This is a genomic window from Enterobacter pseudoroggenkampii (genome assembly GCF_026420145.1).
Lineage (GTDB): Bacteria > Pseudomonadota > Gammaproteobacteria > Enterobacterales > Enterobacteriaceae > Enterobacter > Enterobacter pseudoroggenkampii.
Genome location: NZ_JAPMLV010000002.1, coordinates 346,030 through 461,372 on the forward strand (window position 1 = coordinate 346,030; position 115,343 = coordinate 461,372).

The 115,343-nt window shown below is 57.8% G+C and carries 101 protein-coding genes and 1 pseudogene (2 of these 102 only partly in view); 44 read left to right on the top strand and 58 right to left on the bottom strand.

What is annotated here, in order from left to right:
• On the top strand, window positions 1-424 hold the 3' portion of the coding sequence (gene xynR, locus OTG14_RS14850) for a DNA-binding transcriptional repressor XynR (RefSeq protein ID WP_267215308.1). It extends 335 nt beyond the left edge of the window; only the last 424 of its 759 coding nucleotides appear in the window; its start codon lies off the left edge, out of view; its stop codon occupies window positions 422-424.
• Between the two features lie 4 nt (window positions 425-428).
• Here xynR and OTG14_RS14855 read toward each other — a convergent pair whose 3' ends face one another.
• The 5 genes from OTG14_RS14855 to OTG14_RS14875 form a co-directional block, all read right to left on the bottom strand.
• Complete coding sequence (locus OTG14_RS14855) at window positions 429-2,039, bottom strand: glycoside hydrolase family 43 protein (protein WP_267215309.1); 1,611 nt, start codon at window positions 2,037-2,039, stop codon at window positions 429-431.
• 11 nt (window positions 2,040-2,050) lie between these two features.
• Window positions 2,051-3,433, bottom strand: coding sequence for an MFS transporter (locus tag OTG14_RS14860; protein WP_267215310.1), 1,383 nt, complete (start codon window positions 3,431-3,433; stop codon window positions 2,051-2,053).
• Window positions 3,434-3,659: 226 nt separating this feature from the next.
• Window positions 3,660-5,627 carry a xylonate dehydratase YagF gene (gene yagF / locus OTG14_RS14865; protein ID WP_267215311.1) on the bottom strand — a complete coding sequence of 656 codons (1,968 nt, stop codon included), beginning with the start codon at window positions 5,625-5,627 and terminating at the stop codon, window positions 3,660-3,662.
• Between the two features lie 14 nt (window positions 5,628-5,641).
• Window positions 5,642-6,550 (bottom strand): 2-keto-3-deoxygluconate aldolase, encoded by a 909-nt coding sequence (yagE, locus tag OTG14_RS14870; protein ID WP_032655168.1) that lies wholly within the window; start codon window positions 6,548-6,550, stop codon window positions 5,642-5,644.
• A 223-nt stretch (window positions 6,551-6,773) separates the two neighbouring features.
• Window positions 6,774-7,226, bottom strand: coding sequence for a YhcH/YjgK/YiaL family protein (locus OTG14_RS14875; RefSeq protein WP_267215312.1), 453 nt, complete (start codon window positions 7,224-7,226; stop codon window positions 6,774-6,776).
• A gap of 675 nt (window positions 7,227-7,901) precedes the next feature.
• On the opposite strand from OTG14_RS14875, the gene arcA reads away from it, so the two are divergent.
• The 5 genes from arcA (at window position 7,902) to OTG14_RS14900 (ending at window position 13,086) form a co-directional block, all read left to right on the top strand.
• Entirely contained in the window at window positions 7,902-9,122 is a 1,221-nt protein-coding gene (arcA, locus tag OTG14_RS14880) for an arginine deiminase (RefSeq protein ID WP_008501384.1), read from the top strand.
• Window positions 9,123-9,132: 10 nt separating this feature from the next.
• Window positions 9,133-10,044, top strand: a complete 912-nt coding sequence (gene arcC / locus OTG14_RS14885; protein ID WP_148768609.1) for a carbamate kinase — start codon at window positions 9,133-9,135, stop codon at window positions 10,042-10,044.
• A 26-nt stretch (window positions 10,045-10,070) separates the two neighbouring features.
• Window positions 10,071-11,075, top strand: a complete 1,005-nt coding sequence (argF, locus tag OTG14_RS14890) for an ornithine carbamoyltransferase (RefSeq protein WP_032651476.1) — start codon at window positions 10,071-10,073, stop codon at window positions 11,073-11,075.
• A gap of 47 nt (window positions 11,076-11,122) precedes the next feature.
• A complete protein-coding gene (locus OTG14_RS14895) occupies window positions 11,123-12,526 on the top strand; it encodes a YfcC family protein (RefSeq protein WP_024907260.1) in 1,404 nt (467 codons plus the stop codon).
• Between the two features lie 80 nt (window positions 12,527-12,606).
• Window positions 12,607-13,086 (top strand): arginine repressor, encoded by a 480-nt coding sequence (locus OTG14_RS14900; RefSeq protein WP_267215338.1) that lies wholly within the window; start codon window positions 12,607-12,609, stop codon window positions 13,084-13,086.
• A gap of 3 nt (window positions 13,087-13,089) precedes the next feature.
• Here OTG14_RS14900 and OTG14_RS14905 read toward each other — a convergent pair.
• A pseudogene (locus OTG14_RS14905) lies at window positions 13,090-13,207 on the bottom strand (hypothetical protein).
• On the opposite strand from OTG14_RS14905, the gene OTG14_RS14910 reads away from it, so the two are divergent.
• The 4 genes from OTG14_RS14910 (at window position 13,187) to ridA (ending at window position 15,192) form a co-directional block, all read left to right on the top strand.
• Window positions 13,187-13,291: a pyrBI operon leader peptide gene (locus tag OTG14_RS14910; RefSeq protein ID WP_022646880.1), complete on the top strand. Its 105-nt coding sequence runs from the start codon at window positions 13,187-13,189 to the stop codon at window positions 13,289-13,291. The pseudogene OTG14_RS14905 and the gene OTG14_RS14910 overlap by 21 nt on opposite strands.
• A gap of 34 nt (window positions 13,292-13,325) precedes the next feature.
• Entirely contained in the window at window positions 13,326-14,258 is a 933-nt protein-coding gene (gene pyrB / locus OTG14_RS14915) for an aspartate carbamoyltransferase (protein ID WP_024907262.1), read from the top strand.
• 12 nt (window positions 14,259-14,270) lie between these two features.
• A complete protein-coding gene (gene pyrI / locus OTG14_RS14920) occupies window positions 14,271-14,732 on the top strand; it encodes an aspartate carbamoyltransferase regulatory subunit (RefSeq protein WP_023310197.1) in 462 nt (153 codons plus the stop codon).
• A 73-nt stretch (window positions 14,733-14,805) separates the two neighbouring features.
• Complete coding sequence (gene ridA / locus OTG14_RS14925; RefSeq protein WP_024907263.1) at window positions 14,806-15,192, top strand: 2-iminobutanoate/2-iminopropanoate deaminase; 387 nt, start codon at window positions 14,806-14,808, stop codon at window positions 15,190-15,192.
• 50 nt (window positions 15,193-15,242) lie between these two features.
• Here ridA and OTG14_RS14930 read toward each other — a convergent pair whose 3' ends face one another.
• A complete protein-coding gene (locus OTG14_RS14930; protein ID WP_267215313.1) occupies window positions 15,243-17,627 on the bottom strand; it encodes a beta-N-acetylhexosaminidase in 2,385 nt (794 codons plus the stop codon).
• Between the two features lie 199 nt (window positions 17,628-17,826).
• Complete coding sequence (mgtA, locus tag OTG14_RS14935) at window positions 17,827-20,535, bottom strand: magnesium-translocating P-type ATPase (RefSeq protein ID WP_045335516.1); 2,709 nt, start codon at window positions 20,533-20,535, stop codon at window positions 17,827-17,829.
• 391 nt (window positions 20,536-20,926) lie between these two features.
• Here mgtA and treR point away from each other — a divergent pair, with 391 nt between their 5' ends.
• The 5 genes from treR to nrdG all read left to right on the top strand — a co-directional run bounded on the left by treR (window position 20,927) and on the right by nrdG (window position 28,236).
• Window positions 20,927-21,874 (top strand): trehalose operon repressor TreR, encoded by a 948-nt coding sequence (gene treR, locus OTG14_RS14940; protein ID WP_024907266.1) that lies wholly within the window; start codon window positions 20,927-20,929, stop codon window positions 21,872-21,874.
• A gap of 129 nt (window positions 21,875-22,003) precedes the next feature.
• Window positions 22,004-23,422 (top strand): PTS trehalose transporter subunit IIBC, encoded by a 1,419-nt coding sequence (treB, locus tag OTG14_RS14945; RefSeq protein WP_024907267.1) that lies wholly within the window; start codon window positions 22,004-22,006, stop codon window positions 23,420-23,422.
• Window positions 23,423-23,473: 51 nt separating this feature from the next.
• Window positions 23,474-25,117, top strand: a complete 1,644-nt coding sequence (treC, locus tag OTG14_RS14950; RefSeq protein ID WP_267215314.1) for an alpha,alpha-phosphotrehalase — start codon at window positions 23,474-23,476, stop codon at window positions 25,115-25,117.
• 374 nt (window positions 25,118-25,491) lie between these two features.
• Window positions 25,492-27,630 (top strand): anaerobic ribonucleoside-triphosphate reductase, encoded by a 2,139-nt coding sequence (gene nrdD / locus OTG14_RS14955; RefSeq protein ID WP_267215315.1) that lies wholly within the window; start codon window positions 25,492-25,494, stop codon window positions 27,628-27,630.
• 141 nt (window positions 27,631-27,771) lie between these two features.
• Window positions 27,772-28,236 carry an anaerobic ribonucleoside-triphosphate reductase-activating protein gene (gene nrdG / locus OTG14_RS14960; RefSeq protein WP_267215316.1) on the top strand — a complete coding sequence of 155 codons (465 nt, stop codon included), beginning with the start codon at window positions 27,772-27,774 and terminating at the stop codon, window positions 28,234-28,236.
• Window positions 28,237-28,268: 32 nt separating this feature from the next.
• Here nrdG and OTG14_RS14965 read toward each other — a convergent pair whose 3' ends face one another.
• The 10 genes from OTG14_RS14965 to OTG14_RS15010 are packed head-to-tail and all read right to left on the bottom strand — an operon-like array spanning window position 28,269 to window position 36,843.
• The gene (locus tag OTG14_RS14965) at window positions 28,269-30,179 is read right to left on the bottom strand and encodes a BglG family transcription antiterminator (protein ID WP_267215317.1); all 1,911 of its coding nucleotides are present in this window, start codon (window positions 30,177-30,179) and stop codon (window positions 28,269-28,271) included.
• 19 nt (window positions 30,180-30,198) lie between these two features.
• Entirely contained in the window at window positions 30,199-31,335 is a 1,137-nt protein-coding gene (locus OTG14_RS14970; protein WP_267215318.1) for a lactonase family protein, read from the bottom strand.
• A 25-nt stretch (window positions 31,336-31,360) separates the two neighbouring features.
• A complete protein-coding gene (dagF, locus tag OTG14_RS14975; RefSeq protein ID WP_024907273.1) occupies window positions 31,361-32,101 on the bottom strand; it encodes a 2-dehydro-3-deoxy-phosphogluconate aldolase in 741 nt (246 codons plus the stop codon).
• Window positions 32,098-33,216: a DgaE family pyridoxal phosphate-dependent ammonia lyase gene (locus OTG14_RS14980; RefSeq protein WP_248272834.1), complete on the bottom strand. Its 1,119-nt coding sequence runs from the start codon at window positions 33,214-33,216 to the stop codon at window positions 32,098-32,100. The genes dagF and OTG14_RS14980 overlap by 4 nt, the downstream gene beginning before the upstream one ends.
• Window positions 33,200-34,333: an amidohydrolase/deacetylase family metallohydrolase gene (locus tag OTG14_RS14985; RefSeq protein WP_248272835.1), complete on the bottom strand. Its 1,134-nt coding sequence runs from the start codon at window positions 34,331-34,333 to the stop codon at window positions 33,200-33,202. Before OTG14_RS14985 ends, OTG14_RS14980 begins: the two co-directional genes overlap by 17 nt.
• Before the next feature lie 42 nt (window positions 34,334-34,375).
• A complete protein-coding gene (locus OTG14_RS14990; protein WP_024907276.1) occupies window positions 34,376-35,017 on the bottom strand; it encodes a DUF4310 family protein in 642 nt (213 codons plus the stop codon).
• 13 nt (window positions 35,018-35,030) lie between these two features.
• Window positions 35,031-35,807: a DUF4311 domain-containing protein gene (locus tag OTG14_RS14995; protein WP_024907277.1), complete on the bottom strand. Its 777-nt coding sequence runs from the start codon at window positions 35,805-35,807 to the stop codon at window positions 35,031-35,033.
• Between the two features lie 22 nt (window positions 35,808-35,829).
• Window positions 35,830-36,129 (bottom strand): DUF4312 family protein, encoded by a 300-nt coding sequence (locus OTG14_RS15000; RefSeq protein ID WP_006810338.1) that lies wholly within the window; start codon window positions 36,127-36,129, stop codon window positions 35,830-35,832.
• Between the two features lie 2 nt (window positions 36,130-36,131).
• A complete protein-coding gene (locus OTG14_RS15005) occupies window positions 36,132-36,494 on the bottom strand; it encodes an SFCGS family glycine-rich protein (protein WP_010427372.1) in 363 nt (120 codons plus the stop codon).
• A gap of 10 nt (window positions 36,495-36,504) precedes the next feature.
• Window positions 36,505-36,843 carry a glycine dehydrogenase gene (locus OTG14_RS15010; RefSeq protein ID WP_025911967.1) on the bottom strand — a complete coding sequence of 113 codons (339 nt, stop codon included), beginning with the start codon at window positions 36,841-36,843 and terminating at the stop codon, window positions 36,505-36,507.
• 449 nt (window positions 36,844-37,292) lie between these two features.
• On the opposite strand from OTG14_RS15010, the gene OTG14_RS15015 reads away from it, so the two are divergent.
• Entirely contained in the window at window positions 37,293-37,571 is a 279-nt protein-coding gene (locus tag OTG14_RS15015; protein ID WP_232473051.1) for a Hok/Gef family protein, read from the top strand.
• Here OTG14_RS15015 and cybC read toward each other — a convergent pair.
• The gene (gene cybC / locus OTG14_RS15020; RefSeq protein ID WP_023334302.1) at window positions 37,486-37,872 is read right to left on the bottom strand and encodes a cytochrome b562; all 387 of its coding nucleotides are present in this window, start codon (window positions 37,870-37,872) and stop codon (window positions 37,486-37,488) included. The genes OTG14_RS15015 and cybC overlap by 86 nt on opposite strands.
• Before the next feature lie 41 nt (window positions 37,873-37,913).
• On the bottom strand, window positions 37,914-39,266 hold the full coding sequence (pmbA, locus tag OTG14_RS15025) for a metalloprotease PmbA (RefSeq protein ID WP_032643854.1): 1,353 nt from the start codon (window positions 39,264-39,266) through the stop codon (window positions 37,914-37,916).
• A gap of 95 nt (window positions 39,267-39,361) precedes the next feature.
• On the opposite strand from pmbA, the gene yjgA reads away from it, so the two are divergent.
• Complete coding sequence (gene yjgA / locus OTG14_RS15030; RefSeq protein WP_024907281.1) at window positions 39,362-39,913, top strand: ribosome biogenesis factor YjgA; 552 nt, start codon at window positions 39,362-39,364, stop codon at window positions 39,911-39,913.
• A 73-nt stretch (window positions 39,914-39,986) separates the two neighbouring features.
• Here yjgA and mpl read toward each other — a convergent pair whose 3' ends face one another.
• On the bottom strand, window positions 39,987-41,366 hold the full coding sequence (gene mpl, locus OTG14_RS15035) for a UDP-N-acetylmuramate:L-alanyl-gamma-D-glutamyl-meso-diaminopimelate ligase (protein ID WP_024907282.1): 1,380 nt from the start codon (window positions 41,364-41,366) through the stop codon (window positions 39,987-39,989).
• 197 nt (window positions 41,367-41,563) lie between these two features.
• Between mpl and fbp the strand changes: the two genes are divergently transcribed.
• Window positions 41,564-42,562 carry a class 1 fructose-bisphosphatase gene (fbp, locus tag OTG14_RS15040; RefSeq protein WP_024907283.1) on the top strand — a complete coding sequence of 333 codons (999 nt, stop codon included), beginning with the start codon at window positions 41,564-41,566 and terminating at the stop codon, window positions 42,560-42,562.
• 150 nt (window positions 42,563-42,712) lie between these two features.
• Window positions 42,713-43,069, top strand: coding sequence for a helix-turn-helix domain-containing protein (locus OTG14_RS15045; protein ID WP_024907284.1), 357 nt, complete (start codon window positions 42,713-42,715; stop codon window positions 43,067-43,069).
• On the opposite strand, the gene OTG14_RS15050 is transcribed toward OTG14_RS15045, so the two are convergent.
• The 5 genes from OTG14_RS15050 to ytfQ all read right to left on the bottom strand — a co-directional run bounded on the left by OTG14_RS15050 (window position 43,041) and on the right by ytfQ (window position 49,321).
• Entirely contained in the window at window positions 43,041-44,612 is a 1,572-nt protein-coding gene (locus tag OTG14_RS15050) for a methyl-accepting chemotaxis protein (protein ID WP_048989433.1), read from the bottom strand. The genes OTG14_RS15045 and OTG14_RS15050 overlap by 29 nt on opposite strands.
• A gap of 93 nt (window positions 44,613-44,705) precedes the next feature.
• On the bottom strand, window positions 44,706-45,707 hold the full coding sequence (gene yjfF, locus OTG14_RS15055) for a galactofuranose ABC transporter, permease protein YjfF (protein ID WP_023334296.1): 1,002 nt from the start codon (window positions 45,705-45,707) through the stop codon (window positions 44,706-44,708).
• Entirely contained in the window at window positions 45,694-46,719 is a 1,026-nt protein-coding gene (gene ytfT / locus OTG14_RS15060; protein ID WP_024907286.1) for a galactofuranose ABC transporter, ATP-binding protein YtfT, read from the bottom strand. The genes yjfF and ytfT overlap by 14 nt, the downstream gene beginning before the upstream one ends.
• Window positions 46,720-46,729: 10 nt before the next feature.
• Complete coding sequence (gene ytfR / locus OTG14_RS15065; RefSeq protein WP_024907287.1) at window positions 46,730-48,232, bottom strand: galactofuranose ABC transporter, ATP-binding protein YtfR; 1,503 nt, start codon at window positions 48,230-48,232, stop codon at window positions 46,730-46,732.
• Window positions 48,233-48,364: 132 nt separating this feature from the next.
• Window positions 48,365-49,321 (bottom strand): galactofuranose ABC transporter substrate-binding protein YtfQ, encoded by a 957-nt coding sequence (gene ytfQ, locus OTG14_RS15070; protein WP_014882271.1) that lies wholly within the window; start codon window positions 49,319-49,321, stop codon window positions 48,365-48,367.
• A gap of 309 nt (window positions 49,322-49,630) precedes the next feature.
• On the opposite strand from ytfQ, the gene ppa reads away from it, so the two are divergent.
• Window positions 49,631-50,161, top strand: a complete 531-nt coding sequence (ppa, locus tag OTG14_RS15075; protein ID WP_010427397.1) for an inorganic diphosphatase — start codon at window positions 49,631-49,633, stop codon at window positions 50,159-50,161.
• Between the two features lie 98 nt (window positions 50,162-50,259).
• On the top strand, window positions 50,260-50,583 hold the full coding sequence (locus OTG14_RS15080) for a hypothetical protein (RefSeq protein ID WP_023334291.1): 324 nt from the start codon (window positions 50,260-50,262) through the stop codon (window positions 50,581-50,583).
• A gap of 44 nt (window positions 50,584-50,627) precedes the next feature.
• Here OTG14_RS15080 and OTG14_RS15085 read toward each other — a convergent pair whose 3' ends face one another.
• The 3 genes from OTG14_RS15085 to tamA are packed head-to-tail and all read right to left on the bottom strand — an operon-like array spanning window position 50,628 to window position 56,481.
• Window positions 50,628-50,972 carry a gamma-glutamylcyclotransferase family protein gene (locus OTG14_RS15085; protein WP_024907288.1) on the bottom strand — a complete coding sequence of 115 codons (345 nt, stop codon included), beginning with the start codon at window positions 50,970-50,972 and terminating at the stop codon, window positions 50,628-50,630.
• A 2-nt stretch (window positions 50,973-50,974) separates the two neighbouring features.
• Window positions 50,975-54,751, bottom strand: a complete 3,777-nt coding sequence (gene tamB / locus OTG14_RS15090; protein WP_267215319.1) for an autotransporter assembly complex protein TamB — start codon at window positions 54,749-54,751, stop codon at window positions 50,975-50,977.
• The gene (gene tamA / locus OTG14_RS15095; protein WP_267215320.1) at window positions 54,748-56,481 is read right to left on the bottom strand and encodes an autotransporter assembly complex protein TamA; all 1,734 of its coding nucleotides are present in this window, start codon (window positions 56,479-56,481) and stop codon (window positions 54,748-54,750) included. Before tamA ends, tamB begins: the two co-directional genes overlap by 4 nt.
• 224 nt (window positions 56,482-56,705) lie before the next feature.
• Here tamA and msrA point away from each other — a divergent pair, with 224 nt between their 5' ends.
• Entirely contained in the window at window positions 56,706-57,347 is a 642-nt protein-coding gene (msrA, locus tag OTG14_RS15100; protein ID WP_048989437.1) for a peptide-methionine (S)-S-oxide reductase MsrA, read from the top strand.
• Here msrA and OTG14_RS15105 read toward each other — a convergent pair whose 3' ends face one another.
• Window positions 57,348-58,406 (bottom strand): LacI family DNA-binding transcriptional regulator, encoded by a 1,059-nt coding sequence (locus OTG14_RS15105; RefSeq protein ID WP_024907292.1) that lies wholly within the window; start codon window positions 58,404-58,406, stop codon window positions 57,348-57,350.
• 192 nt (window positions 58,407-58,598) lie between these two features.
• Here OTG14_RS15105 and OTG14_RS15110 point away from each other — a divergent pair, with 192 nt between their 5' ends.
• The 6 genes from OTG14_RS15110 (at window position 58,599) to paeA (ending at window position 66,209) form a co-directional block, all read left to right on the top strand.
• Window positions 58,599-59,750 carry a Gfo/Idh/MocA family protein gene (locus OTG14_RS15110; protein WP_090419340.1) on the top strand — a complete coding sequence of 384 codons (1,152 nt, stop codon included), beginning with the start codon at window positions 58,599-58,601 and terminating at the stop codon, window positions 59,748-59,750.
• Between the two features lie 16 nt (window positions 59,751-59,766).
• On the top strand, window positions 59,767-60,936 hold the full coding sequence (locus OTG14_RS15115; RefSeq protein WP_267215321.1) for a Gfo/Idh/MocA family protein: 1,170 nt from the start codon (window positions 59,767-59,769) through the stop codon (window positions 60,934-60,936).
• Between the two features lie 11 nt (window positions 60,937-60,947).
• Window positions 60,948-62,015 carry a Gfo/Idh/MocA family protein gene (locus OTG14_RS15120; RefSeq protein ID WP_267215322.1) on the top strand — a complete coding sequence of 356 codons (1,068 nt, stop codon included), beginning with the start codon at window positions 60,948-60,950 and terminating at the stop codon, window positions 62,013-62,015.
• A gap of 12 nt (window positions 62,016-62,027) precedes the next feature.
• Window positions 62,028-63,050: a Gfo/Idh/MocA family protein gene (locus OTG14_RS15125; protein ID WP_267215323.1), complete on the top strand. Its 1,023-nt coding sequence runs from the start codon at window positions 62,028-62,030 to the stop codon at window positions 63,048-63,050.
• 79 nt (window positions 63,051-63,129) lie between these two features.
• Entirely contained in the window at window positions 63,130-64,677 is a 1,548-nt protein-coding gene (locus OTG14_RS15130; protein WP_267215324.1) for an MFS transporter, read from the top strand.
• Window positions 64,678-64,871: 194 nt separating this feature from the next.
• Window positions 64,872-66,209 (top strand): polyamine export protein PaeA, encoded by a 1,338-nt coding sequence (gene paeA / locus OTG14_RS15135; RefSeq protein WP_023310162.1) that lies wholly within the window; start codon window positions 64,872-64,874, stop codon window positions 66,207-66,209.
• A 71-nt stretch (window positions 66,210-66,280) separates the two neighbouring features.
• On the opposite strand, the gene OTG14_RS15140 is transcribed toward paeA, so the two are convergent.
• Entirely contained in the window at window positions 66,281-66,487 is a 207-nt protein-coding gene (locus tag OTG14_RS15140; RefSeq protein WP_008501430.1) for a DUF1107 domain-containing protein, read from the bottom strand.
• Window positions 66,488-66,811: 324 nt separating this feature from the next.
• On the opposite strand from OTG14_RS15140, the gene OTG14_RS15145 reads away from it, so the two are divergent.
• Window positions 66,812-67,369, top strand: coding sequence for a YtfJ family protein (locus OTG14_RS15145; protein WP_032651402.1), 558 nt, complete (start codon window positions 66,812-66,814; stop codon window positions 67,367-67,369).
• Here the strand turns inward: OTG14_RS15145 and cysQ are convergent.
• Window positions 67,363-68,103, bottom strand: coding sequence for a 3'(2'),5'-bisphosphate nucleotidase CysQ (cysQ, locus tag OTG14_RS15150; protein WP_024907298.1), 741 nt, complete (start codon window positions 68,101-68,103; stop codon window positions 67,363-67,365). The two genes, OTG14_RS15145 and cysQ, sit on opposite strands and share 7 nt — an antisense overlap.
• A 190-nt stretch (window positions 68,104-68,293) precedes the next feature.
• Here cysQ and OTG14_RS15155 point away from each other — a divergent pair, with 190 nt between their 5' ends.
• Window positions 68,294-70,237 carry a bifunctional 2',3'-cyclic-nucleotide 2'-phosphodiesterase/3'-nucleotidase gene (locus OTG14_RS15155; RefSeq protein ID WP_267215325.1) on the top strand — a complete coding sequence of 648 codons (1,944 nt, stop codon included), beginning with the start codon at window positions 68,294-68,296 and terminating at the stop codon, window positions 70,235-70,237.
• A 97-nt stretch (window positions 70,238-70,334) separates the two neighbouring features.
• Here the strand turns inward: OTG14_RS15155 and OTG14_RS15160 are convergent, their stop codons facing one another.
• Entirely contained in the window at window positions 70,335-70,721 is a 387-nt protein-coding gene (locus OTG14_RS15160; RefSeq protein WP_252033230.1) for a winged helix-turn-helix transcriptional regulator, read from the bottom strand.
• A gap of 84 nt (window positions 70,722-70,805) precedes the next feature.
• Between OTG14_RS15160 and OTG14_RS15165 the strand changes: the two genes are divergently transcribed.
• Window positions 70,806-71,654: an SDR family oxidoreductase gene (locus tag OTG14_RS15165; RefSeq protein WP_157188517.1), complete on the top strand. Its 849-nt coding sequence runs from the start codon at window positions 70,806-70,808 to the stop codon at window positions 71,652-71,654.
• Window positions 71,655-71,750: 96 nt separating this feature from the next.
• Window positions 71,751-72,464 (top strand): 4'-phosphopantetheinyl transferase family protein, encoded by a 714-nt coding sequence (locus OTG14_RS15170; protein ID WP_267215326.1) that lies wholly within the window; start codon window positions 71,751-71,753, stop codon window positions 72,462-72,464.
• Here the strand turns inward: OTG14_RS15170 and OTG14_RS15175 are convergent.
• From OTG14_RS15175 to OTG14_RS15210, 8 genes are all read right to left on the bottom strand, one after another.
• Window positions 72,432-73,379: an alpha/beta fold hydrolase gene (locus OTG14_RS15175; RefSeq protein WP_090419361.1), complete on the bottom strand. Its 948-nt coding sequence runs from the start codon at window positions 73,377-73,379 to the stop codon at window positions 72,432-72,434. The genes OTG14_RS15170 and OTG14_RS15175 overlap by 33 nt on opposite strands.
• Window positions 73,372-74,541 carry an alkane 1-monooxygenase gene (locus OTG14_RS15180; protein ID WP_267215327.1) on the bottom strand — a complete coding sequence of 390 codons (1,170 nt, stop codon included), beginning with the start codon at window positions 74,539-74,541 and terminating at the stop codon, window positions 73,372-73,374. Before OTG14_RS15180 ends, OTG14_RS15175 begins: the two co-directional genes overlap by 8 nt.
• Window positions 74,535-75,590 (bottom strand): 2Fe-2S iron-sulfur cluster binding domain-containing protein, encoded by a 1,056-nt coding sequence (locus OTG14_RS15185; protein ID WP_267215328.1) that lies wholly within the window; start codon window positions 75,588-75,590, stop codon window positions 74,535-74,537. Before OTG14_RS15185 ends, OTG14_RS15180 begins: the two co-directional genes overlap by 7 nt.
• Window position 75,591: 1 nt before the next feature.
• On the bottom strand, window positions 75,592-76,608 hold the full coding sequence (locus OTG14_RS15190; protein ID WP_024907305.1) for an arylesterase: 1,017 nt from the start codon (window positions 76,606-76,608) through the stop codon (window positions 75,592-75,594).
• Window positions 76,605-84,344 (bottom strand): type I polyketide synthase, encoded by a 7,740-nt coding sequence (locus OTG14_RS15195; protein ID WP_267215329.1) that lies wholly within the window; start codon window positions 84,342-84,344, stop codon window positions 76,605-76,607. The genes OTG14_RS15190 and OTG14_RS15195 overlap by 4 nt, the downstream gene beginning before the upstream one ends.
• 40 nt (window positions 84,345-84,384) lie before the next feature.
• A complete protein-coding gene (locus OTG14_RS15200) occupies window positions 84,385-85,212 on the bottom strand; it encodes a hypothetical protein (RefSeq protein WP_032651384.1) in 828 nt (275 codons plus the stop codon).
• A gap of 25 nt (window positions 85,213-85,237) precedes the next feature.
• Complete coding sequence (locus OTG14_RS15205) at window positions 85,238-85,648, bottom strand: membrane protein (RefSeq protein ID WP_024907308.1); 411 nt, start codon at window positions 85,646-85,648, stop codon at window positions 85,238-85,240.
• Window positions 85,649-85,739: 91 nt separating this feature from the next.
• On the bottom strand, window positions 85,740-87,194 hold the full coding sequence (locus OTG14_RS15210; RefSeq protein WP_280924607.1) for a beta-ketoacyl synthase: 1,455 nt from the start codon (window positions 87,192-87,194) through the stop codon (window positions 85,740-85,742).
• 620 nt (window positions 87,195-87,814) lie between these two features.
• On the opposite strand from OTG14_RS15210, the gene OTG14_RS15215 reads away from it, so the two are divergent.
• The 3 genes from OTG14_RS15215 to OTG14_RS15225 all read left to right on the top strand — a co-directional run bounded on the left by OTG14_RS15215 (window position 87,815) and on the right by OTG14_RS15225 (window position 90,773).
• The gene (locus tag OTG14_RS15215; protein ID WP_228117543.1) at window positions 87,815-88,858 is read left to right on the top strand and encodes a GlxA family transcriptional regulator; all 1,044 of its coding nucleotides are present in this window, start codon (window positions 87,815-87,817) and stop codon (window positions 88,856-88,858) included.
• Window positions 88,859-88,907: 49 nt separating this feature from the next.
• Window positions 88,908-89,732 carry an AraC family transcriptional regulator gene (locus tag OTG14_RS15220; protein ID WP_024907311.1) on the top strand — a complete coding sequence of 275 codons (825 nt, stop codon included), beginning with the start codon at window positions 88,908-88,910 and terminating at the stop codon, window positions 89,730-89,732.
• 75 nt (window positions 89,733-89,807) lie between these two features.
• Window positions 89,808-90,773 carry a DMT family transporter gene (locus OTG14_RS15225; RefSeq protein ID WP_048989480.1) on the top strand — a complete coding sequence of 322 codons (966 nt, stop codon included), beginning with the start codon at window positions 89,808-89,810 and terminating at the stop codon, window positions 90,771-90,773.
• Window positions 90,774-90,810: 37 nt separating this feature from the next.
• Here the strand turns inward: OTG14_RS15225 and OTG14_RS15230 are convergent, their stop codons facing one another.
• On the bottom strand, window positions 90,811-92,460 hold the full coding sequence (locus OTG14_RS15230) for a methyl-accepting chemotaxis protein (protein ID WP_048989481.1): 1,650 nt from the start codon (window positions 92,458-92,460) through the stop codon (window positions 90,811-90,813).
• Between the two features lie 244 nt (window positions 92,461-92,704).
• On the opposite strand from OTG14_RS15230, the gene ytfE reads away from it, so the two are divergent.
• Complete coding sequence (gene ytfE, locus OTG14_RS15235; RefSeq protein WP_024907314.1) at window positions 92,705-93,367, top strand: iron-sulfur cluster repair protein YtfE; 663 nt, start codon at window positions 92,705-92,707, stop codon at window positions 93,365-93,367.
• Between the two features lie 96 nt (window positions 93,368-93,463).
• On the opposite strand, the gene cycA is transcribed toward ytfE, so the two are convergent.
• On the bottom strand, window positions 93,464-94,873 hold the full coding sequence (gene cycA, locus OTG14_RS15240; protein WP_024907315.1) for a D-serine/D-alanine/glycine transporter: 1,410 nt from the start codon (window positions 94,871-94,873) through the stop codon (window positions 93,464-93,466).
• A gap of 312 nt (window positions 94,874-95,185) precedes the next feature.
• A complete protein-coding gene (gene bamJ, locus OTG14_RS15245; protein ID WP_008502892.1) occupies window positions 95,186-95,806 on the bottom strand; it encodes a BamJ family beta-barrel-assembly machinery protein in 621 nt (206 codons plus the stop codon).
• A gap of 233 nt (window positions 95,807-96,039) precedes the next feature.
• Here bamJ and OTG14_RS15250 point away from each other — a divergent pair, with 233 nt between their 5' ends.
• Window positions 96,040-96,684: an OapA family protein gene (locus OTG14_RS15250; RefSeq protein ID WP_048989485.1), complete on the top strand. Its 645-nt coding sequence runs from the start codon at window positions 96,040-96,042 to the stop codon at window positions 96,682-96,684.
• A gap of 68 nt (window positions 96,685-96,752) precedes the next feature.
• Here OTG14_RS15250 and rplI read toward each other — a convergent pair whose 3' ends face one another.
• From rplI to rpsF, 4 genes are read right to left on the bottom strand one after another with little or no spacing between them, the layout of a single operon-like run.
• The gene (rplI, locus tag OTG14_RS15255; protein ID WP_024907318.1) at window positions 96,753-97,202 is read right to left on the bottom strand and encodes a 50S ribosomal protein L9; all 450 of its coding nucleotides are present in this window, start codon (window positions 97,200-97,202) and stop codon (window positions 96,753-96,755) included.
• A gap of 41 nt (window positions 97,203-97,243) precedes the next feature.
• Window positions 97,244-97,471 (bottom strand): 30S ribosomal protein S18, encoded by a 228-nt coding sequence (rpsR, locus tag OTG14_RS15260; protein ID WP_000135199.1) that lies wholly within the window; start codon window positions 97,469-97,471, stop codon window positions 97,244-97,246.
• Between the two features lie 4 nt (window positions 97,472-97,475).
• Window positions 97,476-97,790 carry a primosomal replication protein N gene (gene priB / locus OTG14_RS15265; RefSeq protein WP_008502895.1) on the bottom strand — a complete coding sequence of 105 codons (315 nt, stop codon included), beginning with the start codon at window positions 97,788-97,790 and terminating at the stop codon, window positions 97,476-97,478.
• Between the two features lie 6 nt (window positions 97,791-97,796).
• On the bottom strand, window positions 97,797-98,192 hold the full coding sequence (rpsF, locus tag OTG14_RS15270; protein ID WP_014068637.1) for a 30S ribosomal protein S6: 396 nt from the start codon (window positions 98,190-98,192) through the stop codon (window positions 97,797-97,799).
• A gap of 341 nt (window positions 98,193-98,533) precedes the next feature.
• On the opposite strand from rpsF, the gene yjfY reads away from it, so the two are divergent.
• Window positions 98,534-98,809 carry a DUF1471 family protein YjfY gene (gene yjfY, locus OTG14_RS15275; protein WP_048989487.1) on the top strand — a complete coding sequence of 92 codons (276 nt, stop codon included), beginning with the start codon at window positions 98,534-98,536 and terminating at the stop codon, window positions 98,807-98,809.
• A 141-nt stretch (window positions 98,810-98,950) separates the two neighbouring features.
• Here yjfY and OTG14_RS15280 read toward each other — a convergent pair whose 3' ends face one another.
• From OTG14_RS15280 to ulaA, 6 genes are read right to left on the bottom strand one after another with little or no spacing between them, the layout of a single operon-like run.
• Window positions 98,951-99,637, bottom strand: coding sequence for an L-ribulose-5-phosphate 4-epimerase (locus OTG14_RS15280; RefSeq protein WP_061716089.1), 687 nt, complete (start codon window positions 99,635-99,637; stop codon window positions 98,951-98,953).
• The gene (locus OTG14_RS15285; RefSeq protein ID WP_157188508.1) at window positions 99,630-100,490 is read right to left on the bottom strand and encodes an L-ribulose-5-phosphate 3-epimerase; all 861 of its coding nucleotides are present in this window, start codon (window positions 100,488-100,490) and stop codon (window positions 99,630-99,632) included. The genes OTG14_RS15280 and OTG14_RS15285 overlap by 8 nt, the downstream gene beginning before the upstream one ends.
• A 9-nt stretch (window positions 100,491-100,499) precedes the next feature.
• Window positions 100,500-101,150, bottom strand: coding sequence for a 3-keto-L-gulonate-6-phosphate decarboxylase UlaD (ulaD, locus tag OTG14_RS15290; protein WP_023334265.1), 651 nt, complete (start codon window positions 101,148-101,150; stop codon window positions 100,500-100,502).
• Between the two features lie 12 nt (window positions 101,151-101,162).
• Entirely contained in the window at window positions 101,163-101,630 is a 468-nt protein-coding gene (gene ulaC / locus OTG14_RS15295) for a PTS ascorbate transporter subunit IIA (RefSeq protein WP_048989492.1), read from the bottom strand.
• A 9-nt stretch (window positions 101,631-101,639) separates the two neighbouring features.
• Window positions 101,640-101,945, bottom strand: a complete 306-nt coding sequence (ulaB, locus tag OTG14_RS15300) for a PTS ascorbate transporter subunit IIB (protein WP_003856022.1) — start codon at window positions 101,943-101,945, stop codon at window positions 101,640-101,642.
• A 12-nt stretch (window positions 101,946-101,957) separates the two neighbouring features.
• Window positions 101,958-103,358 (bottom strand): PTS ascorbate transporter subunit IIC, encoded by a 1,401-nt coding sequence (ulaA, locus tag OTG14_RS15305; protein WP_024907322.1) that lies wholly within the window; start codon window positions 103,356-103,358, stop codon window positions 101,958-101,960.
• A gap of 358 nt (window positions 103,359-103,716) precedes the next feature.
• On the opposite strand from ulaA, the gene ulaG reads away from it, so the two are divergent.
• Complete coding sequence (ulaG, locus tag OTG14_RS15310) at window positions 103,717-104,781, top strand: L-ascorbate 6-phosphate lactonase (protein ID WP_010427455.1); 1,065 nt, start codon at window positions 103,717-103,719, stop codon at window positions 104,779-104,781.
• Between the two features lie 110 nt (window positions 104,782-104,891).
• Window positions 104,892-105,647, top strand: coding sequence for an HTH-type transcriptional regulator UlaR (gene ulaR / locus OTG14_RS15315; RefSeq protein WP_024907324.1), 756 nt, complete (start codon window positions 104,892-104,894; stop codon window positions 105,645-105,647).
• Here the strand turns inward: ulaR and yjfP are convergent.
• Window positions 105,644-106,366, bottom strand: coding sequence for an esterase (gene yjfP, locus OTG14_RS15320; protein ID WP_048989494.1), 723 nt, complete (start codon window positions 106,364-106,366; stop codon window positions 105,644-105,646). The two genes, ulaR and yjfP, sit on opposite strands and share 4 nt — an antisense overlap.
• A gap of 137 nt (window positions 106,367-106,503) precedes the next feature.
• Between yjfP and bsmA the strand changes: the two genes are divergently transcribed.
• From bsmA to OTG14_RS15335, 3 genes are all read left to right on the top strand, one after another.
• Window positions 106,504-106,833, top strand: coding sequence for a biofilm peroxide resistance protein BsmA (gene bsmA / locus OTG14_RS15325; RefSeq protein WP_024907326.1), 330 nt, complete (start codon window positions 106,504-106,506; stop codon window positions 106,831-106,833).
• 136 nt (window positions 106,834-106,969) lie between these two features.
• Window positions 106,970-107,257 carry a DUF1471 family protease activator YjfN gene (gene yjfN / locus OTG14_RS15330; RefSeq protein ID WP_032645202.1) on the top strand — a complete coding sequence of 96 codons (288 nt, stop codon included), beginning with the start codon at window positions 106,970-106,972 and terminating at the stop codon, window positions 107,255-107,257.
• Between the two features lie 172 nt (window positions 107,258-107,429).
• On the top strand, window positions 107,430-109,361 hold the full coding sequence (locus OTG14_RS15335; protein WP_208763429.1) for a methyl-accepting chemotaxis protein: 1,932 nt from the start codon (window positions 107,430-107,432) through the stop codon (window positions 109,359-109,361).
• Here OTG14_RS15335 and OTG14_RS15340 read toward each other — a convergent pair.
• A complete protein-coding gene (locus OTG14_RS15340) occupies window positions 109,358-110,980 on the bottom strand; it encodes an isovaleryl-CoA dehydrogenase (protein WP_090419390.1) in 1,623 nt (540 codons plus the stop codon). The genes OTG14_RS15335 and OTG14_RS15340 overlap by 4 nt on opposite strands.
• Window positions 110,981-111,173: 193 nt before the next feature.
• Between OTG14_RS15340 and OTG14_RS15345 the strand changes: the two genes are divergently transcribed.
• Window positions 111,174-112,448 carry an MFS transporter gene (locus OTG14_RS15345; protein WP_024907329.1) on the top strand — a complete coding sequence of 425 codons (1,275 nt, stop codon included), beginning with the start codon at window positions 111,174-111,176 and terminating at the stop codon, window positions 112,446-112,448.
• 90 nt (window positions 112,449-112,538) lie between these two features.
• On the opposite strand, the gene rlmB is transcribed toward OTG14_RS15345, so the two are convergent.
• Both rlmB and rnr read right to left on the bottom strand, forming a co-directional pair.
• On the bottom strand, window positions 112,539-113,273 hold the full coding sequence (gene rlmB / locus OTG14_RS15350; RefSeq protein ID WP_267215331.1) for a 23S rRNA (guanosine(2251)-2'-O)-methyltransferase RlmB: 735 nt from the start codon (window positions 113,271-113,273) through the stop codon (window positions 112,539-112,541).
• Window positions 113,274-113,339: 66 nt separating this feature from the next.
• Window positions 113,340-115,343 carry the 3' portion of a ribonuclease R gene (rnr, locus tag OTG14_RS15355; protein WP_024907331.1) on the bottom strand. It continues 441 nt past the right edge of the window, so only the last 2,004 of its 2,445 coding nucleotides appear in the window; its start codon lies beyond the right edge, outside the window; it ends in the stop codon at window positions 113,340-113,342.

The following is a 115,343-nucleotide window of genomic DNA, read 5'->3' on the forward strand; positions in this document are numbered from 1 at the left end:
TATCGAGAAGATTGAAGGCAAGCTGGCGGCCATCGCCTATTCGCGCATCGGCCGCCGACTGCCGGTTCACGCCACCGCCATCGGCAAGGTGTTGATTGCCTGGCTGGGCGAGGCCGAGCTGAACGCCCTGCTGGAGGGCTATCAGTACACTACCTTTACGCCTTCCACCCTCGCCTCTCGTGAAGCCTTAATAAGCGCCCTGGCGCAGACCCGCGAGCAGGGTTACGCCCTGGATAGCGAAGAGAACGAGCAGGGCGTGCGCTGCGTGGCGGTGCCGGTGTGGAACCATGAATCCCGCGTCATCGCCGCCCTGAGCCTGTCGACGCTCACCTCCCGCGTGGACGACGCCGAGCTGGCCCGCTTCCGCGAGCAGCTTCAGCAGGCCGGGCTCGCGCTGTCACGCGCGCTGGGCTACCCGGCCTGAGCTGTTATGCCGGCTCGTAGGTGAAGTAGTCGAAGTCCGCGTGGCAGCCGTCGCCGCTGATGTCCTCGCAGTGCAGCCCCACAAACGCGCCGGTAAAGAAGCCGCGCCCGCCGATGTAGTCGTCCGACAGCTTCCACGCCTCATACGTTACCGGCACGGTGTGCCACGTCTCGCCGTCGAACGAGTAGCTGTAGCGGTAGACCAGCGTATCCACGTCCACGCGCAGCCAGACGCTCTCCGCATGTTCCGGCACCGGAATCGGCTGCTCGTGCAGCGGCCACGACGGCACGTTGTGGTCGAGCTGGATCACCTTGATCGTTCTCCCCAGCCCCTCCTCATAGTCCACAAAGCAGTAGCTCCAGTTTTTGCTGTTGTAGTAGCAGGTCAGCCCCGCGCTCTGCTGGAAGTGGACCGGCGAGAACTGCATCCGCGTCTCCGCCCGGAAGGCGAAGTGCTGCCAGCGGCGCGCCACGGTCGACTGGGTAAAAGTGGAGTTGAGCGAGTCGTTGCCGTAGAGCCGTAAGTAGCCCGGGCGCGCAGTGAGCGAGCCGAGGGTGTCGTCGAACGGAATGCGCAGGGTCTGCAGTTCCGGGTCAAGCGAACTGGCGTCGAAATCGTCCCGCCAGCTGCCCTGAACGGCTGCAGGCTGCTCCGCCACCTGCGGGCCTTTCACGGTCAACTGCGCGTGCTTGCCGCCTTCCACATACGGCCAGCCGTCGCGCCATTCAATGCGGGCGATGCCGGTCTCGCGGCCCAGCGGGCAGTAGCCGCGCCCGCCGGAGGCCAGCAGCGGCACGCCGGGCAGACGCAGCGGGCGGCTGGTGAGGTAGGCCATGTACCACTCCCCCGTGTGGGTCTGCAGCAGCGAACCGTGGCCGCTCTTCTGCAGTGGGTTCTCCGGCAGGTGCCAGCTGGTCATCATCGTCACGTCCGGGTGCAGCTCGTACGGCCCGTCGATGTTTTTGGAACGCAGCACCACGACGGCGTGCTCGTAGCTGGTGCCCCCTTCGGCCACCATCAGGTAGTACCATCCCGCGTGGCGATACAGGTGCGCCCCCTCGGTGTAGCAGAGCGGCGTGCCGGTAAACAGGGTTTTGCGCTCGGGCGAGAGCGTGCCGGTCTGCGGGTCAAACTCCTGCAACACGATGGTGTTGTGCGGGTTGCTGTGGTGGCGCGGCCCCCACGGGCGGTAGAGGTAGTACTTGCGGCCGTCGTCGTCGTGGAACAGGGACGGATCGAACCCGCCGTTGCCCATCGGGATCGGCTCACTCCACGGCCCCTCAATGGACGGCGCGGTGACGAGGAAGTTGCGGCCGTTTTTCCACGGCGAGTCGACAATCTTCACGTCGGTGTAGAGCAGCCAGAACCTGCCGTCGGCGTAGCTCAGGCACGGCGCCCAGATGCCGCCGGAGTCCGGGTTGCCCTTCATGTCCAGCATCGACACGCGGTCCAGCGGGGTACTGACCAGCGACCAGTTTTTCAGGTCGCGGGAGTGGTAGATGCGCACGCCGGGGAACCATTCGAAGGTCGAGGTGGCGATGTAGTAGTCCTCGCCCTGACGGCACAGGGAAGGATCCGGGTTGAAGCCGGTCAGAATAGGGTTAGTGATTTGCATAGTGCCTCCGGTTAATGGGATGCGGCTGTCGCGGCGTCGGGAACGGCCTCGCCCTGCGCTGCGCGGTGCTTGATCAGCTGCTGGCTGATGGCCTCCACGCGGGCGTCGGTGAGCTTGTAGAACGACAGCATGATGAACATGCCCGCGTAGAGCACCACCGGCACCACGCAGAACAGGATTTTGATGGTGGTCAGCACCTCTACCGGCTGCACGCTGCTGCTGGCGGAGTAGTTGACGTACGCCAGGATCCAGCCCACCACCGCCCCGCCAATCGCCAGGCCAATCTTCAGGCTGAACAGGTAGGTGGAGAACACCAGCCCGTCGAGGCGGCGCCCGCTGCGGCTCTCCTCGTAATCCACCACGTCAGAGGCCATCAGCCACTGCAGCGGCGTGGTGGTGTTAAAGACGAAGAGGAACAGGATGTTGAGGGCGAAAATCAGGGCGATATGTTCCGCCGGGGTGACGAAAATCAGCAGGCTGATGAGCGAATAGGCGACGATGATCCACTTGAAGGCGGTGACGCGGTCGAAGCGCCCCAGCAGTCGGGAGGAGCAGAGCGAGCCAAACATGGTGGCGAGGCTGCCGTAGAGTAAAAACTGGGTCGCCATCTCCGGGTGATCCATCACGTATTTGACGAAGTAGAGCGTCGCCCCGCCGCGCACCACGTTGGAGCAGGTCGCCATCATCTTGAACGCGCACATGATCCGCCACTGGCTATTGCCCAGCAGCAGCTTGAGGTCTTTCGCCACCGACGAGCCCGGCTGCACCTCAAAGGTGTAGCGCTCTTTGGTGGTGAAGAAGCAGACGTAGAGCAGCACCACGCCGGTCAGGCCCAGCACGCACATGGCGCCGAAATAGCCCACCTGCTCGTCCCCCTTGCCGATGATGCTCACCAGCGGCAGGGCAATGCCGCTGATGGCGAGCGATCCCGCCGCAGCCAGGAAGAAGCGCCAGGACTGCAGGGCGTGACGCTCTTTCGGGTCGGCGGTGATGACGCCGGGCATGGCGCAGTAAGGCACGTTAACGAAGGTGTAGACCAGGGTCAGGAGAATGTAGGTCACGCAGGCGTAGATGATTTTGCCCTGCGCGGAGAAGTCCGGCGTGTAGAAGGTCAGCACGCAGACGATGCCAAACGGGATGGCGCCCCACAGCAGGAACGGGCGGAACTGGCCATGCCGCGTGCGGGTGCGGTCGACCAGCAGCCCCATCAGCGGGTCGGTGACGGCGTCGAGCACGCGGGAGATTAAAAACAGCGTCCCCATAATACCCGCCGACAGGCCGAAGACGTCGGTGTAGAAGTAGGCCAGCAGGAACATCGTGGCCTGCCAGACGAAGCCGCAGGCGGTGTCACCCAGCCCGTAGCCAATTTTGTCTTTCATGGTTAATTGCGTCATCAGAATTACACCCTTATGTAGTGTGCTGAATTACAACATCGTGTTAATGGAGTGTAATGAGCCGCTCAATTAACCAGCAATGGTCATATCTTATTTCTGAATTACGTTATTTTGCTTTTGTGACGCCATCGATATATCACAACCTGTTGTTTAAATTAGTAATTTACAGGCACACGAAAACCGTCAGCGGAATATTTCCCGCAGACGGTTTTAACGCAGAAAATAATTAAATACCGAGCGCTTTTTTACCGGCGTTAATTACCTCGATAATTTTATCGGTGTCATAAATACAGCCTTTCCAGGTGCCGCCGCTGACCGACTGTAATGCAGCCCACAGGCGGGTGTCGTCCGGCAAAAAGTCGTGGGCGTGCAGGTCCGGGTGCGTCTGCCGCATTGCCAGCTCGCGCGCGCCCTCCTCCGGCGTCAGCGGGATGTCCGCGGTGCCGATAAAATTCACGCTGCCCGTTAATGTCAGTCGGTCCACGGCAATCTCGATAATGTCATTATCGCGCAGCTTGCCAATCGGCCCGCCCGCCAGCGCCTCCGGCGACACGTGGCCGAAGCAGGCGCCCGTCGACACGCCCGAGAAGCGCGCATCGGTGATTAACGACACCGTCTTTCCCCACGAGATATGCTTCAGCGCGGAGGTGAGCTGATAGGTCTCTTCCATGCCGGTGCCGGACGGTCCGCCGCCGATCACCACCATGATATCGCCCTGCGCAATCTCTTCCCGCTTGATGGCCTTAATCGCCTGCGCCTCGGAAACAAACACCCGCGCCCGACCGGTGTGGCGGTAAACGCCATCTTCACCGACGACCGACGGGTCGATCGCCGTGGCCTTGATCACCGACCCTTCCGGCGCGATGTTGCCCGTCGGGAAGCAAACCGTCGAGGTCAGCCCTTTCGCTTTTGCCTTCTCCGGCGGCAGGATCACGTCATCCGGATCCACGCCGTCCTGCTCGCGCAGGCACTGGCGGAAGCGCGCCCGGCGTTCGGAAGCCTGCCACCAGTCGAGGTTCTCGCCCACCGTCTGGCCGGTGACGGTCATGGCGTCCAGATGCAGCAGGCCGAGATCGCGCAGGTGTAGCATCACCTCCGGCACGCCGCCCGCAAGGAAGGCGCGCACGGTCGGGTGATAGTCCGGGCCGTTGGGCAGCACGCTGACCAGGCGTGGCACCTTACGGTTGATGCGCGTCCAGTGTTCAACATCCGGGATCGTGCAGCCCGCCGCGTGGGCGATGGCCGGAATGTGCAGCAGTAAATTCGTCGAGCCGCCGAACGCCGCGTGGATCACCATGGCGTTTTCGATGGCTTTGTCGGTGAGGATATCGCGCGTGGTGATGCCGCGATTATCCAGCTCGCTGACCGCGCGCGCCGACTGGCGGGCAATCTCCAGCCACACCGCCTGCCCGGACGGGGCCAGCGCGGAGTGCGGCAGCGCCAGACCCAGCGCTTCCGCGACCACCTGCGAGGTGCCCGCCGTGCCGAGGAACTGACATCCGCCGCCCGGCGAGGCGCAGGCGCGACAGCCCAGCTCGGCGGCCTCCTGCAGGGAGAGTTCGTGGTTGGCAAAGCGCGCGCCGATGGTCTGCACCTTGCCTGCGTCTTCCCCCACGGTTGGCGGCAGCGTCGCCCCACCCGGCACCAGAACGGTCGGCAGGTCGTGCATCGAGGCCAGGGCAATCATGGTGGCGGGCAGCCCTTTATCACAGGTGGCGACGCCAATCACCGCCCGGCGCGTCGGGAGAGAACGGATCAGGCGGCGAAACACGATTGCCGCGTCGTTGCGGTACGGCAGGGAGTCGAACATGCCGTGCGTGCCCTGAGAGCGCCCGTCGCACGGATCGCTGACGAAGGCCGCAAACGGGATCCCGCCGTTGCGGGTGATCTCCTTCGCCGCCGCCTGCATCTGCATGCCGATCTCCCAGTGCCCGGTATGGTAGCCCAGCGCGACCGGGCGTCCGTCCCCGGCGCGGATGCCGCCCTGGGTGCCGATAATCAGCACCTCTTTGCCGGTCAGCTTGTTGGCATCCCAGCCCATCCCGGCATTCTGCGTCATGCCGAACAGGTTGCCGCTGGGGGATTCCATCAGCATCTGCGGGGTCAGCGGCAGCGCGCCCTGCGGCCCCGCCGCGTGGGTAATCACCGCATAAAACGCATCGTCCTGAGGGGTGAAAATCTTCTCGATGGTCATGGTTATCGTCCGGCTCAGCAGAGCTTGAGCTGTTGCAGCAGGGTTTTCAGCTGCGCCTTGCGCGGCGCGTCCAGGGGTGACGCGGGCGGCAGCACGTGCGTGGAGATCGGGCGGCCGCAGAGCACAATCGCCTCTTTAATCACGTTCACAAACGGCGTATCCAGCTGATACATCTGCGGGATTTGCAGCAGGGTCTGATGATACTCAGCCGCTTTCGCCACGTCTTTATCCCGCCAGGCTTTCAGAAGATTCACCGACACCTGCGGAGCAAAGTTGCCGCTCGCCGAAATCGCCCCGTCGCCGCCGAGCAGCAGGGTATTAAACAGATGATCGTCGTAACCGCAGAGCACGGTGAAGTGCGGGTGAGCGGCTTTGACGGTATGGATCATGCTGCGCAGGTGGGCGACGGAGTCGATAGTGTCTTTGATGCCGACGATGTTGCTGCGCGAGTCGGCAAGGGTTTTCACCAGCGCCGGGGTCAGATCCTGTCCGGTCAGCGCCGGGAAGTTATAGAGCATCACCGGCAGCGTGACGCTGTCGGCCACCTGCTCGAAATAGCGGATCAGATTCGCTTCCGACACTTTCCAGTAGTAGGGGTTGATCACCACGATGCCGTCCGCCCCCGCCTGCTGCGCGTGCTGGCTCAGCGCAATGGTTTCACGGGCGTTGGTGCCGCCGGTGCCGATCAGGACCGGCACGCGACGATCGACATGATCGATCGCAAACTGGGCAATGGTTTTACGCTCTTCGGCGCCGAGCTGGGAGAACTCGCCGCCGCTGCCCAGGAAGAACAGGCCGTCAACGCCTGCCGCGATCAGATCGTCGATCAGCGCGGCGGTGCCCTGCTTATCGAGCTGGCCGTCGGCGGTAAAGATGGTGGAGACAGGGGGAATGATTCCCGTGAACAACGCGGACTGCGGCATGAGATCTCCTTGCTGAATCATTTTGTTCTACATTATAGAACAGCGTTCATTAATTTAACGATCATACTATGACGCAGGAAAAGCGCAGGTAAATGGGAAGGGACGAAGGAGTGTGGGAAATTTAAGCTGGATCACATATTGGAAGGTGCGGCCTGATGCCCTCACCCTAACCCTCTCCCACAGGGAGAGGGAACTTTTACACCCTCTCCCCTTGGGAGAGGGGTTACTCTACCAGCATCTTCACCACAACTTTCCTGACCTTAGCAGGCGCACCTACCGCGCACAGCGGCTTATGCACCTCGCCCGGCCAGAACACCACGAAATCCCCTTCGCTCAACACCACGGTTTTCTCCTGCCCGCCTTCCGGCAGGAAGGCGATGTCTTTGTCCGCCAGCCAGTCGGTGTCGGGCGTGCCGGGCGGCAGGGTGCTGAAGGTCATCCCCTCCTGACCCTTCATCACGATCTGAATATCCAGATAGCGCGCGTGGTACTCGGCGCGACGCTCGGCGAACGGCTGGGTTGTATCTTCAGAGACCAGATAAAACAGGCTGTTGCCGTTGATGTCGTGTTTCCCGAGCGGCGTGGTGTCGGTGACGTGGGCTTTGACGTGCTCAATGGCCTGACGCAGATCGTCAGGCAGCCAGGACTGCAGATGGTGAATGTTGCCGATAATCATGTTTCAACCCTCAATATAAAACAATGTTTCATTTTTATCTTTTATACGAGAATCCCGGCTGCCATACCAGCCCTTTTTGGACGAGGTTTGCGCGAGCGCATGTTTATCGGGAAAGGTGTTAATTCACTGTTAATCCTGCCCGGGCATTTATGCAGGGGTTATGCATAACCTCGATCGGCGCTTATCGCACGGCTGCTCTAACCTCTTGATCATGCTCTCTAATTAACAAAACCTGTTGCCGCCTCACACTTTACTGTTTTGATAATTTGCTCTAAAAAACCATAATTATTTATTGATTTTTCTTAAGTCAAAAATAGTTAATTACGTTAATTGCATAGCCATTCTCACCCATAACTCTTATCGTTTAAAATCAGTCACATAACAATATATGTCAAAAGATTAAAATCTACAAAATAATAACAAACCCAAATAATGCCACCGGATCCTGCTTAGCTATTCATCCCTCACTAATATGAAATTAATCATTATCTGATGCGAATCATGCTAATGAAAACAAACCGCATAATATCCATTTTCGCGTGAGCAATATCACAATACGGATTATTTAACTGCCTAGTATGAATTACGAAATCAATTGAGCTTAGCCGCCATGAAATTAAATACGTTACATGGCGCATGCCCTTTTTATTCTGAAAAACAGTTAAAGGAATAATTATGGAAAAGCATTACGTCGGTTCTGAAATTGGTCAATTGCGTAGCGTTATGCTGCACCGCCCTAATTTAAGTCTGAAGCGTCTCACGCCATCAAACTGTCAGGAGCTCCTTTTCGATGACGTGCTCTCGGTTGAGCGTGCGGGTGAGGAGCATGACATCTTCGCAAACACGCTGCGCGAGCAGGGTGTGGAAGTCCTGCTGTTGACCGACCTTCTGACACAAACCCTTGATATTGCAGAGGCGAAAGCCTGGCTGCTGGAGACGCAAATCTCTGATTATCGCCTCGGCCCTACCTTTGCCGGCGACGTTCGCGGCTGGCTGGCGGATATGCCGCACCGCGAACTGGCGCGCAGACTGAGCGGCGGATTAACCTACGGTGAAATTCCGGCGGCCATTAAAAATATGGTGGTGGATACCCACACGGCGAATGATTTTATTATGAAGCCGCTGCCAAACCATTTATTTACCCGCGATACCTCCTGCTGGATCTATAACGGCGTCTCTATTAACCCAATGGCCAAACCGGCGCGTCAGCGTGAAACCAATAACCTGCGGGCAATATATCGCTGGCACCCGGCGTTCGCCGACGGCGATTTTATTAAGTATTTCGGCGACGAGAATATTAATTACGACCACGCCACCTTAGAAGGCGGTGACGTATTAGTGATTGGCCGCGGCGCGGTATTGATCGGCATGTCCGAACGCACGACGCCGCAGGGCGTGGAATTCCTCGCCAACAGCCTGTTCAAACACCGTCAGGCCGAGCGCGTGATCGCCGTTGAGCTGCCAAAACACCGCTCCTGTATGCACCTCGACACCGTCATGACCCACATCGACGTGGATACCTTCTCCGTCTACCCGGAAGTGGTGCGCAAAGACGCCCAGTGCTGGACGCTCACCCCGGACGGACGCGGCGGCCTGCTGCGCACCCAGGAAACCGACCTGCTGCACGCCATCGAGAAAGCGCTCGGCATTAACCAGGTACGTCTGATCACCACCGGCGGCGACGCCTTTGAGGCCGAACGCGAGCAGTGGAACGACGCCAACAACGTCCTGACCATCCGCCCCGGCGTGGTGATCGGCTACGAGCGCAACGTCTGGACCAACGAGAAGTACGACAAAGCGGGTATCACCGTGCTGCCCATCCCGGGCGACGAACTCGGACGCGGACGCGGCGGCGCGCGCTGCATGAGCTGCCCGCTGGAACGCGACGGAATTTAAAGGAGCCATCATGGAACGAAAACCCACTCTGGTTGTGGCCCTGGGCGGCAACGCGCTGCTCAAGCGCGGCGAGCCGCTGGAAGCGGAGATCCAGCGCCAGAACATCGAGCAGGCCGCCCGCACCATCGCCGGGCTGACGGCGCAGTGGCGCGTGGTGCTGGTACACGGCAACGGGCCGCAGGTCGGGCTGCTGGCGCTGCAGAACAGCGCCTACGACAAAGTCACGCCCTACCCGCTGGACGTTCTCGGCGCGGAAAGCCAGGGAATGATCGGCTACATGCTCCAGCAGGCGCTGAAAAACAGCCTCCCGCAGCGGGAGGTGAGCGTTCTGCTCACGCAGGTGGAAGTGGATGCCGCCGACCCGGCCTTCAGCAACCCGACCAAGTACATCGGCCCGGTCTACAGCGAAGCCCAGGCAAAAACGCTGGCGGCGGAGAAAGGCTGGGTGTTTAAGGCCGACGGCAGCTACGTCCGCCGCGTGGTGCCGTCACCGCAGCCGAAGCGCATCGTCGAGAGCGACGCCATCACGGCGCTGATCCAGCGCGACCACCTGGTGATCTGCAACGGAGGCGGCGGCGTGCCGGTGGTGGAACACGCCAACGGCTATCGCGGGATCGAGGCGGTAATCGACAAAGACCTCTCCGCAGCCCTGCTGGCGAGGCAAATCGAGGCCGACGCCCTGCTGATCCTCACCGACGCCGACGCGGTGTATCTCGACTGGGGCAAGCCGACCCAGCGCCCGCTGGCACAGGTGACGCCGGAGCTGCTCAAAGGCATGCAGTTCGACGCCGGATCGATGGGGCCGAAAGTGGCCGCCTGCCGCGAGTTTGTTGAAGCCTGCAACGGCATTGCCGGGATCGGCGCGCTGGCCGACGGCGCGGAGATCCTCGCGGGCGAGAAAGGCACGTTGATTCGTAACTGAACACTCATTTTAAAAAGGATTTAGCCATGACCATCAACCTGAAAAACCGCAACTTCCTGAAACTGCTGGACTACACCCCGGCGGAGATCCAGTACCTGATCGACCTCGCCATTGAGCTCAAGGCCGCCAAAAAAGCCGGGCGCGAGAAGCAAACCCTGGTCGGGAAAAACATCGCCCTGATCTTTGAAAAAACCTCTACCCGCACCCGCTGCGCCTTTGAAGTGGGCGCATTCGATCAGGGCGCGCAGGTCACCTATCTCGGCCCAAGCGGATCGCAGATCGGCCATAAAGAGTCGATGAAAGACACCGCCCGCGTGCTGGGCCGCATGTACGACGGCATCGAATACCGCGGCTATGGTCAGGCCATCGTCGAAGAGCTGGGCGAGTACGCGGGCGTACCGGTGTGGAACGGCCTGACCGACGAGTTCCACCCAACGCAAATCCTCGCCGACCTGATGACCATGCTGGAGCATGCGCCGGGCAAAACCCTGCCGGAGCTGAGCTTTGCCTATCTCGGCGACGCGCGCAACAACATGGGCAACTCCCTGATGGTGGGCGCAGCCAAGATGGGGATGGATATCCGCCTCGTCGCGCCGAAATCCTTCTGGCCGGAAGCCGGGCTGGTTGAGCAGTGCCGCGCCATCGCCAAAGAGACGGGCGCGCGCATCACCCTCACCGACGACGTGGAAGAAGGCGTGCGGGGGACCGATTTCCTCTACACCGACGTGTGGGTCTCCATGGGCGAGCCGAAGGAAGCCTGGGCCGAGCGCGTCAGCCTGATGAAGCCATATCAAATTAACGCCCAGGTGATGAAGGCCACCGGCAACCCGAACGTCAAATTCATGCACTGCCTGCCGGCGTTCCACAACGAACACACCAAAGTGGGCCGCGAGATCGAGATGGCGTACGGCCTGAAGGGGCTGGAGGTGACGGAAGAGGTCTTCGAATCACCGAACTCGATCGTCTTCGACGAGGCAGAGAACCGCATGCACACCATTAAAGCGGTCATGGTGGCGACACTCGGCGACTAATCACCGCCCGGCGCGCCGCGGGGTGCGCCGGGTTTAAGGAGAACATCATGGGCAAGTTTAAGTTTCCCTCCGCTTACACCATTCTCTTTTTTCTGATTGCCGTTGTGGCGGCGCTGAGCTGGGTCGTTCCCGCCGGTCAGTACCAGATGGCGATGAACGACACCCTCGGTAAAGAAGTCCCGATTGCCGGAACGTACGCGCACGTGGCGGCGCATCCGCAAGGGCTGGTTTCCGTCCTGATGGCGCCCATCGCCGGGCTGTACGATCCGGTCTCCGGCCAGGCCGGGGCGATCGACGTGGCGCTGTTTATTCTGATCATCGGGGGATTTCTCGGGATCGTCACCAAAACCGGGGCGATTGACGCCGGGATCGAGCGCGTCACCACCCGGCTGCGCGGACGCGAGGAGTGGATGATCCCGATCCTGATGGCGCTGTTTGCCGCGGGCGGCACCATTTACGGCATGGCCGAAGAGTCGCTGCCGTTCTACACCCTGCTGGTGCCGGTGATGCTGGCCGCCCGGTTCGATCCGGTTGTCGCCGCCTCCACCGTGCTGCTCGGCGCGGGGATCGGCACGCTGGGTTCCACCATTAACCCGTTTGCCACGGTCATCGCCGCCAACGCCGCCGGGATCCCCTTTACCAACGGCATCGCCCTGCGCGTGGCGCTGCTGGTCATCGGCTGGATCATCTGCGTGGCGTGGGTGATGCGCTACGCCCGCAAGGTGCGCAAGGATCCGTCCCTCTCTATCGTCGCAGACAAACAGGAAGAGAACCGCGCCCATTTCCTCGGCAACAAGGGCGAACAGTCGCTGGAGTTCACCCCGGTGCGCAAAATCATCCTGGTGATTTTCGCCCTCGCCTTCGCGGTGATGATTTACGGCGTGGCGGTGCTGGGCTGGTGGATGGCGGAGATTTCGGCGGTGTTTCTCGCCAGCGCGATTATCGTCGGCCTGATCGCCCGCATGAGCGAAGAGGAGCTGACCTCGACGTTTATCAACGGCGCGCGAGATTTGCTGGGCGTCGCGCTGATTATCGGCATCGCGCGCGGTATCGTAGTGATCATGGATAAGGGCATGATTACCCACACCATTTTGCACAGCGCCGAGGGGATGGTTACCGGGTTATCGACGGTGGCGTTCATCAACGTGATGTACTGGCTGGAAGTGGTGCTGTCGTTTCTTGTGCCTTCTTCGTCCGGCCTGGCCGTTCTGACGATGCCGATCATGGCGCCCCTTGCCGATTTCGCTAACGTCAACCGCGACCTGGTGGTCACGGCCTACCAGTCGGCGTCCGGCATCGTTAACCTGGTCACTCCCACCTCAGCCGTCGTGATGGGCGGGCTGGCGATCGCCCGCGTGCCCTACGTGCGCTATCTGAAATGGGTGGCACCGCTGCTGGGGATATTAACGGTAGTGATCATGGTGGCGTTGAGCCTGGGTGCCTTGTTGTGATTTGCCGGATGGCGCTGCGCTTATCCGGCCTACGGATCGGTGCGGTGCCACCGGTTATTTCGGGAACTGATATGGGAACTATGATGGATTACGAAGAGTACTCTCCCAAAGAACAACTACAGCTGACGGTCTGCCAGCGTCTGATAGCAGAAAAGAGCTATCTCTCCCAGGAGGAGATCCGCCGGGATTTGCAGGAGCGTGGTTTTGAGACCATCAGCCAGTCCACCGTTTCACGTCTGCTTAAATTGCTCGGTGTCATAAAAATTCGAAATGCCAAAGGGCTAAAGATTTATTCGCTGAATCCCCAGCAGCGCCCTGCCCCCGACGCCGCGCGTACCGTGTCCGAAATGGTGGTCAGCGTCGAGCATAATAGCGAGTTTATCCTTGTGCATACCGTCGCCGGATATGGCCGCGCGGTGGCGCGTATTCTGGATTATCACCAGCTGCCGGAAATTTTAGGCGTGGTGGCTGGCAGCAGTATCGTCTGGGTCGCTCCCCGGGTCGTGAAGCGCACCGCGCTGGTGCATAAGCAAATTAATTATTTACTCAGAACGAATTAATATTCATAAAGAACCGTTTGCATTGAGTAAAGCGTGCATTAAATCGCTTGATCCGAAAAGCGAGCTGCGTATAATGCCCGACAATTTGCCGGGAGGAAGCATGGTCAAGCGTGTACGACATAACGTCTTACCGCGTCTGAAATCAGACGCTGGCCTGCCGTTTTTCTTCCCGTTGCTAAACCTATTCCCAGAGCCCCTCATTTGAGGGGCTTTTTTTTGCCCGGCGTCAGGAGATAAACATGAATCCGCTTTATCAAAAACACATCATTTCCATAAACGACCTCAGCCGCGAAGAGCTGGAACTGGTTCTGGAAACCGCGGCAAAACTGAAGGCCAATCCGCAACCGGAGCTGCTGAAGCACAAGGTGATTGCGAGCTGCTTCTTTGAAGCCTCGACCCGCACCCGCCTCTCCTTTGAGACCTCCATGCACCGCCTGGGGGCGAGCGTGGTGGGCTTCTCGGACAGCAGCAACACGTCGCTGGGTAAAAAAGGCGAGACCCTGGCGGATACCATTTCAGTGATTAGCACCTACGTCGACGCGATTGTGATGCGTCATCCGCAGGAGGGCGCGGCGCGCCTGGCGACCGAATTCTCCGGCGGCATTCCGGTGCTGAACGCCGGTGACGGTGCCAACCAGCACCCAACGCAGACCCTGCTGGATCTGTTCACCATTCAGGAGACCCAGGGCAAGCTCGAGAACCTGAATATCGCCATGGTCGGCGACCTGAAATATGGCCGCACCGTCCACTCCCTGACGCAGGCGCTGGCGAAATTTAACGGCAACCGCTTCTACTTCATCGCGCCTGACGCGCTGGCGATGCCGCAGTACATTCTCGACATGCTGGATGAGAAAGGCATTCAGTGGAGCCTGCACGCCAGCATCGAAGAGGTGATGAGCCACGTGGATATTCTGTACATGACCCGCGTGCAGAAAGAGCGTCTGGATCCGTCCGAATACGCCAACGTGAAGGCACAGTTCGTGCTGCGCGCCAGCGACCTCGAGGGCGCGCGCGACAACATGAAGGTGCTGCATCCGCTGCCGCGCATCGATGAGATCACCACAGACGTGGATAAAACGCCGCACGCCTGGTACTTCCAGCAGGCCGGAAACGGCATCTTCGCCCGCCAGGCGTTACTGGCACTGGTTCTGAATCGCGAATTGGCACTGTAAGGGGAAACGACCATGACACACGATAACAAACTCCAGGTTGAAGCCATCAAGCGTGGCACCGTGATTGACCACATCCCTGCGCAGGTGGGCTTTAAGCTGCTGACGCTGTTCAAACTGACCGAAACCGACCAGCGCATCACCATCGGCCTGAACCTGCCGTCAGGTGAAATGGGCCGCAAGGACCTGATCAAAATCGAGAATACCTTCCTGACCGACGAGCAGGTTAACCAGCTGTCGCTGTACGCGCCGGACGCCACCGTCAACCGCATCGACGAGTATGAAGTGGTCGGTAAATCCCGCCCGAGCCTGCCGGATCGCATTGAAAGCGTGCTGGTCTGCCCGAACAGCAACTGCATCAGCCATGCCGAGCCGGTTTCCTCCAGCTTCGCAGTGAAAAAACGCGCCGATGACATCGCGCTCAAATGCAAATACTGCGAAAAAGAGTTTTCTCATTATGTGGTGCTGGCCAACTAATTGAGGTTGGTAATGAAATCCCGGCTGTTATAATGGCCGGGAACATTCTTAACGCTGTAATTCTGGAGAAAACATGAGCAAAGTACTCGCGACGGAAAATGCACCAGCCGCTATCGGCCCTTACGTTCAGGGCGTTGATCTGGGCAGCATGATCATCACTTCAGGTCAGATCCCCGTAAACCCAAAAACCGGTGAAGTGCCGACCGACGTGGCAGCACAGGCGCGTCAGTCGCTGGAAAACGTGCAGGCTATCGTTGAATCTGCGGGCCTGAAAGTGGGCGACATCGTTAAAACCACCGTTTTCGTGAAAGATCTGAACGACTTCGCGACCGTAAACGCCACCTACGAAGCCTTCTTCACCGAGCACAACGCCACCTTCCCGGCGCGCTCCTGCGTGGAAGTGGCGCGTCTGCCAAAAGACGTGAAAATTGAAATCGAAGCGATTGCCGTACGTCGCTAATTCGCTTTGTCGACGATAAGGCAGCCTGGGCTGCCTTTTTTTATGGCCCGCTACTGATTCCGCGTGGCGCGAAGCAGCGTCTCCAGCGGATAGACCGCCGCAATCACCACTTCGTCCTGCACCTTCGCCACGTTATCCAGCTCGCTCTGAATCGAGGCTATCTCTTTATCATCCAGCGTGCCCTGGCGCGCCACCAGATCCGTCAGCCGCAGGCCAATTGAGGCCAGCTTATCCACCTCCTGGATCACCGGCTTCATCGCCTTCAGCTGATAGCTGTTTTCGCTTAAGGCCAGCGCGTCGCTGGTGTTGCTCTGCCAGCGGTTGAAGACGTGGCGCAGGGCGTCGGCGCTTTCCGTGTCCTCCGCATCGCTCACCAGACGGTCCGCCCATTTGTGCATCTGGCGCACGGTGGCACTTTCGGCGTTTAGCGCATCGGCGAAGCGGTTGAGGGGCTCGAACTGATGATAGTTTCCGGCCTGGAACTTCAGGTGCTGACGGGTGTAATACTGCGCGGGCTCTACCGCCTGCGCGAGGATCTGCAGCGGCAGGGTGTCGGCATTACCGGCGAGACGCGTGAACTGCACCTGCTGCTGGGTGTGCTGCTGCAGCCCGACCGACACCGTCGACCAGCTGTCCATCGCCTGCAGGCGGGTGTACATGTTTTCGACATCGTTGACGTCCTGCGCCGACCACAGCCGCTCCGCCACCGCAAACGTGCGCGGCCACAGGCGGATATCCAGCACCGGCGCCACCACGTTTTCCGCCCACAGCGCCGCTTCACCGCCGAGCAGGTTGGCCTGGTTCGCCACGTCCGGCACGACCGGCGGAACGCCTTTCGGCACGTCGTCCAGACGCGTGCCGCTAATCGGGTAGCGCGTATTCCCCACCAGGAAATAGCCGGAAAGCTTGTCGTTATCGACGGTGACGACCGGGCGCGTTTCGCCCATCCACGTATCGACGGTAAACGTGACCTGGCTGTCATCGCGCCATTCGATGTTCTGCACCGCGCGACGGGATTTCCCGGCAAAATCAATAAACCCGCGCCAGCCCGCATCCCCTTTCACCAGCGTGAAGCTCCCCTCCACCGGCTTACCCTTCAGGCGAGGCATGGTGAAGGCCCAGCTCTGGGCGCTGTCGGTGTCCGCTATCACGTCCACGCCGTTCAGCCCCTGCGGGACGATCTCGTTGCGGTAGTGATAGGCGGTGGACTGGGGCTGGTCGAGATAAAAGCCGGTCGACAGAATGCCCTTGTAGCCGCTCTGCGCCACCTGCCCCAGCGCGTCCTGCCCCTGCCAGGACTGGATCAGAATGCTTTTCGGCAGGTCAGGATGGTAGATCTCATCCCAGCCGACCATCTGGCGGTGATGCTTCTCGAGGATCGTTTCCAGCTTGCGGTTGAAGTAAGCCTGCAGCGCGTGGCTGTCCGCCAGCCTGTTGTCGCGCATAAACTGCTGGATAGCCGGGTTCGCTTTCCACTGGCTGTCGTCCACTTCGTCGCCGCCGATATGCAGATACGGATCGGGGAAGATCGCCGCCAGTTCGCTGACCATCGCGTCGGCAAAGGTATAGGTTGCGTCTTTTGTCGGATCCAGCACCGGCTTCAGCACGCCCCAGTGGCGTTCCATTGCGTACGGTCCCGGCGCGCTCATCAGCTCCGGATAGGCCACAGCAATCGCCGAGGCGTGGCCCGGCATGTCGATCTCCGGCACCACGCGGATACCGCGCTCGGCGGCGTAACGCACCACCTCGCGCATCTGTTCAGGCGTGTAGAACAGCCCGTCGCTGGCAAGCTGCGTCAGCTTAGGGTAGCGCTTCGAACTGAAGCGCCAGCCCTGGTCGTCGGTCAGGTGCCAGTGCAGCACGTTGAGCTTCGCCGCGGCCATGCCGTCGATCTGGCGTTTAATATCCGGCAGTGGGATAAAGTGACGCGCCGAGTCCAGCAGCAGCCCGCGCCACGGGAAGCGCGGCGAATCTTCAATGGTAACCCACGGCAGAGAGGTATTTTCCGCTCCGTTCTGCATCAGCTGGAGCAGGGTTTCCATGGCGCGCAAGGCACCAAAGCGGGTGTTGGCGGAGATAGTCACGCCGTTAGCATCCACCGTGAGCCTATAGCTTTCATCGCTGTCCGGCAGCGGCTGCGGCTTCACCTTTTTAGCGATGGCAATGCGGACAGTCGGTTTGTCTGGCTTTTCAGCCTGAGGCTGCAATGTCCAGCCGGTTTGCAGGGCGATGCGCTGGCGCAGGCGGTTGACGGCGTCGCCCAGATCGTCGCCGCTGACGCTGACAGAGATTTTATCGTTAAGCACCAGCGCGCCCTGGGTCGTCGGGCGTTCGACCTTCGCAGGCCAGGGCATTAAAGGGAGATCCCCTGCCGGGGCGGCAAAGGCAGAGGCGCCGAGCATCAGCCCGGCGGTTAAGAGACTGTACCGTAACATGAATGTTCCTTATCTGACGGGCCAAATAAAGGCAAAACATTCTGTTAACATGCGCTCAATTTGTCGTCAAGCGAATGCGCCGACGGAGATCACAGGTTGTTGAATTTGAGAGGAAAGCTATTGCCGGGTGGCGGCTTCGCCTTACCCGGCCTACGTTCGGATCGTAGGCCCGGTAAGCGCAGCGCCACCGGGCTTGCCGTTACTGCCACCCATACCGACGCGCATAGAATCCTTTCACCATCTGCGTCAGCACCATATACCCCGCGAGGATCGCCACCAGCCACGGGAAGTAGCTCAGCGGCAACGCCTGCAGCTGCAGGTAGCTCGCCAGCGGTGAGAACGGCAGCGCGATGCCGAGCGCCATTACAATCCCCGTCATCACAATCAGCGGCCATGCGGCACGGCTCTGGATGAACGGAATGCGGCGCGTGCGGATCATATGCACAATCAGCGTCTGCGACAGCAGACCGACCACGAACCAGCCGGACTGGAACAGCGTCTGGTGTTCCGGGGTGTTGGCGTGGAACACAAACCACATCAGGCAGAAGGTCAGAATGTCGAAGATGGAGCTGATCGGGCCAAAGAACAGCATAAAGCGCCCAAGATCTGCCGGGTTCCAGTGCTGCGGCTTCTGGATCTGCTCGTCGTCCACGTTATCAAACGGAATCGCCACCTGAGAGACATCGTACATCAGGTTCTGGATCAGCAGGTGCAGCGGCAGCATCGGCAGGAACGGCAGAAACGCGCTTGCCACCAGCACGCTGAAGACGTTACCGAAGTTGGAGCTGGCGGTCATCTTGATGTACTTGAGCATATTGGCAAAGGTACGGCGACCTTCGATGACGCCCTCCTCCAGCACCATCAGGCTTTTTTCCAGCAGAATGATATCCGCCGCTTCGCGGGCAATATCGACCGCCCCGTCTACGGAGATACCGATATCCGCCGCGCGCAGGGCGGGCGCGTCGTTGATGCCGTCGCCCATAAAGCCCACCACGTGCCCTTCGCGCTTAAGCAGGGTGACGATGCGCTCTTTGTGCATCGGCGTCAGGCGGGCAAACAGCGTGGTACGCTGGGCAAGCTTCGCCAGCTCGTCATCAGAGAGATGTTCAATATCGCTCCCTACTACCACGTCGCCCGCGTCCAGCCCCACCTCGTGGCACACTTTGGCCGCCACCAGCTCGCTATCGCCGGTGAGGATTTTGACGGTAATGCCGCTCGCCTTCAGCGCTTTCAGCGCCGGTGCGGTGGTCTCTTTCGGCGGATCGAGGAAGGCGATGTAACCCTCGAGGATCAGATCGGATTCGTCGATACGCTGATAGTCACCCTCGCGCGCCGGCAGGAACTTGCTCGCCACCGCCACCACGCGCAGCCCCTGACGGTTCAGGTTGTCGGTGACGCGCTTGATGCGGCGCAGCATGGTGTCGTCCAGCGGCACGATGTCGCCGTTATAGCGTACCTGCGTCGACACGTTGAGGATCTCCTGCAGCGCGCCTTTGCAGATCAGCTGATGCACATCCGTCTGCTCGCTCACCACCACCGACATCCGGCGGCGCTCGAAGTCGAACGGGATCTCATCCACCTTCTGCCAGCGGCCGGAGAGCGTGCGGGCGGACTCTTCATCTACCCCTTCCAGCACCGCGACGTCGAGCAGATTTTTCAGCCCGGTCTGGTAATGGCTGTTCAGCCACGCGCTGTGCAGGACGCGCTCGCTGGTTTTGCCGGAGATATCGGTGTGGTTCTCCAGCACGATTTTGTCCTGCGTCAGGGTGCCGGTTTTATCGGTGCAGAGGATGTCCATCGCGCCAAAGTTTTGAATGGCGTCGAGGTGTTTGACGATCACCTTCTGTTTCGACAGTTTTACTGCCCCGCGCGCCAGCGTGGAGGTGACAATCATCGGCAGCATTTCCGGCGTTAAGCCGACCGCCACGGAGAGCGCAAACAGCGCAGCTTCCCACCAGTCTCCCTTGGTGTAGCCGTTGATCAGCAGCACGATCGGCGTCATCACCATCATAAAGCGGATCAGCAGCATGCTGACGCGGCCAATGCCTTTCTGGAAGGCGTTCGGCTCGCTCTCCTGCTCGCTGACGCGCCCGGCAAGCTGACCAAACCAGGTGTTGCCCCCGGTGGCGGTGACAATCGCCTGCGCGGTGCCGCTGACCACCGTGGTGCCCATAAAGCACAGGGTGTCGCACTCGAGCGGGTTCATCTGCTGCGGGTCGCGGCTGCGCGCCACCTTTTCAACGGGCAGGGATTCCCCGGTCAGGGAGGCCTGCGCGACGAAGAGATCGCGCGCCTGGATGATGCGTAAATCCGCCGGGATCATGTCCCCCGCGGCCAGCTTCACCAGATCCCCCGGCACCAGCTGGTCGATAGGCAATTCCACCCAGGCGTTTTCGCCGAGATCGTTGATCACGCGCGAGACGGTCGCGGTGTTGCTGACCATCGCCTTCAGGGCGTCCGCCGCTTTGGTGGAGCGGGCCTCCTGAATGAAGTTCAGCAGCGTGGAGATGCCCACCATCAGGGCAATCACCCCTGCGGCAAACAGATCTTCCGTCGCATAGGAGATGAGGCCAAGCACGGTCAGCAGCAGGTTGAACGGGTTGCGGTAGCAGAGCCACAGATGCACCCACCACGGAGACGGCTTTTGTGCCGGAATGAGGTTATCGCCGTGCACGGCGCGGATTTTTTCCACTTCTGCCGCGTTCAGCCCTTCCGGGTGCCCGCCAAAGGCGCGCCAGACTTCATTTTCATCCATCGCCGCCACGTTCAGGCAGCGTTCGGTCAGGGACGCGGGGATCGCCGCCCCCGCCATGTTTTTGGCGTTTGGCAGTGGGTCGCGCTGAACCAGACGGTGTGGCAGGTGGCGGCTCAGCAGGGCCTGCAGCTGCCGGGTGATATTTTTAAACATAGTCATTCCTCCGCATCCGCGAATGCGGACGCAGCATTTCCTTCAGGCGTGGCAAGGCCGTACCTGAGAGGCACTCAATTTTTCAAGCAGGAACGTTTGGGACGTTGCTGCCTCACATCACCGGTGAGTCAGCAACAGGCTGGCTTACCGGAAAGAACGCATTCTCCCGTTCAGGAGAGGTGTGGGATCGGGATCCATGAAGCCTCCGGTAAGTAAAAAGTAGGGTGTCGCCGCGCAGTATAAGGATTTAAGCGTACCCTTTGTGACGATTCGGGCGGTATTATACCCCCCTGCAAATAAACCGAACGTAAACCAGACTTTGCCCATAGCGAAATCGCGCTATAGCATTAGGCTCAATTGACCATTTTGTCGTTGTTACAGGGAATACAGCATGCAGAACCGCCTTACGATTAAAGACATCGCGCGTTTAAGCGGCGTGGGGAAATCAACCGTCTCACGCGTGCTGAACAACGAAAGCGGCGTCAGCGAACGCACCCGCGAGCGCGTTGAGGCGGTCATGAATCAGCACGGCTTTTCCCCTTCCCGCTCCGCGCGCGCCATGCGCGGGCAGAGTGACAAAGTGGTCGCCATCATTGTTTCGCGTCTGGATTCTCTGTCTGAAAACCTCGCCGTGCAGACCATGCTGCCCGCCTTCTATGAGCAGGGATATGACCCGATCATGATGGAGAGCCAGTTCTCGCCACAGCTGGTGGAAGAGCATCTGGGCATGCTCCAGCGGCGCAACATTGACGGCGTGGTGCTGTTCGGCTTTACCGGCATCAAAGACGAGATGCTAAAACCCTGGCAGCCGTCGCTGGTGCTGCTGGCGCGCGATGCCCACGGTTTTGCATCCGTCTGCTATGACGACGAGGGCGCGATTATCACCCTGATGCAGCGCCTGTTTGACGAAGGCCATCGTCATATCAGCTTCCTCGGCGTGCCGCACGCGGACGTCACCACAGGCAAGCGTCGCCATGAGGCCTATCTGGCCTTTTGCAAAAAGCACAACCTCTCCGCCGTGGCCTCTCTGCCGGGGCTGGGCATGAAGCAGGGCTACGAGCAGGTCGCCAGCGTTCTGACGCCGCAGACCACCGCGCTGGTGTGCGCCACGGATACCCTGGCGCTGGGTGCCAGCAAATATCTGCAGGAGCAGCGCATCGATAACCTGCAGGTGGCGAGCGTCGGCAGCACGCCGCTGATGAAGTTCCTGCACCCGGAGATCATCACCGTCGATCCGGGCTACGCCGAGTCCGGCAGACAGGCCGCCACGCAGCTGATCGAGCAGATCAACGGGCGCGCTGAGCCGCGTCAGATCGTCATTCCCGCTCACCTTTCGTAACCCTCCTAAAACAGATTATTGTGATCTTCGCCTGATTTCGGGAACGTTCCCATTTTCGCCGTCACGCTGAAGGAGTAGGCTTGCGCTCAGGTCATTACACCCCCTCACCATCTGTCATGAGGTTTCATGATGAGTAAAGTCAAACAAGCAGATATCGATCGGCTGATCGTCCTGGTCGGCGGCCGCGAAAACATCGCTACCGTCAGCCATTGCATTACCCGCCTGCGCTTCGTGCTGAACGATCCGGCCAAAGCCAACCCGAAGGCCATTGAAGAACTCTCCATGGTTAAAGGCTGCTTCACTAACGCCGGTCAGTTCCAGGTCGTGATTGGTACCGAAGTGGGCGATTACTATCAGGCTCTGCTGGCAACGACCGGGCACTCCTCCGCCGATAAAGAGCAGGCGAAGAAGGCCGCGCGCCAGAACATGAAGTGGCACGAGCAGCTGATTTCCCACTTCGCGGAGATCTTCTTCCCGCTGCTGCCGGCGCTGATCAGCGGAGGCTTGATCTTAGGCTTCCGTAACGTCATCGGCGACGTGCCGATGAGCGACGGCAAAACCCTGGCGCAGATGTATCCGGCGCTGAAAACCGTGTACGACTTCCTGTGGCTGATTGGCGAGGCGATCTTCTTCTATCTGCCGGTCGGGATCTGCTGGTCCGCCGTGCGCAAGATGGGCGGTACGCCGATCCTCGGTATCGTACTGGGCGTCACGCTGGTCTCTCCGCAGTTAATGAACGCTTACTTACTTGGTCAGCAGGTGCCTGAGGTGTGGAACTTCGGCCTGTTTACCATCGCCAAAGTGGGCTATCAGGCGCAGGTCATTCCGGCCCTGCTGGCGGGCCTGGCGCTGGGCTTTATTGAAACCCGACTGAAGCGCATCGTGCCGGATTACCTCTATCTGGTGGTGGTGCCGGTCTGCTCGCTGATTCTGGCGGTCTTCCTGGCGCATGCCTTTATCGGTCCGTTTGGCCGCATGATTGGCGACGGCGTGGCCTTCGCGGTGCGTCACCTGATGACCGGCAGCTTCGCCCCGATTGGCGCCGCGCTGTTTGGCTTCCTGTACGCCCCGCTGGTGATCACCGGCGTGCACCAGACCACGCTGGCCATTGATATGCAGATGATCCAGAGCCTCGGCGGCACGCCGGTCTGGCCGATTATCGCCCTGTCTAACATTGCTCAGGCGTCCGCGGTGACCGGCATCATCATCGTCAGCCGCAAGCACAACGAACGCGAGATCTCCGTTCCGGCGGCCATCTCCGCCTACCTCGGCGTCACCGAGCCGGCGATGTACGGTATCAACCTGAAATACCGCTTCCCGATGCTCTGCGCGATGATCGGTTCCGGTCTGGCGGGCCTGGTGTGCGGACTGAACGGCGTAATGGCAAACGGGATTGGCGTCGGCGGCCTGCCGGGCATCCTCTCCATCCAGCCCGCTTACTGGCAGGTGTTCGCCCTGGCAATGGCCATCGCGATCGTCGTCCCAATGGCGCTGACTACCGTGGTTTACCAGCGTAAGTTCCGTCAGGGCTCGCTGCAGATTGTTTAACTCTCTCTTTCGGGGCGCAGTTGCGCCCCTTCGCATTTGCAGGAACACACTATGAATACCCTTCCTCACTGGTGGCAAAACGGCGTTATCTACCAGATTTACCCCAAGAGTTTCCAGGACACCACCGGCAGCGGCACAGGCGATTTACGCGGCGTGACGCAGCGTCTGGACTACCTGAAAACCCTCGGCATCGACGCCATCTGGCTGACGCCGTTTTATATCTCCCCGCAGGTGGATAACGGCTACGACGTGGCGAATTACACCGCCATCGACCCGGCGTACGGCACGCTGGATGATTTTGACGAGCTGGTCGCCGAGGCGCACCAGCGCGGCATTCGCATCGTGCTGGATATGGTGTTCAACCACACCTCAACCCAGCACCCCTGGTTCCGGGAATCGCTGAACAACGCGAGCCCGTACCGCCAGTTCTACATCTGGCGCGACGGCACGCCTGAGCAGTTGCCTAACAACTGGCGCTCCAAGTTTGGCGGCAACGCCTGGCGCTGGCACGCGGGGAGCGAGCAGTATTATCTGCACCTGTTCGCGCCGGAGCAGGCGGACCTCAACTGGGAAAATCCGGCGGTGCGCGCCGAGCTGAAAAAGGTGTGCGAGTTCTGGGCCGACCGCGGCGTCGACGGCTTGCGCCTCGATGTCATTAACCTGATTTCGAAAGATCAGGATTTCCCGAATGATGAGACGGGTGACGGTCGCCGCTTCTACACTGACGGGCCGCGCATCCATGAATATCTGCAGGAGATGAGCCGCGACGTCTTTACCCCGCGCAACCTGATGACGGTAGGCGAGATGTCCTCGACTTCGCTGGAGAACTGCCAGCAGTATGCTTCTCTCGATGGCCGCGAGCTGTCGATGACCTTTAACTTCCACCACCTGAAGGTGGACTATCCCGGCGGCGAAAAGTGGACGAAGGCGAAGCCGGACTTCGTGGCGCTGAAAACCCTCTTCCGCCACTGGCAGCAGGGGATGCATAACAAAGCCTGGAACGCCCTGTTCTGGTGTAACCACGACCAGCCGCGCATCGTGTCGCGCTTCGGTGACGAAGGAGAATACCGGGTTCACGCCGCGAAAATGCTCGGCATGGTGCTGCACGGTATGCAGGGCACGCCGTATATCTATCAGGGCGAAGAGCTGGGGATGACGAACCCGCACTTCAGCCGCATCACCGATTACCGCGACGTGGAAAGCCTGAACATGTTCGCCGAACTGCGCGCCAACGGCCGCGATCCGGATGAATTACTGGCGATTCTGGCGAGTAAGTCCCGGGATAATGGCCGCACGCCAATGCAGTGGGACGCGTCGCACAATGCGGGCTTTAGCGAGGGTGAACCGTGGATTGGCGTCTGCGATAACTACGAAACCGTGAACGCCCGCTCGGCGCTCGACGATGCGGATTCCGTCTTCTATACCTATCAGTCGCTGATTAGCCTGCGCAAAACCCTGCCGGTGCTGACGTGGGGAGATTATGAAGATCTCCTGCCGGAACACCCTTCTCTGTGGTGCTACCGTCGCCAGTGGCAGGGACAGACCCTGATCGTTGCGGCGAACCTGAGCAATACGCCTCAGGAATGGCAGACAGACCTTCTCAGCGGTAAGTTGCAGGTAATGATGAGTAACTACCCGACACCACCAACGACGTCGCTGCGTCCGTTTGAAGCCGTCTGGTGGTTGCAACAGTAACCGTCCTGCCGGGTGCAGCCCTGCACCCGGCTTACTTTACTGTTTTTGTTGAATAATTAATCAGATTTTTCTCGCTCGCCTTTACAAATGCTGTAGCGCCCGCCGTTTGTACTCTCGCCTTTTTACTTTGTTCTGAATCAAATAAATCGCAAACATGTTTGATGCAAATCACTATATGTAGCACTTAAAATGCACGCCGACCCAATATCTTGTATTTATCGTCTACTATTCCAACAACAAGACGGCGCTTACGCTGGCCGGAATTGTGGATAACACGAGCCGGGAACGCGGGAAGTCTTTGGCCTGGCGGGAAATGCGTCCGGTGAATACTTCTCCACCTCTGTGGATAACCTGTTTTCAAAAATGGAGTGATCATGACACCGCATGTGATGAAACGTGATGGCTGTAAAGTGCCGTTTAAATCAGAGCGCATCCAGGAAGCCATTCTGCGTGCAGCTAAAGCAGCGGGAGTCGATGACGCAGATTACTGCGCCACCGTCGCAGAAGTCGTTAGCAGCCAGATGAATGAACGCAGCCAGGTCGATATCAACGAGATCCAGACCGCGGTTGAGAACCAGCTGATGGCAGGGCCCTACAAGCAGCTGGCGCGCGCCTACATTGAGTACCGTCACGATCGTGACGTGCAGCGCGAGAAGCGCGGTCGTCTGAACCAGGAGATCCGTGGCCTGGTCGAGCAGACCAACTCCGCCCTGCTCAATGAAAACGCCAATAAAGACAGTAAAGTGATCCCGACCCAGCGCGATCTGCTGGCCGGTATCGTCGCCAAACACTATGCCCGTCAGCATCTGCTGCCGCGCGACGTGGTGTCTGCGCACGAGCGCGGCGAAATTCACTACCACGATCTCGACTACTCGCCATTCTTCCCGATGTTCAACTGCATGCTGATCGACCTGAAAGGCATGCTGACCCACGGTTTTAAAATGGGTAACGCCGAGATTGAACCGCCTAAGTCGATCTCCACGGCCACCGCGGTCACGGCGCAGATTATCGCCCAGGTCGCCAGCCACATTTATGGCGGGACCACCATTAACCGCATTGACGAAGTGCTGGCTCCGTTCGTCACGGCGAGCTTCAACAAGCATCGTAAAACGGCTGAAGAGTGGCAGATCCCGGACGCTGACGGCTACGCCCATTCCCGCACCGAGAAAGAGTGCTACGACGCCTTCCAGTCGCTGGAATATGAGGTGAACACGCTGCACACCGCCAACGGCCAGACGCCGTTTGTGACCTTCGGTTTTGGTCTTGGCACCAGTTGGGAATCACGCCTGATTCAGCAGTCCATCCTGCGCAACCGTATTTCCGGCCTTGGCAAAAACCGCAAAACTGCGGTGTTCCCGAAACTGGTGTTCGCGATTCGCGACGGCCTGAACCACAAGTTTGGCGATCCAAACTACGATATCAAACAGCTGGCGCTGGAGTGCGCGAGCAAGCGCATGTACCCGGACATCCTGAACTACGATCAGGTCGTCAAAGTCACCGGTTCGTTTAAAACGCCAATGGGCTGCCGCAGCTTCCTCGGCGTGTACGAGGATGAAAACGGCGAGCAGATCCACGACGGGCGCAACAACCTGGGCGTCATCAGCCTGAACCTGCCGCGCATCGCGCTGGAGGCAAAAGGTAATGAAGCTGAATTCTGGACACTGCTGGATGAACGTCTGCAGCTGGCGCGGAAAGCGCTGATGACCCGTATCGCCCGTCTGGAAGGGGTGAAATCCCGCGTCGCGCCGATCCTCTATATGGAAGGAGCCTGCGGCGTGCGCCTGAAGGCGGACGATGACGTGTCTGAGATCTTCAAAAACGGTCGCGCGTCGATTTCGCTGGGCTATATCGGCATCCACGAAACCATCAACGCGCTGTTTGGCGACACGCACATGTACGACAGTGAGGCCCTGCGCGAAAAAGGCATCGCCATCGTTCAGCGCCTGCGCGACGCGGTTGACCAGTGGAAAGAGGAAACCGGCTATGGGTTTAGCCTCTACAGTACGCCGAGCGAGAACCTGTGCGACCGCTTCTGCCGTCTGGACACCGCCGAGTTCGGGATTGTGGAAGGCGTGACCGACAAAGGGTATTACACCAACAGCTTCCACCTCGACGTGGAGAAGAAGGTGAACCCGTACGACAAGATCGACTTCGAAGCGGCCTATCCGCCGATCGCCAGCGGCGGCTTCATCTGCTACGGCGAGTACCCGAACATTCAGCACAACCTGAAGGCGCTGGAGGACGTGTGGGATTACAGCTATCAGCACGTGCCGTATTACGGGACCAACACGCCTATCGACGAGTGCTACGAGTGCGGCTTTACCGGTGAGTTCGAGTGTACGAGTAAAGGCTTTACCTGCCCGAAATGCGGCAACCACGATGCAGCCCGCGTCTCCGTGACTCGTCGCGTGTGCGGCTACCTCGGCAGCCCGGACGCGCGTCCGTTTAACGCGGGCAAGCAGGAAGAGGTGAAGCGCCGCGTGAAGCATTTGGGGAATGGGCAGATCGGGTAAGTTCTGCGCAGGGTTCTCCCCCTCACCCTACCCCTCTCCCTCAAGGGAGAGGGAACCGATCGAGCACATTGCTAAGCCTGACTCCGGTTTTCTCCCGCTCCCTGTGGGAGAGGGCCGGGGTGAGGGCATCAGGTTAACGCTATGAACTATCACCAGTACTACCCCGTCGACATCGTCAACGGCCCCGGCACCCGCTGCACCCTGTTTGTTTCAGGCTGCGTCCACGAATGCCCTGGCTGCTACAACAAAAGCACCTGGCGCTTAAATTCCGGCATGCCGTTTACCGCTGAAATGGAAGACAAGATCGTCAACGACCTGAACGACACGCGCATTCACCGTCAGGGGATTTCCCTCTCCGGCGGCGATCCGCTGCACCCGCAAAACGTGCCGGATATCCTGAAGCTGGTGAAGCGCATTCGGGCAGAGTGTACGGGAAAAGATATCTGGGTCTGGACAGGCTACAGGCTGGATGAGCTGAACGCGCAGCAAATGGAAGTCGTGGATCTGATTAACGTGCTGGTCGACGGCAAGTTCATGCAGGATTTAAAAGACCCGGCGCTTATCTGGCGCGGCAGCAGCAACCAGGTTGTGCATCATTTGCGTTGATCAAAGGCGGATGTTATCCATCCGCCCTTATCTCAAAAACGACTCAAACTCTCCATCGCCACCGCCTTAAATCCGGCAAAATCCTCGCAGCTACAGAGACGTGACATCGCCCGCTCGCGCAGGAAGGTGACGAAGATATCGTAAATCGCCATCGCCTCTTCGTACTCGCTTTTGCTGATGGCGAGCAGGAAGATGACGTGCGCGGTTTCGTCGCCCCACTGAACGCCGTGCGGGGCGAGCACGGTATAGACCACCGTTTTCTGCGCCAGCAGGCCGAGGGAGTGCGGGAGCGCAATGCCGTCGCCGAGCATGGTGCTGACGATAGCTTCACGCTCAACAACCGAATCCAGAAACTCCGCGCCAACAAAGCCTTCGGCCTCAAGCTGTTCACACAGCTCGCGGAACAGCGTCAGCTGATCGATCGGCTTGTCGATAATGCGGAAATGGGCCGCGTCGAAGTATTTATCCAGCATCCACGGGCGGGTGCGGTCCACCAGCACCAGCTTGCCGATCTGCTCCAGCTGATAGTCGGTCGGGAACGGGGCGATCGTCACCACCGGTTTTGACTTTTCGCTGACGCGGGCGGTGGCGATCACAAAGTCTTCGCCAATCGTTTCCGCCAGCTCGTACTCGCGCAGGGTGAGCGTGCGCGTGACCTCAATCTGCGGGTATTTACGCTGCAGCACCGCCTCAATCATGCGCACCATGGCATTACCGGCGTCGCATACCAGCAGCACGCGCGGCTGACGCTGGTAGCCAATGTTGTAGTGACGCTCCAGCCCGACGCCAATATGCAGCACCAGGAAACCAATCTCGTTTTCGCTGATCACATACGGCGTGTATTTGCCCCAGCTCGACACCGCCGCGAGGGTCATGTCCCACGCCATCGGGTAGTGCTGCTTGATGTTATCCAGCAGCGGATTGGGGATCATGATTTGATACCGCACGCGGGTAATCATGGTTTTGATATGCGTGAGCAGGTCCGCGTGCAGCTGCGCGTCGCTGAGCAGGTTGTAGTTATAGTGGGTGTTGATATAGCGCAGGATGTAGTTGACCAGCGCTTCGTCGTCATCGGCGTTAATTGCGCTCGGGGCAATCTCCTGAATCTGCCGCGCCGCAATGTGCACGCACAGCCAGCTCTCCTCCGACGGCGAAAGCGTTTTGCCTGCCAGTTGCTGGATGGTCACCGCGATATCTTTCGCCGCCTCGCGCACGTTCTCTTCCACGTCTTCGGCGTGGAATTCCGGCAGCGGATAGCCCTCGCTGATGCGCCGCACCGACACCGCGCAGTACAGGCGTAGGAACAGCTCGCCTTCATCGGTCAGGCGAATGTGGTGACGCGTCAGGGCGTCGTGCAGCACCGGCACCATCTGCTCCGCCACGCCCGCATTCAGCGCCACGTCGGTCACCAGCGGGTTCAGGCTGTCCTGCTGCGCCAGCTCCCAGAGCAGATCGGTCAGGCAGGCGCGGGTGGACATCTCGCTGCCAAACAGCTTCATGCCGTGGCGCGGGCGGGTTTCCAGCGTCAGGTTGTAACGATGAAACCACTCGCGCACCTCCGCCATGTCGCTTTGCAGCGTGGCGCGGCTGACGAACCACTCGTCCGCCAGATCCTCCAGCTTAAGCGAAAACGCCGAGGTGAGAAAACGCACCACCAGATAATGCACGCGCTCCGGCCCGGTCCGCGGGATACGCAGCGCGCGCGGGTGGGATGCCTGAAGCTGCTGATAGCGCCCGGCATCCTCAATTTTGAGCTGGTAGCCGTTGCCCCGGCTCAGGATAAACTGCGCGCCGTGGCTGGCCAGCAGCGCGTTAAGGGCGGTAATGTCCGCACGGACGGTTCGCGTGGAGACCGACAGCCGCTGCGCCAGCTCGTCCTGCGGCAGCGTCTCGTTTTGCAACAGTTCGAAAAGTTGCGCTAAACGTTGGTTCGGAAATCGCACGGGTTTGTCCTCTTACGGCTTAAGGTGAAATGACCATCTGGGATGGGCTGCCGACCGGGGTATAGTCTGGCTCAAAGCTTAGCTTGCCGTCCTGACCGACGCGGAAACGGGTAATGTTGTCGCTCCGCTGGTTCATGACGTACAGCCAGCGCCCCTGTTTATCGAGCGTCAGGGTGCGGGGATAATCACCACACGTCCACACATCGTCCTGATGCGTCAGCGTACCCTCCGCTGTTACGGTAAAGTGCCCGATGCTGTTATGCAAACGGTTAGCCACATACAGCTGTTTGCCATCAGCGCTTAATGCCAGCCCGGCAGCAAAGCTGGTGCCTTTGTAGCCTTCCGGCAGGGCTGAAAGCGTTTTGCCCTCTTTTAAGGTGCCGTTGGCGTTCACGGTATAATGGGTGAGCGTAGACGCCTCTTCATTAATCAGCCACAGGGCATCGCCTTTTGGCGTAAAGACAAAGTGGCGCGGCCCGGCGCCTTTCGAGGAGGCGCTGATAAACGGCGGATCGTTCGGCGTCAGCTTCCCGGTTCGATCGTCAAAACGGTACTGGTAGAGGCGATCCAGCCCAAGATCGGTGGAAAACACATATTTTCCGCTCGGATCGGCGGCGATCATATGCGCGTGGGGGCCATTATGATCGCTGATGGCAAAGCTGCCCTCCGCAGCGGCTTCGGGCTTCGCCGCGCCCGGTTCGCCTTTGTCCTGATGTGTGTCCGTGGCTTCACCCAGGCTGCCGTCTGCCTTGATCGGCAAAACGGCAATCGACCCGCTGACGTAGTTGGCCACCAGCAGATGGCGACCGTTCGGGGTCAGCGACAGGTAAACCGGCCCCGCGCCGCCGGAGGCCACCTGATTGAGCTCGCTCAGCTCACCGTTATCGCCGACGCGCAGCGCCTGCACCACGCCCTGCTCCACTTCGCTTGCCAGATACAGCGTTTTGCCGTCCTGTGAAAGGGTCAACTGCGCCGCATTCGGCAGTTTGCTCACCAGCGTTTTATTCGCCAGCGCGCCGGTTTGCGGGTCAACGGTAAAGCGGTACAGCCCTTCGCCGTTGGGGTTGTAGGTGCCCACCCAGGCGTATTGCGTCTGGGCGATCGCGGCAGTGGTCAGTAAAGAAAGTGAAGCGACAAGCAGGGTACGGGTGTGCATGGTGGCTCCTGTATATGTGTGAGTTCTACTTCACCAGCTTCTTCGTCATCGCCAGCAGGGTACGCACATCTTCCGGACGCGTATCGCCGCTGGCTTTGTCGATAATTGAGCTGTAGATATGCGGGATGATTTTGCTCACGCCCGCGTCGAGGGCGATCTGCAGGATCTCCTCATAGTTTTCCAGATCGATACCTCCGGTTGGCTCCAGCCAGAAGTCGTGACGGGCGCAGGCTTCCGCCACCGCCTTGTACTCGTCACGGCACTTGAGGCCGCCCATCGGGAAGTACTTGATTGAGCTGCCGCCGAAATCTTTCAGCAGGGCAATCGCGGTTTCAACCGGCACGATGCCGTCCGGCGCCGCGCTGCTCAGCGGTCCGGTAGAGATTTTCACCATCCCGACGGTGCCGGTCGGGGAGACCAGACCGTTGACCACGGATTCATTCTGCCCCAGCAGCGCGCGGCTGGTAGCCACGCCGGTAAACACCTGGTTAACATGCTGCGGCTGCACCTGGCGGGAGATTTCACTCACCATTGCCGACTGGTTCGGGTCGCCCGCGCCCAGGCCAACGGAGAGCGCGTTATCAATCAGGGCGGCGTATTCGCGCATATCGGCGACGGCGCTCGCCACGTCCGGGTAATTTTTGGAGAGCACGCCCACCAGCACGTGACCTTCCGCCGCCTCGTAAATGGCGCTGGCGTTGGCTTTGGAGCCTGCCAGCACGTTCAGACAGACGCGGTCACGGTAAAAGTTGGGGGTCAGTTTCATGCATTTTTCTCCTGTCCTAACACTTCGCTAATGCGGCGGTACACGATGTTCAGCTGCTCAGCATTCACGCTGCGCACGTCCGCCTCGATAATCCCTTCGTTGGCCTTGTAGCCACGGAAGTAAATGGCGTATTCACCCTGTTTCAGCTTCGCCACCAGATCGCCCGTGCCGACGCCCGTTGCGGCTTCGTCGAACTTAATCTCGGTGCGGGCGATGTCGCGACCGGCGCTGTCCCAGACCACGCGCGCGGTGACGCCGTTCAGGGTGTTGAGCGCGTCAATAAACGGCGTCATCTTCGCCACCATCTCGGCACCGCTCTCTTTGGTCGCCGTCAGGTAGTGTTCGATGGCGCAGGTCAGGCCAAGAATGCCCTCTTTACCCACCTTCATGGCGCGGCCAATGCCCGCCGTCTGGCGTTTTACCCACTCTACGTACTGGGTTTTGCCGATCACCAGCCCGCTGGTTGGCCCTTCGATCGCCTTCGCGCCGCTGTAGATCACCAGGTCCGCGCCGGAGCGGTAGTACACGTGCAGATCTTCTTCCGCCGCGGCATCGACGATCAGCGGGAGATCGTGTTTACGTGCGACGACTGCCGCCTGCTCGACGCTGAGCATGCTTTTCTGCACGCAGTGGTGCGATTTGATATAGAGGATCGCCGCCGTGCGCGGGGTGATCGCCGCCGCCAGCTGATCGGCAGAGCATTCGTTGGCGTAGCCCGCCTCCACCAGCTTGCCGCCGCCCAGCGCCACCATGGTGCCCACCGGCGTGCCAAAGTTCACGTTGTGGCCTTTCGGCAGGACGATTTCGTTGTTCTCAATCGGGGTCACGTGCAGGTTTTCCAGCAGCCAGTCGCTGTCTTTGACCAGCACTGCCGCCACGGACTGGGCAATGCCCGCCGACGCGCAGGAGACGACCGTCGCCCCTTCCACGTCCAGCAGCTTCGCGATGTATTCCCCGGTTTTGTTGACCAGATCCTTCATCTCGAAATAGTGATTCATCCCGTCCATCGCCGCCTGCACCACCTCCGGGCGCGGCGTGGAGACGCCCAGCGCCGTCATGCGGCCAGAGGTGTTGATTACCTGCTTTAAGCGATACTTCTCATAAATCGAAGACATTTTCCGTGCTCCCTTGTTCGGTCATGTAGCCCTTGCCCGCGCGGATCGCGGCAAGCGGCACCAGAATGTGTTCAGCCTGCAGGCTGTCGTTTTCGGCATCCGTCAGCACCGTCGGCTGACGTTTAATCGTGAACAGCGTCAGGTCGCCGTCGAGACCCGGCTGAATGCGGCCCTTATGCGACAGGCGCAGGCCGTCGGCGGCGTTCGCGGTCACGCAGTCAATCACCTGCGGCAGCGACATGCCGATGGCGAGGAATTTCGACATCACGCTTGCCAGCGAGCCCACCGGGCCGTTGATGCGGTTGCGGCAGTAGATATCCGAGCTGATGGTGTGCGGCAGGATGCCCATCGCGATGGCGCGTTTCGCCACTTCGAAGCTGAAGCTCGCCGTACCGTGGCCGACGTCCAGACGCACGCCGCGCTTCAGGGCGGAGGTGATGGAGGCGCGCAGCTCGCCGGAGGGCGTCAGAATGCGGTTAGGCTTGCCGTTGTAACAGTGGGTGATGATGTCGCCCGAGCTCAGCAGTTCGGCAATTTCGTCGAGGTTCGGCGGGTTGTTGCCAATGTGCACCATCAGCGGCAGGTCGCCGTTCTCTTTCTGAATGGCTTTGGCGCGCTCCAGCGGCGTAATGCCGTTTTCACCGACCACGCTGCTGCTCATGCGCGCCTTCAGGCCGACGATAAAATCAGGGTGGCGCTTCACCGCCTGCTTCACCGCGTCGACATCAACATTGGCCATATTGGCCAGCTCGTTCTGGGCAATCAGCCCTACGCGGGAGATGTTCAGCAGAGCAAAAACCTCGGTGGAGGCCTTGCGGGTGATCTCATAGAAATCGTCCACGTCGTCGGCGCCGGTGCTGCCCGCGTCCACTACGGTGGTGACGCCGGTGGCAACGCCGACGCTGTCGGGCTCGTCGTGGTAAATCGGGGAGTTCGGGTAGCAGTGAACGTGGGAGTCAATCCAGCCTGCGCTGACGAACACATCGCCGTTCAGCTCAACCGTTTTATGCGCGGGGGCGTCAATGTCGCCCAGCGCCGCGATCTTCCCGTCCTGAATGGCGATATCGGTCAGGGTATCGTCGGCAAAGCGCGCACGGCGCAGGAGTAAATCAAACATGAGGATCTCCTGATAAGGCGGGCGCCGGAGCGCCCGCGGGTATTAAAGGGCGACCGGGAACAGCCAGCCCAACAGCATTGCACCCAGAATGGCGCCACCGGTGATCGGCTTCTGCCAGATGTAGAACACCAGCGCTCCCAGCAGGGAACCGACGCCGATAGGAATGGAGGCGGTCATGGCGCTGAGGATAATCAACGGCCCGAGGAAGCGGCCGGAGGCGTTACCTGCGCCCATCATCACGTCTGCGCCGTAGGTGGAGTTGCTCTGGTTGATGGTGAACTTACGCGCCAGGATGATGACGTAGCCAATTGCCAGACCAATCACCAGGCCAGTGATCAGCGAAGCAATGAAGTTGGTCACCGGGAACATGATCCCCGCGCCCAGCAGCAGCGCCGGAACCCCGAGGCCCACGCCGGTCTGGATCGCACCGCCGATGTCGAGAATACCGACCAGCGACCCTTCGATAATACGGGCGAACAGGAAGCTCGCGCCGAACGCCGCCACCGCGCCGTAGACGCCGGTATCAATACCCGCCTTCAGCATCGCCACGAAGGCCACTTCGTTAAACGCGCCGATGCCGTAGAGGTAGTACATGTGCGTCCCGGCGAAGACGCCGGAGGAGAGCAGGCCAACAAAGATCGGGAACGACCAGTCGGCATACCAAAAACCTTTATTCTGTTCCATGTAGAGGCTCCTGTTATTTACCGCTGAGCGAGTTGTGGATCATGTCAAGCCAGTTCGGCACGGTCAGATGGAAGGATTCGATCATCTTCATGTCGAAGCCGCGGAAGAAGCCGCTCAGCACGAACAGCAGGACGATAGCCGCCATCATCACTTTGGTGACGTGGTTCCAGCCGCTCTCCTCTACGCCTTTACCAATCAGGATCCCCAGCACCAGGCCCGGCACGGCGTTGCCCATAATCAGCTGCGCTGCGCCGCCGAAAATGGTCGCCCAGAAGCCCGATTTTTTACCCGCGTCGATGGCCGCCAGCCAGAAGATCACCGGCATCACGGTGTTGACCAGCAGGTTTGCCGCCGGCACCAGCACCTTGACGGCGGTGACCTGAAGCGCAGCCGGTACGGAGGAGGCGGTAAGGTTAAGGAAGGTCACGACAATCATGCCGATCAGGCCGCAGGCAATCGCCATTTTGCGCGGATCGTGCAGCGTTTCGCCGACGTTACGGTTTTTGATCATCAGTGCAGCAGCACCCCAGTTCGGGATGATGCGGTGGTCAACGTCCTGTGTGAAAGCCCCTGCGGCCACGGAAGAGGCCCAGGCGTTAAAGAAGAAACCTAACCCAAAGGAGAAGTGGGACGCCGGATCCCCTTCACAGGAGTTCAGTTCCCCCAACGTACGAAACGCGCCCATACCCTGTGTGGTAGGCGCATGAAACATGCGTGCAGCCCCGGCTCCGACACCGACGCCAACCAGGCCGCCAATGATGAGCGATTTTATTAATATAATTAAGAACATCAGTCTGCCCTTTTATGAATAATCAGCGTTGCGTGACGAAATCCACCTGGTCGAGATTGATGGCTGTCACGTTGACGGTCACATCCAGCTCCACGCTGTAGGTGCGTCTTTCCCGGCGCAGAAAGAAGAACAGAAACGCTTCTTTACGCACCGCTTCTTGCGCCTGAACGACCTGCACATCCTGTGGCTCAATACGCAGTAAGATATGCGGTGAAGCTTTCATCACCGCGGCCTGAACGTGGTTGAGCGCGTCGGCAAAGGCGCGCGCTTTGGCGTCGCCTTTCCCCTTCACTCTCACCGTGGTTGTGAACTGTTCTTTCATGCTTATGCGCCGTATTTCTTCTGCCACGCCTGTACCAGACGCTCGCCCAGCTCTTCTTTATCCATAAAGCCGAAGCCCAGCACGTTGCAGCCTTCGTTGATGGCGGTCACGCCCTCTTCCACGGAACGCATGCCGTATTTGGCCTTATAGCCATATTTGGTTTGGGCCGTGATGGCACCCGCGCCGCCGCTGCCGCAGAAGGAGATGCCGAAGGTGGCGTTTTCCGCCTTCATCATGTCACCCAGCTTCATGTCCGCCGCCATGCCCGGCACAACCACCGCGCGTCCACCCGCTTTTTCCACACCGGCAGCCACTTTCTGACCTTTGCCCAGGCGATCGCCAATCACGACTGTAATCTGTTCCATGTGTTGCTCCTTAAAGGTTGTCTTTCGCGACTTCAAAGTGAACGGAGAGCAGCCAGGCTTCTTCATCAGGAAGGTTGCCAAACTGCGCGACCACTTCACGGGCGAGCCGCATTGAATCCGGTGAAATTTCGTCAAACAGCTCTGCTTCAACCTCCGGCAGCGGCTCGCCGGTCACGGACCGGTGCGCCATGGCGCGCACGTGGGAGGTGAGCATCTGCTCCTGTACCGCATTGGGGATGATGTTGTTCCGGGCCAGCAGGGCATAAACCTGCTGCAGCATGGTGTTTGCGAGCTGTTCAGTTTGCTCCGCCTGTTCCCCAACGTCGTTCATTACCGCTCCGTTAATCACTGGTCTTACCCCGTTAATGGCTCTGGAATAAAACTAACGTTGGGGGGGAATTGTTTGTAGCGAGTTGTTTTCCACTTCGAAGTGGAAAGGCGAGCCGCGGCAGTGATCTGTGCCACATAAATGCGGTGAATCTGGATAAACCGCTGCATTTACGTGATGAATATCACGCTATTGCGCGGCCAAAACGGGGCAAGCAAAGCGGAAAAGATTACGAGCGGGCTCGTAGAAATGTGACGTGGATAAGGTTTTCTTATGGGGCTCCGCTAGAGTGGCAACGGGTGCTTGAGACTGACCGTCTCAGGCATGGGACGGAAAGTGGAAAGCCCCGCCTGATAGAAAATCAGGGCGGGGGCTCGAAACGACACGTCACACCGTGGAGTTCGCTACCTCGCCCGCTTTAAAGCAAGGAGGCATCCATGAAACGCCAAAACCCAGGCATTGGAGTTTTGATGATTATTGCTTTGACAATAATCATCTTAACGCTGGTGACGCGGAAAACACTGTGCGAGATCAGTTTTCGAAACGATTCTTTTGCAGTGACAGCGAGGATGGATTGTCGCTCCGGAAAGTCAGGAGCAAGGATGCGGGGGCGCGTCATGCGCCTCCGCATACGGGCAAAGGACGTACAGCTCAGGCACCCAATTAACGATACTTTTGGTGGTACGTGTTGCGCGTGGTCACAAACTGCTCGGCCGCCGCCTGGGCTTCCTTCACTTTGCCTTCGTTAGCCAGCTTCAGCGCGCCGTCGATCTGGCCGACCAGCACGTCAAAGCCGTGACGGTAGTCTTTCATCTCTGCACTGTCTGCGGCTTTGCTTTCCAGCTTCGGAGGCGTCGCTTTCTGTGCATCCAGCGCCGCTTCACGCATTTTGGTCAGCGCGTCTTTCATTTCAGCCGCATTGTCCGTTTTCTGCACCACCTTCAGGTTTTGACCGAGGATGCCCATGTCGTCTTCAAGATCGGCAGCAAACGCAGAAGAGCCAAGAACCAGCGTTGAAGCCGCGACGATCGCTAACAGATGTTTACGCATTGCTCACTTCCTTTTTTATTATTAAAACGCCTTTACGGATATTACTGGCCGGCGATTTTCATTTCCGGCAGAAGTACAGAACCACACTGTATATTGCTACGTGTTTCAATATCGTTACCGACCGTAACGATATTGCGCCACATGTCCTTCAGGTTGCCGGCAATCGTAATCTCGCTTACCGGATACTGAATTTCGCCGTTTTCCACCCAGAAGCCCGCAGCGCCGCGAGAGTAGTCTCCGGTGATGCCGCTTACGCCCTGGCCCATCAGCTCCGTGACGACCAGGCCGGTACCCATCTCTTTCAGCATCTGCTCAAAGTTCAGGCCCTGCCCGGCAATGCGCCAGTTGTGGATGCCGCCAGCGTGTCCGGTACTTTTCAGCCCCAGCTTGCGCGCGGAGTAATTAGTCAGCAGCCACTGGGTCAGCACGCCGTCTTTGACGATGTCACGACGTTCGGTACGCACGCCTTCGCTGTCGAACGGCGTGGAGGCCAGCCCTTTCAGCAGGTGCGGATGCTCTTCGATGGTCAACCATTCCGGCAGGATTTGCTTGCCCAGCGAATCGAGCAGGAAGGTCGATTTACGGTAAACCGAGCCACCCGCGATAGCGCCCACCAGATGACCAAACAGACCGGTCGCCACTTCGTTGGCAAAAATAACCGGGGCCTTCATGGTGGAGAGTTTGCGCGGCGACAGGCGAGACAGCGTGCGTTCGGCACACTCTTTTCCCACCCACTCCGGAGACTGCAAGTCCCCCAGCGCGCGGCCAATGGTGTAGGCGTAGTCACGCTCCATGTCTCCGTTCTCTTCGGCGATGACGCAGCTGGAGAGAGAATGACGGGTGGAGCAGTAGCCCTGCAGCATGCCGTGGCTGTTGCCGAAGACTTTGATGCCGTAGTGGCTGTTGAAGCTGCCGCCTTCGGTATTGGTGATGCGCTTATCCGCCTGCAGGGAAGCCTGCTCGGCGCGCGCGGCCAGTTCGATCGCTTCGTCCGGGGTCACTTCCGCCGGGTGGAAAAGATCGAGATCCGGCGCATCAAACGCCAGCAGGTCTTTATCCGCCACGCCTGCGTAAGGATCCGGGGAGGTATAACGGGCGATATCCAGCGCCGCCTGCACCGTACGGGCAATGGCATCCGGACTGAGATCGGTGGATGACGCGCTGCCTTTGCGATTCTGGTGATACACCGTGATCCCCAGCGCGCCATCGCTGTTGAATTCGACATTCTCCACTTCGCCATAGCGGGTACTCACGCTGATGCCGGTGGTTTTGCTGACCGCCACTTCGGCGCCATCTGATTTTTCTGAAGCAAGCATCAGCGCGGTGGAGACGGCTTCTTCAAGAATCTTACGCTGCGCTTCAACTTGTGAGGTTACTTTCATCGCAAATGCCATACTGTAAGAGAGAGTTATCTGAAGTCTAACAGAGAACCGTTTTTCAGTGCGCGTCTTAACTGGTAACATTAGCCTCTTTTTTTAAGGAGCCTGACATGACTAAGCAGCCCGAAGACTGGCTCGACGACGTTCCCGGTGATGACATCGAAGACGAAGATGATGAGATCATCTGGGTCAGTAAAAGTGAAATTAAACGTGACGCCGAAGAGTTAAAACACCTTGGCGCGGAAATGGTAGAACTGGGTAAAAACGCGCTGGACAAGATCCCGCTCGACCAGGATCTGCGTGATGCCATTGAACTGGCACAGAAAATCAAAAAAGAAGGCCGTCGTCGCCAGCTTCAGCTTATCGGGAAAATGCTGCGTCAGCGCGATGTTGATCCGATCCGCCAGGCGCTGGACAAGCTGAAAAACCGCCACAACCAGCAGGTTGCGCTGTTCCACAAGCTGGAGCAGATCCGCGATCGCCTGATTGAACAGGGTGATGACGCCGTACCGGAAGTGCTGAACCTGTGGCCGGATGCCGACCGCCAGCAGCTGCGTTCCTTGATCCGCAACGCGAAGAAAGAGAAAGAAGGGAATAAGCCGCCGAAGTCTGCGCGCCTGATTTTCCAGTATCTGCGCGAGCTGTCTGAGAACGAAGAGTAATCCCCCTCTCCCCAGAGAGGCGAGGGAGAAAAGAACGTAGGCCCGGTAAGCGCAAGCGCCACCGGGCTTTTTTTTACGCGTCGGCGGCCGCTTCCGCTTTCTTCGTAAGACCGTCCAGCAGCTTCTGATGGATCCCACCAAAACCGCCGTTGCTCATCACCAGAATGTGGTCGCCAGGCTGAGCGGCTTTCACCACCATATCCGCGAGCGCATCCACATCCGCGCTCCAGTGCGCAGGCTGAATGCAGGCATCGGCGACTTCCGCCACCTGCCACGGAATATGCTGCGGCTGCAGCAGGAAGACTTCATCGGCACGTCCTAACGACGGCGCGAGGTCATCTTTGCAGATGCCCATCTTCATGGTGTTCGAGCGCGGTTCCAGCACCGCCAGAATGCGCGCGGTACCGCCGACCTTGCCACGCAGGGCAGCAAGCGTGGCCAGAATGGCCGTTGGGTGGTGCGCGAAATCGTCATACACGGTAACGCCGTGGGCTTCACCGCGCAGCTCCAGACGGCGGCGGGCATTGATAAACGAACCCAGCGCATTGGCTGCATCCGCAGGCAGCACGCCCACGTGACGCGCAGCTGCAATGGCCATCAGGCCGTTGTGCATGTTGTGCTCGCCCACCAGGCCCCACTTCACCTCACCCACTTTTTCACCGTCGAGCAGCACTTCCCACTCGGAGGCATCGGCGTTGAGTTTCTTCGCCTGCCAGTGGCCCTGCTCGCCCACCAGCTCCTGCTCGCTCCAGCATCCCATCGCCATCGTCTGTTTCAGGTTGATGTCGTTCTCCGGCAGGATGATGCGGCCCTGGCCCGGAACAATGCGCACCAGGTGGTGGAACTGTTTCTGGATCGCTTTCAGATCGTCAAAAATATCCGCGTGATCGAACTCAAGGTTGTTGAGGATCAGCGTGCGCGGGCAGTAATGCACGAACTTAGAACGCTTGTCAAAGAACGCGCAGTCGTATTCGTCGGCTTCGATCACAAAGAACGGGCTGTCGCCCAGACGCGCAGAAACGTCGAAATTACCCGGAACGCCGCCAATCACGAAGCCCGGCTTGTAGCCGCAGGCTTCAAGGATCCAGGTCGCCATTCCGGCGGTGGTGGTTTTGCCGTGGGTACCGGCAACGGCAACCACCCAGCGGTCGCGCAGGACGAAGTCATGCAGCCACTGCGGGCCGGACATGAACGGAATATTGCGTTCCAGTACCGCCTCGACGCACGGATTGCCGCGGGTCATGGCGTTGCCAATGATCACCAGGTCCGGCTCGGGATCAAGCTGGCTGGCATCGTAGCCCTGAATTAAAGCGATGCCCTGTTTCTCCAGAAGTGTGCTCATCGGCGGATACACATTGGCGTCCGAACCTGTCACTTCATGGCCCAGCGAGCGCGCCAGCATTGCCAGTCCGCCCATGAAAGTGCCACAAATCCCCAATATATGAATGCGCATACGTCACTATCCTTCTTCAATGTGGCGCACATTTTACTCACATGTTAGCGGGTGTGAAACGCATTTCAGGTAAATCCGTATGTTGCTGGCGCGATTCACCTCTGCGCTAATATTTGAATGTTTGTTAAGATTGTTGGGCTTTAGTCGTTTTAGTGAACATACAATCGCTCTACTCACAAAGATGCAGGGAAAGTGTTATGAAAACGTTAGGTGAATTTATTGTCGAAAAGCAGCACGAGTTCTCTCATGCTACCGGTGAACTCACTGCTTTGCTGTCGGCAATAAAGCTGGGCGCTAAGATCATCCACCGTGATATCAACAAGGCCGGTCTGGTCGATATCCTGGGTGCCAGCGGTGCCGAGAACGTTCAGGGCGAGGTTCAACAGAAGCTCGATCTGTTCGCAAATGAAAAATTGAAAGCTGCACTGCGCGCGCGCGACATCGTTGCGGGTATCGCCTCTGAAGAAGAAGATGAAATTGTTGTTTTCGAAGGGTGTGAACACGCTAAATACGTTGTTCTGATGGATCCGCTCGACGGCTCCTCAAACATCGACGTTAACGTTTCTGTCGGTACCATTTTCTCCATCTACCGCCGCGTCACGCCTGTTGGCACGCCGGTGACCGAAGAAGATTTCCTGCAGCCGGGCATTAATCAGGTTGCTGCCGGTTACGTCGTTTATGGCTCCTCCACCATGCTGGTGTATACGACCGGGTGCGGGGTTCACGCCTTCACGTACGATCCATCACTGGGCGTTTTCTGTCTGAGCCAGGAACGCATGCGCTTCCCGCAGAAGGGCAACACCTACTCCATCAACGAAGGCAACTACATCCGATTCCCGAACGGCGTGAAGAAGTACATTAAATTCTGCCAGGAAGAAGATAAAGCGACCCAGCGCCCGTACACGTCCCGCTATATTGGCTCTCTTGTCGCGGATTTCCACCGTAACCTGCTGAAAGGCGGTATCTACCTCTACCCAAGCACCGCCAGCCACCCGGACGGGAAACTGCGTCTGCTGTACGAATGCAACCCGATGGCGTTCCTTGCTGAACAGGCGGGCGGCAAGGCGAGCGACGGTAAAGAGCGTATTCTGGACATCGTGCCGGAAAGCCTTCACCAGCGCCGTTCATTCTTCGTCGGCAACAACCACATGGTTGAAGACGTTGAACGTTTTATCCGTGAGTACCCGGACGCGTAATCCCTCTCTTCAGGGGAGCCTGTCCGGCTCCCCTTGTCATTTATATATTTTACCGTATAAGTGTTTATAAAAAACATGCTTTAATATTCACCACTGCTCCTGCATTATTTCCATAACAGTTTGACAGATATTTCGTGGAGCAGAATCGCAATGAAAAATTATTCCCGTGCTAATACCGGCATTGATTTAAATCTTATCCCTGTATTTATTGAAATCGTCCGCTGCGGCAGCATGGCAAAGGCCTCTTTGCGTCTGGAGATGTCCCGTCCTGCGGTGAGTCTGGCCTTAAAGCGCTTTAATCAACTCTTTGATGAGCCGTTATTTTTCCGTAAAGGTTTATACCTTGAACCGACCGAAAAAGCGTTAGCCTTAACCAGCTCGCTGGAAATATTAATGGGCGAAATTCACGATAATATCGGGGCGCTTAATTCCGGAAGGAATAAAACCCCGGCACAGAACGTACCGGGGCTGGGTAATATTATGCCGCGTTCTGAGTCGTCACTTTGAATGATGACATGGCTTCCATCAGCTGACGCGACTGCTCCTCAAGGGAGCGGGTCGCGGCGGAGGATTGCTGCACCAGCGCCGCATTCTGCTGCGCGGTTTCGTCCATCTGGTTCACCGCAATATTCACCTGCTCAATGCCCCGGCTCTGCTCCTGCGACGCGGTCGCAATCTCTCGCATCAGTTTGGTCATGCGCAGCACTTCGGTTGCGATCTCGTCCATCGTTTCGCCAGCCTGCTGGGCCAGCTCGCTCCCCTCGTTAACGTGGGTCTGCGAATCACTGATTAGCGTTCGGATCTCTTTCGCCGCGTCGGCGCTGCGGCTGGCAAGGTTTCGCACCTCGCCTGCGACGACGGCAAACCCGCGCCCCTGCTCGCCCGCGCGCGCCGCTTCCACGGAGGCGTTAAGCGCCAGGATATTGGTCTGGAAGGCAATGCCGTCGATCACGCTCAGGATGTCGGCGATGCGCGCCGAGCTGCCGGAGATATCGCGCATTTTTTCAATCACGTAGCAGACCATCTCGCTGCCGTGATCGGCCGTGTCAGACACCGATTTCGCCAGCTGGTGCGCCTGCTCGGCGTTATCGGCGTTGAGTTTCACCGTGGCGGTGATCTGTTCCATACTGGCCGCCGTCTGCTCCAGCGACGTGGCGGTGGATTCCGTACGCTCGGCAAGATCGCGGTTTCCCAGCGTCAGCTCGCGGCTACCGGTGTCAATTTGCGCGCTGGCATCACGTACCCGCAGAACCGAGTTCATCAGCGACTGGCGCATCTCCTCTATCACCGCGTTGAGGCGGTTAAACTCCTGGCTCGCGGGGGCATTCAGCGTATGGGTTAAATCCCCCGCTGCCACGTTCTCCAGTTGAGCAATGGAGGCCGAGAGCGGCTTGAGCAGCATATGGCGCAGCACCAGCCAGGCGAGCACGATAATGCCCGCCGTCAGCAGCGCTGCGACGATAATCAGGATCAGGACGCGGGTTTTACTCGACTGCACGGCGCTCACTTCCGCCTGACCCCGCGCTTCGCTCCATTTCTGAAACGCCTGCATATCGTTATCAAACTGCTTCGCCACCGGAATCAACGTCTTCTCGAGCAGATCGTAATACCCGTCCGCGCTCTGGTCATTCAGCGTTTTCAGCATCGGATTGATCCCCTGCTGGCTATACGTCGCCAGGCTGGCCGCCACTTTATCGAGCAGCTGTTGTCCCTGCTCGTCAGCCACGCCGCCGTCAATTACCCCTTTCAGCGTTTTCTGGGCCAGGGCAACTTCCTGATTGATGTTTTTTACCGCGTTGGCCGCATCGTCCAGCATGCCGATTTCCATCATGCGGACGGCCTGACCCGCTTCATTGCGCGCGCGCAGGAGCAGCGTATAGCCTGAATTAAGCTGCACCATCTGCTCACCCTGAAGGTGATTAATACGCTGCAGCGAAGAAGAACTCTGTGTGAGGGCATAAATGCCAATGCCGCTGACAATCAGCAGCAGAAGGGTCATAACGGCCAGTAAAGAGAGCAAGCCGGTACGAATCGATAGCGTTTTAAGCATGATATTATTTCCGGTAGCGAGATATTTCTGGGCATAAAAAAAGAGTATCGGCCGCTACCGGAAAATGTTTAGACTTTAAGCAAATTCAGCGTGTTATCGCTCTGTTACTGATGTGTTTACGCGGGTAACAGGCGAGCTTTGACGGTTCTCCCAGAGCACCGTCAGCCCCCGCTGCAGGGCAATAAAAATAAACAGCAGAATGCCGATGGCGATCTTCGTCCACCAGGAGCTGAGCGTGCCGTCAAAGTTGATATAGGTTTGTATCAGCCCCTGGATGGCCACGCCGAACAGCGTCCCCAGCACCGTGCCCACCCCGCCGCTGAGCAGCGTGCCGCCAATGACCACAGAAGCAATCGCATCCAGCTCGACGCCCACGCCTGCAAGGGCATAGCCCGCCTGGGTATACACCGAGAAGACGATGCCCGCCAGCGTCGCCAGGCCGGTCGAGAGCATATAGATGCGAATAGTCGTGCTGCGGGTTGAAATGCCCATCAGGTTGGCCGACGTGGCGTTACCGCCAATGGCGTAAACCTGATTGCCAAAACGGGTACGGTGAGCGAGGAAGATGCCAATCACTACCACGCCCAGCATCAGCAGCCCCATCGCGCTCAGGCGGCCGCCGCCGGGAATTTTCCACGCCAGGCTGGAGAGCGTGTCGTAGATGGGGTGGTTAATTGGAATCGACTCTTCCGACACCAGATAGCTCACACCGCGCAGGAAGAACATTCCCGCGAGGGTAATGATAAACGCCGGGATTTTCAGCGCGTCGATCAGCAGCCCCATAAAGGCGCCAAACGCGCAGCCCATCGCCAGCACCAGCGGAAACGCCACCAGAGGAGAGATCCCCCAGAAGCCGATCGCCTTCGCAAGGAACACGCCCGTAAACGCGATCACCGAGCCGACGGAGAGATCGATCCCGCCGGAGAGGATCACGAAGGTCATGCCGACAGCGATGATGCCTAAAAAGGCGTTATCGGTCAGGATATTGCAAATCACGCGCGTCGAGGCAAACCCCGGGAACTGGGTCAGGCAGTAGAGATACCCCAGCACAAACACGCCCAGGGTGATCATTAACGGTAAATTACGTTTTATCATGGCCACGGATCCCCTTAATGATGCTGACAAAGCGCGGTGACTGGACGATCAGCACGCAGAGCACGACCACGGCTTTCACCACCTGGTTGAGTTCCGGCTGGAATCCCGACAGCAGGATCCCGGTGTTCATGCCCTGAATGATCAGGGCGCCGATCACCGAGAGCAGCAGGTTAAAGCGCCCGCCCATCAGCGACCCGCCGCCGATCACCACCGCGAGGATCGCGTCCAGCTCCAGCCAGAGTCCCGCGTTGTTGGCATCGGCCCCGCGAATATCCGCCGCGACGATGACCCCGGCGATGGCGGCGCAGACGCCGCTCAGCACGTAGGTCAGCATTACCATCAGTCGGGTGTTGACGCCGGCGTTGCGCGCGGCGCGGATGTTGATCCCGACGGCCTCAATGAACATGCCCAGCGCCGTTTTGCGGGTGAAGAGCCAGAAGACAACGAGCGTGACCAGGGCAATAATCACCGGCGTCGGGAAGAACAGAAGGTTGCCGCTACCGAGCCACGCCAGGCTCGGGGAGTTGAAGGTCACAATCTGGCCGGAGGTTATCAGCTGCGCGACGCCGCGCCCGGCCACCATTAAAATCAGCGTGGCGACGAAGGGCTGGATTTTCAGCACCGCAACCAGAATACCGTTCCATAATCCTGCCAGCACGCCGGTGCCCAAGGCTGCCAGCAGGATCACCGGCAGGCTATGTCCGGCCACGGTCATGGAGGCGGCCGTAGCCCCGGCGATAGCCATCACCGCGCCGACGGAGAGGTCAATCCCGCCGGTGGCAATCACCAGCGTCATTCCGATGGCCAGCAGCGCCACCGGCGCGGCGCGGTTTAAAATGTCTATCGGGCTGCCAAACAGGCGGCCATCCTGCACGATGATCTGGAAGAAATGCGGCGCGACCAGGCTATCCACCAGCAGAACCACCAGCAGCGCCGCGATTTGCGGCGTGCCGGTTGGCCAGCTGAAGCGGCGCTTTGACTCACCGGTTTGCGAAAGCGAACGGGGCATCACGATTCACTCCTTATGCCGCGATGGCATTCATGATCGCCGGAACGGACAGCTTATCCAGCGGGATCTCTGCCACCTGTTTGCGATCGCGCATGATGATGACGCGATCGGCATAGCCCACCAGCTCTTCCAGCTCGGAGGAAATGACCAACAGCGCCAGACCGTCCGCGCACAGGGTTTCGATAAGCCGGATAATTTCGGCGTGCGCCCCCACGTCAATGCCGCGGGTCGGTTCGTCGAGGATCAGGAACTGGGGTTTGGTCAGCAGCCAGCGCGACAGCAGCACTTTCTGCTGGTTACCGCCGGAGAGGAATTCAATGGGCTGTTCCGCGCTCGGGGTGCGGATGCCGAGCTGGCGGATAAAGCGCTCGGCAATGGCGTTTTGCTCGCGCTTAGGGATCGGCCGTAGCCAGCCGCGCTGCGCCTGTAGCGCCAGAATGATATTTTCCCGCACCGAGGCGGCGGCAATAATGCCGTCCGTTTTCCGGTCCTCCGGGCAGAAGCCGACGCCCAGACAGGAGGCCTGATGCGGCGATCGCAGGGTCTGCGGTTTGCCCTTGATCAGCGCGCTGCCGCTGTCGGCAGGCTTGATCCCGAAGATCACCTCGGCGGTCTCGGTCCGGCCGGAGCCCAGCAGGCCCGCCAGGCCGACAATTTCGCCTGGCCGCACCTCAAGGTTAAACGGCGAGATCACCCCTTTTTTGCCGTAATCGCTGAACGCGGCGACCGGCTTCTCGCTCAGCAGCGTGCGCCCTGCACGCTGGAGGGCGTTGGTCTCGAGCTCGCGGCCAAGCATCATTTTTACCAGCTCGATTTGCGGCAGCTCGCGGGTTTCGCGGCAGCCGACAAAGCTGCCGTTGCGCAGCACCGTAATGCGATCGCTCACCTCATACACCTGATCGAGGAAGTGGGTGACGAAGATCAGGCTGACGCCCTGATCGCGCAGCTGGCGCATCAGGGTAAAGAGCATCTCCACTTCCTGGGTATCGAGGCTGGCGGTGGGTTCGTCAAGGATCAGCACCTTTGCGGAGAGATCGATCGCGCGACAAATGGCGACGATCTGCTGCATCGCCACGGAAAAGCGGTTCAGCGGCTCGCGGACGTCGAGGGAGAAGCCGTACGATTCCATCAGCGTTGTCGCCCGCGCTTCCATCTCTTTGCGGCGCAGCAGGCCAAAACGGCGTGGTTCGCGGCCAATAAACAGGTTATCCGCCACCGACATATTCGGCAGCAGGTTCACTTCCTGGTACACCGTCCCGATCCCCAGTTGCTGGGCATGGGCGGTGTTTTTGGGCGAAATGGCGTTACCTTCCAGCCAGATGGTGCCGCGGTCAGCGTGATAAACACCGGTCAGGGATTTAATCAGCGTCGATTTTCCCGCACCGTTCTCGCCCAGCAGCGCCATGATCTCCCCGCGCCGCAGGCTGAAATCAACGCTATCCAGCGCTTTTACGCCGGGGAAGAATTTACTCAAGCCCTCTGTGCGGAGGATTTCCTGGTGTTGTTCAGTGGTCATGGTTTCCCCCTCACCCTGACCCTCTCCCCGGAGGGGAGAGGGGATTGATCGTGCCAATTGTTAATATCCAGCTCCGCCCTGCCTTTCTCCCTCTCCCCTCCGGGGAGAGGGCTGGGGTGAGGGACGCGGGTCTTAATAGCCCATATTTTTCTTCTTCTCTAACTCTTCTTTCGCCGTATCAGGCAGGTAGAGGGTGGACTTGGTGACCGTCACTTTCTCCGGCATCGTGCCGTCTTTCTTGAATTTCTCCAGCGCGTCGAATGCCGGACCCGCCATGTTTGGCGTCAGCTCCACGCTGGCGTTGGCTTCGCCGTCGATCATCGCTTTGTAGATGTCCGGCACGCCGTCGATAGAGCCGGTGAGGATATCTTTGCCCGGCTTCAGGCCCGCTTCTTTAATTGCCTGAATCGCACCGATCACCATGTCATCGTTGTGGGCGTAAACCATGCAGATGTTCTTGCCGTTGTTTTCAGCCTTAATGAAGCTCTCCATAACCTCTTTACCTTTACTACGGGTAAAGTCGCCGGACTGAGAGCGGATAATCTTAATGTTTGGCGCTTTCGCGATGGCTTCAGCAAAGCCTTTTTTACGGTCGATGGCCACGCTCGCCCCGACGGTACCCTGCAGCTCAACGACGTTACACGGCTTGCCGTCGACCTGCTTCACCAGCCAGTCGCCAATCAATTGCCCTTCAAGCACGTTGTTGGCGGTGACGGTGGTCATATAGAGGGATTTGTCTTTGACGTCGATGGAACGGTCGAGCAGGAAGACCGGGATCTCAGCGTCTTTCGCTTCCTTCAGGACGGGTTCCCAGCCGGTCGCCACGACGGGTGCAATAAAGATGGCATCCACGCCCTGGGCGATAAAGGAGCGCACGGCTTTGATCTGATTCTCTTGTTTTTGCTGACCATCGGCGATTTTCAGGGTAATGCCGCGTTTCTGAGCCTCGCTTTTCGCCACGTTGGTTTCTGCCGCTCGCCAGCCAGATTCAGAGCCGACTTGCGAAAAACCTACGGTTAAGGGAGCGGCCATCGCCATAGACGACATGGCTGCCGAAACTGCTGTGACCAGGAGTAAGCGCTTCCACATATGAACGTCCTCGTAGGGTGAGTTATTGTTGGTTAAAAGATGTTCTGCGGAATGACTATAGCCCATGAAATATGTAACGAATTGCGTTACATCACACTTCAGAAAAGTGAATAAAACGTTAATCACAAGTTTGTAATCGCTTTCATTTCGCCATGAAAAATGCGGCTGAGTTTATGGATTTTCCTGTCATGGAATCGGTCTGAAAAGTGGAGAAAGCGGGGAGATAAAGCGAAAACAGGCGGAGACATTCAGCGCGAGTTGGCTATAATACCTGCCACTTGTTTACCATCCATTTTAAAGGACACCGACATGAGCTTACTCAACGTCCCAGCGGGTAAAGAACTGCCAGAAGACATCTACGTAGTTATCGAAATCCCGGCTAACGCAGATCCGATCAAATACGAAGTGGACAAAGAGAGCGGCGCCCTGTTCGTAGACCGTTTCATGTCTACCGCGATGTTCTATCCGTGCAACTACGGTTACATCAACCACACCCTGTCTCTGGACGGTGACCCGGTTGACGTGCTGGTCCCAACGCCATACCCACTGGAGCCAGGCTCCGTCATTCGCTGCCGTCCAGTTGGCGTGCTGAAAATGACCGACGAATCCGGTGAAGATGCGAAGCTGGTTGCGGTACCGCACACCAAGCTGAGCAAAGAATACGATCACATCAAAGATGTGAACGACCTGCCAGAGCTGCTGAAAGCGCAGATCACTCACTTCTTCGAGCACTACAAAGACCTCGAAAAAGGCAAGTGGGTTAAAGTTGACGGCTGGGACAACGCAGAAGCAGCGAAAGCGGAAATCATCGCCTCTTTCGAACGCGCTGCTAAGAAGTAATTCTTACTGCTGATTGATGAAAGCCCCGCATGTCGGGGCTTTTTGTTGCCTTTGAAAAAGACATACACTCCTGACCATCAAGATCGTGAGCGTTATACATGCTAAGTTTCTTTCTTCAAAGCATCAAGATGGGCTACATAAAGGCGTTTGACTGTTACGGCAAAGACAGCAAATGGCAGTATCTCTGCATCATGACATTCCAGCTTGCCTGGTTTTTGTTTTACTTATGGATCCCTTATCGAAGCGATTATGCGATTCTGCTGTTTTTACTGTTTTTCCTGCCCGTCATTTCAAGCAATACGCGGTGCATAAACTACTATGGCCGTTCACGCGCCCTGTGTTTGTTATGGCTTATAGCCCCCTACATCATGCTGTTCGTTCCTCTGTTTTTAACCCGGCGCCGGGATACAGAAGAGAGTTGAAGGAGCAAAAAAACAACGCCACCTCACGGTGGCGTTGTTTTTTTTCAGTACTGGTCTCTGTCTAACCAGTTACCGCTTACAATCCGCGTTAACCCTTCGACCGGACGCTGGTAGACATACATCCACGCACTTCCGTACGGCGTCTGGATCAACTGGCGCGCGTATTCACCGCCCCTGGTGCGCAAGGCATCAAGTTCGGCAAGCGTCGCGTTATCAATACGATAGACTTCACCCTGTACTGTTCCTTCGCCCGGAACCGCGCCTGGATAGTGGCCCAGGCTGTACAACTGGTAGTTCTCGATATTGTAATTCCCCAGCAGCAGGGCATTGGTCATCCAGTGACTGTTGCCTTGCCTGGTTCTTAAACTGCCGTAGACAAATATTCGCATTGCTAAAACTCAAACTGATAGAGCAGATCAAGTGCCTGGTCTACGCCGGACACTGCTTCCAGATATAGCTTAGGCATCAGGCGATAGCGTAGCGTGAGTGTTGCCAGTGAGTCAAAGATCCCCACACCATATTTTACCTGCAGACCCGGCAGTACATAGCCGCTGACCACCACCTGCGAGGAGTCACCCACGCCCTGGGTGTCCAGCGCCAGATTGCTTACGCCGAACGTCTCGCCGATTTTACCCACAACCTGCCCACTTTGTGCAACCCCCAGACCCACTAACATCGAGGTCATCGCCGCACTGTCGCTTTGTCCACTGTCCAGACCTTGTCCACGCAGCAGATAAGAGAGGGCTTCCTGCTGGGACATCGCCGGGTCAGAGAAGATCTCCGCCTTCGGTTCGTCGGCGGAACCGGTGACGCGAACGCCAGCAATAACGTCGTTTTCCGTCGCTTCCGGGTTACGAATCGCTTCAATGTTCAACAGGGGCTGATCCGGTGGGCCGGAGAACAGCAGCTCACCTTTGCGAACAATCAGATCCTGACCATAGGCATGGAAACGCCCTTCAGGAATGTTGATCTGCCCGTTCAGGCCAAGCCCTTGTTTATCCTGCGCCACTTTCAGGTCACCCGTGAGCCTCGCCTTCAGCCCAAACGCATTCAACCGCACGTTATTCCCCACGTGCACGGTAAGGTTACTATTAATCGGTATGCCAGCGCTCTTCTGTTCGACAGGTTTCAGATTTTCATTGAGCATAACTTCATCACTTGAGACGCCGACCGCACTTTCCGGCACGTCGTGGACCACGATGCGCGCCCACGGCACGTCGACGCGACCGTCAAGCGTGAAGAGGCTTGGCGTGGCTTCAAAGACCACATCAGGCGAGACGTCCAGGCGCACCATCGGCGGTACGGTGATGCGCACCTTACTGCCCTTCGCGGCAATACGGGCGCGCCAGTTGTCGAGCTGGCTCCAGTCCGCGTCACCGCTCAGGTTGATTTGCCCTTGCTGCGTTAATACCGAGCCGCTCAGCGTCGAGCTCATGCCGTTGAAGTTCATCGCGATCTGGCTGGGCTGCATGTCAAACGGCATGAAGTTGCCGTCAATATCCAGGCCGCTGAGCCGCAGCTGACCGAACAGCTGCGGGCTTTGCGCGTTGCCGGCCAGGCGCAGGTTAGCGTTCAGCATGCCTTCGGCTTTTTCCCCACGCGCGAAAATCGGGTTCACCATCGCCAGGTTGAAGTTTCGGATGTTAACGTTGCCGCCCAGATTACGCCGTCCCTGCGGGTCGGTAATCTGGACTTGACCATCCAACTGACCGTTATTGGTCAGGCGGATTGTCCACCCCAGCTGTGCGCGATTGTTATGCAGATCGGCACTCAGGTTCAGGGTGTCGAACGCCACCGGCAGCGGCGCGTCGTTGACCTCCTGCGTTACCTTCACGTTACGCCCGGAGAGCGTCACGCTGCCCTGCGGCAGCCCCTCTTTGGTGGTGTCCCAGGCGACATCGGCTTTCCCGCTGAAGACGCCGCTCGCCTGCGTGGTATCCGGCATAAACGGTTTTAGCATCGCCAGATCGAAGCGGTTGAGGTTGATCTGCGCGCGCCCTTCCGCGCCCGCATCGATGGTCTGCGGCACGCACAGTTCCGCATTCGGGTTGGTCCAGCAGTGCGGCCCAATGCTGATCTTCTGCTCGGCGTTGCGGTAGTCCAGAGCAATGGCGCGCGACAGCGCCAGCGGCCCGACCGGCGTATTGAAACGGGTGTTATCCAGCGTCCCTTTCCAGCGCTCCTCTTTGCGGTCGAAGCTGCCGGTCAGGTGAAGCTGGCCGGAGACCGGCTCGCCCTGCACCCGCAGCTGGAGGTCGTGCTGCTTCTCGTTGCCTTTAGCGTCCAGGGTGACCAGGCTAATGTTCACGTCCGGCTGGGAAATACGTTCCACGCGCAGGTTCAGGTTACCGCCGATCTGGTCGGTGGATTTCACATCCCCCTCCACGCGAACCCGGGCAACGCTCAACTCCTGCCAGCGCAGGCTATTGGCGGTGATATCCGCCAGCAGCTGCGGCGCGTCTACCGTGCCGCGCACCTTCACGAGCCCCTTCGCCGTACCGCCAAGCCCCGGCAGGGCGTTATCCAGATTCGGCGCGTCGATGGTGGCATCCAGATTGAGATCTTTCACCCCCAGCTCGCCTTTGATATCCGCCGTGTTGCGCCCCAGCGCCACGTGCAGGCCCGGGATAACCCACTGCAGATAGCTGTTGCCTTTCACCGAGCCTTCAACGTTTACCTTGTTCTGCTTCACGTTCCCGGTGAGCTTGATCTCCGGCACGTCCATCTGCCACGTGCCGCCGTACAGGCTGCCGCGCGTTTTAATCAGGCCATCCAGCTTCGACGGCCAGTCCGGCACCTCTTTGGCGGTGTTAATACCCGTCAGCTTCAGCTCGCCGCGCCAGCTGATCGCCTGCTGCCAGTCGAGCAGCGCGGTCAGCTCGGTTTTACCTTCCAGCGCCGCGACGGTCAGCTTGTCAAGGTTGACCTGCTGTTCGTTGCCCTTCGCATCCAGGGTGATGTTCGCGGGCGGCACGCCCTGCCCCTTCACCGCGGTGCGGAACGAGAGCGTGTAGTCGGTCATCTTGCCGCTCAGCTTCAGCTTCAGGTCATCGGCCTGGAACTGCTTTTCGCCGGTGAACGGCCAGGAAAGCTGCTTGCTGACAACCTCAAGATTGAGCGGCAGCCCGGCTTCCGCCAGCTGGGTTTGCGCACGCAGGGCCATATCCACCGGGCCGGAGAGATTCACGCCAACATCGAGCTTATCGCGCAGCGCCCCGCCCACCTTGACCTTCACTTTCTCGCCTTTCAGCGGGTCGATGTTCAGGGTGCTATTCAGCGTGATATCCACCGGCCAGCTGTCGCGCAGCAGCGCATTACCCGACGCATTCACCGAGCCCTGGTTGGTGTCGATATCCAGCGCGTCGAGCTTCATGTTGCCGTCAATGCTGCTGACCTTCAGCAGCATGTTATAGACCGTCAGGTCGGTATCGCCGGTCAGGCGCAGCTGTTCGCCTTTGAATTCCTCAATGTTAAGGTTCAGCGGCAGATGTACGTCGGTCATTTCCGGCAGCACTGGCTTCGAGAAGAGGTCTTTCAGCGTTTCGCCCAGCGGCTTCTCTTCTGGCTGCGGGTTCTGGATCTTCGGCTCGACGATCTCTTCCTGCGCCACGTCGGCCACTTTCGGCAGCGCGATCAGCAAGCCCTGCAGGGACGTTGGCGTCAGGGTGAGGTTTTTCTCCTGCCAGCGCAGGCCGGAGGTGAAATCCATCACGGACACGGTGGTGTCGTCGATTTTGATATTGACGTTATCGAGCGCCACCCGATAAAGCGCGATCGGGTACGGCGTGGAGAGATTCAGCGGGCCGCTGTCTTCTTCTTCAACCGGCGCAGACTTCGGCATTTTCTTTGAATCTATCGCCACGTTGACATCTTTTAGCGACAGATCGTTGACGCAGAGCTTGCTGTCACGCAGACAGCCCAGCTTTACCGCGAGATGGAACTCCCCGGCGTTGACCGCCACGCCCGGCTGCTCATAGCGGATGTTCTTCAGGCGCAGGTCGCGCCAGCCGCCCGTCACCTGACCAATCTCCAGCCCCGGCACCCAGCGGTTCGCGGCGTTAAACAGCAGATGCAGCCCGGTCGTCGTTCCTACCAGAAACGCCACCGTCCCGAGCAGCAGCACGATAAAGATCAGCACTCCGAGGCTTATTTTCTTCCATAAACTCATAATTCAGGCCCCAGACCGATGTAAAACTGTAATCCGTGTTTATCTTTGTCGCCGACAGGCACGGCAAAATCGAGCTTGATGGGCCCGACGGGTGACTGCCAGCGCACGCCGACGCCCGCGCCGGTTTTAAAGTCGCTGCGGCGGATATCGTTTACCGCTTCACCGCCGTCAACAAACATCGCGCCCCACCACTTTCCGCTGACGTTGTACTGGTACTCCAGCGAGCCCGTCGCCAGTTTTGACGCACCGGTCAGCTGGCCCTTTTCGTTCTCAGGTGAGATCGATTTGTACTTATACCCGCGAATGCTGCGGTCGCCCCCGGCGAAGAAGCGCAGGTCCGGCGGAACGCGCTCGAAGTCTCCCGTTTCAATCCAGCCGAGATTGCCGCGCATCACAAAGCGATGTTTGTCGTACAACGTACGGATCCAGACGTTTTGCGCCTGCATGACGGAGAAGTCCACGTCGGAGCCCCAGGCGGAGTTGGAATAATCGATGGAGTAGCGCTGCGAGTCGCCCCAGGTCGGCATCAGGCCCCCACGCGAGCGGGTACGGCTGATCATCACGCCCGGATAAAGCAGCATGGTGGTATTGGTGACGTTGGCCTGGGTAAAGTGGTCCAGGCTCCAGCGCAGGTTAATGGCGCGCTGCCAGCCGCTGGAGAGATCCCAGAAGCGGGAGACCGCAAGCGTCGTAGAGTCCTGCTTTGTGTCGTTTAAATCGGTGCGCTTAAAACCGCCCTGCAGAAGGTAATATTGCTCAAGCGGATTTTTCAGCAGCGGCATTTTGTAGCTGAAGTCCAGCTGCTGCTCGGGCGCAGAGAGGCTCAGGCTGGTGGTCAGGCTGTGACCGTACGAGTTCATCCACGGTTTTTTCCACGAGGTTTTCACGCGTGGTCCCACATCCGTCGAGTAACCAACACCGGTCTCAATGGTGTTCTCGGTGCGCGGCGAAACAACGCCATGCAGCGGCAACACCTTGGTTTTGCGAGACTTATCAAATTCCGGCGCGACAACCACGGAGTTAAACCAGCCGGTAGCTGAGAGGCGTCGGTTCAGCTCTCCGAGGTCGCTCGACTGATAGTAATCCCCTTTTTTGAACGGCACGAGGTTTTGCAGGTACTCTTCACGAATTTGCGAACCTTCAAACGTCACGTCGCCAAAGCGGTAGCGTTCCCCGCTGTCGTAGTCGATATCCCAGAAGGCCTGACGTCGCGCCAGCGCAATGCCCAGCTGGCTTTTGTTGAACTGGCTGTCAAAGTAGCCCTTACGCAGGGAAACGCTCGTCAGCTCTTTTTTGAAATGGTCGTAGTCACCGTGGTTGAGCACGGTGCCGACTTTTGGCCGCGTGCTGAGCAGGTCCAGGTAGTCCCGATCGGTACGGGCCCCGCCGCGCAGGATGACGTTCGTGCCGCCAATCAGTACCGGCTCACCCGGCGAAACGCGGGCAATGAGGACCTGGCGCCCCTTCTTTGGCGGCGGGCGAAGATCAAAATCAATGGTGGGTTCGTAATACCCCAGCGCTTTCAGCCCCTCGCGGATCGCATCATCGACGCGCGCGCGAAAACGCCGGTCCGGCGTCACCTCATCACTCTGGATGGTCGATAGCTGCGCACGCACGTTTTTTTCCAGCGCCCCGGATAACCCCTCAACCTGCAAACGGACATTCGCCGCGCTGGCAATCCCGCTTGTCAGCAACACACTGACTAAACATAACTGGCGGATTTTTGTCACGTTTTCTCCTGAATATCCCTGTTTCCACCCTGGAAGCAAATGAAGTGCCGCTCCGCGGCAAAATACGGCCTGTTGGCCAAAAACCCGAATCGCGGGTTGAAAATGGGTATAACACCCAAATATTTCTTATGATTAAATCTAGACTCATTCAGCGCATTTATTGTGTTCAATTAAACGCTTCGTGACAACCTTAACTGAAACATCGCACCCCGGGAGGCCCCATCGTGAGTTTATTCGACAAAAAGCATCTGGTTTCACAAACCGATGCATTACCGGGACGCAACACCCCTATGCCTGTGGCGACCTTACACGCCGTCAATGGCCATTCCATGACCAACGTGCCGGAGGGAATGGAAATCGCCCTGTTCGCCATGGGCTGCTTCTGGGGCGTTGAGCGCCTCTTCTGGCAGTTGCCCGGCGTTTACAGCACGGCGGCTGGCTACACGGGCGGCTACACGCCAAATCCTACCTATCGCGAAGTCTGTTCCGGCGAAACCGGGCATGCGGAAGCGGTACGCGTGGTCTATGACCCAGCGGTAATTAGCTACGAGCAGCTTCTGCAGGTCTTCTGGGAAAACCATGACCCGGCGCAAGGCATGCGTCAGGGCAACGACCACGGCACCCAGTACCGTTCGGCTATCTATCCGCTCACGCCTGAGCAGGATGCCGCCGCGCGCGCCAGCCTGGAGCGTTTCCAGCAGGCCATGCGTGAAGCGGGCGATACGCGCGAGGTGACCACGGAAATCGCGACGGCGAAACCGTTCTACTACGCCGAGGACGATCACCAGCAGTACCTGCATAAAAACCCGTACGGCTACTGCGGCATCGGGGGCATCGGCGTCTGCCTGCCGCCACAGCTAGCCTGATTACTCATCCAGCGCCACGCGAGCCGCGTGGCGCGTGGCGTTGCTGACTGAACCGTAATCCATCACTTTGCCCTGTAACAGCAGGTTAAAGACCGCTGCCTGCGGTCGGTTGAGCCGCGTTTGCAGCAGGTGAACGGCCTCAATCCCCAGCTCGCGGCAGGGCACCGTGACGCCGGTGACCGGTTTTTCCAGACGGTGCGCTAAATTCCATGCAAAATCGGTCGTAATCAGCGAAATGTCTTCCGGAATGCGCAGCCCGTGGCGCGTTAACACCCTCACCACCCCTTCCACCATGCGGGTACTGTTCGGGAAAATCACCTCCGGCCACTGGGATCGGTCATGACTCACTAACCACGCATCCAGCGCCTGCTCGGCCTCTTCCGCGGTAAACCACTCCGTTACGAGCAAATCGCGCTGCGGGTCAAAGGCGACGTGAAAATGGCGATACGCCTCTTTGATACCGTCCAGACGCGCGTACAGCGTATCCCGACGCAGGCAGGTAAGCGTGAGCACGCGGCGATGACCCTGCTCGAAAAGGTACTGCATGGCGGTGAAGCCAATCGCCCGGTGATCGGGCGACACGGCATCCAGCACCCGATCCCGATCGACGGAATTAATCAACACGCAGGGCTTATTCAGCGTGCTGGCCAGTTTAAATATGGTTGAATCATCAGTGCCAATAATAATTATCGCGTTGATATTCTTATGACTGGCCTTTTCCATAAAGACTTTCACATCGGCGTGCTGTTCTTCTAAACCACAGCACGTGACCCACACATTATGCCGCGCGCAGGCTTCCGCAATTCCTTTCGTCACTTCCAGATAAAAAATATCCCCGCGTCCCTGAAAGGTTCTTTCCGGCGCAAAAACAGCGATTCCGTTAATTAGTAGTCTTCCGCTCGCCATGGACTCCAGCACGCCTAATTCTCGCGCGGTGCGAACGATCGCCTCCCTGGCTTTATCACTGGTGTAAGACTTGCCGCTTAATACCCGCGAAACCGTGCTGACGGAATATCCCGTCAGGGCCGCAATTTCCTCCATTTTTAACTTGCCCGGCATAGTGTGACCTCGCTCTCATTCAGTTTTTGCAAATATTTGCAGAAACAGTCCGTTGATTTTAAAACTAAATTTCAGAAAGCCTGGAGATTACTTAATCACCTTGCGAGTATTCTCACAAAAACACATTGTCGCTGCGGCTCCCCTTTCCTATTTTCCGGTCATCACTCATTTCAACTGAAATTAAGGTGTGACATGGAGAAGGTACGTTTTGGCATTATTGGAATAGGGAATATCGGTACGGTCCACGCGCGTTATTTACTGGCGGGTACGGTCAGCGACGCCTGCCTGGCGGCGGTTTGTGATAATGCACCGGAAAAGCATCCGGCTATTCGCCAGCTGGTCGGCACTCTCCCCTTATTCAGCGACGCGCAGGAGATGCTCCAGAGCGGGCTTATCGACGCGGTGATTGTCGCCACGCCGCACTACGAGCATCCGCGCCTGTCGATGCTGGCGATGCGCAACGGCATCCACACCCTGTGTGAAAAGCCGGCGGGCGTGTATACCGCCCAGGTGCAGGAGATGAACGCCTGCGCCCAGGCGTGCGATGTGGTGTTCGGCATCATGTACAACCAGCGCCCGAACCCGCTCTACCAGAAGGTGAAAGATCTGATCGACAGCGGCGAGCTGGGTGAGATCCGCCGCTCCAACTGGATAATCACCAACTGGTATCGCTCGCAGAGCTATTACAACTCCGGCGGCTGGCGCGCCACCTGGAAAGGGGAAGGCGGCGGCGTGCTGCTTAACCAGGACCCGCACCAGCTCGATCTCTGGCAGTGGCTGGTCGGCATGCCGGTCCGCCTGCGCGCGTTCTGCCAGTTCGGTAAGCATCGTGAAATCGAAGTGGAAGACGAGGTCACCGCCTACGCCGAGTATGCAAACGGCGCAACGGGCGTGTTTATCACCACCGTGGCGGAAACGCCGGGCACCAACCGGCTGGAAATCGTCGGCGATCGCGGCAAGGTGGTCGTCGAAGAGGGCAAGCTGCGCTTCTGGCGGCTGCGGGAATCTGAAACCGCCTTCAACGCCCGCTGGCAAAACGGTTTTGGAGAGCCTGAATGCTGGGAGGTCACGCTTCCCGTCGCCCCGGAATGCAGCGAACATCACGTTATTACCGCCAACTTCTGTGCCGCCATTCTGCGCGGCGAGCCGCTCATTGCGCCGGGTCTGGAAGGGATCCGCGGGTTGACGCTCTCCAATGCCATGCACCTCTCTACCTGGACCGACGACTGGGTCGAACTCCCGCTCAACGAAAAACAGTATTTGCGCCTGCTTCAGCAGCGCATCAGCACCTCAGTGGCTAAAGAGACAGCCAGCGTCACGCTGGATGCCTCCGGCACCTGGTAACTCCGGAGAAGAAACGATGTTAAATGTCGCTATCGTGGGAACAGGGAATATCTCGCACAACCATATTCAGGGCTATTTGCAGTTTGGTCAGCGCTGCCGGATCGTCGCGCTGGTGGATATCTACCCGGAAAAAGCCCACGAGAAAAAAACGCGCTACGGCCTGACGGACGCCCGGGTGTATGACAGCCACCAGCAGATGCTGGCGTCAGAGCCGGATATCGATATCGTCGACGTCTGCACGCCGCCCTACGTCCACGCAGAGATCGGCATTGATGCCCTGAACGCGGGCTGCCACGTGCTGTGCGAAAAACCGATGGCCGCCTCGCTGGAGGAGTGCGACGCGATGATCGCCGCACAAAAGGCCAGTGGCAAAACGCTCTCCATCATTGCCCAAAACCGCTTTACCGATGCCTTCTGGCGCTTAAAAGCAGCGCTGGATTCGGAGCTTGCGGGCAAGGTTTGCCACGCGCAGGTGGACTCCTTCTGGTGGCGCGGACACTGCTACTACGACCTGTGGTGGCGCGGCACCTGGGAAAAAGAGGGCGGCGGCTGCACCCTTAACCACGCGGTTCACCACATCGACGCCATTCAGTGGATGCTCGGCTTCCCGTCCGAGGTGGTGGCGATGATGACCAACGTGGCGCACGACAACGCTGAAGTCGAAGACCTCAGCGCCGCGATCTTCAAATACCCCAGCGGCGCGCTCACCCAGCTTACCGCCTCGGTCGTGCACCACGGGGAAGACCAGAAAATCATTATTCAGGGTGACAAGGCACGTATCTCTGCGCCGTGGCAGGCCTTTGCCAACGTCAGCGCCGATAACGGCTTCCCGCAGGAGACTAACGATCTGACGCGAGAAGCGCAGCTCAACGCCGTTTTTCAGGAGACGCCGAAGCTCGAGTGGACGCTGCACACCGGGCAGATTAATGACCTGCTTTCCGCCATCGAGCACGGCACGGCGCCGTTAGTGGATGGCCTGCAGGGCAAACGCTCGCTGGAGCTGATTACCGCGATCTACAAATCTGCCATTACCCGCACCGTGGTCTCGCTGCCGATTCAGCGCGACGACCCGTTTTACCGTACCGGCGGGACGAGCACCCTCGCTCCCCGTTTTTATGAAAAATCCGCAAGCGTCGCCAACTTCAGCGAAGTGGGTGCGATTCCTCTTGGCAAAGATCTGGATTAAGGAGTGACACCATGAACAAAAATGACGGAATGAACTATGCCCCGGTGGGTAAACCCCAGCCGGTTGTCCGCGAAGGGGAATTTGTTTTTGCCGCTGCCGCGCTCGACCACGGCCATATCTACGGCATGAGTAACGGCCTGATAGAAGCCGGAGCCACGCTGAAGTGGGTATACGATCCCGATCCGGCCAAAGTGGATAAATTCATCCAGCAATACCCGCAGGCAAAAGTGGCGGAGTCGCTGGAGGTGATACTCAACGACGACGAGGTGCGCCTGGTGGCCGGTGCGGCCATCCCCTCCGAGCGCTGTGCGCTGGGGCTGAAAACCATGGCCGCAGGCAAGGACTACTTCACGGATAAAGCGCCGCTCACCACTCTTGAACAGCTGGCGGATGCTAAAGCGATGGTTGAGAAAACCGGGCGGAAATACGCCGTGTACTACAGCGAACGTCTCCACGTGGAGAGTGCGGTGTTTGCCGGACAGCTGGTGCAGCAGGGGGCCATTGGCCGCGTCGTCCAAACCCTGGGAACCGGCCCGCACCGGGAAGGGACCGGCCGTCCGGACTGGTTCTACGATCGTCGCTATTTTGGCGGCATTCTGTGCGACATCGGCAGCCACCAGATTGAGCAATTTCTGTTTTACACGGGCAACAGTGAGGCATGCGTGGTCGCCAGCCAGGCACGCAATTTCAACCATCCGCAGCATCCGGCATTTGAAGATTTCGGTGACGCGACGATCAGAGGCGAAAACGGTGCCAGCGGCTATTTCCGCTGCGACTGGTTCACCCCGGACGGGCTCTCAACCTGGGGCGACGGCCGTCTGACGCTGCTCGGCACCGACGGGTATATCGAGATCCGCAAATATGTCGATCTCACCCGCGGCGAGCAGGACGTGGTTTATCTCGTCAATAAAGAGGGGGAATTCCGCTATCCGGTCGCCGGACAGGTCGGGTTCCCGTTCTTTGGCGAACTGATCCTCGACTGTCTGCATCGTACCGAAAACGCCATGACGCAGGCGCACGCCTTCAAAGCGGCGGAGCTCTGCGTGAAGGCCCAGATGCTGGCCAACGCGACGGAATAACGGGAGGCGACAATGACGATCCTGAACACGGCGGTTATCGGTGCCGGAGCGATTCACGGCTGCCATGTGAATGCGTTGCGCCTGCTCCCCAACGTCGCGCTACGCGCGCTGGTGGACATCGACAGCGTCAAAGGGCTGGAGCTGGCAATGCGCTATCAGTGCCGCTTCTATCAGGATTACAGGGAAATGCTGCTGGATGATGCCATCGACGTGGTCCACATCTGCACGCCGCATTTCGAGCATAAGAACATGATCCTGGCGGCGCTCGCCGCCGGGAAGCATGTTTTCTGCGAAAAACCGGTGGGCATGAACAGCAGCGAACTCGTGGATATCACCCGCGCCGCCGAACAGGCGTCGGGTCTGCTCGGCGTGTGCTACCAGAACCGCCTCAACCCCACCAGCCTGCGCATTCGCCAGATGCTGGAGGACGGCGGGCTGGGAAAAATGCTCAGCATTAAGGCCGTGCTGACGTGGTCACGCTCGGGCGCGTACTACACCGAAAGCCCGTGGCGCGGGCGGCTGGCAACGGAAGGGGGCAGCCTGCTGATCAACCAGGCCATTCATACCCTCGACCTGATGCAGTGGTTCGCAGGCGGCGTAACACGCGTGAAAGGCGTGGTGGACAGCGGCGAGCTGGCGGACGTGACCGAAGGGGAAGACAGCGCGATGGCCACGCTGCACTTTGCCAACGGCGCCCGCGGCCTGTTTTACGCCAGCAACTGCAATACCACCGATTCCCCGCTTCTGATGGAGATCCACTGCGAACAGGGCTCGCTGCTGCTCAGTGACAACGTGCTCTGGCGTATTACCCCTGGCGAGCGCCTCAGGCTGGCCAGCGATAACTCCCCTGACGGCCAGATCAAAAGCTACTGGGGACTGGGGCACGAGCAGGCGATCCGCCGTTTTTATCATGCTATTTCTCATCCCGGAAACACGGATTACACCGACATCCATGAAGCCGGACACTCACTCAAGCTTGTGGAGGCTATTTACCGCTCATCTCAGTTAAGACAATGGATAGATATCAATAACTAGAACGTAATTTGTATTCCAGCACTTAATAAAAAACGACCCGAGAAAACGGGTTAATCATTACCCTACACTGGATATTATTATGGTCAAACCAACTGAACGTAGAGTGGGTTATGGCGTGGCGCTCGGCTACGGCGTAACCGATCTTTTTGGCGGGGGTGCGTTTACCATTATCGGCACCTGGCTGTTATTTTTTTACACCACCTATTGCGGACTCTCAGTCATTGAAGCGGGATCTATATTCGCTATTGCCCGCGTGATTGATGCGCTATTAAGCCCGATTATGGGCTATATCACCGATAACTTCGGGGATACCTGGCTCGGGCGTAAATTTGGCCGTCGCCGCTTCTTTTTATTACTCAGTTCACCGCTCATGTTTTTGTATGCCCTGCTGTGGATGACGGACATGGGTTACTGGTATTACCTGGGCACTTACCTCTCTATTGAACTGCTGTCGGCGATGGTGCTGGTACCCTGGGAGACCCTGGCGGCTGAGATGACGAACCGGTATGAAGAGCGTAGCCGCCTCTCAGGCGTGCGGATGATCTGCTCCCAACTGGGCGGTTTTCTTGCGGTTTCCGTTCCCGGCGTGATTATGCAGTTTACGGGTAAAGATAATCCGTTTACCTATACCCTCACCGGGCTGATATTTTCCTGCGTGTTCTGCCTTGCGGTGTTTATTACCTGGTACACCACCTGGGAAGCAAAGGATGTGCATCAAGAGTCAGATTTTAAAGTGGACAACCAGCGCAGCAGCGGGATACTCAATCACCTGAAATATCTGGTGCTGGATCTCTTTTCTTCATTCCGTATCCGCGCGTTTCGCCTGCATATCATTATTTACATCTTTTCATTCACGGCGATGGACGTATTCGGCTCGGTCTTTACCTATTACGTCGTGTATTGCCTGAGCCAGGATGCCTCGGCGGTTTCCGGCTGGCTGAGCATTGCGGCCTTCGCCTCGGTACCCGGCACCTATGGATTTATGCTGTTGCTGAACCGGCTGAACGTCACGCCGTCTGCCGCCCTGCGGCTCTCCTACGGCTGTATCTTCCTGGTGCTGGCCTTCCTGTTTACGGTTTACCTCACCAAAACGCAGGTCCCGACGCTGCTGTTCTCCGCGGTCTTTATTCTGCTCGGTGCCGCCCGCGCGGGCCTCTATTATATTCCGTGGAACATTTACAGCTTCATTCCGGATATCGATGAGATGGTGACCCAGCAGCGCCGCGAAGGGATTTTTGCCGGGGTAATGGTCCTGACCCGCAAGAGCACCGTGGCGATTGCCATCATGATTATTGGCCTGGTGCTGCAGGAATCCGGCTTTGTGAAGGGCAGCGGCGCGCAGCCTGAAAGCGCGCTGGGGGCAATTATCGGCCTGATGATCTTCGCAACGGCAGCCCTGCTGGCGGTCAGCTTCTTCACCACCTACAGGTTCAAGCTCACCCGTGAGACGCACAAGCTGCTTCTGAAGGAGATTGCGCGCCGTAAGCTGGGTGGGGATTACCGCGACTGCGACGCCGGGACCCGCGTGGTGATCAAACAGCTCACAGGCTATGAGTATGACCAGGTGTGGGGAGGCGATGCCACCCGTCGGGCGGTGGGCGATGTCCGCCTGTCTACCGTGAAATAACGCGATGTACCGGACAGCGCCCGCTGTCCGGTCTGTTTTATGCCAAAAATGTGACCTCTGGCAGATTTACATCTCTTTACGCTATACTACCCGCTGAAATAATCGGCTCAACGCTACGAGCTGACGTTCAATGTGTTTTCACACAAATGGTATCAACTTCCCTTCCGAGGATCTGGCGAGAAGCCGGATAAACTATGTTAAACAGTATTTTAGTAATACTTTGTCTGATTGCCGTCAGTGCATTTTTCTCGATATCTGAGATCTCGCTGGCCGCGTCCCGTAAAATCAAACTGAAGCTGCTTGCCGATGAAGGCAACATCAATGCCACCCGCATTCTGAAAATGCAGGAAAACCCCGGTATGTTCTTCACCGTGGTGCAGATCGGCCTCAACGCGGTCGCCATTCTCGGCGGTATCGTGGGTGATGCGGCGTTTTCCCCGGCGTTTTATAGCCTCTTTGTTAAGTACATGTCCGTTGAGCTGGCCGAACAGCTGAGCTTTATCCTCTCCTTCTCGCTGGTCACCGGCCTGTTTATCCTCTTTGCCGACCTGACCCCGAAACGCATCGGTATGATTGCGCCAGAAGCTGTGGCTTTGCGTATCATCAACCCGATGCGCTTCTGTCTGTACGTGTTTCGTCCGCTGGTGTGGTTCTTCAACGGCCTGGCGAACGTGATTTTCCGCATCTTTAAGCTGCCGATGGTGCGTAAAGACGACATCACCTCTGACGACATCTATGCGGTCGTAGAAGCCGGTGCGCTGGCCGGGGTACTGCGCAAGCAGGAGCACGAGCTGATTGAGAACGTATTTGAACTGGAATCCCGTACCGTGCCGTCTTCCATGACGGGCCGTGAAAGCATTATCTGGTTCGATTTACATGAAGATGAGCAGAGCCTGAAGAACAAAGTGGCGCAGCATCCGCACTCCAAGTTTCTGGTCTGTAATGAAGATATCGACCACATTATCGGCTACGTCGACTCCAAAGACCTGCTGAACCGCGTGCTGGCGAACCAGAGCCTGGCGCTGAACAGCGGCGTGCAGATCCGCAATACCCTGATTGTGCCGGACACCCTGACGCTCTCCGAAGCGCTGGAAAGTTTCAAAACCGCCGGGGAAGACTTCGCGGTTATCATGAACGAATACGCGCTGGTGGTGGGTATTATCACCCTGAACGACGTGATGACCACGCTGATGGGCGACCTGGTTGGCCAGGGGCTGGAAGAGCAGATTGTTCAGCGTGACGATAATTCATGGCTGATTGATGGCGGCACGCCGATTGAAGACGTGATGCGCGTGCTGGATATCGACGAGTTCCCGCAGTCCGGCAACTACGAGACCATCGGCGGCTTTATGATGTTTATGCTGCGTAAGATCCCGAAACGTACCGACTCGGTGAAGTTCTCCGGCTACAAGTTTGAGGTGGTGGATATTGATAACTACCGCATCGACCAGCTGCTGGTGACGCGCATCGACAACAAACCGACCGTACTGGTGCCGAAGCTGCCGGACGCGGAAGAGAAGGTGTCGGCGTAACGTTCCAGCCCCCAGAAACATCAACGGCTCCCATCGGGAGCCGTCTTTTTAACTACTGCATAGCACGTTGGTTAAGCCATCTCAGTCTGCAGACGCATAACCTGACGGTTGACTTCGGACATCACAGACAGGTGCTGTTTGTCCTTCACTTTTGGGACAAGGATCTTGCCCTTATCAAACTCAAAAGCGCCAACATCCTTGATATACAACCGTCCACGGAACAGGATCTTCACGTACTTCGCCACTTGAAGCGGGTTGTAGCGTTGGAAAATTTTCATTCTTGTATCTCCTGCGAATCATACGCTCTTGCGGTGCCACAATCGGCCCGACTGTCCTGAGCGCAAATTTTAATGCCCAATGACTATAGACCAGAACTACGGTGTTACCCAGTGTGCATAAGTTTATTTACCGTTTGATTACAATTATTCAGAATAATCTTTGCAAAGCGTGACTGAGAGCAGTATAAGCCGTCGTTTTTTCATGGATATGTGCGTTCACCCGCAAACTGGCATCGGGATTGCGGGAAAACCACATTGATCGCACTTATCATTAAAAGCGCAAGACCAAGTGGTCGGATCACCTGCAAACAATAAGGAAACGCCATGACCCTACGTAATATCCTTGCAGCAGCCTGCCTGCTGCTGCCCCTGTGGGCTTCCGCTCACAGCATTGAAAAAGGACAACGTGTACCGCCAGTCGGCATTGCTGACCGGGGAGAATTGATTCTCGACAATGATAAGTTTAGCTACAAAGCCTGGAATAGCGCGCAGCTCGCGGGCAAAGTGAGAGTTGTACAACATATTGCCGGTCGTACATCTGCAAAAGAGAAAAATGCCAACCTGGTGGAAGCGATCAAGGCCGCAAAATTCCCTCACGACCGCTACCAGACCACCACGATCGTGAATACCGATGACGCCATTCCGGGCTCCGGGATGTTTGTGCGCTCAAGCCTTGAGAGCAATAAAAAGCTCTACCCGTGGTCGCAGTTTATCGTCGACAGCAACGGCGTCACCCGTAAGGCCTGGCAACTGGAAGAAGAGAGCTCCGCCATTATCGTGCTGGATAAAGAAGGTCGCGTTCAGTGGGTGAAAGACGGTGCGTTAACCCAGGAAGAGGTGCAGCAGGTTGTTGACCTGCTGCATAAGCTGCTGGCTCAATAAATCGAGACGCGGAAGCCGGGGTTGAGGAAGGATTCGCGCGGGGTATAGTCCAGTGGCTTGCCCTGCCAGTCATGAACGTGCGCCCCGGCTGCCGCGGCAACGGCATGCCCGGCTGCGGTATCCCAGACGTTGGTTGGCCCGAAGCGGGGGTAGAGCTGCGCATGACCTTCCGCCACCAGGCAGAATTTCAGCGATGAGCCAATCGAGGTGGTCTGGTGTTCACCCAGCTGTTGCAGATACTCCTGCAGCTCGCTGTCGCTGTGCGAGCGGCTAATCACCACCAGCGGTGGACGCGCATCGCGCACCTGGATCTGCTTGCGCACGCCGCACTCTTCCTTCCACGCCTTCCCTTCTGCGGCGCTGTACATCACTTTCATGACCGGCGCATAGACCACGCCCAGCACCGCTTTTCCCTTTTCAATCAGGGCGATATTAACGGTGAATTCACCGTTGCGTTTGATGAACTCTTTTGTCCCGTCCAGCGGATCGACCAGCCAGTAGCGCTGCCAGTGCTGACGCTCCTCCCAGCTTTGCGGCGCTTCTTCTGACAGGACAGGGATGTCCGGCGTCAAGGCCTGTAACCCTTTCAGGATAACCTTATGTGCCGCAATATCCGCCGCCGTGACCGGAGAGTCGTCCGCTTTGCTGACCACCTCCATAGGTTTACTACCGTCATACACCTGCATGATGGCATCTCCCGCATCCCGCGCGAGCTGACAAATTTTATCTAGCATTTTCCACCTCTTTGTTAACGCAGTGAGGTTAACTCTTTGTTTTAGTTATATCGTAATGTGAACAATTCCGCTATCTGTGAAGCAATTCCGGTTTCAGGTTACATTTTTCTGTCAGGATTCACATTTCTGTAAGCAACAAGCTATAGATACATACTCTTTTGTGGTCTGCATCGAAAAAAGGACTCCTCTGATGATTAAGTTTAGTGCAACGCTTCTGGCGACGCTGATTGCAGCGAGCGTTCAGGCGGCGACGGTAGATCTGCGTATTCTGGAAACGACCGATCTGCACAGCAACATGATGGACTTCGATTACTACAAAGATACCCCGACGGAAAAATTCGGACTGGTACGTACGGCAAGTTTGATCAATGCCGCACGTGGCGAAGTGAAAAACAGCGTGCTGGTCGACAATGGCGATCTCATTCAGGGCAGTCCGCTCGGAGATTACATGGCGACCAAAGGGCTGAAAAAAGGCGAGATCCATCCTGTTTATAAAGCGATGAACACCCTGGATTATACCGTCGGAAACCTTGGCAACCATGAATTCAACTACGGTCTGAAATACCTCCATGACGCCCTGGCCGGTGCGAAATTCCCGTACGTTAATGCCAATATCATCGACGTTAAGACCCAAAAGCCGCTCTTTACCCCTTACCTGATTAAAGAGACAAGCGTCGTCGACAAGGACGGTAAAAAACAGACGCTAAAAATCGGCTATATCGGTTTTGTCCCGCCGCAGATCATGACGTGGGATAAGGCCAACCTCGACGGTAAAGTGACCGTGAACGACATCACCGAAACCGCGCGCAAATACGTGCCGGAAATGCGTAAAAAAGGCGCCGATCTGGTGGTCGCTGTCGCCCATTCGGGTCTCTCCGCCGATCCGTACCAGGCCATGGCAGAAAACTCCGTTTACTACCTCAGTGAGGTCCCGGGTGTCGACGCGATCCTGTTCGGCCATGCCCACGCCGTCTTCCCTGGCAAAGATTTCGCCAGCATCAAAGGGGCGGACATTGAGAAAGGCACGCTCAACGGCGTGCCGTCGGTGATGCCGGGCATGTGGGGCGACCATCTGGGCGTGGTGGACCTGGTGCTGAATAACGACAGCGGCAGCTGGAAGGTGACGCAGTCAAAAGCTGAAGCGCGCCCGATTTACGACGCTGCGGCTAAAAAATCACTGGCGGCGGAAGATAAAAAACTGGTCGACGTGCTGAAGCACGATCACGACGCCACGCGCGAATTCGTCAGCAAGCCGATCGGCAAATCCGCCGACAACATGTACAGCTTCCTGGCGCTGGTGCAGGATGACCCGACCGTTCAGGTCGTCAATATGGCGCAGAAAGCCTATGCCGAACACTTTGTGCAGGGCGATCCGGATCTGGCAAAACTGCCGGTCCTGTCCGCCGCAGCGCCATTCAAAGTGGGCGGACGTAAGAATGACCCGGCAAGCTATGTGGAGGTCGAAAAGGGCCAGTTGACCTTCCGTAACGCCGCCGATCTCTACCTCTATCCGAATACTTTGGTGGTGGTTAAAGCCACCGGGAAAGAGGTGAAAGAGTGGCTGGAGTGCGCTGCCGGACAGTTTAACCAGATTGACCCGCACAGCAGCAAGCCGCAGTCGCTGATTAACTGGGACGGCTTCCGTACCTATAACTTCGACGTGATCGACGGCGTGAACTACCAGATTGACGTCACCCAGCCGGCGAAATATGACGGCGAGTGTCAGGCGATCAACCCGCAGGCGGAGCGCATCAAAAACCTGACCTTCAACGGCAAGGCGATCGACCCGAATGCCACTTTCCTGGTGGTGACCAATAACTACCGTGCCTACGGCGGTAAGTTTGCCGGTACGGGCGATAGCCACATCGCCTTTGCTTCTCCAGATGAGAACCGCTCGGTGCTGGCGGCGTGGATCAGCGCGGAGTCGAAAAAAGCGGGCGAAATACATCCGGCGGTGGATAACAACTGGCGTCTCGCGCCGATCCACAGCGATACGCCGCTGGATATCCGTTTTGAAACGTCACCGTCCGATAAGGCAGCCGCGTTTATTGAGCAGAAGGCGCAGTATCCGATGAAACAGGTCGCGACGGATGATATCGGGTTCGCGATTTATCAGGTGGATTTGAGCAAGTAAAAGCAAAACGGCAACGCACGTTGCCGTTTTTGGTGTTTGTTCCCTCTCCCTGTGGGAGAGGGCCAGGGTGAGGGCATCAGGCCGCACATTCCCGGTTTTACGCCGCGCGATCGTCCCGATTCGCCATCACCTTCGGCGTATTTACCTCAATCCAGTCCGCCAGCGCGGCGACCTTCTCGCTCACCTCAACGCCCAGCGGCGTCAGGCTATACTCTACGTGCGGCGGCACCACCGGATACGACACGCGATCGACAAACCCGTCCTGCTCCAGCGCCTGGAGCGACTGGGACAGCATCTTTTCGCTCACCCCGCCCATTTTACGGCGCAGATCGCTAAAGCGATGCGTTCCCTGGCGCAGGGCCAGCAGGATCAGGACACCCCAGCGGCTGGTCACGTGTTTGAGCACCTCGCGTGAAGGGCACTGCTCCGCGAAAAGATTGCCATCGCGCATTTGTTCGCTGAGCGTCGGTATCGTTGTTTTCATACTTACCTTTTTGTACGTACTTACTAAAAGTTAGCTATGGTGCTAGTGTGCCACAACATCAGACAAACACGAAGGAGATTCACCATGATCGCGATTACCGGCGCTACAGGCCAGCTTGGCCATCTCGTTATCGAACAGCTGTTGAAAACCGTACCGGCCAGCCAGATTGTGGCCATCGTACGTAACCCGGCGAAAGCGCAAGCCTTAAGCCAGCAGGGGATAGTGGTGCGTCAGGCAGACTACACGGATGAAGCCGCCTTCGCCGCCGCGCTGAGCGGCGTGGATAAACTGCTGCTGATCTCTTCCAGTGAAGTCGGCCAGCGCGCAACCCAGCACCAGAACGTGATTAACGCCGCCAAAACGGCAGGAGTGAAATTTATCGCCTACACCAGCCTGCTGCACGCGGACAACTCACCGCTCGGTCTGCACGTTGAACACGTTGCCACTGAAAACGCGCTGGCGGCGTCCGGCATTCCTTATGCCCTGCTGCGCAACGGCTGGTATACCGAAAACTATCTGGCGAGCGCGCCGCCTGCGCTGGAACACGGCGTGTTTATTGGTGCGGCAGGCGAAGGCAAAATTGCCTCTGCCACCCGCGCAGACTATGCCGCGGCGGCAGCCAAAGTGATTGCTGAAGAGGGCCACGCGGGCAAGGTGTATGAACTGGCGGGCGACCACGGCTGGACGCTGAGCGAACTGGCGGCTGAACTCAGCAAACAGAGCGGGAAGCCGGTCACCTATCAGAATCTCAGTGAAGCGGATTTTGCCGCCGCGCTGAAAAGCGTCGGCCTGCCTGCCGGGCTGGCAGATATGCTGGCGGACTCCGATGTCGGTGCCTCCAAAGGGGGACTTTTTGACGATAGCCATACGCTGAGCAAACTGATCGGGCGCGCAACGACGCCGCTGGCGCAGAGCATCAAAGCCATTCTGTAACGGCCTGACCGTTTTCTCCCGCGGCCGGGTGATTCCCCTTACCCGGCACGCACTTATATGGCATTCTGTCCTCCCGACAGATACCGAAACCCTGCTATGTTTACTGCGATAAACACGGATTCCGCGCCCCCTTTTATTCACTCCGTTGAGATGGGCAACGTCGCCCCTTTCCCCGCACTGCGCTACTGCCTGGTCTCATTCACCGTGCACGAGTACCATGACGGGCTCTTTGATAAATGGGGCATCCCTTTTCCCGTTCCGCTCAACGGCGCCGTGGTAAAACGCCGGGCGGAGTATCTTGCGGCGCGTTACGCCGCGCAGCGGGTGCTGAGATCCTTCGGCTGTGACGCTACGCCGGGCAACGCGCCGGATCGTTCTCCGGTGTGGCCTTCCGGCTGGCGGGGAAGCCTGTCACATTCTCATGAGTGGGCGCTGGCGGTCATCGCGCCAGAGGCGTCTGGCCTGACGCCGGGCGTCGACATTGAGTTTTTTGCCCCCGGGATGATGCAGCGGACAGCGCACCTGTTTACCACACCGCAGGAGCGGAAATGTCTTGCCGCCAGCCAGATCGACGAGGCCAGCGCGCTACTCATCACCTTTTCCGCGAAAGAGAGTCTCTATAAGGCGCTCTATCCTGAGGTTGGCCGCGCCCTCGATTTTGACGCGGCCCGCGTGTGCCACATCGCGCCTGAACAGCAGAGGATCACCCTGGAGCTGACCCAGACGCTGTCACCTCAACGCGTAAAGGGCAGCCGGATCCAGGGCTATTATCAGCTCTCAGGCGACAGGGTTATCACGCTCATTGCCTGACGCCAGCAAGGGAGCCAGATACGCCATCACCATGTCGATGCCCTCCCCCGGACGGCGCAGCGGATTATGTCCCTGACCGTGGGTCTCTGCCAGCCTCGCGCCAGGCCAGGCGTTGACCAGGCATTCCGCTTCGACCCGCAATACGATGTCATCGCTGCTGTCGTGAATAACCAGAGCCGGCTGATCGACCTGCTGCAGCCCCTCATAGGCGTTAAAGCGCTGCCAGACCGCCTCGCCAATACCAAAGTACCCTTCAATATACCGTCGTAGCCTTTGCTGCTGACGACCCGGGAGATTCAGGATCGCGGCATATTTGGTGACCAGCCCGCTAAAGTGCGTCGGCGCCCCCACGATAACCAGCGCGCGGGTCCGCAATCCCGCTTTTACCGCATTAATAACGGATAACCCGCCAAACGAGTGCGCCACAATCGCGTCAAAACCCCCTTCCTGCTGCGCCAGCTGTTCAATGATTTCAATGAACTCGACGATGCTGCTCTGACGTCCAGCCGCGTTGCCATGTGCGGGGGCGTCAAACCCGATGACCTGAAAGCCCTTTTCGACCAGCGTCTTGATCAGCCTGCCAAAGTGGGAAGCCCTCGACTCCCAGCCGTGGGCTAACAGCACGGTAGGTCCCTCGCTGCCCCAGCGGTACACCACCGCATGTTTACCATTACTCAAAGGGAGAGACTCAATGCGGCTCGCCAGCGCCGTCATCTCTTTATCGCCTGCACGCGTCGGCACCCGGCGCGGCGTAAAAAACCGATTGCCCAGCCAGTCGGCGGTCGCCCCCGGCACAACCCGATCCATCAGGCGGATACCGGCCTTCACGCATGACACCATCGGCGAGCGCAGGTAGGCGGGGCCACGATACTGCTGGTAGGCTTGCTCAATTAGTCGATCAAATTGCTCACTCATGGGACTCTCCGGAAACACAGGGAACAGTGGACTTAACCGCGGATGATTCAGACTGACGGATCAGGGCACGCTCTGCGTCACTGGCAACGTGTTCGTCCCAGTACGCGAGTTTTGCTTCCATTCGCTTAAACCACAGCGGCGGGATCAGCGCGTAAAAAATATGGGCGACATACCCTTTTTCGATTCCCACCGCGTAGCTGTGCGCCTGCAAATTCCAGTATTCACGACGCGGATGGGTGTGATGATCGGAGTGGCGCGTCAGGTTCAGCAGACCGGCCGACGAGGCCCGGTTATTGCAATCCCAGCTGTGTCGCGGCTCCACGCGCGTGCCGGGCAGACGAACCAGACCGTAGTGCTGGATATAATTCACCGTTTCAAACAGGAACTTAGAGACCAGCATGGTCACCAGGCACGCCAGCGCGCCCCGGACGCCCGCCGCCGTAAAGCAGACTGCCACGATCAGCAGGCTCATCAGCACCCCGCTCACCACCCGGTTCACCAGCATGGCGCCGCCTCGGTTCTGAAGCGACAGCCGCTGCGCTTCCACCTGCCAGGATTCAACATACTGCGACAGAGAAGAACGGATAAAGAAGCGATACACACTCTCCCCACGACGCGCCGTCGCGCCGTCCGCCGGGGTCGCCACGTTAGGATGATGCGAATAGACGTGTGAAATCGAAAACTGCGCATCGCCGACCAGCGCCAGAAGCCAGCGCCCGACCATCATCGCCGCCAGGCTGTGGGTTTTGTGGATAAGCTCATGGGCCACCACGGTATTGGTGCTCATGGTATAGCCGGTGGAGACCGCCGCAAGCAGCAGCTCAGGCTGGGTAAGGTGATGCAGCGCCATGATGTTGTGACCGGTCAGGGCGGAAAGCCATGCGCCAAACCCGAGCAGATCGCCCGGCGCGGCCTGCCAGATAAGGGCGAACAACGCCAGCAGCGCGGCTGGGAGCTGTAAATACGGGATGATTTCCAGCAGCGCCGGCAGGCGGTAGTGGCGATCGGCGGTGTCGTGCGTGGTTGCGTTATCGAAAAGGAGATAGCTCAGCGTCACGCAGAGGATAGAGACGACGATCCACACGCCGCCGAGCACGGTCGTTAGCGCGGTTAGGGGTAAAAAAACGCAGGGGACAAGGGCAAATCTCAGGTAACTCAACATACGGGCTCCTTATTGTTATGACTGTTTTTTGCACCGACCGGCGGGGAGAAGCAGTCCATTTCAAGCAGGTGGCTCATCACCCCTCCGGCGAGCAGCCTCTGCCGACACGCCTGCGCCAGCGCGGGATTGCCGCAAATCACGACGCGCCATTCGGCTACCGCCGTCCGGCGGGGATAGAGGGCGCGCCAGTCGTCCAGCCAGCAGGTAATGCGTCCTGCCAGCTCCATCGCCTGAACCTCACGCTCCCGGGATAACGCGTGCAGATAGTGAAAACCGGGATAGTGCTGACGCAGACGCTGCAGTTCCTGCAGGTCGAATGTGTCATGCCGCCTGCGAACCGCGTGGATCAGCATGACCTCGCGGTGGGGATGACGCGCCAGCGCGGCGCGGACCAGACCCAGCGTCGTTCCGAGTCCCGATCCACTGGCGATAGCCAGCAGAGGACCGCTACCGTCATCCCGCTGGCCGAACTGCCCCCGGCAGTCTGAGAGCCATACCTTCAGTCCAGTCGCCTGTTCATCACACAGCAGTGGGGATAGCCGCCCCTCTTCACGGCGCGTGATATCCAGAACAATCTCTCGCCCCTGGCTCGGCCAGCTCACGGAGAAGCTCCGGATATCCTTATCCTTTTCGAGACCGACCTGAACGTATTGTCCTGGCTGAAAGGGCAACGCCTGCTCCGCCAGCAGCGTCACGCGCCATACCGTGGATGAGAGCGCAACAGCCCGCTTAACTCGCGCAGGCGTCCAGGACGCGGATGCCGCGGCCAGCGTTAAATCCGATTCTGGCAGGCACTGGCATGCCAGCACGTGGCCAGCGGCAATCTCTTCCTGGCTGAGCAAATAGCTCAGGTCGACAAGCGAACGCACCTTGCCGCTCGTTACCCGGCAAAGACAGGATTTACACGAGCCGACCTGGCAGTTATACGGCAGGGAAACGCCGGCGTTGAGCGCGCTTTCGAGAAGCGTATGGCCGGACGGCAGGGGGAATTCATGTCCCTCAAGCGTCCCCTGAAAATGACCGCGGCGGGAAAACCATCTCTTCAGCATCTTATTGCTCCCCGCACAGCAGCAGCCCGTCGTCAAAGACGCTGCCCATCATCACTTTTCCGCCCATGGGCGCGGCAACGCTGACTCCCGCCAGCGACGCACCGTGGCTTTGATAGAAAATAGTGGCCTGACTGATTTCACCCTGTGCACCGGTTGTCAGCCGCCACACCATGGACGGTGAACGCGCCTGGGCATCTTTCTGATAGGCGGCCAGCTTCAGAAGCTGCGGGTGCGCCGCCACCAGCATTCCCTGCCCGTCCGGCAGGATATTGTCGACGCCATGCAGACCGCTGAAGCGCCCCAGCAGGACGGGCGCAGCCTCATTCGGCTGCCACGCCCAGCTGCTCACCGCGCCGCGGGTGGTTTCCGCCACGTACAGACGCCCCAATTGTCGGTTGTAGTAAATGCCGTTCGCAAAATGCAGGTCATCGATCAGGGTATGCAGCCCCGCCTCGTCTGCCAGCAGGACGCTGGAGAGCGGCAGTCGCAGATAGTCCTCCACGCGTCCCGCGAAGCCCGTCCACCGGTGGTCCCGCGTCAGCAGCCAGCGGGTTTTATCAATCACGCTGATATCATTGATGTTGTTTCCGACCGCGCGCGACAGGGCGGGCTGATACTCAAGACGCATCTGCGCGCGATTAAAGCGAAACACATCAATGCTGTCCTCCTGGGGACGGTGGTTCACCACGTAGATCCACGTCTCGCCCTCCTGCTGCCAGACATCGATACCGTGCGGGAAAAAGGCATCCGGATAGTCACCGGCTAATCGCTGCGGCCTGTCGCTGCCGTTGAGATAATAGAGCGCCCCGGGCGCGCTGCCGTGTCGGTTGAGGCTGCTGGCTATTGCCCCGCCATCCGATAAGGGCGCGATATCCTCCGCGCCCTCAATGCCGGTGATTTTTTGGCACTGTTCACCGCCGCGCTCCTGCACCTGATAAAACAGTCCGGCATCGATCAGCAGATTAACCACGAACGCCAGCACGGCGCCTGCGAGGACGATAATCGTCAGCTTTTTCATGATGCGGCCAGTACCTCTGACGACGAGAATAATGCTTCGGCAGCCTCTTCGCCCTGCTCGGCCAGCACGGTTATCGCCTTCAGGAAGTGCTCCAGCAACGCACGGGCGCTCGCCTCGGTGAAATAGCGTATCTGGTAGTCCAGCTCGACGGACAGCCCCTCTTTCGTCTCGAGAATGTTAACCATCAGCGGGAATTCGACGGCGCCGATCGGGAGGAGCGACAGGCTGGCCTCCCACTGCCGCAGCTCTGCCAGCGGAGCATGCGGCTCGACGTTAAAGGTCGCCAGCAGCGGAAGCGGCGCATCCTGACCGTGGAAGCAGCGTGACGGCAGGGCGGGCTCGTCGCGCTGCGCGAGGATACCGTCATGGATTGCCCTGGCGACATCAGATAACGACGCACAGGCGGCGCTGTCGATACACAGCGGCAACAGCCGGACGCACTGGCCGACAAGCGCATCGCCCTGCCCGAAATCCCGCCCGGCATCCGGCACGCCGACCGGCACCGGGGAATGACCGACCGCCTTCTCAAGCGTCAGGGTAAAGAGCGCATTCAGCATCGCGAAGCGGGTCACCCGCAGCCCAGCGGAGGCTTTGCGCAGCTGCGCGGTCAGGCCCGGATACGACAAGCGCTGTACCAGCCGCTGCCCCTGATACGTCCGGGAAGGTGCCAGCACGGTAAGGACGTCTGGCGTTGCCCGGCGGGCAGGAAGCGCCGCAAGACGCGCAGGTAGCGCTGCCTCGCTGACGATGTTCTGCGCACGGATAGCCTGCAGATAGCTTGCCGCAGCCGCCAGGTCAGGGCGTTTACCCGACGCCAGGGCATCGTAAAGATGCAGCAGCTCGCGCAGCATCACCATGAACGACCAGCCGTCCGCCACCGAATGATGTGCCGCGATGGCGAGCGTGGTTTTCCCCTCATGGCGGACCAGAAGCAGTCGGGCCAGCGGCGCGGCGGTCAGGTCAAAGGGACGCGCGGCAAACTCAGCGAGACAGGCGGCAGGCGCCGCGTATTCCTCGCTGATATCGACGGTGGGCGCCAGGGCCACCTGAAGTTCGCCTGCGTCAGTGAACTGCATACGCAGCGCGTCATGGCGCTCGCACAGCAGTTGCCAGGCGGCAAGCATGATCTCGCTGTCTACGTTGCGCGGCGTTTCAATGACGCCGCCGATCGTCCCGGCCAACCGCCCGCTTTCATCCCGCGCGGCCAGCTGCAGAAAACGCTGCTGGCTGTCTGCAACGGCATAGCGCGTGTCGGGGCGCAATCCGGCCTGCCCAAAGAAGCCGTCCACGCGCATGGCGTTAACGCTCTCTTTTACCGCCGCAATAAAGCGGTCGATATCCTCGTCCGCGTGTGCGACCGAAACAAAGCAGTTACGCCCTTCCCAGATGAAAATGCCGCGCAGCATCAGGTGGTGGAAGAGGATGTCGTAGTTGCCGTTGAATTTGAAACGGAACAGGCTGCCGGCAGAGACGATCTCAATCGGCGTACCGGTTGCAGAGAACCAGGTATTTAGCGACATCGTCAGACGCGCGGTTTTTTGGTTGATGTCGTCATACAGCGCCGGATGGGCTTTGATGTACTCCAGCACGGCTTTGCTTGCCGCCATGGTCAGCGGATGCTTGGAGAAGGTACCGGCAAAGAAGATCAGTTCAGCCTGCGGCCAGGAGTCATCGCCATACTGCCAGAATCCGCCGTCGATACTGTCCATAAAGCGGCTGGAGCCTGCAATCACGCCGATCGGCATACCGCCGCCGACGATCTTACCGTAGGAGGCGATATCCGCCTGAACGCCGTAATACGCCTGCGCGCCGCCGGCCGCCAGACGGAAACCGGTGATCACCTCGTCAAACATCAGCGCAATATTGTGGGTCGTCGTCAGCTCGCGCAGGGTATGCAGGTATTCGCGCGGCTGATGGTCGGGATAACGGCTCTGCACCGGTTCGACGATCACCACCGCCAGCTCGGCGGCATAGCGGGCGATAAGCGCCAGGCTCTCTTCGCTGCCGTAATCGAGCACCAGCAGGTCGTCCACCAGCGATGGCGGCGTACCGGCGGCAATCGGCGTGGCGCGCTCGGGGGTTTCTCCGCCCTGCTGCCGCCCCAGAATGCCGTCAAACACGCCGTGATATGAGCCGCTAAACAGCGCGACTTTATTTTTCCCCGTCACGGCGCGCGCCAGGCGCACGGCGCTCATTACCGCTTCAGAGCCGGAGTTACAAAATGCCACCCGCTGCTGGCCGGTCAGCTCGCTGATAAGCGTTGCCACCTCGCCCGCCAGCGCGCTTTGCGGCCCAATCTGCATGCCCTGCGCCAGCTGGTCGGCAACGGCCTGCTGCACGCAGTCCGGTGCATGCCCCAGCAGGTTGGCGCCAAACCCCATCGTAAAATCAATATACTCGTTGCCATCGACGTCCCAGATGCGCGATCCCTGAGAGCGTTCCCCCACTAAGGGGTAAAGCATCTCTTTGGTGGATAAACGAAAGCCCGCAGAGGCCCGGTTATCCGCCAGCACGGCGCGGTACTGCTGGGCATTGCGTTTCGACCCGCCTGTTTTATCGACAAACCGCTGGGTGAGCTGCGCCAGATGCTGGTCGCGCTCGGCGCCCAGGGAGAGCTTTTTCGTCTCTTTTTTAAACCAGCTGCTGTGCGCGCTGGCCTTCACCGGTGCGGCCGGGGTGGCGACAGGCGCTGGCGCGATGACATCCGGCATCGTTGGCGCGACGGGCATCGGGAGAGTCTGCGCCGTGCCGTTGAGCAGCGTGAGCTGCTTGGACATAAGCTCCAGCTGGCGGGCAATCAGATCCTGAACCGCGCCAGGCACCGGCTTGCTGGTTTCCTGCATGGCCACGGCAGGCTGTGCCGCCTGCCCGGCGGTTGCCGGGGTGCTGAGCGGAGCCGCCGCCGCCGCTGGCTGCGCGTGCTCCACCACATAACCGATCACCGCGTCCAGCGTATTGAGCTCTTCAAACAGCGCCCGTACCGGGATAGCCACGCCGTAGCGGTCTTTAATGGTATTGATGGCATCCAGCAGCACCAGCGAGTCCGCCCCCATTTCCAGGAAGGGCAGTTCGTCGTCAAGCGTGGCGGGATCCGCCTCAAGAAAACCGGCAATAATCGCTTTTATTTCAGCGGCTAAATGGTGTTGATTTGACATAGCGTCCTCTTTTGCAGATGGGGTCTGCGCTGGCGTCTCATCCGCCAGCCAGTAACGTTTGCGGCAGAACTGGATGGCAGGCAGGTTTAACGCCTCCCGCGTGGTCGCGTGGTACAGCCCGCTCCAGTTGATGTCGTGCCCTTGCTGCCACAGCGTTCCCAGCAGCGTCAGCAGTGATTTGTACTCATGTCGCCGATCGCCTGCGGCCAGCACCCGGTGACGGCGGTCGGTGGCGGTCACAAATTTGCCCAGCGAACTGTCCGCGCTCAGATCGATAAAGGTGAACTCACCCTGCGCAAGCACGTTTTGCACGCCCTGAAGGAAACGAACGGGCTGGCGAATTTGCCGGGTCCAGTAGTCGGCGTCGGTTTGGTCGCACGCCTCGCCGTTCAGGTTGCTGTAAAACGGGATCGTCCCGCGGGTGAAGGTGACGTTGTTGACCAGCCACTCGCGCCAGGCACCGAGGATCGGATCCATCATCGAGGAGTGAAATGCGCTGGCGGTTTTAATTTTTCTGGCGTGGCCGCCCTGAGCAGAAATGGCCTGGAGACAGGCGTCAATCGCCGTCTGGCTACCTGCGATGGTGGTCAGCGTCGGGGTGTTGAATGCGGCAATATCAATGTCACCCGCCCAGGGTGAAATTAGCTGGCGCACCTCGGCTTCACCGCTGAAGACAACCGCCATCGCCCCTTCCTGCGTCAGGGCTGACATCAACAGCGCGCGCTGATGAACCATAGCCAGCCCGTCGTCGAGCGAGAGATAGCCTGCGATGACCGCCGCGCAGTACTCTCCCAGGCTGTGCCCCATCACGGCAGCCGGACGGGGTCCAAACTGCATCACGCTCTGAGCAAGCGCGTAGCTACAGGCAAATAAGGAGAGCTGGCAGGTTCTGGCGCAGCGCTGCCAGCTATCGTCACGGGCAAACAGCGCCTGCGTGATATCAATCTGATAACGCTGCCGGATGGTCGTCGCCAGCGCGTCAAACTGGGCGCGATAGTGCGGCAGATGGTGATACAGCTCGGCCCCCATGCCGATTTGCTGGGTGCCCTGCCCCGGGAAGAGCCAGACCTGAGGCTGGGCTTTACCTGCTTTGCAGGCCGTGAGCTGCGCAAGGCTGTCCGCCAGCTGGGCGCGGTCCGCGCCATACGCCACGCCGCGATAGCGGGCCGCATCGTAGCGGGTGTTCACCAGCCGACACCAGGTGGCGATATCGCTCTCCTGACATGTCGATAACCCTTTTTTGACCGCCTCCCGCTGAAGGGGAAACGCCCCTTCATCATGTGAACCGATCAGAAGCAGGCCGTGGGGCGCAGCGGGCTCCTGGCGTTTTTCCACCGCTGGCGCGCTGCGCAAAATCACGTGACCGTTGGTGCCGCCGAAGCCAAAGCTGCTTACGCCCGCGTAGCGTACGTCACCATCGGCATGCCATGAGGCAGGCTGCGCACCGCTTACCTCAACATGACGGCTAATCGCCGCAATATGCGGGTTTTTATGCTGGAAGTTGAGGTGCGGCACGTATTGTCGGTAGTGCAACATCAGAGACGTTTTCACCACGCCCAGCACGCCCGCCGCCGCCTCCAGGTGGCCAATGTTGGTTTTAATCGACCCCACCTGGACAGGTGCGGTTTTTTTCCGGTCCGCAAATACCGCTTCCAGCGCCTGATATTCAATCAGATCGCCCAGCGCCGTTCCCGTCCCGTGCGCTTCGATATAGTCAATGCTGTCGCTGTCCACCCCGGCATCCGCCATTGCCTGCCGGATGACCGCCTGCTGCGATGGGCCATTTGGCGCGGTAATGCCGTTGCTGCGGCCGTCCTGGTTCACGGCGCTCGCCACCAGCGTGGCATAAACCCGATCGCCATCCGCCAGCGCCTGCGAAAGCGGCTTAAGCACCACAACGCCACACCCTTCGCCACGAACGTAACCATCGGCGCGGGCGTCAAAGGTTTTACACCGGCCGTCGGGGGCCAGCATCTGGGCATCGGTGAAGACTTTTTGCAAATGCGGCGTCAGCGCCAGATTAACGCCTCCGGCAATGGCCAGAGAACTCCGTCCGGCCCGCAGGCTTTGCATTGCCCCCTCTATCGCCACCAGCGAGGAAGAGCACGCCGTGTCGACAGCGACGCTTGGCCCTTTTAAATCATAAAGATAAGAAATTCGGTTGGCCGCGATGCTGTGCGCGTTGCCTAAGCCGCTGTAGGCCGAGACGTTATCGCCGCAGGCCAGGGCATAGTCGCTGGCGCTGATCCCGACATAAACCGCCGTATCGCTACCGCGCAGGGAGGATGCCTTAAGGCCGGCATCGGTGAGCGCCTGTTGAACGGTTTCTAACAGCAGACGATGCTGCGGATCGATATAGACGGCTTCGCGGGGAGAGATGCCGAAGTAGCCTGCGTCGAAGGCGTCAACCTCGTCAAAGAAGCTGCCTTTACGGTTAAAGCCGTCAAGGGACGAGGTACGCCAGCGCTGCGCCGGGATCTCGCCGGTCGTGCTGTGGCCCTGCTGCAGCAGCGACCACAGCGCCTCCACGCCGCTATGCCCCGGCAGCTCCACGCCGATACCAATCACCGCAATGGCGCTTTCCGCGACGGCGGCGCTGACCGGCCGGACCGCAGCCGGTTCTCGCAGCGCGACCGCCAGCTGATTGATGGTGGGATAGTCGTAAATCAGCGCGGGAGAGAGCTCGCGGCCCAGCCGCTGTTCAAGTTCGCCAATGACGCCCACCGCCTGCAAAGAGCTCAAGCCAAAGCCGGTAAACGCGTCATCCCACCGGGATTCGCCGATCGTCGTGTTCAGCGTGTTGCCGATTATCCCGGCAATCAGCGCCGCCAGCGCGGGAGGGGTTTCCCCCGCGTGTTCAAGCGGTTTTGACGCGTCCTGGCGGCTACGCCAGGCCACGTCCAGGCTCCCCTGCTGATACATCATCTTCGCGCGGGTGCGCTGTAATTTCCCGCTGGTGGTTCGGGGGATTGCCCTTCGTTCGACAAGGAGCAGTTCATCCAGCGTAATGCCGTGACGCTCCGCCACCGCCGCGGTCACGGACGGTGCCAGCGTCGCCATATCGAGATCATTTTTATGGCGCTTCATCAGCTCAAGCAGCGCTACCGGGCGCTCGTCTTCACTGGCAAACACGCAGACCGTCGCTTCCGCCAGCGCGGGAGCGGACTGGCGGATCGTCTCTTCAATATCCGTCGGGTAGTGGTTCTGGCCGTTGATAATCAGCAGCTCTTTGAGCCGTCCGGTGACGTACAAATGGCCGAACTGGAGAAAACCCATATCGCCGCTGCGCAGCCACGGGTACGGATCGCCTGCCAGAGACGCCCGGAAGGTTTCGCGCGTGGCGGCATCATTGGCCCAGTATCCGGCGGCAACGCTCGGACCACGCAGCCATATTTCTCCGCTCTCACCGTCAGCAAGCGGCTGATGGTGGTCAGGATCGACAATACGCACCTCGGTATCAGTCAGAGCCTGCCCGCAGCTCACCGCACCGGCCTCGTCAGACACGCGGAGCCCTTGCCCTTTGTCCATTCCGGTGACGATGAGCGTGGTTTCCGCCATGCCGTAGCAGGGCAGGAACGCGCCGGGCCGAAACCCTGCGGGCGCAAAGTGTTCGCTAAACTGCTTGAGCGTGGCGGGCCGAATCGGCTCTGCGCCACAGAAAGCCACGTCCCAGCGCGAAAGATCCAGTGCCTCAACCTGCTCTCGGCCAATCTTACGCACGCACAGATCGTAGGCGAAATTAGGGCCGCCGGAGGTTGTGGCCTGATAGTCAGAGACCTGTTTGAGCCAGTTAAGGGGATTTTTCATTAACATCATGGGCGACATCACCCGACAGGGGAAGGCGCCGAACACGGGCTGCAGTAGCCCGCCAATAAGCCCCATATCATGAAAATGCGGCAGCCAGATCGTGCCCCGGCTTTCGCTGTGGTGGCCGAAAAAGCGGTGAATAGCATGTGAGTTAGCCCACAGGTTGCCATGGGTTACCATCACGCCTTTCGGGGAGCCCGTCGAACCCGAGGTGTACTGTAAAAAAGCCAGATCGTTGTCTGCCACCGGAACGGGGTGAAATGCCCCGGAAAAGGTGCGTTCAAGATGATGCAGACGATAACCCGCAGGAAGCGCGGACGTGTCGGGTTTGTCGAAGGTAAAAATAAGCGGGGATAACGGAAGTGATAGCTGGCCTAGCGTTTCTGCCCCCCTGGCTGTCGTAACAATACAGTCCGTTTGCGCATTACGTAATACGCCAGCAAAACGCTCCCACGCGCTTCCTGATGATTTTGCGGGCATCGGAACCGGAACCGCCACCCTGCCGGCGTAAAGACAGCCAAAAAAAGCGCCAATAAAATCTTCACCATCCGGATAAAGCAATATGACCCTGTCGCCCCGCTGCCCGTACTGCATTAAAGCCTCTGCAAGCGACGCGGCGCGCTGGTGTAGCTGGTCATAGCTTTGGCTGTGAATTTCACTGGCGCTGCGGACGAATTCAAATGCCGTCTGAGTAGTCTGTTGAACAGCAAGTTCGGGCAAAAGCTGGTTGAAGGAATGATATCCCCTGTTAAACAACTGATGAGACGGCATCATAATTCGCTCTATATTTTCAAATGTAATGAGGGTGGGAAGATTATTTTCCGGCGCGGCCAGCCAGCAGATCGTTACAGAAGTCGTTCCAGACCTTCAGCCACAGATCGACACGCTGTTCCATCTCGGCGTAGCGGTCTTCCGTCAGCGCCTGGCAGAACAGGATCCATGCATCTTCGGAGTGACCATCTTCAATGGACTCTCCCGTTTCGCTTTCTACATGGATGCTGTGATAGCCCTTCGTGACGTCTATATCCGTTGCTTTATCAACACCTTTTGCCCACGGCGTGGCAAAGTCATGGAAGACGGTCTCGGCCACGGCCAGCAAACCCACCAGCTGGGTATAGTCGCCATAGGCATTCTCGAAGGTTGCGCGGCAGGCCAGAGAGCTGGACATCGGCAGCCAGGATTTCACCTCGTGCTCCGTCATCCCCAGCTGCTGGATGGTCGTAAAGAACTGCACGTAGTGCGCCAGCGCGGGCTGGCCGTTGTAATTGCCCTCGGCGTCTTCGCCAGGGTGGAAGCCCAGCTCATCCAGCAGGTTGATTTGCAGCAGAAAACGGGCCGCCATTTTCGCCTGCGCGCCCAGCGGCGCTTCCAGCTGTTTCGCCGCGCTTAACGCTTCAATAACGGCATCGGTAAAGACTTGCGCAAACGCGTGATAAAATTCCAGATGGAATACGCGCATCTGTTGAATATCAACTTCGCCGCTGTTCATTTTTGCCAAAATAGGGCTGCGCATCAGCGGATGGGATTCAATCCGGTCAATAAGCCTGTTGGCAAAGGCGCGGTTTTCGGTATAAACGTGCTTATCTACGGTCGCGACAATAGCGTCCCGACCCAGCTGGCGGGTATTCAGTAACGTTTTCATTTTTATTTCTCAGGTAGGTGATAGTTTACAGGGCAGAAACCCTGCCAATTGCCATTACAACTAACGCATACATTCCACAGCTAAACGGTATAACCTGCACATATTTAAATGGCAGATAAAAACACGATGCAATCAGCAGAACCGGAATACCCACCGAAAGTATCATCATGCAAATAACGGCATAATATTTATAGGTATAAGACACGGCGAGGTCATCAATACACATGCCATAAAGCATGGATATTAACGGCAGCATAATAAAGGCAATATGTGCCAGCCTTAACATTCTGCGATTTAAATCGGTATAGTTTTCATGTCCTTTGGGTGCGCGAAACGGTCCCTTAAAAGCGTACATCCCCATTAACCCACCCATCATTATGCCGACGACAATACCGCTCCAGCCAAAGGCAATCAGTATTGCACTGAGATTAGCCACTTTCTTTCTCCTGTTTAGTGGTGCACAAAGGTAAGGCGCCTGAGAAAATACAAGCACCTTTATTTATTAAAAATAAAATCAAATATAACGATTAAAAATCCGGGTATTCTTTATCCGTCGCGTATGTAATCGGTTTTTCAAATCCAGGAATGGTGATGCCATTCATATCAATCTTAATATCTTCCTCATTTATCCCCTGCTGGCCAAACAGATAAATGACATTGAGTTCACCCTGCGAAGCCGCCTCATCATACGCGTTAGCCTGACGTCGCACCTGGCGGTTACGCTGCTGATACTCCGCAAACACCGCTTCCCCATAGCGTTTGCGCAACCATTGATGGGTAAGCTTTGGCGAGTAAACCACCCCCGTGGCATTATTACCGCCAAAGCCTTTTGAATTTATAAAGGCAATCTGCCCCTGGCCTTCCTCTAATTTGCAGTCCTGAACAGGTATGGTTAAGCGTGCGTTATTCACCTGTGGCGCAATGTGCGACACGCTTTTAATTCCTGGCAAAATACCATAGCGGAAGACGCCGAGGCAGCTGATGAGCTGGTCGCCGCTGGCGGGCCCCAGGGAGTGACCAAGATACGATTTCACTGCCGTCACCGGCCAGTCGCGAATCGAAAAGGCTTGCGCAACGCGGTCAAAAATATCCGCCTCGGAGACGCAATTCTTCGGCGTGCTTGAACCGTGCGCCTGAATAAACGATCCCTTCTGCACCGTCTCTATCCCCGCCATCGATACCGCAGAGGCTACCGCTTTCGCCATGGTGATGTAGTTCCCCGGCCCCGGTGACGCGATAGAACGCTTAAAGCCGTCAGCGTTGATGAAGACATTTCCCACCGAACCGTGGATCTCTGCCCCAAGCTGCAGCGCCAGCTCGTCGTCCATTAACACGACGTACTGGCTGGATTCTGCGATCACAAAACCGCAGCTGTTGCCAAACGGGCGGCTGCTGTTGCGCCAGTCGGCCGTATCCGTTTCATCAATATGCTTAAGCTTGCTCTCCGTTGCCAGGGCGCCCATGGCATCGAATCCTTCAATCACCTCTGAGGTGACCGGCGCTTCGGCGCTGCCCACAACGGCAACGCGAATGCGCCCCGCTTTAATATCTTCAACTGCCGCATTCAGGTTATACAGAAACGTGGCGCATGCCCCCAGCGTGGCGCTGGTATGACCGACGCTACCCAGCACATACGCATTGAGGAAATCGGCGCACATGCTGTTCAGGCCCAGCGGACACTGTTTGGCGCTGACGCGATGGCCTTTCAGGCGCGACTGGAGCATACCGCCAAAGCCATAATCGTCGAGCTGTCCCATGATATTGCCCGAATAGACTCCGAGCTGATCCGGCGTGATGTTGGCCTGTATCTCTCGCCACGGGATCCCCAGGGCGTTGATGGCGTCTGACGCTCCGACAATCGCCATTTGTAGCGCCCGCGGATGGAACTGCGAACTGTAATGGTCACCCGGGCGGAATCCCTGCGGCAGCAAACCTGCAGCCTGAACCTCCGTGCGCAACAATGCCTCAATTTTACAATCCATCTCTCCCTTAACGGTAATACGCACACGCTGATCCGCTAATTCTTCAACGTGCCATCCCGCCGGTAAGGGTTGAGGTAATTGTCTGGAAGATATATTAAAACTGAATCCCTCTTCGCCTGAAACCATATTCAATTTTGCATGGCTGACGATAGCATCGACATCAAAATAGTCGCGCGTAATTTTTCGGATAAGGGTTCCCTCAAGCGCCTCGTCTTTTATCTTCGCGGCAGCCTGAGCAGGTGTAAATCTTTTACCGGAAATGTCGCAATATCCGCCCTCATCATATTTAAGCACGCCCATCAGAATGGCTAACGATAATAACGTCGCTTGCCTTTCCTCTTCCGATAATGACTCAATAATCATTCGACGAAATGCATGATGTGAAGAACTACGACCAGCTGGACCATAGCCGCCAAAAGCCGTTATTACGGGTAATTTCGCCATAATTCATCCTGTAGTGGTCGTGGATTTATTTTGTTAAGTAAGTGCGATAATTTCAGATATTAGTTTACAAATTACCAACAAAAGCTAATATGAAAATCCAGCCAAAATGCTGACTTTTTTGGCCAGGACAACGATGAGCTACCAAAAATAATAGTCAAAACAGGTATTAATCAAAAATGACAAATACACAAATAGGATTTGTGTTATGTGAACGCATGCTAAGTTCCGGTCTCAGTCTTCCGATTGAAATGTGGAAAGCCGCAGCCAGTAGCTATTTAGCCGAGCAAAAAACAACATCCCACGCAGACACGCACAAACCGGAGACGTCTTCATTCAGGCTCTGTCGTCCGGAGAATATACTGAAAGTTCATACTATTGGCATAAATAACGAGCCCATCCTGACGCACAGTGGCTTCAGCATTACCGCCGATACTACCCTTGCCGCAGACAGGCACTATGACGTTATCTATCTTCCCGCCCTGTGGCGCAATCCTCGCGCGGTGGTCAGACAACAGCCTGAACTCCTGGCATGGCTTAGCGAACAGGCGGCTCGAGGGACCCGCATCGCGGCCGTCGGAACGGGCTGCTGTTTCCTGGCGGAGTCGGGATTGCTCAACGGGAAACCCGCCACCACTCACTGGCACTACTTCAAACAGTTCTCGCGCGACTACCCCAACGTAAAATTACAAACCAAACATTTTCTCACGCAGGCCGATAATATTTACTGTGCCGCCAGCGTCAAAGCCCTCTCAGATCTGACCATCCATTTCATCGAAACGATATACGGGAAACGTGTAGCCACCCATACCCAGCGGACCTTTTTCCATGAAATTCGAAGTCAGTTCGATCGCCAGTGTTACAGTGAAGAAAACAAACCGCATCCGGATGAAGATATTGTTCAAATTCAAATCTGGATAAAAGCCAACTGCGCCTCAGATATATCCATGCAAAATCTTGCCGATATGGCTGGCATGAGTTTGCGCAACTTCAACCGTCGCTTTAAAAATGCCACCGACATGTCCCCCCTGCAGTATTTATTAACCGCCAGAATTGAATCCGCCATGACGATGCTGCAATCCACCAATTTGAGCATTCAGGAGATCGCCAATGCGGTTGGATATCAGGATATTGCGCACTTTAACCGCCAGTTTAAGCATAAAACCACGGTGTCACCGGGGGATTATCGTAAGACGGTCCGGGCAAAGATGTTTAGTGCATAAACTCCGGTCATCTCTGATAATAAAATAGATGACCGCGAGGAGGCTCACCGTGCAAGGCGTACCGGAACAGTTTAATGATGAAAGAGACAGCGCGCGCTTTCGCCATCTGGCGCAGCTGCCGGGCCTGGAGCTTTATCATGCCCATATTTCTGACTACGCCTTTGAGCCTCACACCCATGAAGCCTTCGGGATCGGTACGATTGAAACCGGTGCCGAGCGCTTTCGCTATCGCGGGACACAGCATCTCGCGGCGGAAAAATCCGTCGTTACCATGAACCCGGACGAGATCCACACCGGCGAATCCGCCACCGAGGGCGGCTGGCGCTACCGGATGGTCTATATCGAACCCGACCTGCTGGAAGAGGTGACCGGCCTCCGGCACTGGTGGTTTAGCGACGTAACGCGTCATGACCCGCTGCGCTCGCAGCAAATCGGCAGGCTCATTTACGGCCTGTGGCACACGGACGATCCGCTTGCGCAAAAAGGATTACTGCTGGATCTGATTGAGACCTTCCAGCCGTTTGCTCATCACGCGCCGCGGGTTCAGGAAGGTGCGCACCGCTTTGAACGGGTACGCGAGTATCTGCATGACAACTATATGCGCGCTCTGACGCTGGACGAGCTCGCCAGCGTCGTTTCACTCAGCCCGTATCATTTCCAGCGCCAGTTCAAAGCCCATTTTCACGTGACGCCACATCAGATGCTGATGGCCATTCGCCTCTGGCGCGCCAAAGCGTTCCTCACGCACGGCATGCCCGCGGCAGAGGTCGCCGCCGCAACCGGGCTGACCGATCAGTCGCATCTCACCCGCGCGTTTACCCACCGCTACGGCATTACCCCCGTGCGCTACCAGAAGCAGGTCACCCGGCGCTAATGCGCAACCTCATACAATACGCGCGCATTTGCCCCACCTACACTGAGAACAGCGTAAATACCTGTGGATGGAAAAATGATTAGTGGAGTGTTGTATGCCCTGCTGGCCGGGATGATGTGGGGGCTGATTTTTGTCGGCCCGCTGATCGTACCCGAGTATCCGGCAATACTGCAGTCGACCGGCCGTTATCTGGCGCTGGGGCTGATTGCCCTGCCCCTGGCGTGGCTGGGACGGGCGCGCTTGCGTCAGCTCAGCCGTCAGGACTGGGGGACCGCGCTGGCGCTGACCATGATGGGCAATCTCATCTATTACGTTTGCCTCGCGAGTGCCATTCAGCGTACCGGTGCGCCAGTATCGACCATGATTATCGGCACGCTGCCGGTCGTCATCCCCGTCTTTGCTAACCTGCTCTACAGCCACCGCGATGGCAAACTGGCGTGGTCAAAAATGGCACCGGCGCTGATCTGCACCGCCCTGGGGCTGATATGCGTCAATATTGCCGAGCTGCGTCATGGGCAGGCGGATGTTGACCTGTGGCGTTACGGTTCTGGCATTCTGCTGGCGTTCATTTCCGTGGCGTGCTGGGCATGGTATGCCCTGCGCAATGCGCGCTGGCTGCGGGAGAACCCGGACAAGCATCCGATGATGTGGGCAACGGCGCAGGCGCTGGTCACGCTGCCCGTATCCGTCGTGGGGTATCTCGGCGCATGCCTCTGGCTGGGCCATCAGCAGCCGAACTTCACCCAGCCCTTCGGGCCAAGACCGTGGGTGTTTATCGGCCTGATGGTGGCGATTGCGGTGCTGTGTTCATGGGTGGGCGCGCTGTGCTGGAACATTGCCAGCCAGAAGCTGCCGACGGTGATCTTAGGGCCGCTGATTGTCTTCGAAACCCTGGCCGGACTGCTTTATACCTTCCTGATGCGCCAGAGCGTACCGCCGTTATTCACGGCCTGCGGGATCGCGCTGTTGGTCATAGGGGTGGTGATGGCGGTAAGAGCGAAGCCGGAAAAACCACGGGTTATTCCGGCTTCGGAGATGTAATTTTTGCCGGGTGGCGTAGCCGCCCCCCGGCAAGCCCTTAAAACGTTTCCCAGTTCCCTTCTGACGCCGCGGCTACAGGCTGCGATTTTGGCACATAGGTTTTCACTGGTGCCGCTTTAACCGCCTGATTGCGGGTGATTTTGAACACCGCGACCGCTTCGTTCAGGCGTGCAGCCTGATCTTCCAGCGCCGCCGCCGCGGCCGCAGACTCCTCCACCAGCGAGGCGTTCTGCTGGGTCACGCGGTCCATCTCGGCTACCGCCTGGCCCACCTGGTCGATACCGCGGCTCTGCTCGTCAGAGGCCGAGGCAATTTCGCCCATGATGTCGGTGACGCGGGTAACCGCATTGACGATCTCGGCCATCGTGGCGCCGGCTTCGTTAACCAGCTGCGAGCCCGCGTTCACGCGCTCACCGGAATCATCAATAAGCGCTTTGATCTCTTTCGCCGCCTGAGCGCTGCGCTGGGCAAGGGTACGCACTTCCCCGGCCACCACCGCAAACCCGCGCCCCTGCTCGCCCGCGCGCGCCGCTTCCACCGCCGCGTTCAGTGCCAGAATGTTCGTCTGGAAGGCAATACCGTCGATCACGTTAGTAATCTGCGCGATTTTACTGGAACTGGTGGCGATCTCATCCATCGTACGCACCACGCCTTCCACCACGTTACCGCCCTTCTTCGCCGTTGAGGAGGCGTCCAGCGCCAGACGGGACGCCTGACGCGCGTTATCGGCGTTCTGCTTCACGGTTGCCGTCAGCTGTTCCATGCTGGCTGCCGTTTCTTCAAGAGAAGCGGCCTGCTGCTCGGTACGGGAAGAGAGATCGTTACTGCCCGCAGAGATTTCGCCTGCACCGGTGTAAATGGTATCTGCGCCTTCACGCACCACGCCCACCGTGTTCGCCAGCGAGGTTTGCATCTCCTGAACGTTGCGCGCCAGGATGGCCATCTCATTTTTACCGTCGGCCTGAATCGGCTGGGTTAAATCCCCCGCCGCAATGGCGCGAATATGGTTAATCACCTCTTCCAGCGGCAGCAGCAGCACGCGGCGCATAGCAATCCAGCTGGAGATAATCACCACAATCACCAGCAGCATGACCGCAGAGAGGATCCACAGGATGCGCTTGTAATCACTTTCGTTATCCTGAATGCCTTTATCGGTGAGCGCGGCCTGCGCTTCACGCCATTCACGATAAACCGTCTGCATCGCGTTTTGTTTTTGTTCGGCATTCTGCTTGAACATATCTTCCAGATTGCCCTGGCTCAGCAGAACGTTCATTTGGGTCAGCGTTGTAGAGTAATTACGGTACTGCTCCTCAAGGCGATTAGTCAGGTTCTCATCCAGGCCTGGCGTATTCGGCAAGGCATAGTATTTATCGTAATGAACCTGCGCTTCAGTCAGCAGATTTTTCGCCGTGGTCACCAGCTCATTCAGCTGACCGCCGTTAATTTGAGAGGCCATGCTGCTTTGCAGGCGCAGCATCCCGCGGTTCAGGGTGACGCGCGCCTGGTTCAGACTGATCCACGCATCGGTAAACTCCGCCACGTTCTTGCTGGAGAGCTGCGCCACGGTGAAGTTGTCTTTATCGTTGTTCAGGGCGTTGATAAAGATACCGGCGGAAATCACTTGCATGATGCCGAGCACGAGCAGCACCGAAATCAAAAGGGTAATGACTTTTATACGTTTAAACATGCGTTGCCTTTGTTATATGCAGGTTTGTATGACGTGGATATATCGGCAGGCGCAGCGGGTTGTTTACTGTTTCTCCACCTTTAAAAAGTTTCGAAACCACTTTCCTGAGCCCATTCAGAGAGTTAAATCGGATATTTTTTTGTGATCTGCATCTCACTTTTTCCCGTCCCTCTAAAGGGTTATAGCGCCGGCTTAAAGATGCATTTAATATGCATCTTATATTATTGATGACGAGGTAACTGCTATGGCCTTTCGCGACCAACCCCTTGGCGAGCTGGCGCTCTCCATTCCTCGCGCTTCTGCGCTGTTCCGTAAATACGATATGGATTACTGCTGCGGCGGTAAGCAAACCCTGGCGCGTGCGGCTTCACGCAAAGAGCTGGACGTTGAGGTGATTGAAGCAGAACTGGCGCAGCTGGCCGAGCAGCCCGTCGACAAAGACTGGCGAACCGCTCCGCTCGCGGAAATCATCGACCATATCCTCGTGCGATACCATGACCGCCACCGTGAACAGCTGCCGGAGCTGATCCTGCAGGCGACCAAAGTCGAGCGCGTCCATGCCGACAAACCTTCCGTACCGCGCGGTCTGGCAAAGTACCTGACCCTGCTGCACGAAGAGCTTTCCAGCCACATGATGAAAGAAGAGCAGATTCTCTTCCCGATGATTAAACAGGGAATGGGAAGCCAGGCGATGGGACCTATCAGCGTGATGGAAAGCGAGCATGATGACGCGGGTGAACTGCTGGAAGTGATCAAACACACCACCCACAACGTCACGCCGCCGCCAGAAGCGTGCACAACGTGGAAAGCGATGTACAACGGTATTAACGAAACGATCGACGACCTGATGGAACACATCAGTCTTGAGAACAACGTTTTGTTCCCGCGGGCTTTAGCGGGGGAATAAAAAAGGCCGCTGCGGCCTGATGCCCTCACCCCGACCCTCTCCCACAGGGAGAGGGTGCAAAAACTAAAAACGGCAACTGACGCTGCCGTTTTGCTTTTACCTTACGCCTGCCATCCGTTTCTTACCGATAAACACCCAGCCCAGCCCCAGCGCGATAAACCACAGCGGCGTGACGATAAGTGCCTGGCGGGTATCATCTTCCAGCGTCAGCAGTACCAGCACGAAGACGAAGAACGCCATGCACACCCAGCACATCAGCTTGCCCAGCGGCATCTTGTAGATCGATTTTTCATGCAGGTGTGGACGCTGCTTGCGGTACACCAGGTATGAACAGAGGATGATGGTCCAGACGAACATAAACAGGATCGCAGAGACCGTGGTGATCATGGTGAACGCGCCAATCACGCTTGGGTTCACGTAAAGCATCACCACACCGCCCAGCAGGCACATGCAGGAGAAGGTCAACCCTTTTGCCGGTACCGCACGCTTAGAGAGCTTGGCGAACGCGCTCGGCGCCACGCCTTCCTGCGCCAGACCAAACAGCATACGGCTGGTGGAGAATACGCCGCTGTTGGCAGACGAGGCAGCAGAGGTCAGCACCACGAAGTTAATCAGGCTCGCGGCAGCAGGCAGGCCTACCAGCACGAACAGCTCGACGAACGGGCTCTTGGTAGGTACCACGGAGCTCCACGGCGTCACGGACATAATGATGACCAGCGCGAAGACGTAGAACATGATGATACGCACCGGAATGGAGTTGATGGCGCGCGGGAGAGACTTCTCCGGATCTTTGGTTTCCGCAGCAGTCGTTCCGACAAGCTCAATCCCCACAAACGCGAACACCGCAATCTGGAAACCAGCAAAGAAGCCGCTGATGCCTTTCGGGAACCAGCCGCCGTCATTCCACAGATGGGTAAACGACGCCTGAACGCCGGTTGGTGACTGGAAGTGGGTAAGTACCATTACCAGACCCACCACGATGAGCCCGACAATGGCCACGATTTTGATCATCGCAAACCAGAACTCCATCTCACCGAACATTTTGACGGTGGCGAGGTTCAGGCTCAGCAGCAGCACAATAACCGCCAGCGAGGCCACCCAGTCCGACAGCCCCGGGAACCAGAACTGCGCATAGGCGGTAATCGCCACGACGTCCGCCATACCGGTGACGACCCAGCAGAACCAGTAGGTCCAGCCGGTAAAATAGCCCGCCCATGGCCCGAGCAGGTCTGAAGCGAAGTCGCTGAAGGATTTGTATTCAAGGTTCGAGAGCAGCAGTTCACCCATTGCACGCATCACGAAGAACAGCATAAAACCGATAATCATATAAACGAATATGATTGACGGTCCGGCGAGACTGATGGTTTTGCCTGACCCCATAAACAGCCCGGTACCGATGGCACCCCCAATCGCAATGAGCTGAATATGACGGTTTGTGAGATTGCGCCGTAGCGACTGTTCAGACGACGCCTCTTCGTCGGCGACGACTTTGACCTGATCTACCATGTGATATTTTCCTGTTTATGCCTGTCTGTGTTGTTAAGGCTCTTCTGGCCTTTAAATACGTCAAAAAAATGACGTTCCCTTGTAAGGGCTAATCGATATTAGGTAAGAATCGGCGGGATGAATACTATGATTTAGATATTATGTTAATAATATGTTGAAAGTGAGTGTCATATCACTCATACAGCGCGAAACAGCTCACAAAAATACACGCAACAGTTTCGTTTGCAAGATAAAATGTTGATAGCACCATAACTATAGGTTTTTACACTATTTTCCTCTCCCCAACCGGGGAGAGGAAATAAGAAAATTCGATTACAGAATTTCCAGCAGCTCGACTTCAAAGACCAGGGTGCTGAATGGCGGGATGGACGCGCCAGCGCCGCGTTCGCCGTAGGCCAGGTTATGCGGGATAGTCAGTTCCCATTTGGAACCCACTGGCATCAGAGTCAGGGCTTCAATCCAGCCTGCGATAACGCCATTTACCGGGAACTCAGCCGGTTCGCCGCGCGCCACGGAGCTGTCGAAGACGGTACCGTCGATCAGCTTACCGGTGTAGTGCACGCGAACGTGGTCGGTACGCGCCGGGATTGCGCCGTCGCCCTGATTGATCACGCGGAACTGCAGACCAGACTCGGTGCTGTTCACGCCTTCACGCTCGCGGTTCTCTTCCAGATATTTCACACCTTCGGCGGCCATCTCTTCAAAGCGCGCACGACGCACGGCGTCAGCACGTTCGTGGATTTCACGCAGCGCACGGTGCACGACGTCAACCGGAACGGCAGGCTGTTTGCCTTCCAGCGCGTCAGCGATACCCGCCACCAGCGCTTCGGGTAACAGACCTTCCAGGCCGGATTCGCTCAGCTGCTGTCCTACCTGCAAGCCGATACCGTAACTTGCCTGCGCTTCGATAGTGTCAAAAGTCGGGGTGGTCATGGGTTTTCCTTCCATCACATTTAAAGTAGCGGGCAGCATATCAGCCATGCCCTTATGGGTAAAACTTTGTCTGAAGTTAAGGTGACAAACCGCGACGAAACAGAAACAATAGAGATAACCAGGATTAATCCCGAACTGATGTCACGGATGTCGGGTTTACTACGCCGTTCAGGCAGTTAGCAAACTATACTTCGGGGCACAGGATAAAAAATACGCGGAGCAGGAGGAGTGCCATGCCCGGGCGATTTGAACTGAAACCTACCCTGGCGAAAATCTGGCAGGCGCCGGACAATTTTCGCATCATGGACCCGCTGCCTCCTCTGCATCGCAGAGGGATCATCATTGGTGCGCTGATGGTGATTGTGGGCTTCCTGCTTCCTTCCGGGGGCGATGATGTCGATACCGCACCCGTCACCCGCAATGCCCAACTGGACATTCAGTCGCAGACGCGGCCGCAGCCTGACGCACAGCCGATGCAGACGCAGCTCGTCTCCCCGTCTAACGATCCGGGTCAGGTTGCGCCGGTTGAGCCAGAGCCCATTCAGGATGAACAGCCGCAGGATCAAGCCGCCGCCCCGTCTCAGCCTCAGACGCAGCAGCCCACCGGCATTGAGCAACAGTGGCGCTCCTATCGCGTAGAGCCGGGCAAAACCCTGGCACAGCTGTTCCGCGACCACAACCTGCCGCCAACCGACGTGTATGCCATGGCGAAGGTGGAAGGTGCGGGTAAACCGCTCAGTAACCTGCAGAATGGTCAGATGGTACAGATTCGCCAGAATGCCAGCGGGGTGGTGACAGGGTTAACGATTGATACGGGAAGTGGACAACAGGTACTGTTTACCCGCCAGCCAGACGGCAGTTTTATCAGGGCGCGTTAAGAGCCCGGATCTCTAAAACGCAAAACGCCGGCACAAGGCCGGCGTTTCAACGTGAGCAGAGTAAAAAATTACTCAGCTACAACGTTAACAACCAGTTTAGCGAACACTTCGCTGTGAACCTGGAAGTCAACTTCGTGCTCACCAGTGGTACGCAGAACGCCGTTCGGCAGACGAACTTCGCTCTTAGCCACTTTAACGCCTGCAGCAGTTACTGCATCAGCGATATCGCGGGTACCGATGGAACCGAACAGTTTACCTTCGTCGCCAGATTTAGACGCGATGGTAACGGTGCCCAGTGCGTTGATTGCTTCAGCGCGAGCGTTAGCAGCCGCCAGAACGTCAGCCAGTTTGGCTTCCAGTTCAGCGCGACGTGCTTCGAAAAACTCTACGTTTTTCTTGGTAGCTGGAACAGCTTTACCCTGTGGAACCAGGAAGTTACGTGCGTAACCCGCTTTAACGTTAACCTGATCACCCAGGCTGCCCAGGTTTGCTACTTTATCAAGCAGAATAACTTGCATTACCTTATCCTCTTAAAGTCGTATTAATGGACCGTGCCCGATTACTGATGACGATCAGTGTACGGCAGCAGGGACAGGTAGCGAGCGCGTTTGATAGCGCGAGCCAGCTGACGCTGGTATTTTGCACGAGTACCGGTGATACGGCTTGGGACAATCTTACCGCTTTCGGTGATGTAGTTTTTCAGCGTTGCGATATCTTTATAGTCGATCTCTTGAACGCCTTCCGCGGTGAAACGGCAGAACTTGCGACGACGGAAATAACGTGCCATATGGCTAGTCTCCAGAATCTATCAAATCAATCTGCTCGGCATGCAGAACCATTTTGCTCAGGCCGTTCTTTGCCTTGTGGCAAGAGATGAACCCCTGAACGATTACTGCGCTACCGACCGTTAAACTGTGAGTAATGGCCTGGTTTTCGTGTCCGCTAATAATAACGGGCATTTGGCACCACGCCTGCCGGTGAAACCCGGCTTCCTCTTGCACAGAACGATGCTCAAGCACGAACTGGCAATGCGGAATTCCTGATGGACTGACCTTTCGAAGGGGAGCCCTGCATACGATGCCGGACAACGCCAGACGGTTGGTCATCAGAAATTACTCTTCAGAATCCCCAGCATCAGAATCATCTGCGGTTTCGTTTGCGAAATCATCGCGACGCTCACGGCGCTCGTCTTTCGCTTTAACCATCGGAGATGCTTCGGTAACTGCGTTTTTGGTACGCATAACCATGCTGCGGATAACGGCATCGTTGAAGCGGAAGGTAGTTTCCAGCTCATCGATCACTTCCTGCGGCGCTTCAACGTTCATCAGAACGTAGTGTGCTTTGTGCAGTTTGTTGATCGGGTAAGCCAGCTGACGGCGGCCCCAGTCTTCCAGACGGTGGATCGTACCTTCTGCACCAGTGATGGCAGCAGAGTAACGCTCGATCATACCCGGAACCTGTTCGCTCTGGTCAGGATGGACCATAAAAACGATTTCGTAATGACGCATCGAATTGCTCCTTACGGATTATTCAGCCTCCTGTCTGGGTCAGCCGAGGCCCGGGGAGGCAAGGAACGTGTTAAAGGTCGGCTGAAAAATTGACGCGTCATAATACTTGCGCGCCCCTGGAAACTCAAGCTGATTGCACAAATAATTCGCACAAAGCGCGAAGCGGGTCTAAGTGGGTGATTTAAAATTGGTCACACCCGGAAGCGTTGTTTTTTTGAACAACTGCATCAGAAATGGTCACGCATCCCCGCCGGATGAGTGATTACACTTTAATCAGAGATCACCTGAATTAAAGAAGGAGCATCCCCCCTCTCGCAGCACGCAGTCGTGGAGCGCATATCATGAAAAAAATCGCATTAGCCATAGTGGCGGCGCTTTTGCTCAGTGCAAACGCGATGGCAGCCATCAAGATAGACAGCCGACAGGCCAGAAACATGGATGATGTGCAAAGCTTGGGCGTCATTTACATCAATCATAATTTCGCCACGGAAAGTGAAGCAGATCAGGCCCTTAATGAAGAAACCGATGCGCAGGGCGCAACCTATTACCACGTGATGTTAACCCGTGAGCCCGGCAGCAACGGCAACATGCACGCCAGTGCAGATATTTACCGATAACGCATTAACGCTAGCACCAGGAAAGCCAACAACGAGAACATAGCCATAGTTGACGTTGCCCCCTGCCCGGGGGCTTTTTTTTGTGAATGGCTCCGGAATACCACCGGTTACAACTGTTTTTAGGTATTCCAGAGCGCTTATTCACTTCTGCCCGTAGTAGGCATTCGGGCCGTGCTTGCGCATGAAATGCTTGTTCATCAGGTAATCATCAATGCCCTGAAGCTGTGGGTTGATGCCACGGGCAATCCACGCCATGCGTGCCACCTCCTCCATGACGACCGCATTATGGACGGCGTCGTGGGCATCTTTTCCCCAGGCGAACGGGCCGTGCTGATAGACCACAATACCCGGCGTATGCAGCGGCTCACATTCTCCCAGCGTATCGATAATCACCTTTCCGGTGTTGAGCTCGTATTCACCTTCCACTTCATCCTGCGTTAATGCCCGCGTGCAGGGGATGTCGCCAAAGAAGTAGTCCGCGTGGGTCGTGCCCAGCGCCGGGATGGGCAGCCCGGCCTGGGCCCAGGCCGTCGCGTGCGTGGAGTGGGTATGCACCACGCCGCCAAGGGACGGATAGCGCTGGTACAGCGCCAGATGGGTTGCGGTATCTGAAGAGGGACGCCATTTTCCCTCCACGACGTTTCCGTCGAGATCCACCACCACCATATCGTCTGCTTTCATGGTGTCGTACGCCACACCGCTCGGCTTAATCACGATCAGTCCCTGCTCGCGGTCGATAGCGCTGACGTTCCCCCAGGTGAAGGTGACCAGGCCATAGCGCGGCAGATCCATATTGGCTTCAAAGACCTGCTGTTTAAGCTTAAGCATGTTCAGCCTCCAGCAACCCTGCCCGCGCCATACGTTCGCGCACCCAGTCCCGCGCCTTCGCCACTTCCGCTGCCGGGTTGTCCGACGTCTCGCTCCACATCTCAATCAGGTAAGGCCCGCAATAGCCTGTCTCTTTGAGCGTTTCGAAGCACCGTTCAAAATCCACCACCCCGGTGCCGAACGGTACGTTTTTAAACACGCCAGGACGGGTATCTTTGACGTGCACCGCCACGATATGCCCCATGCCTGCCTGCAGCTCCATCTGCACGTCGTTATCCCATGCTGACAGGTTGCCGATATCGGGATAAAGCTGGAACCACGGGTTATTCAGATAATGCGCGTAGCCCAGCGCCTTGCTGATGGAGTTCATCAGGGGGTAGTCCATGATCTCCATCGCCAGCGTGACCTGTGCACGGCTTGCCATCTCAACGCTCTCTTTCAGGCCGTCACGGAAACGACGGCGCGTTTCATCGTTGGCTTCCTGATAGTAAACGTCATAACCCGCCAGCTGGATCACGCGGATACCGACATCCTGCGCAAAGCGAATGGCTTTACGCATGATCTCCAGCCCCTGCGCGCGTACGGCATCGTCTTCGCTGCCGAGCGGAAAACGACGGTGGGCGCTCAGGCACATGGACGGCACGCGCACGCCCGTTTCAGCAACGGCGCTCACCAGCGCCAGGCGCTGTTCGCGGCTCCAGTCGAGGCGAGAGAGACGCTCGTCCGTCTCATCCACGGACATTTCGACAAAATCGAAGCCCAGCTGTTTTGCCAGCTGTAACCGCTCCAGCCAGCACTCCCCCACAGGGAGTGCCTTTTCATAGATGCCAAGCGGAACCTGTTTTGACAACATACCCGCTCCTTAGCCCCAAAGCTGAGCGATTGAGCGTTTGAACTGACGCGCCGCTTCCACCGGAGACGCCGCATCACGAATGCTGCGACCGGCAATAAAGACGTGAATCGGAATGCCCTGGAACAGCGGCAGATCTTCCAGCGCCAGACCGCCGGTGACGGTGACTTTAAAGCCCATATCGGCCAGACGTTTGATCGCGCTGATATCCGCTTCGCCCCACGCCACCCCTGCGGCCTGCGCGTCGCGGCTACGGTGGTACACCACCTGCTGAATGCCCGCATCGCGCCACTCCTGCGCCTGCTCCCAGGTCCAGAAACCGGTCAACTCAATCTGCACGTCGCCGTTAAACTCTTTTGCCACGTCCAGCGCGCCTTTGGCGGTGTTGATATCCGCACAGCAGATCACGGTGACCCAGTCAGCATTCGCTTCAAAGCACATGCGGGAGAGGATTTTACCTGCGTCGGCAATTTTGGCATCTGCCAGCACGATTTTATGCGGATAGAGCGCCTTCAGATCGCGAACGGCGCGCACGCCCTCGCCTACGCACAGAATGGTGCCCACTTCGATGATATCGACTTCTTCCGCGATCAGGCGGGTGGTTTCGTAAGCGTGGGACAGAGTTTGGTTATCCAGCGCAACCTGCAACATGGGTAATGACATGTTCAATTCCTCTTAGACTGCCGCCGCAGTGGCGTTATCAATTAAATCCAGCACGTCCTGCTCGGTACGGCAGGCGCGTAAACGGTCGAAATTAGCTTCGTCATCAAACAGATTGACGATCTGCATGATGCCCACCTCCTGGTGGGTGTTAGCATCGACCGCGGCCATGGTGATCAGGATGTCGACCGGGTCGTTATCTTCGTGGTTGAATACCAGCGGCGTTTTCAGCGTCACCAGCGCGAAGCCGGTTTTCTTCACGCCCTCTTCAGGACGCCCATGCGGCATTGCCAGCCCTGGCGCTATCACAAAATAAGGGCCGTGCTGCGCGACGCCATCAAGAATGGCCTGGTAGTAACGCGGCTCGACAACGTCAGCCTTAACCAGCAGATCCACGCTCAGCTTCACCGCTTCCTGCCAGGTGCTGGACTCAGCCTGTAAAAGGATGGAGTTATTCTCTGCCAGCGAATCACGTAGTTTCATGTGGCGTCCTTATTTCACGTCTTGTGGGAAGTGCTCTTTAATCACTTCCAGCAGTTTTGGTCCGAAATCCGCAGGCGAAAGCATGTTGCGCACGCCCACCACATATTTATTGCCCGACACGCTAATTTCGCCGGCGATATGGGTAGAGGCGATGATGATGTCCGCGCCGTTGAGTTCACTTTTGTATTCACCCACCGCGCAGCTGTTCACCGTGTGGTCGATGTTTGACTGGGTTAAAAACTGGTCCACTTTCATCTTCATGATCATGGAGCTGCCTTGCCCATTGCCACACACAGCCAGGATACGTACGGTCATAATCAAAACTCCTTAATGAGCAGAGACTTCTGCTGTTTGTTTTTCCGCATCTTCTTCAGCTCGCAGCGAACGGCCAGCGAAGAACATATAAGCCAGAGCAATCAGGATGATGACGGCCATAAAGACCACCCCGACGGAGGCAAAGCCCTGCATCATCGGCGGTGCCAGAATTGACCAGTCCGCCATGCCCATCCAGGCACTCATACCGGTGAGCTTCACCGCCCACACGCAACCAAAGATTTCCACCATGCCCATCACCAGGCAGATCTTGAGCGCCGCGCGCCAGCCGCCGAAGTGGTTAGCGAAGACGCCGATGGTGGCGTTGGAGAAGAACATCGGGATAAAGCCAGGAATAATCAGGATTGAGGAGCCGCAGCCGACCAGGATGCCCACCGCAATCAGCTGGCCGATGGTGCCCCACATAAAGCCCCAGACCACCGCGTTTGGCGCGAAGCTGTAGATAGCGGCACAGTCAATCGCCAGCACCGCGCCTGGGATCAGGCGCTGGGAAATACCGTTGAAGGCTTCCGACAGTTCGGCGACAAACATACGCACGCCCTGAGTGATGATGAAAATGGCCACCGCGAAGGAGAAGCCGGTCTGCAGGATATAAACCGTCCAGTGCGTTTTACCCGCCATCGCCTGAACAACGTCAATACCGAAGGAGAGCAGAATGGCGCCGAAGAAGATGGTCATCACAATCGCGGTTGAAACGATGTTGTCATGGAAAATATTCAGCCAGCCCGGCAGCTTGAGGTCTTCAACGCTCTCTTCTTTTTTGCCCAGGTACGGTGCAACTTTATAGGCAATCCAGGAGGCAAACTGCTGCTGATGGCCGATGGAGAAACCGCAGCCGTCAGTCACTTCCTGAGTAGGCTTGTACATCATGTTGGAGGTGATACCCCAGTAGAGCGAGACCAGCACCGCGGTGCAGATAATCGTGGTCCACATTGGGTAGCCGAAGATATAGAGAGAAACCGCGATCAGCCCCGCCTGCTGGAACATGATGTGGCCGGTGAGCATGATGGTGCGAATGCCGGTAATACGGCGTAGCAGAACGTAGATGATGTTCAGGGCCAGGGCGAGCAGTACCGCATACCCCACCCAGCTATAGGCATCACCCATGCGCTCGATGGTCGCCATCATTGAGGCGTAAGTGTCAGAGATGGCACCGTTGATGCCATACACTTCCGACATTTTGGCGACGACCGGCTTAAAGGTGCTGGTCAGAATGCCTGACCCCGCCTGCAACAGCATGAAACCGATAATGGTTTTGATGGTGCCTTTAATAATCACGCTGACGCTTTTGCGCAGCAGGATATAACCCAGACACGTCACGATACCCAGCAGCAGCGGGGCGTTGGTCATTACCTGATTAAAGAACACGGTAAAGACGTTGTAGAGGATCTCCATAACTCTCTCCAGAAATGAGAACACGAGGGGCAATCCCTGTGTGGTTGGTGCCATCACTCTATTAATCACAAATAATCACCACAAGATTGCATTTGATTATTTGTGACGTATCACGCAATTTATTTCCATGGTGTTAGTAATGATTTTCACTACCGTACATGAGAAATAAATTAACCTTTATAATTCATGCAATTAATTTTTAATGCTGGATAGTCTAACAAGGAATAAGTGCAGAGTACGTGAAGTTGCGCAGATAAAATTCCGCATTTTTGCCATTGCAAAGCGCATCAAATGGTGCCAGCATTAATCACAACAAATCACCATGTGATTACTTTTGATTAAACCAGGAGTCAAAACGATGAGTAAAGTGAACACCATCACCCGTGAGTCATGGATTCTGAGCACCTTCCCGGAGTGGGGCAGCTGGCTGAATGAAGAGATCGAGCAGGAACAGGTTGCTCCTGGCACGTTTGCAATGTGGTGGCTGGGCTGTACCGGTATCTGGCTGAAATCAGAAGGTGGTGCCAACATCTGCGTCGATTTCTGGTGCGGCACCGGCAAGCAGAGCCACGGCAACCCGCTGATGAAAAAAGGCCATCAGATGCAGCGCATGGCGGGCGTAGAAAAACTGCAGCCGAACCTGCGTACCACACCGTTTGTGCTCGATCCGTTTGCCATTCGCCAGATCGACGCCGTCCTTTCTACTCACGATCACAACGATCACATCGACGTGAACGTGGCGGCTGCGGTGATGCAAAACTGTGCTGACGATGTGCCGTTTATCGGGCCACAGACCTGCGTGGATCTGTGGATCGGCTGGGGCGTGCCGAAAGAGCGCTGCATCGTGATGAAGCCTGGGGACGTGGTGAAAATTAAAGATATTGAAATTCACGCGCTGGACGCCTTTGACCGTACAGCACTGATCACCCTGCCTGCCGATCAGAAAGCCGCGGGTGTACTGCCGGACGGTATGGATGAGCGCGCGGTTAACTATCTGTTTAAAACCCCTGGCGGCTCCCTGTACCACAGCGGCGACTCTCACTACTCCAACTACTACGCGAAGCACGGTAACGAGCATCAGATTGACGTGGCGCTGGGCTCCTACGGCGAGAACCCGCGCGGTATTACCGACAAAATGACCAGCGCCGACATGCTGCGCATGGCGGAAGCGCTGAATACCAAAGTGGTGATTCCGTTCCACCACGATATCTGGTCAAACTTCCAGGCCGATCCGCAGGAGATCCGCGTGCTGTGGGAAATGAAAAAAGACCGCCTGAAGTATGGCTTCAAGCCGTTCATCTGGCAGGTCGGCGGCAAGTTCACCTGGCCACTGGACAAAGATAATCTCGAATATCACTACCCACGTGGTTTCGATGATTGCTTCACCATTGAGCCAGACCTGCCGTTCAAGTCCTTCCTCTGATTGTGCAGCCACATCGCCAGACATGATGTCTGGCGATGTCATATTTCTTTTAGTAATTTCACGCTATTTCAAATATCATCTTTTCAAATCAATTCTTATCGGAATAGCTCATGACGGAAGCGCAACGGCATCAAATTCTCCTGGAACTCCTGGCGCAAACCGGGTTTATCACCGTCGAGAAAGTGATCGAACGTTTAGGCATCTCCCCGGCAACGGCGCGGCGGGATATCAACAAGCTGGATGAAAGCGGCAAGCTGAAAAAGGTCCGCAACGGCGCGGAAGCGATCAGCCAGCAGCGCCCTCGCTGGTCTCCGATGAATATTCATCAGGCGCAGAATCATGATGAAAAAGTGCGGATTGCCAGAGCCGCATCGCAGCTGGTGAATCCCGGCGAGAGCGTGGTCATCAACTGCGGCTCCACGGCGTTTCTGCTGGGCCGTGAAATGTGCGGCAAGCCGGTGCAAATCATCACCAACTACTTACCGCTCGCCAACTATCTCATCGACCAGGAGCATGAGAGCGTGGTGATCATGGGCGGGCAGTACAACAAAAGCCAGTCCATCACCCTTAGCCCTCAGGACAGCGAAAACAGTCTCTATGCCGGGCACTGGATGTTTACCAGTGGCAAAGGCCTGACGGCAGATGGCCTGTATAAAACCGATATGCTGACCGCGATGGCGGAGCAAAACATGCTTAACGTTGTGGGCAAGCTCGTTGTGCTGGTCGACAGCAGCAAAGTGGGCGAGCGCGCAGGGATGTTATTCAGCCGTGCCGAACAGATCGACATGGTGATCACCGGCAAAGGCGCCAACCCTGAGATCCTCCAGAAGCTGGAAGATCAGGGCGTAAAAGTGCTGCGCGTTTAAAGGTGCTGGCGGAAAAACGCTACCGTGGCATCCAGCGCCGTTGGCGTGATGCGGTGGCGGACGCCCGGTTCCCACAGACAGGTCAGATTACCGTCCAGTCCTGCATTCATTAACGCCTGCTGCAGGCGGAAGGTTCCCTCGGGCGGGACCACATCATCCGCGTCACCGTGCCACAGCAGCAGCGGGCGATCGGCCAGGCGCGGCAATGCCCGGGTCACTTCCCACTCTTCGAGCGTCGCGGTGATTTCTGCTAAATCCTGAGGGGGAAAGAGCGTCTTCGCCAGCGACGTAAAATAGCCCGAGCCCATCAGGCAGGCGACAGACTTCACTTCAGGATGATGCGTCATAATCCCCAGCGCCGTCATACCGCCCATCGACGCTCCAGCCACGGCCAGACGATTGTCGGCCACCAGCCCTGCCTCATACAGCGCATCGCGTAGCCCGGCAAACTCGGTCAGACTCCCGTGCAGAATGTGCCAGAACTGCCCAAGACGCGCCTGTTCGTTACCCAAAAAGCGTGCACCGTGGTCGGGTGCATCCGGCATCACTACCCGAAACCCCGCCTGCGCCAGCGCGACGGCAAAATAACTGTAAACCAGCTTCGATGAGGTAAACCCATGATAAAAAACCACAACAGGCAGCGGTTTATCACGTTTACCCGCTGGCATCGCGTGTAAAATTTCATGGTCGCCGAGGTGGCGTATTTCAATTTCAATCATTGTCGACCCTGTGCGAATGTATGATTCATAATGTTGAGAACTGGGTTACGCTTTCACGTCATTTTCATTCGAAATATACGTCCCAGATAACACTTCGGGAACATTCCCCCAAAACTAAATTCACAGACAACTACACTATGGCTATCAGGAAACGAGATATGGTTATGCGCAGGTTTGCTGCTTTATTGCTGGTGTTTCTGCTCAGTGGCTGTAGCGCGCTGCAGGGAACGCCGCAACCCGCTCCACCGGTCGCCGATCATCCGCAGGAGATTCGTCGTAATCAGACGGAAGGATTACAACGAATGGGCACCATCTCCGCGCTGGTTCGCGGCTCTCCGGATGACGCAGAAGCGGCAATAAAAGCACAGGCCGTCGCCGCCAAAGCAGATTATTACGTCATCATTATGATCGACGAAACCATCATAACGGGACAGTGGTATTCCCAGGCCATTTTGTACCGTAAATAATGGTTTACCTTTGAACGAGATTTACACTGCTTTGCGTCCATAGACATTTTCCTGTCCACAATAAACTCCATGCCCGCGTCAATGGAAGGGAGTTTATTTGCGAAGGATTGCCCGGCGGATACCGGATATATGTGAAATGGAGCTGACGATGAAACGAACTCTTGCTTTGACCTCACTGTTGCTCTCAGCAGGCCTGCTGAGCACCACCGCGCAGTCAGCAGAATTCGCCAGTGCTGATTGTGTGACTGGCCTGAATGAAATTGGCCAGATCTCCGTGAATAATATTTCGGGGAGCCCGCAAGACGTTGAACGTGTCGTGGCATTAAAGGCCGATGAGCAGGGTGCTTCATGGTATCGCATCATCCAGATGCAGGAAGATAACCATATCGACCACTGGCGGGTACAGGCCATTCTCTACGTGTAATCTCCCTCCTGATAAAAGCCACTTATTTTTAGTGGCTTTTCGTTTTTGCAAATTTTTTATCTTATAAAAAACAAATCAAGAACAATAAAATAACATTTTGTTACATTAAATCAGTAAACGTAATTCCCGCTCTGCCGTTGAAGAACCATACCTTTTCAATGATGAGCAATTTATGATCAACATTTTTCGCCGCGCAGGCCTGGGTGCGAAGCTGTCACTGCTTACCGGCGTCAGTGTCGCCACGCTGTTTCTGCTTTTCACTTTTCTGCTCAGTCAAAAAGCCAGCCAGCAGCTTGAAGCCCTTGCGGTAGAAGATCTGCATAATCAGTCCACCGGCATGGTCGACATGGTGCAAATGTTTAACACCAGCCTGAGTGAAGAGGTTGAGAGCTATACCCGTCTGTTCACCACCTTTTTACCGCAGCCCCTGAACATTGATGCTTCCCAAACCCAGACAATTAACGGGCTCAGCGTTCCGCTTCTGAAAGGCGGAGATACCGGGCTGCATGAAAACAACACGCTTTCGGACGCGTTCCTGAACCGTACGGGAGCCATTTCGACGCTGTTTGTACGCAGCGGTAACGACTTTGTTCGCGTAGCCACTTCCCTGCGTAAAGAGAACGGCGAGCGGGCAATGGGTACCGTTCTGGATAACGCCAGCCCGGCCTTTGCCGCCGTCAACAAAGGTGAAGTCTACCGCGGCCTGGCGCTGCTGTTTGGCAAACGCTACATCACCCAGTACCAGCCGGTTAAAAACGCCGAAGGACAGGTCATTGCGATCGTCTTTGTCGGGGTGGACATCACCCACTCCTGGAACGTCATGCGTGAGAAAATCCTCAACCGCCGCCTGGGCGAGAGCGGTCACTTCTTCGTGCTGGATCGCAGCAACGGCAAAACGCGCGGGCAATACCTTTTCCACGCCAGCGAAGAGGGAAAACTGCCGAAGTGGGACGACGCGACGCAGCAGCAGCTTCTGAGTAATAAACCCGGCACGCTGGAGCGCGTAAGCGACGACGGCCGCACGCTGAAAATGGCTTATACCCCGCTGCCAGGCTGGAACTGGACTATCGTGGGTGAAGTGGATAAATCGGTGCTGCTCTCAAGCGTCACCGCCATGCGCGACGGTTTCCTCCTCGCCGGTACGGCATTGTCCATCCTGTTTGCTGGCCTGTTCGTGGTCCTGATTCGCCGCGTGCTGACCCGACCACTGCGCAATGTGATCCATCTTGCCCGGCAATATGCCGCAGGGGATCTCCGTTCCAGCCTGCCCGTGACGCGTCAGGACGAAGTCGGCCAGCTGATCGACGCCATCAACGGCATCGGTGGCGGCCTGCAAAAAATTGTCCTGCAGGTCCGCGAGGCCGCAGGTGAGATCCATTCAGGCACCAACGCGCTAGCCGCCGATACGGGCGAAATTTCAGAGCAGATCAACAAGCAGGCCAGCAGCGTGGAAGAGACCTCCGCCAGCATGGAGCAGCTGGCCGCCACCGTACAGCAAAATGCCGCCAACATGGAGCAAACGCAGCAGCTGGTGGGTGAAACCTCGCTCGCGGTTCATCAGGGCGGTGAGACGGTCACCCACGCGGTGTCGACCATGGACGACATTCGCGAAGCGTCAAAACGCATCGCAGACATCACGCGCGTGATCGAGTCCATTGCTTTCCAGACCAATATCCTGGCGCTGAATGCGGCCGTGGAAGCGGCTCGCGCGGGCGAGCACGGTAAAGGGTTTGCGGTCGTCGCGCAGGAAGTTCGCGCCCTGGCGGGACGCAGCGCTAACGCGGTGAAGGAGATTGAACAGCTGATTGGCGATACGCTCAGAAAAGTCAGTGAGGGTCATGCGCTGTCTGAACAGACGCGCCTGGCGATGGATGACATCATCATTCATATCGATAACATCAGCCAGCTGGTCACCGAGATTAACCATGCCTCACGCGAGCAGTCCGCCGGAATCGGTCAGGTGAACCTCGCCATGACCCACATTGGCGAAGCGTCGCATATCAATGCCGATCGCATCTCACGCAGCGAACAAACGGCTCAAACGCTGCGCGAGAAGGGTTCACACCTGGCTCAACTGGTGAGTCTGTTCCAGCTAAAAGGCTAGCCGACTCTGCCCGTCGCACGCAGCAGCAGGTCACTTTGCACCTGCTCGCTCATCACCGTTCCGCCACGGGTATCCAGCATCATGCGGCACCACGCCTGCGCCACCGGAGGCGATGCGTGCCGCAGCATTTCGCTCCCGGCACTCAGCAGGAAAAGCTGCTGGGCGATCTCCCGCCCCTGCGCCTCCTGCGGTTTACGCAGTTTTTGCTGAAGCTGTCGCCAGCTGCGGTCGAAGTGTCTGTCCTGCCCTTTTACCTGCGCAAACTCATCGGCAAGCCGATCGTGTATACCCGGCTGCTTCGCCAGCACGCGCAGCACGTCCAGGCACATGATGTTCCCGGACCCTTCCCAGATGCTGTTCACCGGCATCTCGCGATACAGGCGGGGAAGTTCGCTCTCCTCGCAGTACCCGACTCCGCCCAGCACCTCCATCGCTTCAGCGACAAACGGGATGCCCGCTTTACACACGCTAAATTTCGCGGCCGGGGTAAACAGCCGCGCCCATGCCGCCTCCTGCGGATCCGCGCGTTTATCCCACGCCCGCGCCAGGCGGAACAGCAGCGCCGTTTGCCCCTCCAGCACCAGCGCCATCCGGCTTAGCACTTCGCGCATGAGCGGCTGATCGATAAGATTTTTGCCGAAGGTCTGGCGCTGATGCGCATGGTACAGCGCCACGGAGAGCGCACGGCGCATCAGTCCGTGGCTGCCCAGCGCGCAGTCAAAGCGCGTCAGGCCGCCCATTTTGAGGATCTGCCGTACCCCTTCGCCTTCTTCCCCCAGCAGCCAGCCGGAGGCATCAAGGAATTCCACCTCGCTGCTGGCGTTGGAGCGGTTCCCGAGCTTGTCCTTAAGGCGCTCCAGCCGGACGGCGTTGTGCTGCCCGTCAGGTAAAAAGCGCGGCACAAAAAAGCAGGATAGTCCGCCCTTCGCCTGCGCCAGCACGAGATGCGCATCGCTTTGCGGGACGGAGAAAAACCATTTATGTCCCACCAGCCTATAACTGCCGTCGCTGCATTTTTCCGCTTTAGTGGTGTTGCTGAGCACGTCTGAGCCGCCCTGCTTTTCCGTCATCCCCATACCGATCAGCAGGCCGCGCTTTTGCGCGCCGGGCGCAAGATGAGGATCGTAGCGATCGCTGAGCAGCGGCGTCAGCCAGTCGTGAAAGGGTTTGGGGAGCGCCTGCTGCAGGAGCGGTGTCGCGGCAAACGTCATGGTGACAGGGCACAGCGTGCCCGCCTCCACCTGAGCATGAAGCACAAAGCGTGCGGCCCGCGCGACAAACGCCCCTTTACGCACCTCCTCTTCCCACGCCAGGTTATGCACGCGGTTGGCACACAGGCCCTGCATCAGCAGGTGCCATGCCGGGTGAAAGCGGACGTCATCCAGCCGCTCCCCGGTGGCGTCATAGCGAAGCAACTCCGGCGGATTCACGTTCGCCAGCCTGCCCAGCTCCAGCGACTCCGCCGTACCCAGCTGCTGACCAATGCTGGCGAGGAGTTCGATATCCCACTCGGCCCCTTCACGCGAGACCGCATCGCGCAGGGCGCAGTCGGAGAGGAAAAGGTTACTGTTGGAAAGCGGTGCAGGTTGATTGAAAACGGTATGGGTCTGCCAGTGCATGCTGTCTCCCTCCTTCAGTGGCAATGACGATAAGTATGGACAGACCGCGCACACGCTGCATGGGAGGGGAGTCACACGTTCACGATCCCGCTGATATCATTCGTGAAATAGCTCACAGAACATAAGAATAAACTATTTCATGACTTCGCTTTTGTTGAATAATTTATTCTTACCCTTTTCAGTGAGGATCGTTATGCAACCGGATGCGCACAAGCGAGCATTAATTGCAGGCTCCATTGGTAACTTTATCGAGTGGTATGAGTTTGCGGTCTACGGTTTTCTGGCGACCGTCATTGCGAAAAACTTCTTCCAGCTTGAAGGGGAAGCGGGGCTCACCAGCCTGATCCTCACCTACGCCTCGTTTGCCATCGCCTTCTTCTTCCGCCCGCTGGGTGCGGTGGTGTTTGGCCGCATCGGCGACCGGATTGGCCGTAAGCCGACGCTCATTATTGTGCTGGTGCTGATGACGCTCGCTACCGCCGCCATCGGCATTGTGCCGGTCTATGCCAGCATCGGGATTGCCGCGCCGCTCATTATTACGCTGCTGCGCATCCTGCAGGGACTTTTCGCGGGCGGTGAGTACGGCGGCGCGGTCTCGCTGATGACGGAGTTTGCCCCGCGCGGCAAGCGTGGGCTCTATGGCGCGTGGCAGTCCTTTACCGTGGCGCTGGGGCTGTTAGCAGGCGCAGGCATCGTGGCGCTGCTCTCTGCCCTCCTCACGCCGGAAGCCCTGCACGACTGGGGCTGGCGCATTCCTTTCTTCCTGGCGCTGCCCATGGGCGTCGTTGCGCTGTGGCTTCGTGTCAGTATGGAAGAGACACCCAGCTTTGTGCAGCAGCAGGATAAACCGGTTATCGCTCAGGCGGATACTGCCGCCACGCTCCGGGCCATCGTGATGGGGATTGGGCGCGTAATGGTCTGGTCTGCAGCGGGGTACACTTACCTGGTGATTATGCCGACCTATCTGCAGTCGGCGCTGCATACCGGGTTTAACCAGGCGCTGCTTATAGCGGTGATTTCGAATATTGGTTTTGCACTCACCATCATTCCGTCGGGGATCCTGAGCGATAGGATCGGGCGTCGCAGGGTGATGATTATCGCCACCGCGCTGCTGCTGATCCTCGCCCTGCCGCTGCTGAAAATTCTTCAGGCAGAGTCGAGTACGCTGGCGGTGAAGGCTGTTGTGGTGTTGATTGCGGGCGGTCTGGTCGGGATGCTGGCAGGGCCAGGCCCGGCGATGCTATCTGAGATGTTCCCGACGCGCGTGCGCTATACGGGGCTGGGGCTGGCCTACTCGTTGTCGAACGCGATTTTCTCAGGCTGTGCGGGGTTAATTATTACCGGGCTGATTAAGCAGACGGGTAACCTGGATATTCCGGCGTACTACGTGATGGCGACGGCGGTGGTGAGTATTTTCGCGCTGATGACGCTGCGGAAGGATGACCATTTGCGGTCGTTAGAGGAGTGAGTTTGTCACCGTCTGGTGCCCTCACCCCGGCCCTCTCCCACGGGGAGAGGGAGAAAACACAAAAGGCCGTCCTGTGGACGGCCTTGCTGTTTATTCTCCCCGCTGACGCACCGCTTCAAACAGGCAGATGCCCGTCGCAACAGAAACGTTCAGGGACGACACGCTGCCCGCCATTGGGATGCTGATCAGCTCGTCACAGTGCTCGCGGGTCAGACGACGCATGCCTTCACCTTCCGCCCCCATCACCAGCGCCAGACGGCCGGTCATTTTGCTCTGGTACAGAGTATGATCCGCTTCACCGGCGGTACCGACGATCCAGATGTTCTCTTCCTGCAGCAGACGCATGGTGCGCGCCAGGTTGGTCACGCGGATCAGCGGAACGTTTTCCGCCGCGCCGCAGGCCACTTTCTTCGCCGTTGCGTTCAGCTGCGCGGAGCGATCTTTCGGCACGATCACCGCATGCACGCCCGCCGCATCGGCGCTACGCAGGCACGCGCCGAGGTTGTGCGGATCGGTAACGCCATCGAGGATCAGGAAGAACGGATTATCCAGCCCAGCGATCAGATCCGGCAGATCGTTTTCCTGATACTGACGGCCCGGCTTCACGCGGGCAATAATGCCCTGGTGAACCGCACCTTCACTTTTCTCATCCAGGAACTGGCGGTTCGCCAGTTGGGTCACCACGCCCTGCGCTTCCAGGGCGTGGATCAGCGGCATCAGACGCTTATCTTCACGCCCTTTCAGAATAAACACTTCCTGAAAACGCTCCGGTGCGCGCTCGAGAAGGGCCTGCACCGCGTGGATGCCGTAAATCATTTCACTCATTGATGGTTCTCGTAATAAGTATTTCCCCTCTCCCGGTTAGGGAGAGGGTCAGGGTGCGGGGAGACTTTACTCCGCCTGCTTTTTCTTGGCCGCGCGCTTCGCTTTGGTGGCGGCCGCTATTTTCTGTGTCTTCGCGGACGGTTTCTTCGCTGAACGGGCTTCTTTCTTCGCCGCCTTCGGCTTCTGTTTCTTCTCGCCGCGGAACGCGCTGTCCGGCTCGAAGTTTACCTTCTTGCCCGCCTGACGACGTTTACCGCCGCCCGGTTTACCGTTACCGGTTTTTTTCGCCCTTTCACGTTCGGTTTTCCCGACGTTACGCGGCGCACGCTCGCTGGAGATCAGGCTGAAGTCGATTTTACGATCGTCCATATTCACGGCTTCGACCTTCACTTCCACACGGTCGCCCAGACGATAGGTCTGGCCGCCAGATTCGCCAATCAGGCGCTGACCCACCTGGTCGAAGCGATAGTAGTCGTTATCCAGGCTGGAGACGTGCACCAGACCGTCGATGAACAGCTCGTCCAGACGAACGAAGAAACCAAAGCCGGTCACGCTGGCAATCACGCCTTTAAAGACGTTACCCACCTGATCGAGCATAAAGTCACACTTCAGCCAGTCCGCCACGTCACGTGTTGCTTCATCAGCACGACGTTCGGTCATGGAGCAGTGCTGACCCAGCTGCAGCATCTCTTCCATCGAATAGTGGTAGCCACCGGTTTCGGTGGTGTTCCCTTTATGGCCCTGCTCCTGCGCCAGCAGATACTTGATCGCACGGTGCAGAGAGAGGTCAGGATAGCGACGGATCGGCGAGGTAAAGTGGGCGTAAGACTGCAGCGCCAGGCCGAAGTGACCGCGGTTTTCCGGATCGTAAATCGCCTGCTTCATTGAGCGCAGCAGCATCGTCTGCAGCATTTCTGCGTCAGGACGGTCGCCAATGGACTCCAGCAGCTCGGCGTAATCGCGCGGCTCTGGCTTGTTACCGCCAGGCAGTTCCAGACCCAGTTCGGCCAGCACGGAGCGGAACGCGGTGATGGCTTCCGTCGACGGTTTATCGTGAATACGGAACAGCGCAGGCTCTTTGGCTTTCTCGACGAATCGTGCCGCCGAGATGTTCGCCAGAATCATACACTCTTCGATCAGCTTGTGCGCATCGTTACGCTGGGTCTGCTCGATACGCTCAATGCGGCGTTCCGCGTTGAAAATGAATTTCGCTTCTTCACTCTCAAAGGAGATCCCGCCGCGCTCTTCGCGCGCCTGATCCAGCGTTTTGTAGAGGTTATGCAGCTCTTCGATGTGTTTAACCAGCGGCGCGTACTGTTCGCGCAGATCCTGGTCGCCCTGCAGCATATGCCAGACCTTGGTATAGGTCAGACGCGCGTGCGAGCTCATCACCGCTTCGTAGAACTTGTAGCCGGTTAAGCGCCCTTTGGTGGAGATGGTCATCTCGCAAACCATACAGAGGCGGTCAACCTGCGGGTTCAGGGAGCACAGGCCGTTAGACAGCACTTCCGGCAGCATCGGCACGACCTGGGACGGGAAGTAGACCGAGGTACCGCGGCTGCGCGCTTCGTTATCCAGCGGAGTGTGCGGACGAACATAGTAGCTTACGTCTGCAATAGCGACCCACAGGCGCCAGCCGCCGCCGCGTTTTTTCTCGCAGTAGACGGCGTCATCGAAGTCGCGGGCGTCTTCACCGTCGATAGTGACCAGCGGCAGGGCGCGCAGATCCACGCGGCCCACCTTGGACTCTTCCGGGACTTCTTCGCGCAGGCTTTCGATCTGCTCTTCAACCGCTTTCGGCCAGATGTACGGAATTTCATGGGTACGCAGCGCCATATCAACGGCCATTGTGGTGCCCATGTTGTCGCCAAGCACTTCGACGATTTTACCTACCGCTTTAGTGCGACGGGTTGGGCGCTGGGTGAGTTCCACCACCACAACAAAGCCCATGCGGGCGCCCATCACCTCTTCAGGTGGGATCAGAATGTCGAAGCTCAGACGGCTGTCGTCCGGCACCACGAAGCCCACGCCCGCGTCGGTAAAGTAGCGGCCAACGATCTGGCTGGTTTT

Bases quoted from the DNA above. Each gene is read 5' to 3' on its own strand.
- OTG14_RS14855 (WP_267215309.1), bottom strand. From the start codon at position 2,039: ATGCAAATCACTAACCCTATTCTGACCGGCTTCAACCCGGATCCTTCC.
- OTG14_RS14860 (WP_267215310.1), bottom strand. From the start codon at position 3,433: ATGACGCAATTAACCATGAAAGACAAAATTGGCTACGGGCTGGGTGAC.
- yagF (WP_267215311.1), bottom strand. From the start codon at position 5,627: ATGACCATCGAGAAGATTTTCACCCCTCAGGACGATGCGTTTTATGCG.
- yagE (WP_032655168.1), bottom strand. From the start codon at position 6,550: ATGCCGCAGTCCGCGTTGTTCACGGGAATCATTCCCCCTGTCTCCACC.
- OTG14_RS14875 (WP_267215312.1), bottom strand. From the start codon at position 7,226: ATGATTATCGGCAACATTCACCATCTGCAGTCCTGGCTGCCTGACGAT.
- arcA (WP_008501384.1), top strand. From the start codon at position 7,902: ATGGAAAAGCATTACGTCGGTTCTGAAATTGGTCAATTGCGTAGCGTT.
- arcC (WP_148768609.1), top strand. From the start codon at position 9,133: ATGGAACGAAAACCCACTCTGGTTGTGGCCCTGGGCGGCAACGCGCTG.
- argF (WP_032651476.1), top strand. From the start codon at position 10,071: ATGACCATCAACCTGAAAAACCGCAACTTCCTGAAACTGCTGGACTAC.
- OTG14_RS14895 (WP_024907260.1), top strand. From the start codon at position 11,123: ATGGGCAAGTTTAAGTTTCCCTCCGCTTACACCATTCTCTTTTTTCTG.
- OTG14_RS14900 (WP_267215338.1), top strand. From the start codon at position 12,607: ATGATGGATTACGAAGAGTACTCTCCCAAAGAACAACTACAGCTGACG.
- OTG14_RS14910 (WP_022646880.1), top strand. From the start codon at position 13,187: ATGGTCAAGCGTGTACGACATAACGTCTTACCGCGTCTGAAATCAGAC.
- pyrB (WP_024907262.1), top strand. From the start codon at position 13,326: ATGAATCCGCTTTATCAAAAACACATCATTTCCATAAACGACCTCAGC.
- pyrI (WP_023310197.1), top strand. From the start codon at position 14,271: ATGACACACGATAACAAACTCCAGGTTGAAGCCATCAAGCGTGGCACC.
- ridA (WP_024907263.1), top strand. From the start codon at position 14,806: ATGAGCAAAGTACTCGCGACGGAAAATGCACCAGCCGCTATCGGCCCT.
- OTG14_RS14930 (WP_267215313.1), bottom strand. From the start codon at position 17,627: ATGTTACGGTACAGTCTCTTAACCGCCGGGCTGATGCTCGGCGCCTCT.
- mgtA (WP_045335516.1), bottom strand. From the start codon at position 20,535: ATGTTTAAAAATATCACCCGGCAGCTGCAGGCCCTGCTGAGCCGCCAC.
- treR (WP_024907266.1), top strand. From the start codon at position 20,927: ATGCAGAACCGCCTTACGATTAAAGACATCGCGCGTTTAAGCGGCGTG.
- treB (WP_024907267.1), top strand. From the start codon at position 22,004: ATGAGTAAAGTCAAACAAGCAGATATCGATCGGCTGATCGTCCTGGTC.
- treC (WP_267215314.1), top strand. From the start codon at position 23,474: ATGAATACCCTTCCTCACTGGTGGCAAAACGGCGTTATCTACCAGATT.
- nrdD (WP_267215315.1), top strand. From the start codon at position 25,492: ATGACACCGCATGTGATGAAACGTGATGGCTGTAAAGTGCCGTTTAAA.
- nrdG (WP_267215316.1), top strand. From the start codon at position 27,772: ATGAACTATCACCAGTACTACCCCGTCGACATCGTCAACGGCCCCGGC.
- OTG14_RS14970 (WP_267215318.1), bottom strand. From the start codon at position 31,335: ATGCACACCCGTACCCTGCTTGTCGCTTCACTTTCTTTACTGACCACT.
- dagF (WP_024907273.1), bottom strand. From the start codon at position 32,101: ATGAAACTGACCCCCAACTTTTACCGTGACCGCGTCTGTCTGAACGTG.
- OTG14_RS14980 (WP_248272834.1), bottom strand. From the start codon at position 33,216: ATGTCTTCGATTTATGAGAAGTATCGCTTAAAGCAGGTAATCAACACC.
- OTG14_RS14985 (WP_248272835.1), bottom strand. From the start codon at position 34,333: ATGTTTGATTTACTCCTGCGCCGTGCGCGCTTTGCCGACGATACCCTG.
- OTG14_RS14990 (WP_024907276.1), bottom strand. From the start codon at position 35,017: ATGGAACAGAATAAAGGTTTTTGGTATGCCGACTGGTCGTTCCCGATC.
- OTG14_RS14995 (WP_024907277.1), bottom strand. From the start codon at position 35,807: ATGTTCTTAATTATATTAATAAAATCGCTCATCATTGGCGGCCTGGTT.
- OTG14_RS15000 (WP_006810338.1), bottom strand. From the start codon at position 36,129: ATGAAAGAACAGTTCACAACCACGGTGAGAGTGAAGGGGAAAGGCGAC.
- OTG14_RS15005 (WP_010427372.1), bottom strand. From the start codon at position 36,494: ATGGAACAGATTACAGTCGTGATTGGCGATCGCCTGGGCAAAGGTCAG.
- OTG14_RS15015 (WP_232473051.1), top strand. From the start codon at position 37,293: ATGATTATTGCTTTGACAATAATCATCTTAACGCTGGTGACGCGGAAA.
- cybC (WP_023334302.1), bottom strand. From the start codon at position 37,872: ATGCGTAAACATCTGTTAGCGATCGTCGCGGCTTCAACGCTGGTTCTT.
- pmbA (WP_032643854.1), bottom strand. From the start codon at position 39,266: ATGGCATTTGCGATGAAAGTAACCTCACAAGTTGAAGCGCAGCGTAAG.
- yjgA (WP_024907281.1), top strand. From the start codon at position 39,362: ATGACTAAGCAGCCCGAAGACTGGCTCGACGACGTTCCCGGTGATGAC.
- mpl (WP_024907282.1), bottom strand. From the start codon at position 41,366: ATGCGCATTCATATATTGGGGATTTGTGGCACTTTCATGGGCGGACTG.
- fbp (WP_024907283.1), top strand. From the start codon at position 41,564: ATGAAAACGTTAGGTGAATTTATTGTCGAAAAGCAGCACGAGTTCTCT.
- OTG14_RS15045 (WP_024907284.1), top strand. From the start codon at position 42,713: ATGAAAAATTATTCCCGTGCTAATACCGGCATTGATTTAAATCTTATC.
- OTG14_RS15050 (WP_048989433.1), bottom strand. From the start codon at position 44,612: ATGCTTAAAACGCTATCGATTCGTACCGGCTTGCTCTCTTTACTGGCC.
- yjfF (WP_023334296.1), bottom strand. From the start codon at position 45,707: ATGATAAAACGTAATTTACCGTTAATGATCACCCTGGGCGTGTTTGTG.
- ytfR (WP_024907287.1), bottom strand. From the start codon at position 48,232: ATGACCACTGAACAACACCAGGAAATCCTCCGCACAGAGGGCTTGAGT.
- ytfQ (WP_014882271.1), bottom strand. From the start codon at position 49,321: ATGTGGAAGCGCTTACTCCTGGTCACAGCAGTTTCGGCAGCCATGTCG.
- ppa (WP_010427397.1), top strand. From the start codon at position 49,631: ATGAGCTTACTCAACGTCCCAGCGGGTAAAGAACTGCCAGAAGACATC.
- OTG14_RS15080 (WP_023334291.1), top strand. From the start codon at position 50,260: ATGCTAAGTTTCTTTCTTCAAAGCATCAAGATGGGCTACATAAAGGCG.
- OTG14_RS15085 (WP_024907288.1), bottom strand. From the start codon at position 50,972: ATGCGAATATTTGTCTACGGCAGTTTAAGAACCAGGCAAGGCAACAGT.
- tamB (WP_267215319.1), bottom strand. From the start codon at position 54,751: ATGAGTTTATGGAAGAAAATAAGCCTCGGAGTGCTGATCTTTATCGTG.
- OTG14_RS15105 (WP_024907292.1), bottom strand. From the start codon at position 58,406: ATGCCGGGCAAGTTAAAAATGGAGGAAATTGCGGCCCTGACGGGATAT.
- OTG14_RS15110 (WP_090419340.1), top strand. From the start codon at position 58,599: ATGGAGAAGGTACGTTTTGGCATTATTGGAATAGGGAATATCGGTACG.
- OTG14_RS15115 (WP_267215321.1), top strand. From the start codon at position 59,767: ATGTTAAATGTCGCTATCGTGGGAACAGGGAATATCTCGCACAACCAT.
- OTG14_RS15120 (WP_267215322.1), top strand. From the start codon at position 60,948: ATGAACAAAAATGACGGAATGAACTATGCCCCGGTGGGTAAACCCCAG.
- OTG14_RS15125 (WP_267215323.1), top strand. From the start codon at position 62,028: ATGACGATCCTGAACACGGCGGTTATCGGTGCCGGAGCGATTCACGGC.
- OTG14_RS15130 (WP_267215324.1), top strand. From the start codon at position 63,130: ATGGTCAAACCAACTGAACGTAGAGTGGGTTATGGCGTGGCGCTCGGC.
- paeA (WP_023310162.1), top strand. From the start codon at position 64,872: ATGTTAAACAGTATTTTAGTAATACTTTGTCTGATTGCCGTCAGTGCA.
- OTG14_RS15140 (WP_008501430.1), bottom strand. From the start codon at position 66,487: ATGAAAATTTTCCAACGCTACAACCCGCTTCAAGTGGCGAAGTACGTG.
- OTG14_RS15145 (WP_032651402.1), top strand. From the start codon at position 66,812: ATGACCCTACGTAATATCCTTGCAGCAGCCTGCCTGCTGCTGCCCCTG.
- cysQ (WP_024907298.1), bottom strand. From the start codon at position 68,103: ATGCTAGATAAAATTTGTCAGCTCGCGCGGGATGCGGGAGATGCCATC.
- OTG14_RS15155 (WP_267215325.1), top strand. From the start codon at position 68,294: ATGATTAAGTTTAGTGCAACGCTTCTGGCGACGCTGATTGCAGCGAGC.
- OTG14_RS15160 (WP_252033230.1), bottom strand. From the start codon at position 70,721: ATGAAAACAACGATACCGACGCTCAGCGAACAAATGCGCGATGGCAAT.
- OTG14_RS15165 (WP_157188517.1), top strand. From the start codon at position 70,806: ATGATCGCGATTACCGGCGCTACAGGCCAGCTTGGCCATCTCGTTATC.
- OTG14_RS15170 (WP_267215326.1), top strand. From the start codon at position 71,751: ATGTTTACTGCGATAAACACGGATTCCGCGCCCCCTTTTATTCACTCC.
- OTG14_RS15175 (WP_090419361.1), bottom strand. From the start codon at position 73,379: ATGAGTGAGCAATTTGATCGACTAATTGAGCAAGCCTACCAGCAGTAT.
- OTG14_RS15180 (WP_267215327.1), bottom strand. From the start codon at position 74,541: ATGTTGAGTTACCTGAGATTTGCCCTTGTCCCCTGCGTTTTTTTACCC.
- OTG14_RS15185 (WP_267215328.1), bottom strand. From the start codon at position 75,590: ATGCTGAAGAGATGGTTTTCCCGCCGCGGTCATTTTCAGGGGACGCTT.
- OTG14_RS15190 (WP_024907305.1), bottom strand. From the start codon at position 76,608: ATGAAAAAGCTGACGATTATCGTCCTCGCAGGCGCCGTGCTGGCGTTC.
- OTG14_RS15195 (WP_267215329.1), bottom strand. From the start codon at position 84,344: ATGATGCCGTCTCATCAGTTGTTTAACAGGGGATATCATTCCTTCAAC.
- OTG14_RS15200 (WP_032651384.1), bottom strand. From the start codon at position 85,212: ATGAAAACGTTACTGAATACCCGCCAGCTGGGTCGGGACGCTATTGTC.
- OTG14_RS15210 (WP_280924607.1), bottom strand. From the start codon at position 87,194: ATGGATTGTAAAATTGAGGCATTGTTGCGCACGGAGGTTCAGGCTGCA.
- OTG14_RS15215 (WP_228117543.1), top strand. From the start codon at position 87,815: ATGACAAATACACAAATAGGATTTGTGTTATGTGAACGCATGCTAAGT.
- OTG14_RS15225 (WP_048989480.1), top strand. From the start codon at position 89,808: ATGATTAGTGGAGTGTTGTATGCCCTGCTGGCCGGGATGATGTGGGGG.
- OTG14_RS15230 (WP_048989481.1), bottom strand. From the start codon at position 92,460: ATGTTTAAACGTATAAAAGTCATTACCCTTTTGATTTCGGTGCTGCTC.
- ytfE (WP_024907314.1), top strand. From the start codon at position 92,705: ATGGCCTTTCGCGACCAACCCCTTGGCGAGCTGGCGCTCTCCATTCCT.
- cycA (WP_024907315.1), bottom strand. From the start codon at position 94,873: ATGGTAGATCAGGTCAAAGTCGTCGCCGACGAAGAGGCGTCGTCTGAA.
- bamJ (WP_008502892.1), bottom strand. From the start codon at position 95,806: ATGACCACCCCGACTTTTGACACTATCGAAGCGCAGGCAAGTTACGGT.
- OTG14_RS15250 (WP_048989485.1), top strand. From the start codon at position 96,040: ATGCCCGGGCGATTTGAACTGAAACCTACCCTGGCGAAAATCTGGCAG.
- rplI (WP_024907318.1), bottom strand. From the start codon at position 97,202: ATGCAAGTTATTCTGCTTGATAAAGTAGCAAACCTGGGCAGCCTGGGT.
- rpsR (WP_000135199.1), bottom strand. From the start codon at position 97,471: ATGGCACGTTATTTCCGTCGTCGCAAGTTCTGCCGTTTCACCGCGGAA.
- priB (WP_008502895.1), bottom strand. From the start codon at position 97,790: ATGACCAACCGTCTGGCGTTGTCCGGCATCGTATGCAGGGCTCCCCTT.
- rpsF (WP_014068637.1), bottom strand. From the start codon at position 98,192: ATGCGTCATTACGAAATCGTTTTTATGGTCCATCCTGACCAGAGCGAA.
- yjfY (WP_048989487.1), top strand. From the start codon at position 98,534: ATGAAAAAAATCGCATTAGCCATAGTGGCGGCGCTTTTGCTCAGTGCA.
- OTG14_RS15280 (WP_061716089.1), bottom strand. From the start codon at position 99,637: ATGCTTAAGCTTAAACAGCAGGTCTTTGAAGCCAATATGGATCTGCCG.
- OTG14_RS15285 (WP_157188508.1), bottom strand. From the start codon at position 100,490: ATGTTGTCAAAACAGGTTCCGCTTGGCATCTATGAAAAGGCACTCCCT.
- ulaD (WP_023334265.1), bottom strand. From the start codon at position 101,150: ATGTCATTACCCATGTTGCAGGTTGCGCTGGATAACCAAACTCTGTCC.
- ulaC (WP_048989492.1), bottom strand. From the start codon at position 101,630: ATGAAACTACGTGATTCGCTGGCAGAGAATAACTCCATCCTTTTACAG.
- ulaB (WP_003856022.1), bottom strand. From the start codon at position 101,945: ATGACCGTACGTATCCTGGCTGTGTGTGGCAATGGGCAAGGCAGCTCC.
- ulaA (WP_024907322.1), bottom strand. From the start codon at position 103,358: ATGGAGATCCTCTACAACGTCTTTACCGTGTTCTTTAATCAGGTAATG.
- ulaG (WP_010427455.1), top strand. From the start codon at position 103,717: ATGAGTAAAGTGAACACCATCACCCGTGAGTCATGGATTCTGAGCACC.
- ulaR (WP_024907324.1), top strand. From the start codon at position 104,892: ATGACGGAAGCGCAACGGCATCAAATTCTCCTGGAACTCCTGGCGCAA.
- yjfP (WP_048989494.1), bottom strand. From the start codon at position 106,366: ATGATTGAAATTGAAATACGCCACCTCGGCGACCATGAAATTTTACAC.
- bsmA (WP_024907326.1), top strand. From the start codon at position 106,504: ATGGCTATCAGGAAACGAGATATGGTTATGCGCAGGTTTGCTGCTTTA.
- yjfN (WP_032645202.1), top strand. From the start codon at position 106,970: ATGGAGCTGACGATGAAACGAACTCTTGCTTTGACCTCACTGTTGCTC.
- OTG14_RS15335 (WP_208763429.1), top strand. From the start codon at position 107,430: ATGATCAACATTTTTCGCCGCGCAGGCCTGGGTGCGAAGCTGTCACTG.
- OTG14_RS15340 (WP_090419390.1), bottom strand. From the start codon at position 110,980: ATGCACTGGCAGACCCATACCGTTTTCAATCAACCTGCACCGCTTTCC.
- OTG14_RS15345 (WP_024907329.1), top strand. From the start codon at position 111,174: ATGCAACCGGATGCGCACAAGCGAGCATTAATTGCAGGCTCCATTGGT.
- rlmB (WP_267215331.1), bottom strand. From the start codon at position 113,273: ATGAGTGAAATGATTTACGGCATCCACGCGGTGCAGGCCCTTCTCGAG.